The sequence below is a fragment of the Vibrio sp. SCSIO 43135 genome (assembly GCF_023716665.1).
Taxonomy (GTDB): domain Bacteria; phylum Pseudomonadota; class Gammaproteobacteria; order Enterobacterales; family Vibrionaceae; genus Vibrio; species Vibrio paucivorans.
The window spans coordinates 1438442-1553784 of record NZ_CP071860.1 but is presented as its reverse complement, the minus strand read 5'-3'; the positions used below and the strand labels follow the sequence as shown (position 1 = coordinate 1553784).

Genomic DNA, 115343 nt, shown 5'->3' with positions numbered 1-115343 from the left:
TTAAGGTAGACACGTGCAAGAGATAAGGGCGGTGATTTAGCCCCTACCTTGGACTCTTAATTGTTTTAGGAAGCGTTAACCCCGCTTTATATTTTTAGGTTTTTTGGCCAGCAGGATGCTGGCCTTTTTTTTTGTTCGAAGTGTCCGCTCTATTTGTCATCTTCAGAGAAGGGGAGAAAGTTCTCAAATTGGGCACTGCCTAATTGAATTTGCTATGGGGAATAATCAATTTCCGGTTCGGAAATCTTGGTTTTCCTCGTGGCGGCAGGGGAGTTGGCTTAAGGTATACAGGTGCAAGAGATAAGGGCGGTAGTTTAGCCCCTACCTTGGACTCTTAATTGTTTTAGGGAGCGTTAACCCGCTTTACACTTTTAAGTTTTTTGGGCCGGCAGGACGCTGGCCTTTTTTCTTCGTAGTATCCACTCTATGTTTCGTCTTCAGATCGAGGGAGGTGGATATCAAACTGTGCCCCACCTAAGTGACTTTGCTGTACTGAAACCTGACCTCTATGACGTTCAACAATCTGTTTTACTATCGCGAGACCAAGCCCGAAGCCATTGTGTTGCTTGTTACGAGAAGAATCTGCGCTATAAAACGCATCGAAGATAAACGGCCAATGTTGTGACTCAATTCCGTTGCCGTCATCCTCAATACGAATCACCGCTTTATGTGGTTGCTTGATGACAGTGACCTCGATACGGCTTTTCGCATAGCGGTTGGCGTTGTTAATCAGGTTACTAAGTGCTCTGGCCCATAGAGAAGTGTCTATATCGGCATAACAAGGTTCTGATTGATTCACGCTCACAGCGATGCCATTGGGTGTGTTGGCTTTGTTCATTGCCATTTGAATCGTATCGTTGATGTTTGTTCGCTTAACATCTAGCACGGCATCGGGGCGCTCTACTTTGGCAAAGTAAAGCAGCTCCCCCACCATGGATTCCATTTCTTCGGTGTCTTCGACGATACTGGTCACTTTTTTATATTGAGCAGGTGTGAGTTCGTCGTCCAAAAGCATTTCTGCTTGCCACTGCATACGAAAAATAGGCGTGCGAAGGTCGTGAGCGATAGCGTTGGTGAGCGCTCGGTTACTGGTGATCAAATGGCTGATCTTGTCTGCCATGAGGTTAAAACTTTTATTCAAGGTGCCTACGGCATATTTACTCTGAGTGGGAGCTCGTGCAGACAAGTCGCCCTCAGCAAACTGCAGAGTTGCTTGTTCCAGCTGCCGAACTCGGCGGTTAAGAAACCATATCAAGCACACTGAATACAACAAAAAGCCGGCGAAAATGAAGCTCCAAAGAATATTGTCATCGAATGAGATCGCTTGCCTAAGTTCTGTCGATTCATCTGGCAACACACTATAGACAGTCGGGCTATCGGCGAGCTTCAGCCAAAAGTGGTAATCACTGTCGTAAAAAATGGGTTTATCTGGCGAGGGTTGAGAGAAGTAGGCACGAACATCATCAGGCAGGTCGCTGACCGCGTACGCGGTGAGGATTTTATCAGTTTTGTCGACAACGTTTTGTAGGGCTTGAACACCTTGCTCTGCACCTTGGTTTACGTAGATATTGGTGATTAACTCCTGAAACGCTTCTCCCTCAAGTTCTTTGAGGACTTCATCGTAGTCAGTGTATACATTGTAAATAATCACTTCATAGGCGGTCAGGCTTAAACCAAATAGAATAAATAGCCCTAATAAGGATTCTAGGTAGATACGGCGCATAATGACCTCAATGAGCGTTAGGAAGAAACATTACCAAGCATCAGGGACGAACAAGTAGCCTTTGCCTCTTACGGTAATGATACGTTGTGGTGTGGCCGAGTTGTCGCCGAGCTTTTTGCGCAGCGCCACCACTTTGTTATCAATCGTACGGTCGATTCCATCATACTCAATACCTCTTAACGCTTGCATGAGCACGTCTCGCGATAGAGCTTCATCAGGTGACGATGCGAGAATCCATAGCAAATCAAACTCACTGTCGGACATATCGACGGTTTCGCCTTGCAGCTGGCAATGTTTTCGAGACTTATTCAAAGCCAGCTGACCAAACGACAGCGTGTTTACTTGTTCTTCTTTGGCTGCTGATTCGGCAGGCGAACGCCGTAGCAACATTCGCATTCTTGCTAACAAAACACGTGGTTTAATCGGCTTGTTAACAAAGTCATCGGCGCCAATTTCCAATGCCGCGACATGGTCGAAGTCGTCATCGCTGGCAGTGAGCATGAGTACTTTACCTAAGTACTGTGTCCGAATCTGTCGGCAAATTGTCAGGCCATCGTCACCGGGTAGCATTAAATCTAGCAATACGATATCAGGCTGTTGAGTGATGATCGCCTCAACGGCACCTTCACCATCTGCGAACGTAGTAACTGTGAAGTTCTGTTGGCAGAAATATTCACTCAACATGTCGCGTAGTTTCATGTCGTCTTCAATGATAAATAGCGTATGTAAGTTGCTCATAATTCCTCTGCCAATTGAGCGATAGCCAGTAAGGGTAGTCTGCACCACGATGGATTAGGATGCAAAAACAGTAGGAAACGAGTGGATTATCTAGAGGATCGCCACGGTGTGAGCTCATGGCGCCGGATCTGGTTTATTGAGTTAACGTTACACTGGCATACGCTTGTACCGCTTTCGTTGCTTCAACGTTACTGCGTTGTAAGCGGCGGTAATGATTGAGTGTGAGGCTCAGATATTTTTCGGCGATCAATGCTTGTTGGTCGGATTCAGACTGCCAGAGCTTACACCCGACGGCTGAAATAGGCTGACTGCTCCCCTTACTGGCAAGTAGCACTTCATAAATGCGCTTGTTATCCTCGACCAGTGATTCGTTTTTCATCCCATAGCCGAGTTTCGACAAGGTGTTGCGCAGCGTGAATTGTTGATAGACCGGGCACAGCAGGAAATCAATCTCGAGATCTTGGTTGGCTTCTGAAATCGCTTGGCATAGCTGAGCCGTAAGCTCGCCGCCGACACCCGCTATGATGACTAAGTGGCGACCACCAAACTCATTCAAGGGCAGGGTGGCGACATCAATACAGTGTGTATACCAATGGCTGTTAAGATTCGCAGGGAAACGCTGTTTGAGGCGCAGTTCTAGTTTGTCCATCAGTGTCGGCACAATATCGACAAAGTGTATGTTTGGCGCTTTGCCGCTACTCATTAACGCGGCCCCCAATAAACCGTGGTCACAGCAACAGTCCCAAATATGGTCGTAACCGGTTTCAACCATGGACTCAATACGCAGGAGTCGCTTCTTTAACTTCATAGTGTCGATTGCTTTAAATAAAACCGGCGCGATTATAGTCGATCAAAATAGTCTTTTACGAATGAAATAAAGGTTCTTAACCGTTTAGGTTGGTATTTATCTCTTGGGTAGATGGCAGAGAAATCGACGGTCGGGATCTTCCAGTGCTCAAATACTTCTTGCAGCTCGCCTTCTGCTATTTCGTCTTGGCAGTAAATGGTGGGGACTCGAATAATACCGTTGCCATTTAAAGCACCTTTAACTAGCACTCGACCATTTTTGCACTGTAAGTGGCCATGGACTTGCGTGTCGACTTTTTGGGTGTCGTCGCTGCTGATAAAGCTCCACTTTTTCACCGAGCCGGTTAAGCAATGGTGTTGAGCCAACTCTTTTGGGTGACTAGGTGTGCCATAACGCTGTAAGTATTTCGGGCTTGCCAATGTGCCCATTTCAATATCCAGCAGCTTACGTGCGACGAACCCGGCATCATCTAGCTTGCCCATGCGAAAGGCGATATCAAAGTCCTCTTCAATCAGGTCGACTCGATGGCTACTGAAATCGAGGTCGATGCTGACATCTGGGTGCTTAAACATAAAGTCACTCGCAACTTGAGCGATCAGTTCTTCGCCTAAATAGCCACCGACACAGTTGATTTTGATTTCACCTCGAACCGACTCCACGTCGTCGACAGCGGCGAGCAAGGCTTGATCAATACCATGCAACGACTGCTCACATTGTTGGTAGAACGCGTTTCCGGCGTCGGTCAGTTTCAAAGTCCGAGTGGTTCGTATCAGTAAGGTGACACCCATCTGAGCTTCTAGATTACTGATTTGGCGAGAGACATGAGAGCGAGAAACTTCTAGTTCTTCTGCCGCTTTGGTGAAGTTCCCAAGTTTGGCAATCAAGACGAAAGAGCGAATATCGGCAAGGTTGATCTGATTAATCATAATGATGGCCCTACAAGTAATAGTCTTTATTGTTGCTATATAGCAATAGTGTTTCAACTAATGGTGTATATATCAACAATAATGTTTTGCTTAATATACTCCCCATCGCAGCGAGGCAGACCAACTGAAGAGTCGCTGCTCCAAACAATACTTATTAGTGTGGCGGTTAGCCAAGATGAGGAAACATAAGATGAAAAAACTAATTGTAATTACAGGTGCAAGTTCTGGTATTGGTGAAGCGATTGCTCGTCGTCTAAGTGATGAAGGTCATCCACTTCTTTTGTTGGCTCGTCGTGTTGAGCGTTTGGAAGCGCTAAACTTGCCAAACACTCTATGTGAAAAAGTCGATGTTACCGATAAAGCTAGCTTTGAAGCTGCTATCGCGAAAGCAGAAGAAATCTACGGCCCAGCTGATGCACTTGTAAACAACGCTGGCGTGATGCTTCTTGGTCAAATTGATACTCAAGATGCTTCAGAGTGGAAGAGCATGTTTGATGTAAACGTACTTGGCTTACTGAACGGTATGCAATCGGTACTTGCACCAATGAAAGCGCGTAACAGCGGTACGATTATTAACATCAGCTCAATTGCAGGTAAGAAAACGTTCCCTGATCACGCGGCTTACTGTGGTACTAAGTTTGCTGTTCACGCGATTTCTGAGAACGTACGTGAAGAAGTGGCCGCTTCTAATGTTCGTGTGACAACCATTGCACCTGGTGCGGTTGAAACTGAATTGCTGTCTCATACGACTTCTCAAGATATAAAAGATGGTTACGACTCTTGGAAAGAGGACATGGGTGGCGTTCTAGCAGCGGACGATATTGCTCGAGCAGTGGTATACGCTTACCAACAGCCGCAAAACGTTTGTATTCGTGAAATTGCACTAGCACCAACCAAGCAACAGCCGTAATTTGAAGAACTGACTTTCTAGCCCAGCATACTGCTGGGCTTTTTTATGCCTATCACTTGTCATCGGATTCTTACAAACACCGACATTTCTATACAAGCCCACGACATTAATTCTTAATAAAACAGCGTACATTTGTTTCATCCTAGATTATTCAGAGACAAGCCCATGCTGAAATATATCCCTATCGCTTTTACTTCATTGGCACTGACTGCGTGTGCTTACAATCAACAGCCCGTGGTTGATATGACCAATGTGGACCCAGTGCAATATGAGCAAGACTTTAACTACTGCCAAGGTTATGCCGAGAACGTTGATAAAGGTGAAGCCGCAAAAGTGGGAGCCGAAAACAGTGCAATTGGCGGCGCTGCAATGGGGGCAGTGCTAGGCGCGATTGACAGTGGTATCGGCGGCGCAGTGGTTGGTGCAGCCGCAGGTGGTGCGGTCGGCGCTGGAGCAGGAGCGCTTGGCGGCTCAGAAGAAGCGACTAAAACTCAGGCGCTCGTGCTTAGGCAGTGTTTATCGCATAAGGGTTACACCGTTTACGACCTAGAGTCCTAGTTCAAATTATTGACTCATAGAGAGGTGACGCGAATAGGTGTGGCCTCTCTGTGTTATTTTCCTCCTCTCGCTTGTTTGTATACCCATGAATAAATTCAATAAACTGCTTAAGACGGAATTGTCTTACGTGACATTCACCGTGCTTGTCGCCATTTATTTTGCATTAGTCATAAATCTGCCTATCTATAAAGAGTTGGCTTCGATAACCCAGCACCTTGATAACGTTAAGTTAGGCTTTTTAATTTCCGTCCCACTGTTTTTTGCTGCAGCACTCAACTTTCTGTTTAACCTTTTCAGTTGGCCATGGATAACCAAGCCATTTTTCGTGGCGTTGTTGGTGTTTTCAAGTGCAGTGAGCTATGCCGGCTACAACTATGGCACCATGTTCGACTATGGGATGGTTCAGAACATCTTTGAAACCGACAGTGGTGAAGCTCAGGCGTATATCAGCCAATACTCCATTATCTGGGTGGCTGTCATGGGTATTATCCCAGCAATTTTGGTTGCCAAATCTAAATTAGTTTGGCGCTCTGACTTCACTAAGTTGGTGGTGACTAAAGTCCTTTCAATGGCGGCTTCCCTTGCTGTTATTGCGTTTATTGCTGCATTTTACTATCAAGATTATGCCTCGATTGGTCGCAATAATAGTTACCTGAAGAAGATGATTATTCCTACCCAGTTTGTCTATAGCACCACTGGTTACATTAAAGATACTTACTTGTCATCGCCAATGGAGTTCAAAACGTTAGGCGCTAAAGCGCAGCAATCGGATAGGGCGGTTGCTCAAGCCAACAGTAAACCTAATTTGGTTGTGTTTGTGATGGGCGAGACGGCTCGCGCACAAAACTATCAGGTGAACGGCTATCCAAGACCAACCAACCAGTATACCCAACCGCTTAATATGATTACTTTTCATGACGTCCGATCATGTGGGACGGCAACGGCTGTCTCGGTACCATGTTTGTTTACCAACCTAACTCACGATTCTTTCGATTCTGAACAAGCTACGCACCAAGATAATTGGCTGGATATCTTGCAGCACGCGGGTGTCGATGTGCTTTGGAAAGAAAACGATGGTGGCGATAAGTCGATGGCGGCACGGATCAAGAAGATTGAGGTAGACCGTAGCGAAAGCAACGAGTTCTGTGATGGCAGCAGATGTTACGACATGGCGCTGTTAGAAGACTTTGAACGTAATGTGGATTCGATGGATGGTAACCGTTTTGTTGTGATGCACCTGAACGGCAGCCATGGCCCGACCTATTACAAACGCTACCCAGAATCTATGGCACAGTTTCAACCAGCGTGTGACCGAGCGGATATAGAAAACTGTACGCAGCAAGAAATCATTAACAGTTACGACAACACGATTTTGTACACAGACTACGTGGTTAGCCAAACGATCAAACGACTACAAGCGCTGCAGGATAAATACAATGCGGCACTGGTGTACGTATCTGATCATGGAGAATCACTTGGAGAACATGGTGTATATCTGCATGGGTTGCCTTATTCGTTTGCGCCTGATTACCAAAATCATGTGCCATTGATGATGTGGTTTTCAGATGGTTTCCAACAAGCTAAACAGATCAATCTATCGTGCTTGGAAAGCCATACGACAAAACGTGACACTTACTCACACGACAACCTGTTTCACTCAATGCTCGGCCTAATGGACGTTGAAACCGACGAGTACGATGCAAATTACGATTTGTTTAAAACGTGCAGAGATTGAGCTTCCACTTGGCACTGAGTAACAGACGGCATTTACTCAGTGCCTCTTTGATAAACAGAAAGGTGCGCGTTTGTGCAATTTAATGAATAGAAACTTGCTGCGTTTTGAGAGATGTTTTATACCTAAGTAATAGATCCAACACTATTGGTTAGGTAGGACGATGGAAGCGCAAGTATCAGATGAAAATAACGCTCCCCAGGAGCCAATTCAGTTAGCTCAGGAAGAAGAACAGCCGCAAAAAGCTTCGCCACCCAAAGATATGGGTAGTATCGCTTATGGAGAAGATGCTTTCTCAACCGTTAACCCACTCAGTGATGTGGCATTTCATATTGAAACGCCTACAGGTAAGTCTTTGAAGTGCCGTACTAAGTTTATTGGTATTCACTCCCAACACCTTTTGTTACTGGAAAAACCGGATGTGTCTCCACAAGACTTCGCCGTGTTTTTTCAACGTGGGTATCCAATAAAAGCGTGTGCGATTTCGCAGAAAGGGGAAGGTGCTCGCATCTACTTTAAGAGTAAAATTGAGTATGTTGTCCAAGCGGGACCACACAGTATTTTCTTGATTTCTATGCCTACGGCAACCCAAATGGCACATGGCCTGAGAAATGAAGCAAGGCTGGATATTTCTTTAGAAGGTATTTTGTTCCCTGAAGACAAAAAGCACTTATGTCAAATTCGCGATATATCTGGAGGCGGCTGTCAGTTAGTGACTGACAGAACCCTATCGGATTACAAGGTGGGAAATGTGGTTGAGTTCCAGATCCATGACCGTGATGATCCCGATAACAGCCCAACTTTGACGGGTGTCATCAAAAACAAGAAACGCTCTCAGCAGTATTGTAAGTATGGCGTGCAGTTCGATGAGGAAGGGCAGGAGACTGCTAACTCACTACTTGAACGTTTGTCGTTCGATCAAGCGAAACACCAGTTCTTACTGTGATTGTTACTGGTGTTAATCATTAAAAAGAGCCCGCATCATTTAATGCGGGCTCTTTTCTTGTTTAAGGCGACTCAAAAATATGGGTTATTGGAGCATACTGATAAAGTAAGGGATGATCAGCGCGTTTGCCAAATCAATAAAGAACGCACATACCAGAGGAACAATGATGAAGGCTTGGTGAGAGTTACCATATTTTTGGGCAACCGCTGACATATTTGCCATTGCTGTTGGCGTCGAGCCCAGAGAAATACCACCGAAGCCGGAACATACCACTGCGGCATCGTAGTTTTTACCCATGAGCGGGAAAACCACGAAAATCGCCATCGAGATTGCTACGATAAATTGGGCACCGAGAATCGCAAAGATTGGTCCTGCCAAATCGACGAGAGCCCAAAGCTGCATGCTCATTAGTGACATAGCCAAGAATGCGCCAAGCGCGATATCTGCAATGAGCGCAATAGCCGGTTTACGTGCTGGCCAGAAACGGCCAGTGAAGCGGCGATAGTGCTTCGTTCGTAAGTTAGAAATCAAGATACCGGCGAATAGGCAGCTCACAAACAGCGGTAGTTCTAGTCCCCATCCAGCGATGACTTCGTTAAGTACTGCACCCAAGATAATACATAGGTGAATAGCAAGTACCGCATCGAGGAAATCAAAAGCATTGATTGAAGGCTGCGGCTGGTCTTGGCTAGTACCTACGTCCATGCGTTCAAACTTTTCAGGGCTCAAGTTGTGGCGGTTAATCAAGAATTTGGCAATTGGACCACCCATTAAACTCGCCAGAATCAAGCCAAATGTCGCGCTGGCTATGCCGATTTCCATCGCTGTATCTAAATCAAACGCTTCGCCAATTCGCGGTGACCAAGCAATCGCAGTGCCGTGACCACCAATAAGGGAAACCGTGCCACTGAGCAGGCCGACAATTTCAGGTTGGCCTAGAGCTTTGGCTACCCCAATACCGGTCAGGTTTTGAATGAACATGTAGCCAATTGTCGCGGTGAGAAGAATGATGAGTGGTCGGCCACCTTTGAACAGATCAGACAAACTGGCGTTGATACCGATTGTTGTAAAGAAATACACCAATAGCATGTCGCGCGCAGCTAAGTTGAATTGCACTTCTATACTGGTCAAGTAGTGCAGCGCAGCAAACAAGATAGAGACTAGAATGCCTCCCGATACGGGCTCTGGGATACTGAATTCTTTTAACCAATACGTTTTTTGCGTCAAGCGGCGCCCGATAAATAGCACTATGATACCAAGCGTAACGGCAAGAAATGAGTCGATGTTCAGAACGTTGTCGATAAACTCCATGAGCCCTCCATATTCAATAAAAAGAATCATTTACCATACGGAGATTTGTACGATATGGCTAGAGCAATAGGTAAGAATACGGAGTGATTTCAAATAGAAAAGTTGTCAGAAGGTTACTTTTTGTTTCGCCCTTATTAGAGCTACAAAGATGAAAGAAGCCGCTAAAAAGCGGCTTTTTCTAGTTAATCATCGTGATTAATTGGAAAACAGTTTTCCATCGACCAGCACGGCTTGCGATTGATGGTCGTGGCTGAGAATTGTTGCGGCGGCTCGAAAGCCGGTTCTCAGGTAGCCAAGGTTATCCTGCTTGAGCGCTTGGGCGGGATACGTCGAAGCCATGCGGTAGGCTTCTGCTTCATCAATTCCCCATTCTATGGCTTGGGCGACGGATTGGTCCATGCCGATGTGTGCACCCGCAAGGCTACCGTTGGCATTCACTAATTTGTTGTCAACGACACGAATTGTCTCGCCATTTAACTCAAACTGATTGGTCTTGCTGCCCACGGTTGCCATGGCATCAGTTACGATCAGGAGCTTGTCTTGCGGTTTGCTTCGTTTAGCCAGTAATACGTTCTGTCTCGCGACATGGATATCATCAGTAATGATGGAGCACCAGGCGTGATCCGTCATCAGTGCCGTACCCACGACTCCTGGTTCACGGCCCTCTAATGGAGACATCGCATTGAATAGGTGAGTGAATCCGCCTATGTGTTGCAACGTTTCATCTGGGAGCTGTTTGCTGGTGGCATTGCTGTGCCCACAGGACAAAATGATGCCTTTGTTGGCCAACCATTCTATTGAGCCTTGATTAACCTTCTCCGGAGCAAGGGTGATGAGAGTTGCACCGTGGCTAAGCCATGGGAACTGTTCAAGTTCATCGATGCTAGGGTCGTAAAACAGGTCTGCGTTGTGAGCGCCTTTCTTATCTGGGTTAAGCCACGGGCCTTCCAAGTGAACACCTAATACACCAGCAATGCGGTCGTTAAGTGCAGCATCGGTAGCGTTAAGCGCCGCGGTAATTTTCGCTGGCGTATCACTGATCAGAGTCGGTAATAAATAGGCAGTACCGTGTTGTCTGTGCGCCTGACAGATGACATCGATAGCTTCTACATCTGTCTGTGAGTTGAACATGATGTCCCCACCACCATTGACTTGTAAATCAATGAACCCAGGAACAATAGTGCTATCTGGGTAATCAGTGACGGTGACATCGGCGGAAAGTTGATCGGCTTTCTCAATACCGATCAAAGTATCGCCTTGCCATACAAGCGCCGATTGGTAGTGAAAAACTTCGCCATCGAAAATGCGATGAGCGGAGATAGCGTGTAAAGTCATGACGATAAAATCCTTAATCTATAGCCTAAAACTGAAAGGCTGCGCCTAGTAAACATGCATCGTAATCACCTATTGCAGCGAATACTGGCACTTGAAACGGCGCTGGAGCATTAGCCACTTCGTTACGAACTAGGTCGATATAGTTTCCCGCAAGGCCAATGCCGCCGCCTAATACGATGGCATCGAGGTCACAGCTGGCTTTTAAGTTAGTGCACAAAGTCGCAACGGCTTTGGCGCTGCGCTCAATGATAGCATGCGCTTTGGGATCGGTTTTAGCGAGTTCGAATAATTCGATGTTGCTGATGTCTTCACGAATCGACTCTCGAGCAAACTTATTGATGGCGGTGCCTGAGGCAACGGCTTCGACACAGCCTTTCAAACCGCAACCACACTCTGGACCATTTAAGTCGATGACAGTATGGCCGATATGGCCAGCCAAATTGCTTGCGCCAGTATGGAGCTTGCCATCAATGACCAAGCCACCACCCACACCTGTAGACACAGTCACATAGGCCATATTCTTATACTGACCATCTAACTGCAGGTACTCAAACCATGCTGCCGCTTGCGCGTCGTTTAATATAGCAACCGGTTTGTCCGTTAAGCGTTCTAATTCTTGGTGAAGTGGAAAAGGCGCAGGGAATGCAAGGGTGCCAGGGTTGATCGCGCTGATCCCCTGTTCTGTTACAAGCCCGGTGGTCGAAATACCAATTTTGTCGACACCGGCCAGCCACTCTTGGCAATGGGCCAAAATCGCATGCGCAAATTGCTCTGCAGACTGAGCTTTTGGAGTCGGAAGCTGGCAACGTTCGATAATATTGCCATTGCTGACAACGCCAAGTGCGATCTTAGTACCGCCAATGTCAATCGCTAAGGTGTGCATGTTTTCATTCCTGCTGTTTGAGTTGCTGTATTAAACCATTGAGTCACGACTTCCAACCGAGTTATGGCTGAACCAACCGTTACGGCGACTGCACCATTTTCAATGGCTTGCGCGGCTAGCTCTGGGGTGTTGTAACGCCCTTCAGCCATTGTAAAGAAGCCGGCTTGGGAAAACTGTTTGACCAGTTGCAAATCTGGCTCGATCGGCTCAACGTCGCCAACATAACCTGACAAGGTGGAACCGATGATTTCTATGCCTTGTGAGTTTGCCCATTCACCATCTTCAAAGCATGAGCAGTCTGCCATAGCGAAACATCCAGAGTTTAGGATTGCTTGGGCAATGTGCTCGCGTGATTCAGGACGAACACGTTCTGTCGCATCGAAAGCGATGATTGTGGCACCCGCTCCAGCTAGGTCATCAACATCGGCAGCAAATGGTGTAATCCGAACTGGGCTGTCGTCTAAATCCCGCTTAACGATCGCAATGATTGGGATCGACACTGCGGTAGCCACAGCGGCTACGTTCTCTTTGCCTTCGATTCGAAGCGCCTTGGCGCCCGCCTGTTCTGCGGCTATCGCCATGGCCACAATAAAGTCAGTTTTTTCTAACGGGCTGTCGGTCACTGGCTGAATGGAAACCACAGTTTGGCCATGCAGTGATTGTCTTAACTCGTCGATATTTAGTTTGTTAGCTTTCACGATTGGCCTCGTAGCGTTTGATTTACTCGTGGCTGCAAATTGCGCTTATCAACACGTTGCTCGTGTGAATCAGCCGTTAAATTAATCAGGCTGGTGAATTTTTGCCCACGATCACATTTCGTAAAAAGTTGGTTTGAAAATAATCTCCACCACCATAATAATTCACAACGAAGATTTTTTTCAAACAAAATAAAAGTTTTTTTTGAAAACAGTGAAACAAAGTATAAATACGACAAAGGAATGATTATGAAAGTCATCAACAACATTACTCTCGCGATGCTGGCACTGGGATGTGCTTCCTCAGTTCATGCTGCAACAACTCTTAAAATGGGCATGCAAGCTTCGGTCGGTTCAGTGGAATACACCTCTGCTAAGTTACTTGCGGATACTTTAGAAGAGATGAGCGATGGTGAGCTGAAATTGACGTTATACCCAAGCGCACAACTCGGTGATGACCGTGCCATGCTGCAGCAGCTGAGTATGGGTGATTTGGATATTACTTATGCTGAGTTTGGTCGAATGGGGCTGTGGATCCCTCGCGCCGAAGCAGTGACCCTACCTTATGTAGCACGCGATTATGAGCACCTTCGCCGCATGTTTGATTCAGACTTTGGTAAAGGTATTCGTGAGGAAATGCTGACCAAGTTTAACTGGCGTGCTCTGGACACTTGGTACAACGGTACCCGAGAAACCACCTCGAACCGCCCACTGAATTCGATTGAAGACTTCAAAGGTTTGAAGTTGCGCGTACCTAACGCAAAGCCAAATCTTAACTATGCAAAATTGTCGGGCGCTTCACCGACACCAATGGCGTTCTCTGAAGTGTATTTAGCCCTGCAAACCAACGCAGTTGATGGTCAAGAAAACCCATTACCAACCATTAAAACGATGAAGTTTTATGAAGTACAAGGCAACTTGGCGATGACCAATCACATCGTGAATGACCAGATGGTGATCATTTCAGAGACGACTTGGCAGTCACTGTCGGAAGCAGACAAGGCAATCATGAACCAAGCGATTGCAAAAGTGGGTGAGCAACACACGGCAAGCGTGAAAAAACAAGAAGCTGAGTTGATCTCTTTCTTCAAAGAAAACGGTGTGAATGTCACTTACCCCGATTTAGCGCCGTTCCGTGATGCGATGCAACCTCTATACGCTGAGTTTGAAGCGAAAGTAGGCCAACCTGTGGTGAAGAAATTAGCTGCAATGTAGTGGCAACAGATGTTTGTGTCGAAGTAAGAATCTTGGCTGGCCAGTGAAGGCCAGCCTTGGAGCATTAAATGTTACGTAAAATCTTAAGCAATCTTGAAGAGATCATCACGGTGCCATTGATGGCGGCGCTGCTCGCCGTACTAACTTGGCAGATAGTGACCCGGTGGTTACTCGATTCCCCCTCTTTATGGAGTGAAGAGCTCGCTCGTGTGCTGTTCATGTACATGTCATTGATTGGTTGTGCCATGGCGATAAAGCGCAATGAGCACGTCAATATCACTTTTTTTTCCGACAAACTGCCTGAAAAGCTACGCCTGCTATTAGTGCTGACTTTGGAATTGGCTGTGTTGGTATCTATTTTTGCAATTATCTATTTAGGCTATCAGCATGTTCAGCGCACTGCTTTTTTTGAGCTCATCACTCTTGGTATTTCTAGTAAATGGATGAACTACAGTCTGCCACTGGGAGGCGCTTTCATGGTTGTTCGTCAATTGCAAAAAATGGTGGGGATTATGGGGAAATTTCGCCACTGTGCGCGCTCGGGTCACACTCAATCTGGCGAAGTGATGGAAAGGTAGGGAATCGACATGTTTGGAACAATTTTTGGCTGGCTGGGACTATTATTTGCGGGTATGCCCGTTGGCTTCTCTCTTATCTTTGTCGCTTTAGTCTTTTTGGTGATGACCAACAGTACCGGGATAAACTTCGCCGCTCAGCAGATGTTGGGCGGCATCAATAACTTTACCTTGTTGTCTGTCCCGTTTTTTGTGCTGACCGGTCACTTGATGAATAGTGCTGGAATCACGGAGCGTATCTTTAACTTTGCTAAGTCGATGGTGGGGCACGTAACGGGTAGCCTAGGTCATGTAAACATCATGGCAAGCTTACTGTTTTCGGGTATGTCGGGTTCCGCATTGGCTGATGCTGGTGGCTTAGGGCAGCTAGAAATCAAATCGATGCGTGACGCTAAATACGACGACGATTTTGCCGGTGGTTTGACAGCGGCCTCCTGTATTATTGGCCCACTAGTACCACCTTCTGTGCCGTTGGTGATTTATGGCGTTGTGTCGAACACGTCAATTGGTGCGCTATTTCTTGCGGGAGCAATCCCTGGGCTGATGTGCTGTATCGCGTTGATGGTGATGAGTTACTTCATCTGTAAAAAGCGTGGCTACATGACCTTACCTAGAGCAACGCGCAGAGAGCAGGCGACATCATTTAAAGAGGCATTTTTGTCGCTACTGACGCCAGTGATCATCATTGGTGGTATCTTCTCCGGTAAATTTACACCGACTGAAGCGGCGGTTGTGTCTTCGTTGTACGCATTATTTTTGGGTACGGTAGTGTATAAGCAGCTGACGTTGTCTGGTTTTGTTCATGTACTTAAAGAAACCGTGAACACTACTGCTGTTGTTGCGTTGATGGTAATGGGAGTGACGGTATTTGGCTGGATCGTAGCACGTGAGCAGCTGCCACAAATGCTGGCGGATTATTTCTTAACCATCAGTGAAAACCCATTGGTTCTACTGCTTCTAATTAACCTGCTGCTGCTGTTTCTAGGAACGTTTATAGAGTCTCTTGCACTGCTATTGCTGCTTGTTCCGTTCTTGGTGCCTGTTGCAGGAGCGGTAGGAATCGATCCAGTTCACTTTGGGGTAATGGCGATTCTTAATCTGATGATTGGTATTTTAACGCCGCCAATGGGTATGGCGTTGTATGTGGTGTCAAAAGTCGGGAATATTCCGTTTCACACGTTAACACGTGGCGTACTTCCCTTGCTGGTGCCGCTGTTTATCGTGCTTATTTTGGTCGCGGTATTCCCACAGTTCACCTTAGCACTACCTCAAATGATGTTAGGTTATGGGCAATAGCTCAGAAGCCAACATCAAGTTATCGTGGGGAGCATCATACTCCCCTTGTTTACTCTTAGCGACGGTGCAGGTGTTTACAATTAATATCAATGGTATGGTGTCAATATTCGCGGCGCTTTGGTATTTTTGCCTAAGCCAAACAAACCTAATGAGGCCCTTGTGAATTCGCCGAAAAATCTCTTGGTTCGACTACGTTCAAATATTGAGCCGCTCAGTAAAAAACTCAGGTTAGTTGCTGACTATATTCTCGAAAATGCACACGATGTTCAGTTTCAAACCATCACAGATTTAGCTCGTAACACGCAAACCAGTGAAGCGACTGTGGTCCGTTTGTGCCGCGACATGGGTTACAAAGGCTACTCCGATTTTCGTATGGCTTTGGCGGTGGATCTGAGCCAAACGGCCAGTCAAACTCAGAGCAAAATCGAGGGTGATATTTGCGATGTGTCGGCGCAGAGTGCCGTCGATAGCTTGCAAGACACGGCTAAACTAATCGACCGAAAATCGCTGAAGCGCATTTGCGAGTTGGTACATAACGCCACTTTTATTGGCTGTGTTGGAGTGGGAGCATCTAGCATTGTAGGGCGCTATTTAGCGTATCGTTTAGTCCGTATCGGCAAAAAGGCGATTATGTATGAAGATACGCACTTGGCAGCGATGAGTGCGGGCCAAAGCTGCGAGGGCGATATGTGGTTCTCGGTGTCTAGCTCGGGGTCAACTAAAGAAGTGATTCATGCCGCTAACTTGGCTTATAAGCGAGGTACGCCTGTTGTATCGCTGACCAATATTAGCCACAGCCCGTTGTCGGCTGTATCCAATGAATTGTTGGTGGCGGCTCGGCCTGAGGGGCCACTGACGGGCGGTGCATTTGCATCCAAAGTTGGGGCATTACTGCTGGTTGACGCGATGGTGAATACCTTACTGGAAACCTACCCTCAATACGGTGAATCGGTAATGGAAACAGCAGAAGTGGTGTTACCGCTGATGAAATAGCGCAGCTGATATTTCGTTTTAGAATAAGGGGAAGTGAGTAATCACTTCCCCTTATTTATTAGGATTGAAAGGTGTTGAGCACAACTTGATTGCGTCCAAGGCCTTTGGCTTGATAAAGCGCTTTATCTGCTCGACCGATGGTTGAATGTTGGCTTTCGGTAGCGCTGGTTATGCCAATACTAACGGTAAATTGAACCGCTTGGTCTTCATGAGTTAGCTGCGAATGTTCCAGTTGGTGTCTGAGCATGTCACACAAGTCATAGGCATGGTTTTCATCGTTAGCACGAAACAAGATACAGAACTCTTCACCACCGTAGCGAGCGAGGCTGATGGCTGTTGGTTTTTTGAAACACTTCTGCATCAGTTTGGCGGTATGCGTAATGACACTGTCACCAAATTTATGTCCAAACTGATCATTGATCTTCTTAAAATGGTCGATATCCAATAATGCGAAGTAGGTGTGCTCTAGATTGATGTACTCATCGATGGCTTCTCGAATCACCAGTTTGTTGTCTAGGTTGGTCATCACGTCTTTGCTTCGCATTTGTTTGCGAAGCTGCAGGTTACACAGAGCGACTTCCGCCTGACTTCGAATCATACGCATGACGGTTTTTGAGGTCGGTAGTACGCTGCTGAGATACACCACCGCCATTAAGCGATCTTGATCAAACAGCGGTATGGTGTAGTGCCGCGAAGTGATATGAAGCTTTTTGGCCAGTAAGTCACGGCTACTTGGACTTCGGTAATTGAAATCACCTTTTGTGTAGTGCTTAATCAGCTCTCTATCTTCATGCACAATAGAGCTATTGCCGTGGTAATCCAAAGTCGTGAAGTGGCCTTCTACATCATTGTATAAGCAGAATTGAACACCTGAGTGGTAACAGAACCGGTCGAAGATCGAGCGCAGGTGCTGTTTAAAGTCGGCTTCGTTTTTTTGATGGCCCAGTATCGAAAGCGAGCTATTGAGCTGTATGAGTAGGTAATTAACGATGATGGCAAACAGCAGCAAAGAGGCAATGATCACTGCGCTTAAACTGTATTGGTTTGATGAGCTCAAAATATCGGCGCGATCAGTGGTTGAGATGAACACCCAGTTGAGCTGGTTGTCGGCATTGAATGCTGAAACACGGTATTGATTCTTGTAGTAGTACTCATGCTTGCCAAACAAAGTCCCCTGATTAACCAGCTCACTGATACCAGAACGGTAACTTACAGATTTCGCGCCGATGATTGAAGGGTCGGGGTGGAATATTAAGCGGCCACTGCTGTTGTCGACTACGAATACATAACCCTGCCTGAGAGACTTTAAACCGCGTAGCATCTGCGTGGTGTGCAGTAGATCGAACTCAATCCAAATTTCATGCTGCTCTTTAGGCTGATAGCGAACGGCAAATACCCACTGGTTTGACTGCTTTTGATAAATCGAAGAGACGGAAAACAGAGGTGATAGGTTGCGGATTGGCCGCCATGAAATAGGTTCGGCAGACAAGACAGCGGTGTTCAACCCATTTACTGAGTGCACACGGTTGTCTTTGGTATCTACCAGTAAGATATCGGCATAGGCTGGAATGCCTTTAAGGATGTTGGTCGCTAACGTATCGAAGGATGTCGTCTGCCTTGCATCTTGCAGTAGATAGAGTTTGCTGGCCGCTGCTTCAATTTGGGAAGTAATCAATTGTGAAGCAGTATTTAGGTTTGCTTGGGATTGTGTATAGGCGTCTTTCTCAGACTGTTTGAATTGCTGATACGCTAAATACAGCACTCCAAAAATGAGTACGACGATGTACGGCCGAGTAAACCGTAACAAAATTTTGGGTAAAGCCATGTTGACGTAAAACTATATTTTATTGTGTACGGAATACTAAATGGATTGCAGAGGGTGAGCAATCGCTAATATGCTTGTCCATCCAGATATAGTTTTCACATTTTGTATAAATATCAACAATGTATTGACGGTTTGTTTCAGCTTGGTGAACCCTTGTTGTTATTGTGCTGAATTTTAAGTCCAACTCAGTAGGCTTTGATTCCGAATTCTCTGAGCTTACTCGGTAGAACATCATCCAAATGCTCTATTTCTTCAGGCTGAATCTCGATCAGTGCAAAGCCATGTTGTTCATAGACCGAGCGTGTTTGCTCTACATGCGATTGAGAAAGATGCCCATTGTCGGTTCCCCAATACTGTAAATAGACTTTCCCGCTCGGTAAATAAAAGTCACTTAATACATCTTGCTCTATAGGTAAGTGACGATCATAGGCGTGAACAATCCCATTCATATAGAGCCAATTGTCGATAATAAGCTCGCCTTTAGACCGCACATAGTGGCCATCTAATGTGCGGTGCTTAGCTTCAAATTTTTGTCTGAAGCTGGAAATAGAACGGTCACTGGCGTGCGCTTCGGCATCTTGGCCTAAAAACTCAATAACCGATTGGCGTAGGCGCTTATTACGCGCGATGGAGTCATGCCAGACAACAAACTGATTTTCGCTGCTGCTATCTATTTTGGGTTGAGCGCCGACTCGAAGGCCTGATTCGGTCGCTTGCCAACCCTTGGAGTGTTTGCTGATCCAACCTAATTCACTGAGTAATTGGTTTACTTTCTTAGCTGGAAGTTTGAGCCTTTCGCCCAGTTGGGTGGCTGAAAGGGTTTGCCCAGCAGAAGCCGCAGTATCAATCAGCAGGTTTTCTGGCCACACGATGAATCGACCAAATTTGCTGTGCTCGATGTATTCACCACCGAATTTCTCACCGATTTCAGTCAGAATCCATTTGTCTTCAAAGCGGTTGATGTAGCCTGCTAGCTTAAGTTCTTGGAAAAGCTGTTTTGCTTCGATGCCTCGTTTTTTTGCCAGAGCTGATGTTGATAATTTTTCGTCTGCCATCACGATGCCTTTGTGGGTATAAGACTTTGTTCTATTCTAAGGATTACCGCCTAGAATACAAAAAGCCCTACCGAAGTTGGTAGGGCTTTTAATGAATGACTTAGTGATCAAGGTAGAGATAGTTTTGCCAACTCTTCATTCGGATTAATATCTTTCGCATGATAGACACGTGGGTAAAGCTATCTGAATAGACCGCAACTTCAACTGCCGTACCCAGAGGTAGGTGGTAGTCGGTAAGGTCGTCGGTGATCCTGAGCGTGGCGAGTACACGGCCGTTAGTACGCAGAGCATCGGTACCGAGCAGTGCGCCGCGAGCTTGGAATTGGCTTTCGCCAATCGCAGGAAGTACTTCAACCACTTCACCTTTAAATACTCGGCCTGGTAAAGCGCGGAAAAGGAACTCAGCCTCAAAACCAGGTTGTAGACGCTGTAATGAGTTTTGTCTGAATGCTGCGGTATAGAGCTTCTCTTCAGTATGAACAAATGTCATTGCCGGAGCTAATGGAAGAGGTACTGCCATAACGCCCGGACGCAGAGCAAGCTGAGTCGTGTAGCCATCGGTTGGTGCGGTAACGACAGTTTGCTCGAGGTTAAACTCGGCTTTGCGTAGCTCGGCCAATAGGCGTGCCACAGTGGTATTCTCGCCACCGATCTCTGAGTCGAGTGCAATCGCTGCCTGTTCAACGCGTGCTTCTGCAACTTCAACCGCTGCTTCTGCCGCTTTGTATGCTTGGCGTCGGGTATCGAGTTGTTGCTCGGTAAATGCGCCTTTGTCGTAACCGCGTTGGTAACGGGAAAACTCACGCTGGGCTTTGTCACGTTCGGCTATCGCTTTAACTTCGCCGGCTTTCGCTTCGGCTAAGTCAGATTCAAGTCCAAGTGCACCTTGGCTCGCTTCTTTGACTTGTGCGCGAATTTTTGCGACTTCGGCTTCAAACGGAACAGGGTCGATTTTAAATAGGACGTCGCCTTGCTTAAGCGGTTTATTTGGTTCAACAGGCACTTCAATAACACGTCCACGTACTCCAGAAACCACAGGAGTGGTCGAGAATACTTGATTACCAATTTGGGTGAACGGGTGGTTATAGTTCATTAACAGAACCAGAGTACCAACGATAACAACACCACCTAATACCGCTGTAGGGACGGTCCATTTGTTCAACGGAATATTGAACACTTTGAAAATAGTGATACACAGCGCGGTGTAAGTCAGAATCAATAGTAAATCCATTATTGTTCCTCCTCTTTGCGTGCTGCCACCGGCTCTGAAGCGGGTTGTTGTGACTTCAATTGGCTGACTTCTTGTTTAAGAGCTTCAACTTGATCGATGAGTTGATCGACTCGGTGATGAATATCGTGTTGCTCTTGCTCGATTTTTTGAAAGCCCCAACCACGTTCTTTGCGCCACAACGTGGCCCAAATCCAGAGGAATGGCCAAATCGCATGAAGGGTAAATAGGCTTACCCAGCCTGCGTAATGGATGGCATCTTGGTGTGGATGCTCGCGTTCTTTCGCGATCTCGTAAGGGATGTCGTGAATGACGATAATGCCGTAAAAAATAACCAAGGCGACAAAAATGAGAAGTCCCAAGGCCAAATAATCAAGAAACATAGCTACTTCCTTGTTTATGACATGCTAAGTTATGCAATTAGATAGGGTGTTTTGTAAAAGATATGTAAGAACCCATTAAAAGTATAGAGAAAAAACAATTAATTAGGCTTGAGTTAGCAACTTTGAAAATATAATTACTCAAATGCCTAAAAAGCACGCAGTGGAATAAGGTGAAGTTATGTTTTACGGAGAGGTGGCCGGTTTGGGGGCTGCTATTGTTTGGGCGTTGGCAACGTGGATTTATAGTCAGTTTAGCCACCAGTTTTCTGCGTTACAGCTCAATATTGTCAAGGGTGTTGTTGCTTCGTTCATGATGTTGATGATTATGCCTTTACTGCCTATGCCTGAATTGGAGTTGTCAGCCAACCACTTTGCGATATTGGCAATTTCTGGAGTGATTGGCATTGCGATTGGTGATAGCGCTTACTTTGCAGCATTGAAGCGAATAGGGCCAAATAAAACCCTCTTGCTAGAGTCACTCGCGCCGCCACTGTCTGGCGTGTTGGCGATTATGCTACTTGGTAGTGTTCTGGGTGTTCAGGCATGGCTAGGGGTGATAGTGACCACGATTGCGGTAACCTTTGTGGTGTTTCAGCCTTCAGCCGATAGCCGAACGACGTCTCGAGCAGGGATTGGCTACGGTTTATTAGCCAGTGTCTGCCAAGCAAGTGGGGTCGTAATTTCACATTATGCCTTGGTGGCCGGAGATTTACCTCCTTTGCTAGGCGCTTTGATTCGTTTAGCGGTTGGCGTTGGCGCAGTCGCTTTGGTGATTGGTTGGTTAGAGCTGAAACCATTTAAACAAATGTGGCAGAATCTTAGTGAAATGAAATCTAAGTCGAAGTTATGGCTATTACTGGCGATCTTTGTTGGGACTTTCCTTGCGCTGTGGCTACAACAAGTGGCGCTAAAGTACGCCAACCCTGCTGTTGCTCAAACGCTCATTGCGACAAGTCCAATTTTTATTTTGATCATTTATGCCGTGAGGCGTGAGCCAATAGGGCGAAAGAGTGTCATCGGGACACTCTTTGCGGTTGGTGGAATATCGCTGTTTTTTCTTTAAAGCTATTCAGTGCAGACTTGATTACGGCCGTTTGCTTTAGCACGGTACAATGCTTTGTCGGCGCGGTAGAAAGTGCGTTGGGTGTTCTCACCTTCTCGATGGAGGGTGATGCCTAGGCTAACTGTTAAGCCGCGCTCACCTAGGATATCGTGCCAGCCAAATTGGAATATACGTTCGCGATAGTTCTCGGCATGCATCTGCGCTTGCTCTAAGGTACTTTTTTCTAAAATAACCAAAAACTCTTCTCCGCCGAAGCGAACACACGAAGCGCCTCTAAAGCGGAAGTAAGTGGCGAGCTCGTTGGAAACATTCACAATGGCTTTGTCACCCACTAAATGGCTTAGTTCATCGTTGATTGATTTAAAGTGGTCGATATCAATGACCATCAAAGCAAACGGTGTTTCATGTAGCAGCAGATCTTTAAGTTTGACGTCTAACCAGCGCCTATTGTGCAAGTTGGTAAGAGGGTCGGTGAACACGTCCTGCTGCAATTGCGCTACGGTGTTTTTCTGACTTTCGGTCGTTTCTTTAAGCTCACGATTTTCGATTTCAGATAGGATCAGCTTCAGTTGTAACTCGAAGCGAGACAAACGTCTTAACTGGCTGGCTCCTAGTTCGCTGATCGGAATGTTTTTCATTAAATCCGATTCAATTCGATAAGCTTTTTTCTGATTTTTCAGCGCATCTTGAAAGTTGCCACAGTGCTCGTCGATGGCACTGGTTGAATCGTAGAGGTGTTTGGCAAGAATCGGTGCTGAATGGTCTTTGATACGTTTGGCCGCGCTATGCAGAACTAGACTCGCTACATCGGCTCGCCCTACACTGCTTAAACAGTGTGCTAGCTCAAGCCGGACCATATTAGACAACCAGCTAGAATGAACATTACCAGCGGCATATTGGACGTTAGCTACGGTTTGCAGCGCTTCTTGATACTTTTTCTGTAAGCGGAATAATTTGGCTTGATAGAGGTGGATTTGCCCAGTCAGAATTTTATCGCTGACCAATATACTGAGCTCCTCACACTCACGAATGAGATCGTTCGCAGCAGCGATTCGGCCCAGTTCGATGAAACACGACAGCATGTACAGTTTATAGCGTAATCTAAGGGAACGGCTCGAGATAGCATGATCGAGGCTATCTATCTTTTGATAATAACGTAGTGCTCGATTGTGGTCGCCATAGGCATCACACAAGTTACCCATTCCAAGTACCGAAAGTACATAGTCGTCAATGAAGCCGTGTTCGACCGCAATACTGGATGAAGAAATGTATTCGGCCAAAGCAGAGCTGTAGTCGCCCGTATCAACCAAGCGCTCGCTTAAGCTGTTGCGTACCGATAGAATGACTTCAGCGTCTTGCGGCAAGCTAAGCTGTTCGAGTGCCAACCTTAGCTCATCAATGCTGGCTTGGACTTGAAGAAGTTCACTGCGGTACTCAGCACTGATGATAAAGCATTGCGCGCGTTCTAGACCTGTAGTCGCGATATGTAGGCGGACATGATTCCAAAAAATGATAGCCTCTTCACCAGCGACAGAGGAAGGATCAAGCCCTGAGTCAGTGATTTTATTGAGTAGCTGTTCCATTTGAATCGTCCTTTACTTGGCTTTGTTCGAGCTGCTCTAGAGTGAATGGAAAAGTGAGAATATCTTGCAGCATCACTTTAGGCAGTTGGGCATTGAGCCCTTTTCGTTGCCAAGGGTATATTTCAATCATTTTGGCAATGACTTTGAAGACTTCTAACGCTGCATCATCTTTATCGGCAAGCAGAAGACAAATGCGCTCAGAACTTATTCTGGAAAGAAGGTCTTGTTGGCTACACAGTGAATGGACGATCTCGGTACAGACATCTAAGTACGCTGGCTTATCGTGTTGGATCATAATCACGGAGTAGTTGGAGCGCTTGAGTTCCGTTTTAAATAGAACCAACTGCTCCCACCAATAGGTTTCTGACACCATATTGGTCAGGTGCTTTTCAGGATCGAACTCGTGTTGCCCCCGAATTCGGTTAATCAGTTTACGGGCACGTTGTTCGAGTTGACGCTTGGAGGTTCTTGCTTTGTCCAAACCCACGCGTGTGGTTTGTTCACGCAGCATATCGATGGAGTGCTTGCGGTATTTTTTGAATGAGCTTAGTGCTTTCTCGAAATCGCCGCCTTCTTCTGCAACGCGGGATTGTTGAAAACAGATTTGCGATAGCAGCTCGCCGTTATCAAACTTCACTGCTGACGCTTCGGCTTCAACCAGCAATTCGGCAGCGGCTTCAGGGTTCTTTCTTAATAATTCGAGACGCGCGCGGCTGATATACGAATGAGCTTTCATCCAAACCAAGTCATGCTTTACCGCAAGGTCATGGGCTTTTTTCGTCGCGATTTCTGCGTCTTCAGCGCGTTCTAAGCCGAGTAATGCTAGGCCTCGAAAATCCCACACTTCGGCGTGCCAAGTTTTATCGCTGTGGTCACGCAGCACTTCTTCTGCGCCGTCGAGAATGGTGAGCATTTCAACATAATTGTTGAGTAAGTAGAGATCCCAAGCGAGTAGAATACGTGCTTTACCTTCAAGCCAATCAATACGCATATTATTGGCGACTTGTACGGCGAGCTCATGGGTTGAACTGGCCAGCTTATATTCGTTGGTGATACGCCAGACGTTACCTAAACCGATTAAGGATTCAATTTGAATTTCTACTTCATCGACCAATGCTGATTGTTCGAGCGCATTAATCCAAAATTGCTGAGCCGTGTAGTATTTCGCTTGCCCCCAATATTGCAGCGCATGAATATGGAGAATCTCAGGTAGATAAGTATCGGTGTCGAGGGCATTTTGCCGTGTGAAGGCGTCTTTGATGTACTTCAAGCCTTTACGGTAGTCCATCAGGCACCAAGCACAGCGCGACATAATGATGAGACTTTGAATCGCACCTTCTGGGAAGAATATCTGTGTAGCGCGAATTTCACATTGTTCCGCGATCAGTAACACTTTCTCAGGCTCAGCTTCAATGCGAGCTTTGAGTTGTTCAATCTCAACTTCAAGAAGGTGTTGATTTTTGTCCAATCTAATCAGTCCCTTAAAACACAGTAAAACAATGTTACCTTATTGATTATAAGAATAGTTGCTGAATTAGCACTACCTATTTGCGCAAAATTTTGCGCGCAACACTCTTATAAAATCAATTGTGGGGCTAGCTTCACGACTTCATAGCGTTGAGTTATGAAAGCAGATCTCTCAACGTCAGTGGCGAATCGGTCAAACCAAGATTTTGTGCTGCGGTGTTACCGTTCTTATCTTGGTAGCACAGATTGTGCCAAGCACGGAAAATATCCAGCATAGGCAGTAGGCCACCTGGGCGAAGTTTACGTCTTGGTTCGTTGATAAATGGACCAAACAGCAGTTGGAAACGTTGCTGATAAAATTCGGTTTTTCTAATGGATGCCTTTTGTAGCCACGCCTCCGGCTCAGTTTTGTCACCCGCAAGGTAACAAATTCCTTTGGAAGCGCTTGGTTGGTTTGCGATGGCCCAGCGGTCACGCCACCATCCCATATGCACAATATCTACTTTGTCGACACTGAAGTCACGATTCCATTGGCTATCTTCTTCCACGTACATAAGGTCGATATTTTGACGCTGTATTCTTGGCAGGCAGACACTCAAGGCTGCAGAGCGAAGAACTGGATCTTGTGGCATATAGATGGAGACACGCTTTTCTTCGCCACACATATCCAACACGTGTAAGAAATGGGCATATGACGTATAAGGTGGTCGAATCAACGCCCCTTTTGACGGGTAATTGAACACCGTTAGGTTGCCCATTGGGTCTTCTACATTACCGCGCGCCAAAATGGCTTGGTACTGTTGGTCAATTCGCTCACGCAAAACCGGAGAAGGAGTCGGTACAGGCATGTTCGCTTCAGAGGAGTGATCACGAGATACGAAACGAGACGGGTTTTCGTAAGGGTTATGATCAATAGAACCAGAAGGTTCTTCACCAGCGGAGTAGTTCACATGCTGACACAGAATGTATCCAGTTTCGGCTTCACCGGTGGCGATCCAAAGCACACCATTGTTGCTCTTTGGTTGAAGTGATACGTAGTGCGACGCGAGTTGGTAATCGGTAGCGTGGTTTACCCAACGAGCATCGATCATAGCCAACTTTCTGCGACAGCGGCTGGCGATATGCTCAACATGGTCGTAGAAGGTTTTTGGGTTAATCGAAAGCTTGCGGCAGATTTCACGCACTGAGTAGCTCATAAACAGCAAACCAAGTAAATTCTCTTGGAAAGCGAGTTTCTTGTTTGAGCCGGACCATTTATCGACAAAGGTTGATTGGCAATGTTTGCAGCGGTAACGCTGTCTGTCGCCACTATAACCAAAGGCATGGTAGAGGTGTTTATGGGTGTGAACAGACAAACCGAAGTTGTCGCATTCATCATTACGACAGGCAGGGAGCCCATCGCTGTGCAGGTGTCTTAAACGATGTAACTCGTTCAACACTTCCTGATTGTTAAGTAAGGGGGGGAAAGCTCCACACTCACGGCATACCATCGCTGGTCGTTTAGGGTTAGCATGCTGCAGCACATAACGCTCTGCATCACTCAGTCCAAAGTTGTCACACGCCAATGTTTTACAAAAGTTGAGTTGTAACCCTTCAGCTTCCTTTGGTAGTTTGCCGTTAGACACAATCGCCCCCTCGGGAATAATCTGGGCTGCCAGCGTAAACTGGCAGCGAAGTACTACTTATCCAAGGATTAGATGTTAATCGCAGTCTCAAGAGCCACTTTCATCATGTCGTTGAATGATTTTTGGCGCTCTTCAGAGCTCAGTTTCTCGCCACGGATGATGTGGTCAGAAACCGTTAGAATTGTTAGCGCTTTTGCACCAAGATCTGCCGCTACACCGTAGATGCCCGCTGCTTCCATATCTACACCTAGGATGCCTAGTTTTTCCATCTTCTCGAAGATATCAGCTTCTGGTGTGTAGAATAGGTCTGCAGAGAAAACGTTACCTACTTTTACTGGTACTTCTTGAGCACGAGCTTGGTTTACTGCTTCTTCAAGTAGACCGAAATCAGCAATCGCTGCGAAGTCGTGGTTGTTGAAGCGGATACGGTTCACTTTAGAGTCCGTTGACGCGCCCATACCGATAACAACGTCCATTAGTTTAACGTCGTCACGAACAGCGCCACAGCTACCTACACGGATAACATTCTTTACACCGTACTCAGCGATAAGTTCGTGCACATAGATACAGCATGAAGGAATACCCATACCGTGACCCATTACTGACACTTTTTTGCCTTTGTAAGTGCCTGTGTAGCCGAACATGTTGCGAACATCACACACTTGTTTTACATCATCTAGGAATGTTTCCGCGATGTATTTTGCACGTAGCGGGTCGCCTGGCATTAGGACTGTTTCAGCGAAATCACCTGGTTGTGCGTTAATGTGAGGGGTTGCCATTGTCGTTACTCCAAAGTTTTATAGTAGATGCGATATGCAAATTACTATTTCTGTTGAATGCGTATTTATTTGTTGAGGCAATACTAGCTAGATAATGCAAGCTTCCTTGAGAAGTGTGTCACAAATTGGCTTGGTTTGATCACTAATCTTATTATTGATAACCAAATCTGTTGAAACTGGTAAGGCAATCGATTCGGGAAAACGTTTCACAACGATTCGAACTATGCTCATTAGGTTGGGTGTTTACTAAAATTGTTGTCGCGCCACGTTAGTCTAAGAAGAGTGAAGGAAAAGTAAGCTGTTGGTCATAACTGGCTGAATGAGTTGATTCTGTTGCCACAACAGAGATAACCTAGCCAGACGATAGGATGTAAGGATTAACACCATGATACGTAAGTTTCTCTCATTGATGTGCTGTTTGAGTGCGCCTGTGTTTGCTGCGACTTACGAACTTCCCGCAGAAGGAAGTAACTTGGTCGGTAGAACCCAATACCACGCGATTGAAAAGGGTGAAACGCTGGCCAATATTGCAAAACAATACGATGTGGGTTTTTTGTCTTTGATGGCGGCTAACAAAGGGGTAGACCCTTTTCTCCCTCAGGAAGATTATGTGCTCACCATCCCAACTCAGATCATACTGCCTCAAGTGCCTCGTGAAGGCATTGTGATTAATCTCGCTGAACTGCGTCTTTATTACTTTGAACCTGAAATCAACAAAGTACATGTCTTCCCAGTTGGAATTGGACGTATTGGACGCGACACGCCTGAAATGGAAACCAAGATCAGTCAAAAAAGACCAAACCCAACTTGGACTCCACCTAAATCGATTCGTAAAGAGTATTTAGACAAAGGTATTGAACTGCCAGCGGTTGTACCTGCTGGCCCTGATAATCCACTTGGAGAGTACGCTCTACGTTTGGCTTATGGTCATGGAGAGTATCTGATTCATGGCACCAACAAGGACTTTGGTATTGGCATGCGGGTGAGTGCGGGTTGTATTCGGATGAATCCGGCGGATATCGAATGGTTGTTTGCTCAGGTTACACGTGGAGAAAAGGTGACGATTATCGACGAGCCTATCAAAGTTGCGCTCGAACCGGACCGCAGTGTCTTTGTTGAGGCCCATGAACCTTTGACTCGAAGTGATGGCAGCAAGAAAAACTTAAATGTGCCTCTGGAGCTGACGTGGTGGCTGGAAGAATTTGATTTGTCGGACTCTAAGGCGAGAGCGGCGATACTGGCGCAAAATGGGGTGCCGGTTGAAGTGGTTGCCCCTAGCTTAAACTGAAGTCATGTGGGTATACAAATCGTGTTATAGTGGTAATTAAAAAAGGTCTGCTAATGCAGACCTTTTTTACATGACTGAGAATTACTTAGTGTAAGACTGAGCGATGTTGTCGATACGTTCGTTTGCACGAGCTGCTTCTTCTTGTGCCGCTGCTGCTGCGTCTTTAGCTTGCTGTGCTTCAGACGTTAGTGCCGCGTGCTCGCTCTTAAGTGCAGATACTTCTTGGCTCAGTTGGCTAACTTGATCGTTTAGATCGTTCATTTTTGCCGTTGTTTCTTCGTCCGGACCAGAAGCACAACCAGCTAGTAGAAGTACAGAAGAAGCTGCAGCTGCGATTAACATCTTGTTCATATATGAACTCCTTGCATATGAGTAAGTATCAAAAATTCGCCCTATACATTCTTTATCATATAGTGACGAAATAAATTGTAGTCACAATCTAGCCGAAGACATAGTAGGCAAAAGTCAGAAAAACCCAAGGATTTGAACAATTAGTCGATTAATTGAGGGCTGTCTCATATTTGCGATGTATAGATTTGCCAAATAATTCGGCTGTTTAATCGTACTTCGTACGCACTGGCGAGGGGGAAGTTATAGCGGTGAGAACTAGGTGGTGTGTGCCATTCTAAACACCTGTCGAAGTCATTTAGCTCTGTGAAGGTGTATGAATCTTAACGAGTTTTTATCTGTTCTAAGCTAGCTGGCTGTTTCCGACCAAAGCATTGCCATCAGTTGAGCTTTATTGGAAAGCATTTTGTCGTTTGTTGCTTTGGCGCTTACCAGATTATCGACTATTTGTTTGAATAGCGCTTGAATATAGAGGGCAGTTAATTCGTGAAAACTTTTTTAACCGGATAAATTTTATGTGATCTCTATCTATATAGATGGGTTTCACGCTATTATATCGCGTTTTTAAATTTCCCCCTTTTACTACACTGGAATAAGCGTGTTTGTACTGGGTAGTAATCAGTAATTGGAGAGTCCTTTGCACTTTAAAGAATTAGGTTTAGACAATCGTTTATTGAAGAACCTTAACCACTATGATTTTAAACAGGCGACTGATATACAACGCCAAGCGATCCCTGTTGCGATTGCGGGCAAAGATCTATTAGCGTCGTCGAAAACTGGTTCAGGTAAAACGCTAGCATTTGTTCTTCCTATGTTGCATAAGTCTTTAAAGAACAAAGCATTCTCAGCCAAAGACCCGCGTGGGCTTATTTTGGCTCCAACTCGTGAGCTTGCCAAACAGGTATACGGTGAACTGCGCACTATGCTGGGCGGTTTATCTTACGAGGCTGCACTGATTCTTGGTGGGGAGAACTTTAACGACCAAGTGAAAGCGCTACGTCGCCACCCTAAGTTTATTGTTGCGACACCAGGGCGTTTAGCGGATCACCTAGAGCACCGATCTCTGTACTTAGAAGGATTGGAGACTCTGGTTCTCGATGAAGCTGATCGCATGCTTGATTTGGGTTTTGCTCCAGAACTTCGCCGTATCCACAATGCCGCAAAACACCGTCGCCGTCAGACTCTGATGTTTTCTGCTACGTTGGATCATGCTGAGGTGAACGATATTGCGTCGGAAATGCTTGATGCACCGAAGCGTATTTCTATTGGTGTTTCCAACCAAGAGCACAAAGATATCACTCAGAAATTTTACCTGTGTGACCACTTAGATCATAAAGAAGCTATTCTTGAGCGTGTGCTAGAAGAAGCAGAGTATCGTCAGGTGATCATCTTTACTGCGACTCGTGCCGATACCGACCGCTTAACCGAAAAGCTAAACGAGAAGAAGCTTAAAGCAGTCGCATTGAGTGGCAACTTGAACCAGACTCAGCGTAACACCATCATGAGTCAGTTCGAACGAGCGGTATTCAAGATATTGGTAACCACAGATGTTGCTTCTCGCGGTTTGGACATTGCAAATGTTACCCATGTGATCAACTTTGATATGCCTAAACATACAGAAGAGTATGTTCACCGTGTTGGCCGTACCGGCCGTGCGGGTAATAAAGGTGATGCGATCTCGTTGGTTGGCCCGAAAGATTGGGACAGTTTTAAGCGTGTTGAATCATACTTACAACAAGATCTTGAGTTCTCTGTACTTGAGGGATTGAAAGGTAAGTTTAAAGGCTTACGTCCACCTAAGAAGGATTATCGTGGCAAAGGCCCTGTTAAGAAGAAAGCTCGCCCACAAGCGAAGAAAACGCCTAAAAAGCCTGTTAAACGTGATAAGAGCTTCCACCAAAATGTGGCAGTGGGTGATACGGTGTTCATCCCGAAAAAGAAAGTTGCACCAAAAGTGGATGACGAATAAATAGCGTGACTGCTTAAATAAAAAAACCGCCGAAAGGCGGTTTTTTTATTTGCGGGCAATCTAGATAGTAAAGTAGCCCAATTGCTGCCTTTGCTTCTCGGCCAATACCGAAAGCTCTTGGCTTGCTGCAGCAGACTGAGTAATGCCAGTCACATTTTGGCTAACCAGCTCGTACATGTTACTTAAGTTACTGTTGATGTCTGATGTTACGCGGCTTTGCTCTTGCGATGCGTCAGCAACCTGAGTATTAATCGAAGTCAGTTGAGAGATAGTATCGTTAATCTCATTTAAAGCATCACTGACCTGAGAAGCGAGCAGCTGATTGTCTTGCAGCATGCTTAAACTTGAGCTCATGCTTTGATTAGCCTGTCCCGATTGTGCTTGCAGTCCTTCTATAATGGTTTGGATCTCTTTGGTTGAATCTTGTGTTCGGGCTGCGAGCATACGTACTTCGTCTGCCACCACTGCAAATCCGCGTCCACTTTCACCGGCTCGCGCCGCTTCAATAGCCGCGTTTAAAGCCAATAAGTTGGTTTGTTCTGAAATGCTCTCAATCACTTCAATGAACTTGCCAATTTGTTCTGACTGATCTTGCAGTGAATTGACCACTTCCGCCGCCTCACTTAACTGATCGGCCATTTTACTGTTCGCTTGGTTGTTTTGCTCAAACATCTTTAAGCTGTTACGTGCCAATTCGTGAGCTTGATGGGAGGCGGTATCTGCCAGCCTTGCATTATCAGTCACATTATTTGCAGCGGCTTCTAATTGATTCACAGCAGAAGCAACTTGCTCGACTTCGTGTTTCTCTTGGTCAGAGTTCGCGCTTGATTGAGTCATAACGGCGGCTAACTCGGTTGAGGCAGAAGCTACATCAACGCTAATACGAACCAATGCATCGACGGTAGAATGGAGCTGTTTCACTGTCCGGTTCACATCACGAGATAGCGCAGTAACTTCATTGTTACCTTGCTCTTCCACTTTCACTAATAGGTTGCCATTGGCGACTTCCTGCATGGCGGACTGAAGCTGTTTGATTGGTTTGACGATGACACCAGACAGCAACCAGCCAATGATGGCTGATGCGAGTAACACGATGATGAGTCCTAGAACGCCATTAGTCAGTTCGCTGCTGTGTTTGGCCCCATTTTCTTCCACTTCCGTTAATGCAAGAGTATTGAGCTTTTTAGACAGCGCAGTAATAGCTTGGACCATCTGTCTGCCCGCATCTCGGTATTTGTCTGCAGCGCGCTGGTATTGCGCTTCAAACTGACTGTTGTTACCACTGCCAGAATGCTTGGTGTTCAGTAGAGGAATCATGACAGAAATGGAGTAGTCAACGTAGTGTTTCATCGCTGAACGCATATTGCTGACTTCTGCTTGTAAACCTTCAACTTGGTTTAGGGAGTCGAGCAGTCGCATATTGTCCTGTAGCTTTTGATTCAAAACGCTGGGCAGTACTTTTACTTCATCTTCTTTAAACAAGCTGTAGATAGCACTAATGCGCATTCCGTACATATTGTCGATCATGGTAGTGAGTTCGTCTTTGTGGACGATGAGCTTTTCTGTCGACGTTGAAACTTGTTGAAAAGCGTTTTTGAGGTTAGTGGTGCTGTAAGTAATTCCAACAATGAGTATCAGCATAGTCACGACGACGGGTACTAATACTTGAAAACGAATCGACAAACGATTCAATGATTGACGCATGGTGTGTCCTCTCCTAGGCGAAAATGGGATTGCTCATAATTATTATTCTTATCAATGTGACGGGTGATTTTAGGGGAGGATGTAAATAATTCAATCACGTATTGTTCTAAGAAATTCGCTTTTGCGATCCGCTTATATGCAACAAAAAATCCTTTTTATTCATGTGGTTAAGATTTGCCTGGTTATGATGACAGTAGAAATATAAGTATTTGCTCAGTGGCAGTATCAGTGGAAATGGTGGTTTATAGGTGAGAGTGATTAGTTAATAAGCAATTACGTAATGTGTCATACAGGCTTCAATTAACTGAAACACAACTGTCATATTCACATCCTAAAGTGAGCACCGTTCAAGTGAAACACAACGGCAATAAAGCCACTAAAGGAAATTGTGATGAAAAAGACAGTAATCGGTGCAATCGCACTTCTAGGCGCAATGGCAGTGACTTCTGTTTCTGCTAAAGAAACTATCTCTGCAGTGGGCTCTAGCAGCGTTACTCCACTGATGGAAGTTTTCTCTGAAACATACATGAAGTCAAACTCAAACGTATTCATTGAGGTTCAAGGCCCAGGTTCTTCTGCTGGCGTAAAAGCAGCGAAAAACGGCAGTGCAGACCTTGGTATGTCTTCACGTAACCTAAAAGATTCTGAAAAAGAGCCAGCTCTTAAAGAGTTAACCGTTGCTCTAGACGGTATCGCAGTAGTTGTTAACCCTAAGAACGGTCTTGACCAACTGACTGCAGAGCAAGTAACAGCAATCTACAAAGGCGAGATCACTAACTGGAAAGATGTTGGTGGTGCAGACAAGCCTATCGTAGCTATCACTCGTGACACAGCTTCTGGTACTCGTGGCGCTTTCGAAGACATCATGAAGCTTAAGAAGAAAGTATCTGGTATGAAAGTATCAGCGATTTCTCAACGCGCTCAAGTTGCTAACGGTAACGGTGCTCTGAAAACAATGGTTGCTTCAAACCCATACGCAATTGGCTACATCTCACTAGGTACTGTTGACTCTTCAGTTAACGCATTAGCTATCGACGGCACTGAAGCTTCTGTAGACAACGTGAAAAACGGTTCTTACAAAGTAGCTCGTCCTTTCCTTGTTCTTTACAAAGATGGCCAACCATCTGCTGAAGCTCAGAAGTTCCTAGATTGGATGGTTTCTGACGAAGCTCAAGGTCTTGTAGACAACAAAGGCTACATCTCAGTTAACTAATCTCAGTTAACACATTAAATTCCAAGTTTGCTCAGCCCACCATTTTAGGGCTGAGCGTTTTCAATCCAATTCGATGCTGCTGTGCGGCTCGAACTGTGAGATTTTCAAATGACCATCGCAAATAGTGAAAAGCTTATGAATACTGAAGCGACTCAATTGAATAAGTCAGGTCTACGCACCAAGAAGCGTGTAGATTGGAAAGAGCGTATCTTCCATGGCCTATTTTTAACCAGTGCCGTTATCGGTATTGTCTCTTTAGCAGTAATTGCTTACTTCATTGTTAAAGAAAGTATTCCAGCATTCCGAGAAGCCGGAGTTTCTGGAATTGTATTAGGCCAGGATTGGCTACCACCTGCGCTGTACGGCGTTGCAACCATGATTGTTGCGTCTGTGGTATCGACTCTAGGTGCTGTGATTGTAGGTGTTCCAATCGGCGTGCTTACAGCCATCTACATTGCGGAAATCGCACCAAAGCGTGTCGCCGACATCATCCGCCCAGCTGTTGAACTGCTTGCAGGTATCCCTTCGGTTGTATACGGATTCTTTGGATTGGTGATTATCGTTCCACTGATTCAAAACGTATTCAACGTGCCAGCGGGTAACACTATTCTCGCCGGTATTATCGTTTTGGGTGTGATGATTCTTCCAACGGTAATTACCGTCTCTGAAACGTCGATTCGTGCTGTACCAAGAACGTATAAAGAAGGTTCATTAGCACTAGGTGCTTCGAAAATTTTCACCATATTCAAGCTTCTTGTCCCTGCTGCTCGCAGCGGAATCATGACCGGCGTTATCCTTGGTATCGGTCGTGCCTTAGGTGAAACAATGGCGATCATTATGGTAATGGGTAATGCACCAGCAATGCCTGAAGGTATCTTGGATTCAGCTCGTACACTAACGGCGAACATTGCAATTGAAATGTCTTACGCAAGCGGTGTTCACGCGAATGCACTGTACGCTACGGGTGTGGTTCTGTTGGTGTTCATCATGTCGCTTAATGCGGTACTTCTATACCTAAACCGTGAGAAAGCGAGGTAATCATCATGTCACAAGTGAACAATATTTCTCAGGCTCCTCGCATGGACAAAGAAAAGCTGAAAAAAGCTCGTCAAACCAAAGACAATATTCTTAATGGCTTTGTATGGGCGGCGGCTGCAATGACGGTTGGTTTCCTATTCTGGATCATTTGGTACATCTTATCGAATGGACTACAGCATGTAGATTGGAACTTCATTACTGATAACTACACGCGTACCGGTGAAGAGCATGGTATCTTCCCTATGATTGTGTCTACGGTATACATGGTGGTAGCTTCGATTGCTGTTGCTGCGCCGCTCGGTATCATGACGGCAATCTACCTAACTGAATACGCTAAAGTGGGCAGTCGATTGGTTAAGGTTATTCGCTTCTGTACGGAATCATTAGCGGGTATTCCATCGATCATCTTCGGTCTGTTTGGTATGACATTCTTTGTGGCGATTCTTGGTCTTGGCTTCTCGATTCTATCGGGTGCACTGACACTAAGTATCCTTATCCTGCCAGTGATTATCCGTACTACGGAAGAAGCGCTAATGGCAGTGCCGCAAACATACCGCGAGGGTTCTTACGGCCTTGGCGCTTCGAAAATTTACACCATCTGGCGTTTGATTCTACCGAGTGCGATGCCAGGTATCTTAACTTCGGTCATTCTGAGTATTGGTCGTGTAATTGGTGAGTCTGCCCCTGTATTCCTGACAGCAGGTATGGTGGCACGTATTCCAGACTCTTTACTAGATTCTGGTCGTACGCTAACGGTTCACCTATACAAGCTGACTACCGAGCTATTCACTATTGAAGAGTGGAACCAAGCGTACGGTACAGCAACAGTACTTATCGTGGTCGTACTGCTTATCAACACAGTGACGAAATTAATTGCACGACGTTTCAACACAGCGACTTACTAAACCTTTCGAAGGTAAACGCTGAGCATTCAATATTGAAACCGACAGAATTGACGAATTAAGAGAAGACGAAAATGAACAAATTTAACATTGAAAACCTAGACCTGTTTTACGGTGAAAACCAAGCATTAAAATCGATCAACCTTCCAGTGCCAGAGCGTCAAGTGACTGCTCTAATCGGCCCGTCTGGCTGTGGTAAATCGACCCTATTGCGTTGTTTGAATCGAATGAATGACTTGATTGAAGGGGTGAAGATCACTGGCCGCCTAGAGATGGACGGTGATGACATCTATGGCAATATCGACGTCGCAGACCTTCGTATTAAAGTCGGAATGGTTTTCCAAAAGCCAAACCCATTCCCAATGAGCATTTACGAGAACGTGGCTTACGGCTTACGTGCACAAGGCATCAAAGACAAAAAACACATCGATGAAGTGGTTGAACGTTCTTTGCGCGGCGCGGCCTTATGGGATGAGGTAAAAGATCGTTTGAAGTCGCATGCGTTTGGTTTATCTGGTGGTCAGCAGCAGCGTTTGTGTATTGCACGCACAATTGCGATGGAACCCGATGTCATCTTAATGGATGAACCTACATCGGCGCTCGATCCAATTGCGACTCACAAAATTGAAGAGTTGATGGAAGAGTTGAAGAAGAACTACACCATCGTAATCGTGACTCACTCAATGCAGCAAGCGCGCCGTATCTCAGACCGTACTGCATTCTTTTTGATGGGTGAGTTGGTTGAACACAACGATACCCAAGTCATTTTCAGCCAGCCGCAAGATGACCGTACTCGTGGTTATGTGAATGGCGACTTTGGTTAATTAGCTTTAGGCTCAGAATTCATCTGGCACTCAGAATTATAACTATAAGCGATGGTAACTTTGCCCCTCACTAAGAGGGGCTTTTTTATAAGTGTTGATTTTTATTGGGTCGGCAAGCGAGTAGCGACTCTAAAACTCTGGGTCAGCTTGGAAGGTCATGCGCTCTTTGGTATACGGATGATCCAATACTAAAGACTCAGCATGTAGGTGTAGTCGCTGAGATTTTTTACCGTAGAGGGCATCGCCCACAATAGGCATGCCAAGGCCTAGGTGATGGGCACAGTGCATTCTTAGCTGATGGGTTCGGCCTGTTTTGGGGTGCAAGTAGAGTTTAGTTTTACCATCGTACTGGCCGATCACCTGCCAAGTGGTTTCTGCATGTTTACCGTGCTCAAAACAGACTAATTGTCTTGGGCGATCATACAAATCCCCTCGCAAAGGCAACTCAACTTTGCCTTCATTTTGGCTGAGTTCACCTTCGATTAAGGCGACATATCGTTTTTCGACACTTCGGGTGATGAATTGTTTTTGTAGGCTTTTATTTGCTCGCTTGGTCAACGCAAACACCAGTAAACCAGAAGTCGCCATATCCAATCGATGAATAACATATGGGCCTTCCACATCAGGGAAAAGCGCTTGTACTCGGGTATAGGCAGAGTCCTTAATATGCTTACCTGGTACGGACAAAAATCCGGCTGGCTTATTGACGATCACCATTGCTTCATCTTGATAGAGAATATCCAGCTCTTTGCCTTCGGCTGGGTTATCGAGCAATGGGTTATCGTCGACTTTTAACCCCTCTAGCATATGGCTCAAAATTGGATGGCATTTGCTTTGGCATGAAGGGTAGTAATGCTTATGTTGGCGAATCTCCGATTTTGGCGATATTCCCCACCAAAACTCTGCCATGGCAATTGGCTGGTAGCCGTGTAAGAAAGCGAAATGCAGTAACTTAGGCGCAGCACACTCCCCGGAGCCTGCTGGTGGTATTGGGTTATCGGTTGCTTCGAAAATGTCGATGAGGCTTTTTTCTACCCCGTTCCCGTTGAGAAAACGATATTGTTCAAACAGTTTGTGCTGTAGAGCATTCGAAAGTTCTTTACGTTTTTCTTTGAGTGCTTCTAGCTTATTGGTGATTTTCTCGAGCTCAGTTTTGGTTTGTGTTAAGCGTTGCTCCCACTCTAACTTTAAGTACTTAAGTTGGTTTTTTTCCGCGACACTTTGCCTACCTAAGTCGTCTACAAGGTTTTGCAATGCTTCAGCCGTTAAGGTGTGTTGCGCTTCTTTTCGTTGCTGCTTACGCTGTGCTCGGCTATCAATCATAGACAAACGCAATGCTTCAATGGCTTGTTCGGCCTGTTCAGTTTCGGTTTTAACTCGCGCTTCTAATTGAGCAAGTTCAGGTAACGCAGAGAGGTTGCTAACCTCGGTATTGATGTCGGTGATTTCTTGTAGCTCGGCTTTAAAAAAGCTATCACTAGATAACATGTCAAATACTGGTGGAACAAAGCCGGGAAGGTGGTTTTGATCGGCAATTTTGCCGGAAAAAGCTGAAAGAAAGCCAAGTTCACCTGCAGCGTTTTTCACCAACAAAACACCAAACATTTTGCCAGTCGCATCGTGGCTGTTTTTTTCCAACCCAAAGTCATGATTCCACTTTTGCTGAGTGCTTAAGTGACGCTGTAGTTGCTCACTAGCAAGCTCGCATAAAGGGTGCGGCTGATAATAGAAAGGAAAAGTAAAACGCTCGGGCAATGAGTATTGCGAAATATCGGCGTCGAAACGAGTAAACAGCGAGGTGGGGTTTTGCATGGCGCGGTATCAGTAGTCACGGTGTAAGGTCGGAATTGTACCCGATTACACCGCGAATACTAGCGCACATACTGGCTCTGTAAGCTGACGTACCAGTGATGTATGGTGCCATCATCTTTTTCTACCCAAAGATCATTGTGATAAGAGTAGATACGTCCGCTACTGGTGATGGAGAGTTTGTTGTCGCCAAACTCAATGACACGCACAAAAGGATCCGTGGTGACTAAAAACGGTTCAAGATCTTCGACCTTGTCATCCGAGCCTGCCAAAAAATAGTGATACTGAGTATCAGCTTCAGGATCTGTAGAAACAGTTCGATAGCCAATCACAGAGAAAGGTTCGCCTACACTTTTGTCCAATACTTGCTGTGCAAGTGTCACTTTTGCTGGCATGAACAACCAAACCGAGAAAAGGGCAGTTAGAGCAAGTAAAGAGTAAAAGCTAATTTTAAGTAATTTCATACGTATCCCGAACGTTCATTTCGGGTGGATAGTATCACTACTATACGGCGATTAAATTGATCTATAAAAAATTTACTTCGTGATTCTTAAGAGGGTTCGGGCAGATTTGCGTTACTACGCGGACTAACTGCAAAAAATAAATCACTCAGCAACAATTAATTATTTTTTCTTTCAATACTTTAACTCGACAATTATAGTTAAACTCATAAGTGATTTTGTTCAAGCTCAATTTTGAGCTCTTGGCGTGAATTATCAGACACGTTTGACCATAGTGCTAGTGTGGCCTTATTTGGTAGTGGGTAGAGGTGGTTACATTGATACTCTTATCAGGAATATTGCTGTAACTGGGGCTCGCGCTGCGAGGAGTGTTAGTGTGAAAAATACGATTGATTTAAACTTATATCGATTCTTGGATTTACTCTATGAGCAGAAATCGCAAGCTAAAGTCTGCCATACGCTAGGGATTAGCCGAGCGACGTTTAACCGTCACTTGGCAGATTGCCGTGAATTGTTCGCGAATGAACTGTTTCTGGCGACCAAAGGGATTTATCAACCGACATTGTTTACAACTCAATTGATCGCCATTGTGAAAGAGCCCCTCGAACAGTTAGAACAGGCGCAGCAGATTTCTCAATCTTTTGAGGGTGACAACGCCAATATTGACTACATATTCCATGTGGCTAACCCGCTTAGTTCATTGTTAACCGTTCCTCTGGTTCAAGGCTTAACGTCAGAGAATGTTCAGCCGAACATATCTATTGTGGATTGGTCTTTGGAGGGGGTTGAGTTTCCCCGATCTGGCAGTTTAGCGGTTGGGATTTCTGGGTACCCAAATGAACTCAACGAGCGAGTTGTTGAACGCAAACTAGGTTCACTTCAGATGTACGTCTATCTCTCTGAGGAGGTGGCAGAAGCGCACTTTGAGAGTGTAAGTCTAGAAGACTTAGAGCGTTTTGATATGGTGCGCGTATCCATGGGATCATTGGATGACAGTGCATATTATGAGCGACTTCGCCGTCGAATCGGTTTAGAACTGAAGCAAAAGTTAACCGTTGCGTCAGTACATTCTGCACTTGATTGTGTAAGGGAGAATCAATACGCGTTTGTATGTCCCCACATCGCAGAATCGTCTATTCCTAAAGGCGTGGTCAAAAAGCCAATTACGTTGGGTAAGGAACCGATGCAGTATGAAATCGGTATTCAATTCCATCGCGCCTGCTATCAGCACCCGGTAATAAATAAAATTGAAAACATCATCACTCAAAGGTTGCGTGAAATCGCAGAGAAGTAGCGGCTTCATCGGAAGCCGCTGATTCCAATTAGAAGTTCACACTTGCTGTCACTCGTACAACGTCTTCTTCGATGTCTTGGTCGTTGTACGTCTCGGACAGCTTGCCGTAGTCAACGGTTAATCCAATCATACGCCAATTGACCGTACCGCCGACCGACGGGTAAACGTTATCAAGATTAAAGTCAGCCATGCTTGAATCTTCAAACTCAACATCCGCATTCAGATAATTAATGCCTACTTTCGGAATGATATCGAACTCAGCGATCTGAAATTTGTAGCCGATGTTGGCATACAGCCCCCAAGCATCTTGGTCGTTAGGTTCTTCAAACTCAACCGCTTCTGTACCGAATGAAAAACCGCCGCCAGCCACTATGTTGTTACCAATTTCATGACTGTAGCCTAAAGTCGCGAGTGTTTGATCTCCGACTAGCGTAGCGCCTGCTTCAAATGATCGGTTACGCTCAGCTGAAAAAGCAGAGCCAGAGGCACATGCAGTCACTAGCGCGAGTGTAAGAGGTACGATGCGAAATGATTTCTTCATTGGTTTATCACTGTTTGGGTTGAAAACAAACTGATACTAAAGTGTTTCCAGTTTGCTTTTTGCGCACGCTTGGTCTCAAAAATGAGCCTGAGTACTGCAAACTCATATTGGGCTGCTATATTGAAAAGGCGAAGTGTCTTCAATGACTTAAGTGAGGGGTTATGCGTAGGTGGATGCTGTTGGTCATCAGTCTGTTTGTGGCTGGGTGTGGCACTAAGTTTGTGTATAGCAACTTGGATTGGTTCATTGTTGACTACGTTGAAGACTATATCGATTTGGAGTCGGAGCAAAAGGAAGTGTTGACCGAGCGCTTGGAGTTGCTAATGCAATGGCATCAAAGCAACGAGCTACCTTTATATACCCAACATTTAAATGAGCTCATCGCGATGGATCCTAAGCAGGTCACGCAGCAAACCTTACTCCGGCAAGAAGCTAAGTTTCGCGCTCATACCGACAGGTTAGTTAGACGTGTCGCACCGGACATTTATGCCTTATCGCAACAACTTACCGACCAGCAAGTAGAAGACTTTATTGATAGCCTAGAGGAGCGGCATAAAAAATTTCGAGACAAATATCAGGGACTCGATGATTCAGAGATTCGTCAGCGCTACCAAGAGAGGATCACCGAAAGTTTGGATAAGTGGTTAGGAAAGCTTACAGAGCAGCAGCGAGAGTATGTTTCTCTGTGGGTAGAAGAGGTTCAGATAACCACATTTGATTGGATGGATCAGCAAACTCGAATTCGCCAACAGGTTCAGGCCCTATTAGTTCAACGTGATAACCTTGCTTACTTTCAGCCGCAGTTTCATCAGTTGTTATTCGATCCAGAAGGCACCTATTCAGAAACTTTGCGTACCAAACGAGATTTCAACAAGCTCGTTGCCGATAAGTACTTAGTTGCCATTATTAATCATATGACTGAAAAGCAAACTCGTCACTTTAGGGAGGAGTTAGAAGATTGGCGAGATATCACTCTTAAACTGGCGAACAACTAAGCCAAAGAGCGATACCTTGAGTGGTAGCTAATAACTACTTTGTCGCAAGCCCCTTACCGTTCAAATAACCCAACATGTGGGGGCGAGATTCTCCCGATAACTTAGTGGTGATTTGCTCTGACCAAGTTGACTGTTTTTGGTTTGATGAACGAGAAGCGTAGTAGTCCATCATGGTTTGGTCGTATTCCTCCACCTTGTTGATATCCAGCGGTTGGTAGCTGTTTTCGTGCATGATTACCTGAGGAGACAAACGTGGTTTACGTTGAGGATCTTGCGCTGGGTGACCAAGACACATACCAAACAGTACCGCTGTGTATTTTGGTAACTCTAATAGTTCATCAACTTGCTGTGCACTATTCCTTAGCCCGCCGATATAGACGCCACCTAGCCCCATTGACTCCGCTGCGAGCAAGCAGTTCTGAGCCATGATTCCTGCATCGACAGCACCAATGAGAGTGAGCTCAGTGAATTCAGGTTTCACTTTGTCATTCATCTGTATGTGGCGTTGGAAATCGATACAGAAAACTAAAAATTCGGCAGCGCTTTCTACATAAGGCTGATTGCCCGCTAATGTTGCTAATGCTTTGCGTTTATTTGGGTCGGTGATGCGTATAACGGAGTTAACTTGTAATAGGCTCGACGAAGAAGCAGCGATACCCGCGGCGATAATGGTATCCAGTTGCTCCGCATTGATAGGTTGTTCGGTGAACTTACGAATCGAGCGATGTTCAAAGATAGTATCTAATACAGCATTCATTCTTGGCTCTCCTGTAAGGGGATGGCATCGATGGAATAAACAACCTTACCTCTTGAGGTATGCGTTTTCGTGACACGTACACCGTTGAGTTCCATTTCGTAGGGTTGTCTCTTTTTGAGTGTTTCTGAGCTTTCTACCACTAACTGACGAATGTCATCGAAGTTACTGTCTGGCGACAGTGCATTAAGCCATAGGCACTCGGCGTAGTAGAGGCTTTCTATAATGTCTGATTCTTGTTGATAGTGTTCGAGGTATTGTTGTGGGTCTATTTCCAATACCATCCGAAACACTTCTTCTTGCGCTTTAGGATTTTCAATCGCAACAATCATCAGGTTCATAAAGTGATCTGGGTAGTCATACAGATAGACATTGAATTTGGCACCTATTTGATCGTAGGCGTAGGCATAATCCGAAGGAGTATGGATATCCATAATGGCCTCTAGGCTACCCGGTCGAGGAGGCGCACTGGCTAACCACCGCTGCAAGTCGTCTGCTTGCTCGGCTGACAGTTGAGAGTGGTACTCTTGTACCGATTTTTCTATGACCTGCCTGTGATCGACTTTTATTCGTGGTGCGAGCAGTTCGGCGTTGGTGTTATAAGTGGTAAAAACGTCTTTTGCTGATAGCCCTGTTGTCGCCACTTGCCAATCGAATGCTTCATTTTCAATGACCACGACGTTGGCAGCAACGGGCTCAGTAATTGTCTCATCCGAAGTCGGATCGGGTGTCGTACACCCGACCACGAGCGATAGAACACCGCCAGCAAAGAGTAAACGCCTGAGCAAAATTGTTGAGGGAAACTTCATGTATCTTCCTGATATTGGCGAATCTCTATCCATTTGATTTCTAAACTAACACATTCGTTATTAAGGTAAAGTCTCGGTTCACCTTATCTCAATATCCGTGTATGTTGGTGATTGTGTACAATCATGAAACAGGACGATTATGATTTTGGAGTGGGTGCTGTTGTTTGCGGCCGGTGTATTAGGCGGGATCATGAACTCGATCGCAGGTGGAGGAAGTTTCATTACTTTCCCTATGCTGATGGGTGTCGGCGTTCCGCCGATCGCAGCGAATGCGACCAATACGTTCGCTGTTTGCGCGGGTTACTTGAGCGGTACTTACGGTTTTCGTCACGATATTAAGCACTCAAAGAATCAGCTAATACTGATTACTGTTCTGAGTCTAATTGGCGGTGCGATAGGCGCTTATTTACTGCTTAACACACCAGAAGAATTGTTCTTAGAGGCGATTCCTTGGTTACTGCTTTTTGCCACTGTCTTATTTATCTTTGGTGCGCAGCTTAACGGTTTAGCGAAAAAATTGGTTTCATCTCACCAGCATGCCAGTAAGGCTGGTGGTTTAGCGTTAGGGTGCTTTCTCATTCTGGTTTCGGCTTACGGCGGCTTTTTTAATGCAGGCCTTGGAGTCATTGTGCTGAGCTATCTTGCGCTGGCGGGTTATCAAAATATCAATCTAATGAACGGACTGAAATTACTGGTATCGTCTTGTGTTTCTTTAGTCGCGATTGCTATTTTTGTTTATGACGGTGTCATTGATTGGCCTAGAGGAATCGCGGTGTTATTCGGTACATTAGTGGGGGGATATGTTGCAGCAAGAGTGTCTCGACGGGTTCCTCAGCACTATGTCCGATGGCTAATTATTGGCTCTAGCCTTGCGATCACAGGCTATTTTTTCTACCAAACTTACCTATAAACGGATGGGTCGATTGAATGATCAAAGGCAGTGAATACCCTTCTCATAAAGCGCTGAGAACGTTTATTTCAGTGGCTAACTCACTTAGCTTTTCTCAAGCTGCGCAGGAGTTATGTGTCACTCAGAGTGCTGTGAGTAAGCAGATCGCTTCGTTGGAGCTGCAACTAGGACAAGCACTGTTCGAGAGGCATGCTAATGGCATTACGCTGACTGTAGCTGGGAAGCATTACTTACCTAAAGTAACGGAAGCGTTAGAAGCAATACAGTACGCCACGGCAAGTGTGTTACAAAGTGGTCAGGCACAGGGGTTACTTAGAGTAAACGTCACCCCTTCATTTGCTAACCTTTGGCTCATCCCAAACATTCGTCGCTTTCATCAGACGCATTCTAAGCTTCAAGTCTCGGTGACAACAGGAGATGGACAGGTCAAAGAGTCTCTTTCGAATGCGGATATTATGGTGCGATGCTTGCCTTTATCCAAACATTACGACAATGCTCATTTGCTTTGCGAAGAAGAGTTGGTCTTAACAGCGGAGGCAAACACCAAAAATATCGAAAGTATCGATGAGTTAGCAAAGCTGTCGTTTATTCCTCAAATTACTCGCCCTCAGTTATGGGAGCAGCTTCGATATGAGTTGGGACTAGAGCAAGACCCTACTTACTATCCTGTAGGTTTTGAGCATTTCTACTTGACGCTAGAAACGCTCAAAAAAGAGGGAGGACTAGCGCTTTTACCACGCTTTATGGTCAATAGCGCACTGGAGGAAGAGACGTTGAGTAACCCGATGCGAGTCAGTTTTATGAGTGGCTACGGCTATTATTTAATTGTGCCGAACTATCGAATGGCTTCGCGCCCGGTGTATGATTTTGTTGAATGGCTTAAAAGCGAGTTTGAGCTGAAATGAGCTTTCCTTAGCAGTTCCATGCCGTGACTTCTCTTGACTGAAGAGCAGGTAAACAAAAAAGCCTTAAGCATTGCTTAAGGCTTTTGTCGTTTGTAAGAGAGTTATTTAATTAACCCAACTTCTCGATAGTATTTTTCAGCGCCTGGATGTAACGGTGCTGAAAGGCCATCTTTTACCATTTGTTCTTTCTTTAATACGGCGAAGGCAGGGTGAAGCTTCTTAAAGTCATCGAAGTTTTCAAACACCGCTTTTACTATCTCGTACACCACTTTTTCTGGTACAGCAGTAGAAGATACGAAAGTTGCACCAACACCGAAGGTCATGGTGTCCATATCATTGCCTTTGTACATACCACCAGGTACGGTCGCGATACGATAGAAGCTATTGTCTGCCACTAAGCTATCGACTTTTGGCCCGGCAACAGTTACAACTTTACTCTCACACGATGTGGTCGCTTCTTTGATTGCGCCACTAGGGTGCCCAACGGTATAAACCATCGCATCGATTTTGTTATCACACAGCGCTTTGGATTGCTCCGATGCTTTCAACTCGGAAACCAGCTTAAAGTCTTTTTCGGTCCAACCATATTGCTTCATCAGCACTTCCATAGTGCCTCGCTGACCAGAGCCTGGGTTACCAATGTTTACACGTTTACCTTTCAAGTCCTCAAAGGTTGAAATACCCGCGTCCGCTCGAGCGACGACGGTAAAAGGTTCTGGGTGGACTGAAAAGACGGCACGAAGATCTTTGAAGGCGCCGTTATCAGCAAACTTGCTGGTGCCATTGTATGCGTGATATTGCCAATCTGATTGAGCGATGCCGAGATCGAGTTCACCAGCACGAATGGTATTGATGTTGTAAATCGAACCACCGGTACTTTCAACGGAGCAGCGAATGCGGTGCTCTTTTCTAGACTTATTGACCAAACGACAAATTGCCCCTCCCGTTGGATAATACACCCCCGTAACGCCACCCGTTCCTATCGTGACGAAAGTATCCTGTGCCGATGCTGAAAACGAAGCGCCGAGGGCTACCGATGCTGCGGCTGCGGTTATCAGAGACTTGAGTTGTTTCATGATCCATCCTTATCATATGTTGTAGCTCTTAAACTGTACGGGCCTAAACGGAACACAGTGACTGTTTAAATTCCTTAGCCTGGTAGGTTTGTATGTCGAGCTGAGCAAGTGTTGCTTTTAGGTATTCAACCTGATGGGCATTGTTTGGAGCTAGTTTCCCATCAATGGTATGAAGATTGTTTTCAAATCCTACTCTTATATCTTGTCCCAATAGGGCTGATGTCACCAAGCACTGGGCTTCTGAACGCCCGAATGCACAGACGGCTCGTCGAATAGAGCTCTCATGCTCTAATGGTGCGAGCATGGGTAGGAGATCCTTCGGCGAAGATTGCAAACCTTGTTGATATCTACCTAAGACTAGCAAAAGGTGATGATTTTGCTTGGGAATGACGCCAGTTGTGACATAAGACAAGTATCGTTTTACATCTTCAGGAGAATACAGAATGTACTGGCTGATGATGTTTTCATTTGTAACCCAATGGAAAAATTCACTCGCGACCTGAACGTGCTGCTCATGGGGAACGAGTTCCTTTAAAGCAAAAGAGGCTGCCGGAGGTCGTGTATGTCTAATCAAATCCATCTGTTGCTCTGGGGAGAACTTACCGATGGCTTCTGTGGTCAATTGGATGAGAATAGAATCGCCAACCTCTGCTTGAACTGCATCAAGCAAGCGTTGATTGTCAGCTACGGCTAAACTATGAGCGCCTTGCTGATCTCTTGCATGCAAATGGACCATGGCCGCCCCCGCGTCTCGGCAGGCGACAACTTCGTTAACGATTTCACTGATCGTCATTGGTAAACATTGATGATCTGCCTTGGTTTTGTGTGCGCCATTAGGAGCGACGATAATTCCAATTTTGTTAGTCATGGGTAAGTTCCGGCAAGTCAGAGAACACTTGTTCAAGCGTTAAACTTAGTTTATCAACGAGTATCTCGATTTCAGCTTCAGTGATGATATATGGCGGTGCGAGCAAAATATGATCACCTTGTTTGCCATCAATTGTGCCACCCATTGGGTAAACCATAAGACCATTGGCCATCGCTTGAGACTTGATGCGTTTATTGAGCTGAAGTTGCGGGTTATACGGACGTTTGGATGGCCTATCCTCAACCAGCTCAATACCAATGAATAACCCTCTACCGCGTATATCGCCAAGATAAGGGAGCTCGCCTAAACGTTCATGTAAGGTGTTTTTCAGTAACACACCCTTGGTTCTCACCTGTTCAAGCAAGTGGTCTTCCAATATTGTTTTTACTGTTGCGACACCAGCTGCACTCGCCATTGGATGAGCCATAAAGGTGTGACCGTGTTGAAAGTAGCCACTGCCATCATGGAAAGCTTGGTATATCTGGTCGCTAACCAGCACAGCACCAATTGCTTGATAACCCGCAGCTAAGCCTTTAGCTATGGTCACAATGTCTGGAACGATGTTCTCCTGCTCAAATGCGTAGAATGAGCCTGTTCTTCCAACACCGCACATCACTTCGTCCAGTATTAGTAATACATTGTATTTGGTGCAAATTTCACGAATTCTAGCAAAGTAGCCTTCAGTGGGGACTAATGCCCCCGAGGTTGCCCCGACTACGGGCTCTGCGATAAAAGCCATGACGCTATCTGGCCCGAGTTCCAGAATGCGCTTCTCTAACTCATTAGCGGTCCTTTCTGAATACTCAGCGACTGACTCATTGGTGTACTGTTCTCTATAAGGGTAACAAGGTGAAATGTGGTGGCTGGTGGTCAATAGCGGCTCATAGGGCTCCCGGCGCCACATATTCCCCCCAACGGATAAAGCTCCCAGTGTATTGCCATGGTAACTTTGCTTTCTTGAAATGATGTGGCGTTTACTGTTTTGGCCTAGTTCTACAAAGTACTGGCGTGCCATTTTTATCGCTGATTCCACTGCTTCAGAACCACCACTGACAAAGTAAGCGTGGTTTAAATTGTCCGGCGCTAAGCCACATAACAGTTGCGCAAGCTCCTCACTGCTTTGATTCGAAAAAAAGCCAGTATGCGCATAAGGGATAGAATCGAGCTGCTCAGTGATGGCTTGCTTTACTCGCGGAGCGTTATGCCCTAAGCAGGAAACGGCTGCGCCACCGCATGCATCTAGGTACTGTTTACCCGTTGTGTCGTATAGGTAACTACCTTGGCCATGAGAAATTTGTGGCAGCTTAGATTTGCAGTGACGATGAAGAATATGGCTCATGAATTGGATTTCCGTATTGACCTAATAATGCACAGCGCTAGCCTGTGTCCGCTCGCAATATATTCGGGGTTAGTTTATGAATTGACAAATGAGCATATTTCAATGGGTATTCCGCTAGGGAATAGCTAATTAAGTATGACTCCCAATCGTTAAGTCATTTCATTGTTTGATTCGGAGAGTAGGTCGAAAGTACTACCGAATGTGACTCACCTTTTATACTGAGTGTGACTTTTTTCTTACAGATTCAGTATGGAACAAGCTATTTTATTGTTTTATGCATTAAAAACAGTGGCTTACTTGGTTTGGTGTGATGGTTGGTCATACGTCAAAGCTTTGTACCTGTGCCGTTCGCTCGTAGCGGTAGAACGTCAATAAATATGACTATTCTTGAAAGTGAGAACGTTATTTAAGGTATTGATAAATAATAAGTAATAGGTCGCGATTGAAATGCATATTGACTTGTGTGAGAGGGCTCCATTGACATATTGGCTCTAAACGATAGTTTTAGAAATATAGTTTGAAAATAAAATGAGGAGAATAAGCATGGACGAGCCAATGCGTACCAATATTACTCTGTTGTCAGAGTTGAGTATGCAATCCAATTTATTAAAGGAATCACTAGAATCTAATTTGGATGTGACCGTTAATATTACACCTTTCTCCTCTGTAGTTGATAAAAATGTTATTACTAGGCCGATCAGCAATATAGTGTTAATTGATTTTTCCCATATAAATGATGAGGACTTTTTAACATACACACAGCTTCGCAGTCAGTCCTCAGGTGTGATTAAGGAAGTGCTAATTAATTGTCCTAGTGATATACAGTCATCAAGACTATTTAAATGGCGCGATTTAGTCGGTGTATTTTATATCGAGGATGATATTCGTTGTTTTGCTAAAGGAATGACAAAAATCCTATCAGATGAGATGTGGTTGTCTCGTAAGGTTGCTCAAGACTACATACAACATTTTAGAGGGACTAATACGGTATCTACATCTCAAGCCTATAAGCAGCTAACTAAAAGAGAAAAGCAGATAATTCAACTGCTTGGGCATGGTGCTTCCAACATCCAAATCGCTCAAGAGTTGTTTGTAAGTGAAAATACAGTGAAAACACACCTGCACAATATTTTTAAGAAAATTAATGCTAAAAATAGACTACAAGCTCTACTTTGGGCTAACAACAATATAGGTATTGAAGAGCGAGCCTAAGCATTTTAACGAGTGCCACCAATCAGATTCAAACATTTAAAGGTGCTAATTGATGATTAGCACCTTTTTATTTCTTGTCAGACCTCTTACTTGTCGTAAATAACTAAATTGTCAGTATCAATAATGAGAATTTAAATTATTGTCACTGATAATGTTATATGTTGTGTGAATGTTAGTATATATTTGAGCTTGCTTTGGCTTATGGTATGAGAAACAACTTAGCTGAAGCTTATTTAAAGTATTGAAAGTATTAGGTATTGGTTAGGGAAGATATGAAAGAACTAAGCATGGATATCGTTGCTACTCGCGTGAACATTCTGATGATGACGCAATATAGCCTTCAGAGCGAAAATTTTCGTCAGATGTTACAGGAGGCTACAGGACTCTCTATCTCTTCCGTTGATCCTACTCGGAAAATGGACGTCGCATCGATTCCGGAAAATAGTATCGTGATAATCGATATCTCAGTGTCTAATCTGCTAGAAGAAATCGTCAAGATAGTTAAAGAGTCAGATAAAGTTGTTGGTACGGTATTGTTTAATGCTGAAGAGGACATGAGTGTAGAAGACGTTCTCAGTTGGAAGTCATTACGCGGTACTTTTAGTGCTAGAGACTCGCTCCCACAGGTATGCCAAGGGCTAAAAGCGATCGCTAACGGCGACAACTGGTTGCCGCGTAAGATCATTAATAAGCTCATCAGTTACTACGAGCTAAATATCAATAGCTCACAAGACTTGGGCTATTTAGGAACGGATTTGACTCGTCGTGAACTAGAGATCTTAGAATCTTTAAAGACTGGTGGTTCGAATATAGAAATCGCTGATTCGCTGTTCGTGAGCGAGCATACTATTAAGTCACACTTGTATAATATTTTTAAGAAGCTAGAAGTGAAGAACCGCACTCAGGCAATGGCTTGGGCAAGGAAGCACTTATAGTAAGCTCATAGAAAATAAAGGAAAAAGGGTCGCTCTATGCAACCCTTTTTTTAGCTTGCCAGTTTAAGTGCCTTGTTTAGCACCTTAGAGGATAACCCTTTAAAGTTCTGATAGTTTCCTCTGAATTTGTTTTTTAATGTGTATAGCGTCGAACCATAATCCTCGGAGAAGTGAAAGCCGTTTCGATCGATAATATATTGGTTAGGTATCTCTCCCCACTCTGGAATAGTGAAAGATGCCAAGCCCTTTTCTGAGATTAGGTGGTAGTATGCGAACTCTCGCCCATCTTGCTGAGATATGCGTTTCTGGCTGACATGAACTCGCTCCCCGTCAAATATCTTTTCTTTGATAACACGTTCACTAAAATAGGCATTAATCTCACCTTGTTCGTGTGCGGCTTTCACAAGGTAGGTGAGCGAGTGCTTTTGATCCAAATCGAAGATATTGGCTCCTGACCTTAGTTGTTTATAAAGGCCATGACATTCATCAAATGCGAAGTGTTTGGAAGATTCAAGGATTTCACGCCACGCAACACTCTTCTTATACAGCTCGTTGACTTTGGCGATGTTTTTGAAAATGGATAGGGAGCCAGACATCCAGTGAGGCAACATACTAATAGTATCGAACTGCGCCCAGTCGTTGGGTAACTGATGAAATACGTCACCATAGATGACATCGATGTCACCGGTAGCCCAATGGGAATATCCCTGAAGTTCGTCTGAAAAAATGTCACCAAATGCAGGTCTAAAATCACAGAGTTTTCCTGGCTTGGTGATGTTAGTTTGAATACTCAGCGTTTGCTCGATCTTATTAATCAGAGCTTGCTGCGACATAGCCAGTACTTGAAAGTTACTCGGCAGTGATGAAGGCATTTCTATATCAGTGATAAATATGACCTGCAGCTGTTCGTTGCCTGCTAAACTATTGAGATAGAAAGGGAAGTAGTTTGGTAGCTTCCCATAGTAGGGGATCAGTAGCGCAACTTGGTGCATCGTGTCATCCTTGGCTAATAGTCGGAGTCTCTGAATGCTCGATTCAGAGAAATCAGTAATGGGTTAAGTAAATAATCGGCGACAGTACGTTCGTCGAGTAGAATGAGTACCTCAGCGGGCATACCAGGGTAGAGCTTGATGTGGCTATTTTGCTGGACGGTTTCCATATCGAGTTCGACATTAATGGTATAACTCGCCGTATCCGTTGAGTCGTCGGTAATACTGTCTGCTGATATGTAGACAACCTTGCCCGATATAGGTAATAAACGTCGGTAGTTATAAGAAGTGAGTCGGACCTCAGCGGTTTGCCCTAACTTAAGGGTATCGATATCAGAAGGGGTCACATTGGCTTCAACGATCAATTGGCTGTCTACTGGTACGATCTCCATTAGCACTTCGCCGCTTGAAACTATGCCACCCAGAGTGTTGACGTTGAGCTCAACCACTTTGCCATTAATTGGGCTGACTACCGTAGAACGAGCGAGCTCTTCCTGTGCTTGCAGTAGATGCTCTTTGAGCTCAATGATATCTCGCTCTGCAATCTCTAGCTCTTCAGACGCTTCTTTTATAAATTCGAGTCTAAGGTTAGCAATACTTTGCTGAGCTTCAGCAATGACAAGTTCTTCGCGAGCCATGACGGCATCGTAGTCATCGATTCGTCTCTGGATGTCCAATCGTTCACGCTGAGACAACAGCATTTGATCTTTGGATGCATAGCCTTTCTTTAGTAGTTTAGAAAGCATGGTGACCTGCTCGTCCAAAATGACCAGAGCCTTTTTGTCAACTTTAGCTCTTGCTACGTAGGAGTTGAGATTTTGTTTGGCTTGTTCAACTTGCTTTTGTGCGATCTGAATTGCACCCTCTAACGCTTCATGGCGAATCTGCTTTAGTTTGGTTTGGGTGGCGATAGCTTGAGTAATAAGAGGGTCATCTTGCTCTAAGCTTGCTTTAAAAGCGATATCGTTTGTTTCACTTATCTCGGATTGAAGCCGATTGTATTTTGCTAGTGCATTATAATAACGGGATTTTATCTGAAGATAGCGTGTTTTAGCTTTAGTCGGATTCAGAGACAGTAAAGGTTCTCCCACTGCAACCAATTGGCCTTCTTTGATATAAATGTCTTCGATTATGCCACCGTCGAGGTGCTGCACTTTTTTTCGGTTACCTTCTACAATGACTTGCCCAGGAGCGATGGCCGCGCTGCTAAGGGGCGCAAAGTAGATCCAGCTAAATACCACTCCACCGCCTATGCACAAGGTGAATAAGCCCAATTTAATCCAGTGTTGAACTGTTAGTGTCGTACTAGCCATGATTAGAGGCCTTTTTCATGTGAATACTCTGCGCTTGGGCCAGTTTTTTGGTGGGCGTATTGGATTTGATGGTGCCATCTTCTAGCAGTACGATGTGGTCTGAAAGCCCAAGAAGACTAGAGTGACTTGTGGCAAACAGTGTTGTGAGACCATCTCGTTTACGCTGAAGAATCAAGGCTTGGAGTAGCTTTTCACCGTTCGGGCCAAGAAAAGCGTCTGGCTGATCCAATATCAATAGTTTAGGTGACTCATAGATGGCTCTTGCTAACAGCAATTTGTGGTATTCGGACGTTGAAGGAACCAAATCTTTATTGAGATCTGTTTCATAACCTTTAGGCCACTTTAGGATTCTTTCGTGTATCCCTAGTTTTTGACAAGCGATATATGCCTTATTGGGGTCGTGGTTAATCTTAAATCCAGAGAGATTTTCCATTACCGTTCCTGACAAAAACTTGGACTGGCTAGAGTAATAGCCTAGTACATCAGATTGGTTTTCCGAGTACCATTGCTGATATGAGGCTCCGTCTAATCTTACCTGCCCTAGGTTCGGATGTATTAGTCCAGCCAGTGCTTTGAGTAAGGTACTTTTCCCGCATCCAGATTCACCAACAATAGCGATACATTGACCAGCGGCAATATTGAGATTGATCCGAGACAGGAAAGGCGAGCTACTATTTGGATAGAGAAGCATGACATTTTCAGCGGTGAGTTGGCCGTTTGCGTCTGGTAACGTAGCGTCAGCAGGTAAGCTTTTGCTGATGTCGGTAATTTTGCTCAATTGACGCCAGTATTTTAAAGCGCTTAACCATGCATTAAGGCTTGTCACCATAGACTCATATGGTGCAAACACTCGGCTGGCCAGCATGGTTGCAGCAATCATGGCACCTGCAGTAAGTTCACGTTCAACCACCAGAGAAGCACCAATTGCGACAATCGCTATTTGCGCTAGTGCTCGGAAAAACTTGGTATAACTAAGGATATTGGTGGTTTTTGATAACGCTGAGGTGACTTTTTGGTATCCATGTTCATCCTGCAGGCGGCTTTTTTCAGCAATGGTATTTATTAACCCATGAGCTCTAATGGAATCAGTATCATGGATAGAATCGAATGCTACATTGGTGTGTGAGGTTGCCTGTTTAAATCGATAATTTACTAGCGATAGTAAAACTAACAGCGAGATAACTGAAAGACATATCACACCATAAATAGGGTGCAAACCTGTAAGAAACAATAGTAGAAGTGGTGTCCATGGTAGATCAAACAAAGGACCTAATGACGAGGACAGAGCGCTGCGCACTCCCTGCATCAACTTAATGACTTCAGGCCGATTTGTGTTTTTATCTTGATGGCTGTGCTGGATTGAGGCGCTGAAAACGCTGGTGCCAATTTGATGGCTCCAACTTGCACTCATGGAAAGTAACATCCTATTTCTTATCCAGTCGATCAACGTATGTAGAACAACGAAAGCAATGGCGATTGCAGTAAGTAGCCATAGTGTATCGAGGCTTTGGGACGTCAGAACTCGATCGAAGACTTGTAATGAGTAAAAGGGCAGTGCTAATACAAACAAATTAATGAAAAAAGAAAACACCAATACCCAGATAACCTGCTGACGCAATATTCTGGTGGCTTTAGCAAAATTTTCTTGAAAATTCAGCTTTGTGTTTGTCTTAGCTTCTGAACTGGGGGTAGATCGCAAAGTCTGTCCCTCGACTTCCGGTAGTGTTAAACGCAGAAAAGGTGAAGGGTAACCCTTCACCTTGTATTTCAAATATTCGGCTTACAACCGCTTATACTGGCGCCATATCTACTAGTGATTCACCGCCAACGGTGATTTCACTTTCAGATAGGTCTGTAATAATCGTAACGGTGTTTTCACCTTCACCAAATGTGAACGCGTGCAGATCAATTTTGCCATCAGGTACAAATGACAGGCCTAACATTTCAATGTAGGCATCTTCCAGATCGCCAGTGATATCTTCTGAGCTAAACTGCAGCTCTCCAGAATCAGAAAACTTGCGAATCCCTTCTAACGATAAGCCTTCAAGCCCAACAGCAAGCAAGGTATTGTCGGTATCTGGTGTTTCTTCGTTGCCATCGTCTTGAGATTGTCCCATGATGCTTGATAGGCTTACATTGGCGTACACAGGCTCGTCACCGTAACCGACGATGCCTTCAATGCCACGCGCCTGGCTTACGAAATCAAAGGTGTCTGTATCTTCAGTATCGTTCTTGACGTAAACCACATCAAACCCTTTACCACCTGCAACCATTTTGTCGTCTAGCGTGGCAACAATGCGGTCGTTACCTTTTGCGCCGAATAAGCTATCTTGACCAACACCACCTTGGATGAGGTCATCACCGGCACCGCCTGTAATGTAGTCATGTCCAGTGTTACCAATCAATACGTTATTGTCGCTGTTACCTTCGATTGTGTCATCGCCACTTAGGCCCAATACAACATCACCAGCTTCGGCACTAGTGATTACGTCATCACCTTGTGTACCGCTAACAGCTTCTACATCTCCAACAGCAGCTTTAAGATCTTCGTATACGTTGTTGAACATAATTCGTCCTCTCTGAATTTCCTTGTAATTTATAGATAAACAACCGTTTTCTGTCCGAATATGTCGGCATGCTTTGGAGTTTATGTTTAGAAGTACTAACCAATGACATTCATATTCAAACGACAAGAGTATTCTAGCCAGCTCGAAAAATTACTGGGGACGAAATAGGTATTAAATTAAAGTATAGTTAAAACAAGGTGTTAGGCTTATTAACTGCGATAAATAAAACGTTGGTTAAATAATTATTAAAATCATCAGTGAAGAGATGAGAAAAGTATGAGGTAAAGGCTAGGTAGCGAGCTAAATAGCCTAACGCATAAGGGTGATATTGGGGAATTTGCCGAGATAATTTAGGTCGTCTTGGTAGCGCTTATCTGCGACTTCAAGCTGTTTGTCATCGTAAGGAGCAAATCGGTTTCCATGAGTATAAGCGTTATCTTCGAGTACACGTAGTACCTTAGAAGAGTTCTCACCAAGTTGTGATAAAACTTGGATTGTTTCACTGGTTAGGGTCTTTCGACTGCGAGCTACTCTTTCAGACAGTACGCTCTGCTCACCAAAAGTGAGAGCGCTTACCCAATCGAGCTTGTTTTCCTTAAAATTATCAAAATCAGATATCACAAACTGAATGTCGTTATGGGTAGTAAATGCCGATTTGAATCTGTCCGACCAGAGAAAAGTGCTACCATCGATATGCTGAGAGAAAGTATTGAAGCACATGTACGGAAAATGCCGAAGGTATTCAGAGTACATCGAGACTAAATATGGTAGTGGGCTTCTTAGTGACAGGTAAACCGTAAGCTCATGGTTAGGCAACGCTTGTTTGAATCTTTCAATGACTGCCGAAGTATCTTTGTATATTTCTCCTGTTTCTGGAATTTGTTCGGATACTCCGATCATGTTTTCATCAGAGATCAGTAAGTTTTTATCAAAATTGAACACCTTACTAAGCTTATATCTCAATGGGAACAGTGGCTTCTTGAGTTTGTATGTTATGTGTCGGCGCAGCACGTTTAATGGTGCATATTCAAAGTGGGTGTGGTTTTCGGCGCTGTACAGAGCAACCTGATCTTGGATAAAAGTGGTACCAGTCTTATGTACACCTAGGTGTAGGTTTAGCTTAGGCATTGCTCAGGCCCCTTATTTTTTCGAACCACATTGTTTTTGATACACGCGAACGAAATCGATTTTGAAACTAGCAGGAAACGAGTTTAAATCAGGTATGCCACCCCATCCTCCGACCGCGAGATTAAGCAGAAGAAACTGGGGCTTATGGAACGGGTTCTTGTCACGCTGAGTTACGTTGGTATTGAAAGTGTGAGATATCTTACCGTTAACTAGAAAATCAATTTTATCTTTATCCCAGTCAATAGCGAAGGTGTTGAACTCATTTGGGTTGTCGATTTCTGTTCTGCCTCCATTAGCCTTGTGTTTTTTCTTGTTTTCATAGTCATAATAAACCGTATTAAAATGGATGCGGCCAGGATGTTTTGAGACATGTTCCATGATGTCGATTTCGCCGCTGCGTGGCCAATTTACTTTGCGAATATTATCCCCAAGCATCCAGATTGCAGGCCACATCCCTTTTTCAGTAGGGATGCTTGCACTGACTTCAATCTTTCCGTATCGCCATGACGCTTTACCTTGAGTAGTGACACTTGCTGATGTATAGGCTGGGTTTTCACTTGGATCAAACAAAGCATTGATTGAGAGGTAACCATCTTTAACTTCAGTATTGGCCAAAGATTCTCTCTCGTAATACTGCATTTCTTTGTTGCGAACGTAACCTTCCTCGTAGGTCCATTTGGAAGGGTCCGGTAACCCTGTGTAATTGAATTCATCTTGCCAAACTAGTTGATAGTCGCTGCACTCATTAGTTTCTGCCAGCAAGGGAAAAGAGAGCAGTGATAGCAGGCTTATTGACGCAATTTTCGAGGTATACATCGTTTCTAGGCCCTACGTAGAATACTGAAAACTTTTTGAACCGCTTTTGGTCGCGTTGACGCCATGACTTTCCATGAATACAAAGACTTGGCTAGTGGCCTTGGGGTGATACTGATAGACAGCCACCACAAAGTTAAAATAGCTTTATTCAGAACACTGAGGTTTTGTGCGTTGACGTTTTTTATCGCCTGTTGCGCCAGATTGGCTCTCGAGGTTGCAGGAGTATGTTCTGGTTCAAATAGGGATAGGCACATCATCTGAATAAGATGATAGCTATCGTTGTACCAAAATTTATCTTCTAACTTAACACCCAGTGAATAGCTCGCTTGTTTGAGCGCGTCGTAACGCATTTGGTTGTGTTCCAATCGCCATTTCGCTCGCTTTGTCATCTGACTTGCGAAACCTGAATGATTTTCACCGTGTTGGCGGTAGGCAGACATGCAATAGTCACTGCTGGAAATGTCTGTATAAAGTGGTGCCAAAGTCACCAAGTATCCGTCGCCACCTTGGCGGAACTTTTCTTGTGGCATTGGCATCACCTGTTCCAACAATGAGCGGCGAAATAGTAGACCTGAGGTAACGGTTGATTGATATTGACCACTGTGGATTAGTTTACGTTTTGCTCGAGCCCCATGATCAAAAGCGAGCTCGGGTTTCGGAAAGATATCGTATTGTTCGCCATGATCATCGACTAAGTGCATTCTAAACTGGCACATACCACTCGAAACTGGAAATGCTTCAACGGCTTGTTGTAATGCGTTTGGTAACAGGTAGTCATCGGCATCTAGGAACATGATGATGTCTCCATTGGCCGCCGCATACCCATTATTAAACGCTCCGCCATGTCCCTGATTTTTATCGTGAAAAACAGGTATCAGTTGCGGGTGGTATTCCATGATGATATCCCTTGAACTATCACTTGAGCAGTCGTCTACGACAATAAGTTCAAGGTTTGGATAATCTTGATTAAGTACGCTTTCTATACTGCTGCGAATAAAACGTTCGTAATTGAAGCATGTAATGATGACACTCACCATAGGAGCACTATGCTGAGAAGTTGACTGTAGATTAGTGTCCATATAGCTCCACATCCTTTTGAGCGATCAGTCGGGATATTACGCCGATGTGTAAACAACCGCGGATTGTCCATCGGCGCCATTTAATTTGATCGAATAAGTTCAAACCAGCCATAGAGAAGCAAGCGATGGCTTTGGCAGTAGCTGCGAGTGTATGTTTCGCTCTAGCCTGAAGGCTTCCATTAGTGTCGATAAGTAAGCGAGCGTGGGTTTGACCAAAGCGAAAGCGCCTAGTCATTAGCCACTTAAAGCTAGAACGAGCACTAGGGACGGGCTCATATACCCAAGCGTTTGGAGAGAAGTAAAGCTCGATTCCTGCGTCTTTGATGTGTTCAAAAAAGAGAGTATCTTCGCCCCCTGTTCTTCCGAAGCGTTCGTCGAACAGCAAAGGAGCAATTTGGTCGTTAGAACGGTGGATAAGTACATTGCAGGTGTAGCCTGAGCAAATGGTTTCACCACTAAATGTTGGCCGTGTGGCATGAAAGTCACCTTTAGACATCCAAGAGTTTTGCAGGTGATTGGGATAAATCGCTTGAACTGGGCCGAGCACAACTTCAGCGTTGGTCGCATGCGCAGTTTTGAATAGCTCAACCAACCATTGGGGACTTACAGTTTCATCGTCATCGATAAATGCCGTCCACTCGGCAGTGCTATGCGCTAAACAGGCATTTCTGGCAATAGCGATATTCTGCTTAGGTGCGTGAACGTAATTGATTTCAAGTTTGGAGTGACGAGCGAAGTCGTCGACCAAAGGCTGTGCACTGGGGACGGCATCATTATCTGCAATGATAACGTTGAGCTGCCAATCCGGTTTTAGAACTAGCTGTTCTAGCGACACAAGAGTTTGTGTCAGAGAAGCCCTTCGATAAGTACAAATGCAAATATCAATGTTCATGGCCTATCTCTCTTTCGTGTCGTCGATGAGCCGACAAGTGCCGTATAACTTGAATACAAAACCCTGCCGACCAAGCGAGATGCATTGTCATTGCTGGCAGTGCAATCGCGTATTTAAGGGCTCCAAGTGATGTGTTAGTTTTTGAGGCAACCAGTAATCCTGCTGCGAGACTCGCGCTAAACCAAGTAAGGAAAGGGATAACAAAAATCCAGTGCACTGGGCTTAGCAAGGCCAAAATGGCACTTGGAAATACAAAGACGGGTACTAATTGCCTTAACCTAGGCTTGGTTCGGTGTTTGATGATGTTTTTGCAACGCCCGGAACCGTAACCGAAGTACTGTTTTGCCAGTGCTGAAAAGTTACTTCTTGGGTAATAAATCAGATTGGTTTGGTTGGTTAACCAAATGCGAAAGCCTTGATGTGTTAAACGAGCATCTAGCTCCGCATCTTCATTATGAGAAAAACTTTCATCGTATCCCCCTACGTTTAAGAAGGCTTGGACTTTCATTAATGCGTGGTGGCCATGCTCTACCCACTGACCGGAAGCTTGAGCGTTCCGGTGCCCTGATCCCCCATTTCCAAGCGCAGAGTTCTGAGCCAGTGCAATCAGTGATTGGATAGGTCGTTTTCCTCGAGTGTCCATAGACACAACCACTGAATCGGCACTTTGGGTTTCTGCCTGTTCAACCAGTGTTTGAATATAGCGCTGAGGGTAATCGGCATGAACATCGATGCGGACAAAATATTCAAATGACGCACCATATTCTTTGACAGCCAAGTTGACACCTGCACTTTGAATCTTCTTGACGTTGTTTAGGATGGTGACGTTTGAATACTTTGCCGTAAGATCTCCAAGAATTGATAAAGTTCGGTCTTTACTGCCGCCATCTGCTACCACAATGGTAGATGGTGTGTCGGCTAATTCATCAACGCAATATTCGACGATACCTTGTATGTAAGCTTCTTCATTCAGGCAAGGAATAACAACTAATACTCCCCAAGATGTGCTGTCGGCGGTGTTTTGAGTTGCTAATTCTTGCTGAGTAGAATCATTATGTTGTGTTGATTGGGATTGATTGTGAGACATATAGACTTCAAAGCTCCCATTGGTTGGTGACTTCAGGCCAGATGTCAATCAGGACCGAACGGATTTCATTCTGTTGTCGGACAGATAGTTTCTCTTTCCAAGAATGCAGCCTTGCTGAAGTGTCGATATTTTTTCTGTCTGCTTCAGTCACGGCGGTCGCTTTTCCTGCTTCTATTGGACCAGAAACGGGCTGATTGACTGCATTCGCCATTGCGGTAAAACCTGTGTGAGGATCCTGAAGTAACTCCTCGTATTTAAAACCTCTTACGCAGTCTTGCTGATAGGCAAACTGCTCACTCAGAGCCCATAGTGCGGCAACCTTTCTCTCTGGTGTTTCATGGCTAAATTCCATCAACGTATTAAGTATGTCTTGTTGCTCAACAGTGAGTTCGGTTTTCGCCTCACGGAAATAGGTTTCTGAATAGTCAACCTCATTGATGTTCCATGCCCAATTCGTTCTCAGCATGCTAAAAGCAACAGCCATCGGATGGCGACTGACATGGAGTACCATGGGTAAATCGTATCTTTCGCTAAGGAAAGGAAGGAGAAATTGACCTCGTACTAGTTTTACAACGACACGGCGGTTTAAGGTTTCCTGTAGAGTTTTACGGCACAAGTAGTTGAAATTAGATCTTCTTGGAGCAACACCGGAAAAAGAGAGGTCGAGTAGGCGGAGATCCTCCGCAGTTAATACTTTGCTTGTAAGGGGGAGATAAGCTGATGACTTTACGGGCAACCCGTGATGCAAAGGTAAGAAAGTGTTTGGGGCCAGCGGTTCGAACATGGTTTTGGCTGTAATAGTTTGGGCCATGACTTCTTGTACCCAAGTTGTGCCACTGCGCCAAAAGCCACTGATCAAAATTGGTGTGGTTTGCTGTGTGCGAGCAACGACATGGTCCAGAAGGTAGCTCGTTTTACAAAAAAAATTGCGCGAAGTAAGTTTCATTTAACGTCCCAGTTTTTGAGCCAATTGATATTGAACTGTTCGAGAAAGTTTTAGAGTGTCATGCCGAGAAATAAGTAGGCAAAACAGGATGAATAGAGAGCCAAATATTGCGAGCCCTACGGTGATTAACAGCAATGGGTGGGCTGTGTAATGCAAAGAAAATAGTTGTAGTAGACCGAAACAACCCAGCGAGGTAAGAGATAAGTTCATTAGCGGTGCAAAGGTATTATTAATCAAATCTTTAGCGTTGAACTTAAGATAGAAAATCATCACTAGGAAATAGATTAGTGTCACTAGAGTATTGGCCAGTGCATATCCAACGGCAATCGAGAGTACTTGATTATCAAGTCGCCAAAAAACGAAAACCAAAGTCATTATCAAAGCAGCTCTGACTATGCTTAGTATGGTCATTGCACCTACTTGGCCAGTGCCTTTAAGAAAACCGATAAAGCCGCCTGTAGCACTGGCAAACACCATACCTACACATAACCATTGAAACATCTGCCAGTAAGGTGCGAACTTAGCCCCCAATACCAAACTGACGATTGGTTCTGCTAAAACAGCAGCTGCAGCGTAAATGGTTCCTAGAATCCACAGGTTGAGTTTGGTGGCCCAAAACAAGCTTTGTTGTTGAGATTCTTTAGACTGCGTTTCCGCTTGGCTATTTGCCAAGTTAGAAAAAAAGGACATTAGGAAGCCTTGCCCGAATACTTCTCGTGGAAGCGAAGAGGTTCTTAGCATCATATTGTAAACCCCCGCACCGGTTGCTCCGGCAAATTTGGATGCAAACAGGAGTGGGGCTTGGGAGCCGAGCCAGATGATCGAATTGTATGCGGCGGTTTTATAGTAAAAAGGTAGAAATGCCTTTAACGTCGCCGCACTTATTTTCATTGAAGGCTTTTCACAGCTAGCCCTAAAAAAGGCCAGTGCAAGAACGGAATGCATGAGAATGTGTTGGATAACAAGACTCCATGCTCCAGCACCTAGATAAGCGAGTACAACTGCGATAGCAGTCGATATTGTTGAAGCTGATGCGTTTATTTTTGCGATATAAGCAAAGCGGAGCTTAGCAATTAGCTGCCCTCGGAAAACGGACTGCAACATTAATATCGGGAACAGGGCACATAGAGCTTGAATGTAAGGAAGTGCGTTAGGCGCATTGAGCCAAATGATCACTGTAGGTGATAACAAGTAAACAGATGCAGCCAGCGTTATTCCTAAGGCTTGATTAAACCAAAACAGAGTCGACAACATATCTGCTCTTTTTTTGGCGAAGTACACCATTGAGTCAACGGCGCCGCCATTGCCAAATACCATGGTAATAAACATCAAAATTGCCATGGCAATAGCGACATTACCGAAGTCTTCGGGGTTGAGTATCCTCACCAAGATAGGAATAGTGAGAAAGCGTACACCTGTAGAAAATAGAGCAGCCAGCGAGTGCCACATAGCATTGACAGTGACACTTTTCTTATTTAGAGACACGGGAATACGTCTCCAGCTGAACACCTTTAGGTTGAAATGCTACATCGGCTAGCATATTCACTAGCTCTCGACTTTGGTGTTGGTCATATACCCAGCGACTACGTGGGATAGATTGCATTTGTTCACGAAGCTGCGTGTAATCATGCTGCGTCAGACGGGACAAGAATGATTCTAAACAGTCAGCATAATGCCCATTTAGTGCTGTTCCGATACCTAAACCAGACAGCGTATGTGCGGTAAAGGTAGATGCTCTGCATAGCGCTGGAACATTGAATAATCCTCCTTCGTATATGCGGTTAGGCAAAAGCCATTCGGAGTTACCTCCTTGCTCAAAGAAGTCGAGTGCCCAGTTAAAGTCAGCGCCTTGATAGATCTTTGCTAGGTCTTCAGGGAAACGATAAGCGCCATGGAAATCAATATGCGGCTCTTTGGCGACAAGAGCGTCAAAATCATCAAATTCGGTGTAAGCAGGTTTTCCCCAGATAGTTACTTTTACTCGACCATCCAAGCGTCTTGTGACATCTGACAAGATTTCTAAAGACTGTCGGCACCGGATAGCGCCATTCCAAGTAATAACAATACGGTTCTTGTCGAACTCTTTGTGACAAGGAGTAGGGAGTTCCTGCGAGCTGAATACTTTGTTTTCCAATATTAGATTGGGTAGATCTGTTTTTGACAATGGGTTGAAGTAATTGTCTATAAACCCTTGCGAGCTAGTGATTAGAAGTGCTACTGGCTGGCAAAGCCATGCTTCCAACTTGCGAAACAGCTTACCGATAACGTTTGGAGAAATGAGAAATCGATGGATATCCAAGCACTCGTATACCAGTGGAAGGTTCAAAAGTCGTCGGGCTTTTCGACCTATCGCAAGCATGTCTAGGTTTCTGGCGATAATTAAGTCAAATTTTCCATAGGTGTTACTTAAATGTCGTTTCAACTGAGTCGTCGTCACTACGACCTTCAGTACGCGGTGCATGAAAGAAGCGTCGAAAGTTTCACCTAACAAGTGCATTGGACAAGGTAGCGTATCATCGGACGGTTTCTTACCACGGTAGAAACCCAATACAGTGACCTCTGCGCCACCTTGAGAGAGCATTGATACTCTGCGCTTTACCGCTGCGTCATTAACATCGTGGACGATATACAGAATTCTCAAGCCTTTCCCTCCAATTTAACTTTCAATTTCTTCCCACAATCAAAATAGGTTTTGTTGTGTAGGTATATCCAAATCAGGCAAATATTGAAGTGGCTGATATTGAATTGAGCGAAGCCTCCAACTTCAAAAAAGCTTTTCGCAACAAAGAACAACAGGAGAGAAAACAGAAAGATATCGATAGTCTCCATGCCATTGGTTGATTTGCGGTAAACCTGAAACAAGCAGGAACCCAGTACGGATAAGATCGCTAAAAAACCTAGTAACCCCAGCTCAACGTAATAGTGAATATATAAGTTGTGGAAGCCAAAAGGCGCGCCGACTTCCTTGTGCAATAGCTGCCATATCTCAAGCGCGCCGGCGTTGTCTTCATGCCAGAAAGCACGCAGGCCTACACCGAGTATTGGGTGTTCTGCAATATTTCTAAAACCGACTTCCCAAATAAGTGTGCGTCCGGTTATTGATGGATCCTTACCTAGGGAGTACATAAGGTTTTCGTAATAGCCATAGTCAAATAGCACGATGATGGTTGCGATAAAAACCAGTAAGTAGATTAGCGCGAGAGCATTAACCACTTGTCGGTTAATGACGGACAGGTTTTTGTTGGAATAGAAATAGAGGCCAGCCGCGATCGTGACGATTAAAAAGAACGACAGGTTAGTCCCCAGTGATTTTGCATAATAGAACGTCACCATCGAAAGCAGCATACACGCCAATCCGACTAATTTGATGATTGGGTTCATTCTTGGTAGTAGCCATGTACTCATCCCTACCATGGCTCCAAACGCTGCAAAGCTAGACATCGCATTCTTACTGCCAAAATGACCGATTCGAATCACCTCTCCCGTATAAGCTATTGTTACCGTATTGCTGGAGCTTAATGCGTAAAGCGTAATGATCGTTAAGCTGATCGTGAGTACAGACAATATGATCTCTTTGCGTACGGTGTAGAGCAGTGATACACAGATAAGCGTTGTGAGAAATATCTGGATACCACGCTTTAATGAGGTAGCAGGATCATCCGACCAAAGTGTAGATAGAATGCCAACGAGGGAAAATGCGAAAAGTGGCCAGCATTGTTTGAAGGCTGCAAACACATAATCGAACCGCTTTATGACATGAAACAACCCGGATAGCAGAAATATCAGTGCAGCAACCTGACTGACGAGGGAAGCGATAATCAGAGAAAAAATCACTACAAAAGCTATGAATTGCTCATAGGTGAAATGAGTCGACGGTAAAGGCGAACTCTGTGGTGATGGTTGGACTCGGAATTGCTGAAGCAGCATGGTATTACAAGTACTTCCCTGAAGTATGAGTTGACCAATCTGCCAACGATGATTTCAAATCATACTGATAGTCATAGCCATTCTGTGTTAGATAGTCGGCATCGATATTGGTCGAACGGATAAGCTTAGTGATTCGCTCTGGATTGATGCCTAGGCCAAACCCCTTGAAGTAAGAAATGCACTTTGCGCTACTAAGCAAAAACTGTTTCGGAATACAGACTTTGCGTACGTTTGGATAAGAGACGTCCATAAACGTATCGACGATTTGCTCAATATTATATTTAGTAGGAAAAGCGCCATTAAAGGTCGCTATTTTTTGATTGTTGGTGTGGACAAAATCAATGGCCAGCAGAAGCTCTTTGACGTAAATGCAGGCCTTGATAGTGTCTTTACGCCCTGGAAATGGGAAAACGCCTTTGTTCAGTACTTTCGCTAAGCGAGTGAAATTCCCGCCTTCGCCTTCGCCAAATACGACCGCTGGACGCACAATGGTCAACTTACGGCTATCTTTGTCACTCGCCCAGCTTTTATGAATCATTTCTGCTTGTGCTTTAGAAAATCCGTAGGCGGAGTTTGGAGTGAGTGGAGAGGTCTCACTTCGGCTTTCTTCATTAGGGCCATAAACTGAAATTGAACTGGTAAAGACTATTTCATTTACCTCTAAGCGTTTGGCGAGCTCAGTGACTTCTATTGCGCCAGAAATATTGGTGTCAAAGTACTCGATATCCTCATGGCCCGGCGTTGTGTGTACAGCGGCAAAGTTGTAGATTCGATCGATAGGCTTATCAACTTGTAAAGTCGACAGGTCTCTTACATCCGCAGCGATGTATTCCACATTAGAGTGTTGTTCGCGAGGGGCAAGTATATCCAGTGCAATGATGTGGTGTCCTTGTTGACTCAAAGTGCGAATTAGATGAGTGCCAATGAAGCCACTTGCGCCAGTCACTAATATGTTCATGCGTTCCATGCGAGAGCGTCCTTAAGATTGTTTTGTTTGAGCCTTGTATGCGTAGCTCGCATAGTAAGCATTGGATTTACGAGAAGTGGCTTCTTTGCTTTTATTAAGAATGACACCATCAATTTTGATGTTGTGTTCCAAGATATCGGACAACGTTTTACGCACATGCTTGGTTTTGGTGGAGTTGGCTTTGATTACCATCATTAGTGCATCGGTTAAGTGACCAATAATTAGGGCATCACTGACAACCATTGCTGGTGGGCAGTCGATGATAATTTTGTCGAATCGCTCTTCTAGTTTGTCGAGTAGGTTGGCAAACTTCTTAGAGCCTAAAAGCTCTTGAGGATTTGGTGGGATAAAGCCACTTGGCAATACGGTCAAACCAGACTCTTTATCGTGATAGAGGCAGTGCTCGAGAACTTCATCCAACATCATGTAGTTCGATAGACCTGCATGGCTCATTGAAAGACCAAACAGCTTACCGACAGAAGGGCGCCTTAAGTCAGCATCGATTAGCACAACACGCTCCATTTTGACCAACGAAAGTGCCAGGTTGGCTGCGATAGTACTTTTACCTTCGGCTGGTAATGGGGAAGTGACGGCAAAGCGTTTTCGATCGCTGTTAGCCGTATTAAGCAACAAGCGCGTGCGCAAGGAGCGAATAGCCTCGGAAAATGGGCTATTTTCTCCGCTTAGAAAGAGTTCGACATCCGACTTACGCGTGCCAAACCAAGAGCGCTTTAATTTTGGAATCGAACCGATTGGTGTTAGACCGATCTTCTCTTCGACATCGCTTGGCAATTCCAGGTCATTTCTGACAGACTCACGCAAAATGACCAGCGTTGCGAGCATGACAAACGTGAGCCCCGAGACCAGAATGACGATCTTCAGCTTACTTGGTTTGCTTGGTTTAAGAGGAATAAGAGCGCGGTCGGTAATACGCGCAACTGCGGCTTGATAGTCACTGGTGACAGAGGTTTCTTTTTTGCGATTTAGGAATAGGTCATAGAGTTTGCGGTCATTAATTACCGAGCGCTCCAACTTTTCAAATTCAGCACGCTTTAAAGACAAGTCTTGGAACGCATGCTTTTTATTTTCCATTTCGCGCAGCAATGCTTGTTCTTGGTGCTTCGCCGCTGTGTATTCCTTTTCAATCCCTTTGGCGAGTTGTTTTAGAACTCTGAGCGATAGACTACGGATCGACTCAAGCTCTGCTTTAGCTTGAATCATTTTGTCATGCTTTGGTCCGTAACGCTCTGCCAGTTGGGAAACGTATTTTTGTTGCTCTGCTTCCTTGAGCCTTAAATCACGAATTTGCGGGTGATTAGATATCTGCGAAATAGCGTATAGGCTTGAAATATCGGCATTTTTGTTTTGACGCAATACAGAATAGAGCGACTCAGCTGCTAGGCGTCTGTCTCTTGCGTTGGCAATTTGAGTGGTTAAGTAAGTCAGCTCATTCGTTTGCAGTGAGTCGATACCTTTTGCATCAACCAACCCTTGTTCTTTTTGGAACTCAGTTAAACGTGCTTCAGACGCTTTGAGGTTGCCAGATAGCTCTTCTAGTTTTGTTGCAATCCAGTTTGACGCTTCTTGGTTGACTAACAGGCGCGCTTCAATGTTGCTTTCGATGTATGCAGTTCCAATAGCATTCGCTAGGGTAGCTGCCGTGATCGGGTTATACGATTCGAAGGTGATCATAACCAACTGAGTCTTACGAATCGGTGTAATGGTCAGTTTGCTTTTGAATGTTTCTAAGACACGCCTTTTGGTTTTCAGCGAAGCAACAAACTCTTCTTTTGCGTTTTCTGGCTGCTCCGGTGCAAAGATGGTATTTCTAAGCAGATATACGTATCTGAATACAAAGCTTTGAATGCTGAAGTGCGTTTCTTGGCCGTTAAACTCTGGGTTTTTTTCTAATTGAAACTGTTTGATGACTTTCTCAGCAATGTGGTTTGAACGCATGATTTCATACTGCGTTTGATAATATTCTTGCTTACTGGAGTCGATACCGACAATTTCTTCGATTGAGACAGCTTTACTGGCTTTTGCTTCGATGAGAAGAGTAGCTGTCGCGCGGTATACCGGAGACATCTGTTTAGTGACGAGGTAAGTTGCGCAAGCCATCATGAAGACAATGGTCAAGATGATGAGTGCGCGCTTTTTCAGTGCGCCAATATAGCGACCAATATCGATGACGCTTTCTTCAATCGTAAACTTTTTAGTGTTTGAATCCATTTTAATTACCGCTTAGAAAAAGCTTTCCTCGATTGTAATGATGTCGCCTGGAAGAACTTGCTTGCTGAGAGAGGCTTTCGTTGATTTAAGGCCAGAGGCATTATTGGTTATAGTGATGTTGCTCTTTGAAGCGCGATCGGTAAAACCGCCGGCTAATGTGATCGCTTTATCTATGGTAAGCCCTGGCTGATATTCATAGCCGCCAGGGTGCTGTACTTCACCGTTAATAAAAATCTTACGGTAGGCCAAAATACTGACCATCACTTTAGGCTCAATTAGGTAGTCACCTTTAAGGCCTAGCGTGATCTCTTGCTTGAGCTGTTGAGTGGTCTTATGCAAAGCGGACAGTTGCCCAAGGTACGGGTAATCGATCATGCCATTGCTATTGAGCAACAACTCGGAGAACGAGAGTTCTGGCTCTCCATAAACATGAATTTGGATTTTGTCTCCAGCCCCCAGTTTATAGTTGTCACTGGCAGCTAAGCAGAACCCAGAAAACAGACTGATTAGCGCCAAAAGGTAGCGGAATAAACGTGTTGGTTTTGTCATGGTTACAGCTCGATATATGCGTTGAGGCCAATTAGTTGCTGACTAAAGTCATAGCCTTGCCAAGTGGAATCTTTATCTTCGATAGACCAATTGAAGCCGAAGCGAAGTAGGTGGTTAAACTGATAATCCACATTGAACTCATAGCGGAAGATGTCGTCTTCTCTGTCACCAAGCGATTGATTAGACGCGGTGTAATCATCGTTTTCCCAATTGAACAGCAAACTGGTTGATAGTCGCTCTAGCCATTGTTGGCGCCACTTAAGATTCAATAAGGTTTCGTTGACATAATCACCAAACTGGTTTGGGTCTTCCGCTGATTGAGAAGTGGCTAAGGTAAATTGGCTGTGACTTAGCGGAGTCCAAGTTGCTTTAGCTTTCCAACTAAACCCTGTGAAGTCTTCGCGTTGCCCATCACCAAAGGTTTTATCTTGTAGGCCGAGTGAGACTTCGCCTTGAGTTTTTCCACTGATATCCCAAATGGCTCCAGCGGAGTAAAAATCGCTGATGCTATCACGGCTAGCTACGCCAACTCGTTGATGCTGGTATTCCTTATCCTCTCGTTTTGCTGAAAGGGTTAGATGGGTGGTTGCCTTCAAACGGTAAAGGAATTGAGCGCTGTAAGCGAAGCGCTGATAGTCACTATATTGGCTACCAGTTTCTGTGCCGGAAAGCACTAGGCTCCGAAAATTGTCGTAGTGGCGATCGTCGTACTTAACTCCAAACCTAAGCTGGCCGATTGCGCCTTTTGCACCATAGGTATATCGCACATTGAGTGTGTTATCTGTGTATTTAACTGGCTCGTCTATGTTTGCGTTTGCCAGTAAGCCTTCAGTTAGGCCTGTGCCACGATCTTCGTGTGAGTTGTAGTAGATATAGTCCAACTCAAGGTTGTTACGGACATTGAAACTGATGTCGTTGTTTGATTCAAAATAATGATCCGTGTAGTTATCGTCAGAGCTGTCGAAATAGCGACCCGAGTCCAATACATAGAGGAGGTTCAAGCGATGGGCAGACGGTCTGAAGGTATAAGCTGCACCAGGTTTGATAGTTACGTAACCAGAACTGATGGCATCGTGCTCTTGATTTTCTCTCGTTACGTTGTCGTTGTGGCCCGTCTCTATTGACAGGAATGGGGTGAAACTACTATCTCTAGGTTGAGAAAGCTTAAACCCTACCGGGTTAGCTAACACGTTCGCACTAGCAAATACCGCTATAAGGGCAAGCAGTTGATAGCGAGTACTTCTAACCATTGATGCCTTGTGCTTCATCCTTGAAACCTCGAAAAATCAGTAGGCATTCTTGCCAGTAAAGCCTTTAAAGATGGTCAAGAAAACGATCTTGATATCCATCCATACAGACCAGTGGTGGATGTAGGCGAGATCGAACTCAACACGCTTCTCCATTTTGTCCAAGGTATCTGTTTCACCGCGATAACCATTGACTTGCGCCCAGCCTGTGATGCCAGGTTTAACTTTGTGTCTTAGCATGTAGCGATCAACGATTTGACGGTACTCTTCATTGTGGGTAATGGCATGAGGCCTCGGCCCGACAATAGACATTGAACCGCCTAATACATTGAAAAATTGTGGTAATTCATCAAGTGATGTACGACGTAAAAAACCACCAAACGGTGTAATGCGAGGGTCATTTTTAGTTGCTTGCTTGACGTCTTTTCCTTGCTCCATTGTGCTCATAGAACGGAACTTCCAGACTTCAATCTTTCTGCCATCCAATCCGTAACGAAACTGTTTGAAAATGACAGGTCCTGGAGACGTGACTTTTACACCGATTGCGATACAAACAAGTAGCGGGCTAATGAGAGTGAGGATAATCAATGAGAGTACGATATCTTCTAGGCGTTTGACCCAAGAGGCGATACCAATGAAAGGAGTGTCGAATACACTGAGAGTTTGAACATGTCCAACTTCATCCCAGCGAGAATGAAGTAGGTTGTATGTGAAGAAATCTGGCACTAGATATGTACTGGCTGTAGTGTCTGAAAACTGATTGAGGAATTTTGCAATACGCTCATTTGCATGCATTGGCATCGCAATGTAGACGTAATCAATTGCCCCTTGTTTCGCTTTCTTTAGCGCATCTTCGACATTGCCTAATATAGGGTATTCGTCGTTTTCTGAAGTGCGGTAGGTATTCCGTTCGTCGTAGAAACCTTCAAATTTCACTCCGTGGTAAGGTCGGTTAACCAACTCTTTCGCTAGGCTTAGGCCTTGAGATGTATGTCCAATGATGATTGCTCTACGAGCGTTATAGCCATAGTGCCTCAAGATGTTAAGGCCAATTCTTAATGCACTGCGCCAGGTTGATAGGGCGATAGGAGCGATGATAAACCAAGTTCCAAGTACCACACGAGAAAACTGTTCGCTGGTTTTGGTGAAGTAGATAACTGTTACGATCGTGACGCAGCAGATAAGCCAACATGAGTATGTGGTAATGAGGTGATCACTCAGTGAAGTTGTACGCCATGAGCGGTATAAATTGATGCTTTCGCCAAATAGCAAAAATGAAAGTGCTCCCAAACCTCCAATAAGAATGTAATCTTTGGAGAAGGTATCGAGATAAAAATGCCCAACGATAAATAGCAGTGAAAATACGATGCAGACATCGATAATGCGATAAAGAAACGCGAATCCTGTTTCGTGTGAACGTATCAGTCCTTGCTGTCTCATAATTACTAAGTCCGTTTAGATTGAAACACGCTACCGCCCTTAGGTTGTGGTTTCCCAATTACCGTGTTTATTCGAGTTGTTCCACTGATGAGTGAAGATAAAGCACCAGTGATATTGTTCGCTCAGTCTATTAATTTGATGGCTTTCCAGTAGCGGAATAAAGAATGAAATTTCGACTTTTGGCTAATAGTTCGAGCTAGTTATAAAGTCGTACTTTTGGCCGGATTTATGGGAAAAGTATGAAAAAAGCTGAGAGTCATTAACAACTAAAGGGTTATATCTAAAACAATTACTTAGTAAAAATGTTTGGTAGATAGCGCAGTTGCATAACTAGTCTTTAACCCCTTGCTTTAATAAGGATTAGTGGGGTGGGGCAGAATTTACCCCACGATTCAGCGGTTGCTTACTTGGATTGGCGATGTTGCTGTTTGAACTGAGCCCAATCATTGGAGAGTTGCTTAGTCAGAGATTGTTTGACTGAATCTTCTAAACGAGAAGACACTGAGATTTTTCGTCTGAGGAACCTCTTACCAAGCTGAATAATTGGTTTAGGTGTAAGCATATTAAGTTTGTCATAGTGACGGCTTTTTCTTAGTGTGGCGAGAAGCACACCATCCATACCTTGATTCTCACGCTTATGGGAATGCTCTTCAAACTCCATACTATCTAACGCCGTATCAGCATTGGAGATCCCCAAAAACTCAGCGACTTCTGCGTGTATCACTCTTTTGTTCTGAGCGTACTGATCTAGAAAAATGACGTGGACTTGCTTTGGTGAAAAATATTTAAGTACGACTTGCATTAATTGGTGGTAGCGGCTGCTGTCGATGATTTCAGGCCATTTTTGGAAAGCGGTTGGCTGGTCAACAATTTCCCTGTGATTGGATAACATTTGAACATAGTGTGATTCAATCCGTTCTACAGGTTCTCGCACCATAAAAATCAGCTTGGTATCTGGGTTATGCTGGTGGATTCTTGGGATGGTCTGCTCGATACAGTTCGACATGGCGTAGTCAGGTGTACCTTCCATGATCAACTGGTGAGAGGGAGCATCTTTGAACAGCGATAAGTACCATTCCATTCCACGTGAGTGGTAGTACGTATTGTAGAAGTGTGTTTCCTTCTTTGGGTACATGTAGACATCAGGGTGACGAGCTAGGGAATCGCACAATGTTGTCGTCCCGGCTTTAGGCGCTCCAATCACGATAGCGCCAGGCAATTTAGCGGTGTTCATATTTACTTCCATTTCTATGAGCGCTTAACGCTACGCTTTTAACATTCTGAATTTGAGATACTTTGATATTCATGGAGATAGTTACGCCCTGCGATATCGAGCGCTAGCGTGTCGAGTACGAACTGTCTTGGTTTAAATTGTTCGTGTTGCTCAACGAAGGCATCACACGTGTATTCAAAATGCTCTATTTTAAATTTCATGCCGCAGCGCTGGTCGAAGTAAGGTACCGAAGAAACGTTTAAATTAGGTGCATTGTAGTGTTCCAATTCAGGATCAATGATGCGTTCTTCTTCCCAGGTTAATACCGGAATATTGGAAGCCAATGCTTCTTGGCAGGCTAAGCCTTGGGTTTCGTGTTCGCATACAAACAGCATGGACTTCGATTTCTTCAATCCGTCAATGAACTCACTGATATGGTGCTGCCCATAACGTACTTCTGTGTATGTTAATCCTCTAGCACGCAAGTGCTGCTTAATGCGATTCAATACCGCAGGCACTTGCTCTTCACGGTGCCAACGAATCTTGTCATAGATTAAAAAATCGTACTGCTTTTGTTCTTGAGAAAGGTCCTGAAGACCGTCACAGTCGATTCCGGCAAACCAAGGTACCATCTTGTCACCGCAGTACGGCTTGTATACCTGTGTAAACCATTCACACGGCTGAATGAGCTTCTTGTAACTGTCATCATTCGCGACACGCTGAGAATCATCAGGTAAACCAAAATCACCAGGACCAAAGATCTTAGGGTTTGGCAGAGAAATATGGTCAAGAACAGAAGGGTAACCCGCAACACCGATCGGGTAGTCTGGATAAAGTTTGGCGGTCTTAAAGTCGTTGACTCGAACATCACAGCCGATGGCTTCAAGACTTTTTACTAGGCCAAGAAAAGCAGTGTAAAAACCAGTAAAAGGTTGTTGTTTATACAGAGCTCTTTTGTGATTTCTGAGTTGATGATGAAGCTGAGACTTGACCTTACCTAATGCCCCGTCCCTTGCCTTAAGATCGAAACCATCAAAAAACAGCAGTACGAGAGGCCCTTTGTCTGTATGAATTAGGCCTTCTTGGCTGTGCAGTAAACTCCCCATAACTCGATTCCTTGATATTTCTTGATCCTAGACAGCATCAACGGCTTAGCTGAGTGCAGGCGATAGCATACGACTTCAGTATTGGGGATTGAATCGGGCAAATTTAGACAGAGAGGGGAATTCAGTATGATTTTAGTATTAAAAGTCATACCTTCGAGTGAAATGATAAGTTTACTTTTGAATGAAGGAAGGTGCGTGCACCTTCCTTCTAAAAGAATTTAATCGTAGATAGTCGGGATAGGCTGACGTTTGTGCTGAGTTGCTTTGTAGATAGCTACAAGGCGGTCGCTCGCTTCTTGAGATACCGATTTACCTTCTAAGAAGTCATCGATTTCGTCGTAAGATAGGTTAAGTGCATCTTCGTCTGCTTTTTGTGGGTCAAGCTCTTCTAAATCTGCTGTTGGCGTCTTCTTCACTAGCAGTTCTGGTGCCCCTAGAGTTGCGGCAACTTCACGAACTTGGCGCTTACTTAGACCAAATAAAGGTGCTAAATCACATGCACCATCGCCAAATTTAGTGTAGAAACCCGTAATGTTTTCTGCCGAGTGATCAGTACCAAGTACGAGTCCACCCACATAACCTGCGATTTCATATTGTGCGACCATACGCGCTCGAGCTTTGACGTTGCCTTTAACGAAATCGACTTTAGCAGCATCTTGCGGTAGTAACCCCGTCCCTTCTAGTGCGATATCAGCTGCTGCATGCAGCCCATCTACACCAGATTTGATGTTAACGGATACAGAGTGTGTTGGTTGGATAAACGATAGAGCCAGTTGAGCTTCGTCTTCATCTTTCTGTTCACCGTATGGCAAGCGGACCGCGATAAACTGGTAGTCCTGAGTGTCACTCTGCTCGTTCAACTCGTTAACGGCTAGCTGCGCTAAACGGCCACAGGTTGTTGAATCAACGCCACCGCTGATACCTAGTACCAAGGATTTACAACCCGACTCTTGAAGTTTCTTCTTGATGAAGTCGACACGGCGAGTAATTTCGAAATGCGGATCAATCGATGGTAATACGCGCATCTCATCACGAATCATCTGTTCCATTAGTTTCCCTTTTCCTGCAAGCATATAATTCAAGTTAGTATTTGGTATCATACCTAAATCGCTAAATTAGAAAACCGTGAATAGAGTTTTCGTTTTTGATAGGAACAAAAATGAGCAAAATTGCTGTATTTGGGAGCGCATTTAACCCACCAAGCTTGGGGCATAAAAGCGTGATTGAGTCCTTGAGCCATTTCGACAAAGTTTTGCTGGTTCCGAGTATTGCTCATGCTTGGGGAAAACACATGTTGGACTACTCTTTAAGATGCCAATTAGTTGACGTATTTATTGAGGATATTGCCCAACCCAACGTTGAACGATCTATCGTAGAAGAACAGCTCGTTGAACCCGGTCAATCAGTGACGACCTATGCGGTCTTGTCACACCTAGCCTCTCAACACCCAGAGGCTGAGTTAACCTTTGTGATGGGGCCTGACAATCTATTTAATTTTGCTAAATTTTATAAAGCGGAAGAGATCTTGCAACGTTGGAATGTATTGGCGTGTCCGGAAAAAGTGCAGATCCGCAGTACGGACATCCGAAAAAAACTTGCTGACGGTTCCAATATTGGGCAGATGACGACACCGAAAGTCGCGGCACTATTGAAGGAATTGTCATTATATTAGAAAATGGCATACTGAATGGGTAAGCTGAGAGCGTTGTGAGAGCCGGTTAATGTTAAGAAGTCAGATCACTTGGTGCATGGTTTTGTGTATGCCACTTGCGGCAAACGCGTGTGATCTTTTTTCTAGCCCAAGCTCGAATCGCGCAGCGGATGCGCCTGTTCTTGCCAACTCAGGTGTTTGCTTTTCCGTAGAAGAAACGTTGGACTTTGCCTCTAAGCAGTGGGTAAACCTCTCTAGCTTGCTAGACGAAGATGACACGCCTCCTACTTCCTCGTATTGGGACGATTGGGTGCTCAAATCCAAAAGTGATCCCATACTTACTCAATCTGTTTCGTCTAATTACTTTGGTATTGGTGTCTGGAGACCAACCGAACTGAAGAAATACGAGCGCGATATGTCTACTGAAGAATGGTTGTTGAGCCATGGTTTGCAGTTGAGTGTTGGCTTTGGCGAGAAGAAAGTTGGTGAGCCGAGAATGCGTTTAGACTACCGTTGGCATGAGGACTACGATTTAGATGTCATGATGCAGGTAGAAGTACCGTTCTAATCTCCGCACAATTCGAATAAAGAAAAAGGAAGCCATTGGGCTTCCTTTTTTGTATCTCGTAATAGAGTTTAACGCTTAAACGTCACTGCTTCTGTACCATCTAAGTTGATGGTTGTGGTTGCCGGCTGAGTTTGCGCGATGACGTTACCGTGACGTACTGAGTAACGCACAGGCACTTGTCTGCGAACAGCATCAAATCCATTTTCTGCTGGCAAGATCAGTAGGCTGCCTGGTTTACCTACCTCAATACCATGCTTATCTTGGATGTTGAGCGTTCGTGCTGAGTTAGTGCTGATCAGATCCAAAGAGTTATTGATTTGATCGTAACCCATAACTTGGCAAACATGCAGACCCATATGCAGGACTTGAAGCATATTCGCCGTACCAAGTGGATACCAAGGATCGAATACGTCATCGTGACCGAAACAAACGTTAATGTTGGCATTGAGCATTTCTTTTACTCGAGTCACACCACGACGTTTTGGGTAGTCATCGAAACGGCCTTGTAGGTGAATATTCACCAGTGGGTTGGCAACGAAATTAATGCCTGACATACGTAGCAAACGGAACAAACGTGAAGCGTAAGCGCCATTGTACGAACCCATCGCAGTAGTGTGGCTAGCTGTTACCTTATGGCCCATCTCGTATTTGTGCGCAAGTGCCGCTAAGGTTTCTACGAAACGCGATTGCTCGTCGTCGATTTCGTCACAGTGAACGTCGATCAAACGGTCGTATTTGCGTGCCAACTCAAAAGCGTAGTGCAGTGACTCAATGCCATACTCACGCGTGAATTCGAAGTGCGGAATTGCGCCAATGACATCTGCGCCTAGCTTGACAGCTTCTTCTAGGAGTTCTTTGCCATTAGGGTAGGAAAGAATGCCTTCTTGTGGGAATGCGACGATTTGAATATCGACCCACTCTTTCATTTCTTCGCGGACTTCGACCATCGCTTTAAGTGCAATCAGTGTTGGGTCAGAAACGTCGACGTGGGTACGTACGTGTTGAATACCGTTAGCAATCTGCCATTTTAGGGTTTGCTTAGCGCGAGCCTTAACATCTTCAATAGACAGCATTTCTTTACGCTCAGCCCAGCGTTCGATACCTTCAAACAAAGTACCAGAAATGTTCCAGCTAGGTTCACCGGCGGTTTGAGTCGTATCTAAGTGAATATGTGGCTCACAGAAAGGCGCAACTGCAAGGCCGCCTTCTGCATCAAGTGTGTCGCCATCAAATGCAATATCTGATTCGTTATCGATAATTTGTTTAAATTGACCGTTTTCGATCAGAATCTGTTTTAACTCGTCTTGATCCGCAAGCTTTACGTTTTTGATCAATAGCGTTGTCATGGTGCTTCCTTACGCTGCTTGTGTGTTAAGCGCGTTTTTATTTAGTAAACGGTTAAGAATAACGTAGCATAGTGCTCCACCTAGCACAGCGTTCAAAGGAACGATGCCTGGAACAAATTTACCAGCGGCTACGCCGACAGCGACAGCGATAATGCCAGCCCAGTTAACAGTTTGGAACTCCGCGTTAGCAAAATCTTTGTAACGTTTACGGTTTAGTAGGAAGTCAGCGATGATTACCCCACCAATTGGCGGAATTGCCGTCGATAGGAAGGTTAGCCAACCTACGAAGTTGTTGTATAACCATAGCGCGAAGATAGTACCAATAATGCCGTTCATAATAGACATTGCTGTGCTTGAGCGGCCAGTAATGTTCGAGAAGCCTAAGCCCGAAGCGTAAAGTGCGTTCTCGTTGGTGGTCCAAATATTCAATCCTAATACGATGATCGCTGGCAGTAGTAAACCTTGTGCAATCATCACATCGGAAATATCGGCTTGACCAGTCGCAGCTGCACCTGCTGCACCAAAGATAAACATCAATGAGTTACCGATAAAAAAGGCAATCATAGTAACAAGGACTGCACCCGCTGGTTTTTTACCGAAACGCACAAAATCAGCAGTTAAGGTCCCTGCGCTGACAAAAGAACCGACTACCATTGCTAATGCAACTGAGAAGTCCATAGGGGTTTCTGGTTGAATCAGTTTCAACTGTTCTAGGCCACCAACGCTATCTACGGCCATCGAAACAGAATAGGTTCCTAGGATTGCAATGGCTGGAACAGCAATCGCTGAAAGTACCATCAGTGCTTTAATCCCGAAGTACACTGTCGCTGTCATTAATAAGCCCGACACAATGATAAGCGTGTTCGTATCTATCCCTGTTGCTTTTTGAACTGGGATTGCAAACATTGCTACGCCGACACCAAACCAACCTACCTGTGTACCGCCAAGTAATGCAGAAGGAAGCCAAGAGCCTTTAGTGCCAAAAGAGAAACGAGCGAGAAGGTGAGTAGAGAGGCCAGTAGAAGCGCCGATGTATCCAAGAAAAGAAGTGTAGATACCAAGAATCAGGTTACCGATGAGAACGGCGAGGAAGAAATCGTTGAATGAGAGCCCTGTACCGAGTGAACCACCTGTCCACATACTAGCGGAGAAGAAAGTGAGTCCCAGCATTACCATGGTGAGAGAAGCGACTCCTTTCCTAGCCGATGTGGGAACCGGCCCGAGACTGTAGTTATTATCTGCAGCCATTTTTACCTCCGCGTCTTAAATCAAGTTTTAACATTTAGTGCCATATTTTAGGCAAACGGCGCGTATTATGGTGATAAAAATCACAGAGTCAATGTGTTTTTATTGAGGTAAACGTTTGTATGAAAGAGTGGGTCGGAATAGTTCTTATATATTAAATAGTTAATGTTCTAGCTTTTTGGTATTTATTTTTTGAGAAGAAATTTAGAAATTATAAAATCATTAGTTTCGGTGATGATTTTATTAAGGATGTATTTTCTCTGCAGGAGCGATCGGTTTGTTATGATAAAGCAGGCTTTTCAAAAGTGGACTGAAGCATTTCTCTTTGGTCGAAACTTATCGTGGAAAAGCCTGCTAGAGTATTAGTCGGCCAACGCGGTGCAGAAACTCACATCTGCCTCTCCTGTCGCTTGGTCGTAGCTATGGTAAAGCTCAAAACAAGGTCTGTCGTCGCTGTCTAGGCCTTGCTCTACCACCTGAGACATCAGTGAGTCCCATGCAGAAGCGTATTGAGACTTATCGGTAATCGTTTGACGAATAACGCCATATTTTCCGCCTGGGAAAGGCTTTGCTTCTATTCCATTATTTGGAACGGTATCGCCATCAATAAACAAACAGATATCGGTACGGCATTTGTCGGCTGGTGTAATTTCCGGATTGTCGTGGTAGATAAAAATATTGGTGTTACCCGCTAAGCCTTGTGGTCCCGCCCAGCCATACAATTTGTTGACGGCTGGCTCGTAGTTTTCTCCGTATGGGCCTGTCACGCGAACATAAGCCAGTTGGCAAGGGTCGAAAGTTTGAATTTCCATGGTTTCACTCCATTGTTTAGGTTCAAGTGGAGTATAGAAATTGCTGGCGTCGGATTCGTGTCCATTCTTGCGCAGCACGTGTCCGATCTTGCTGTTTTTCAGTAGCTGAGCAAAAACGTCTAGGCTCTCACACTGTCGAATTTGGCTTGGTGTTAAATCAAAGTGTTGTTTGAACGCTTTTGCTAGGCTCTGGGAGCTTGAAAAACCGTACTCAAGAGCCACCTCAGTAATCGGTGGTTTTTTATAGAACAGATCATTTGCAGCCGCTTCTAGGCGCAGCCTTCTCAAATACTCATTCAGCGTTTCACCGACCACTGCCTTAAAAATGCGGTGGAAGTGGTATGGTGATAAACAAGCGAGCGATGCAACGGCTTCAAGGTTTAAAGGTTGGTTAAACTGTTCTTCTAAGTGACGAATGACGGGAAGTAAGCGTTGATGGTAATCGGTTTTCATAGCAAGCCATATAAATGGAATTGAACGTCTTAATAGTAACGTCATGACTCATATTAGAAAGATATACGGGAGCTAAACTTAGCGAGTTTCACAAAAACGTTTATCGGAGTAGAGCCAATAGAGGAAAGTAATATTGGTATCGAGCAGATAAAAAAGAGCCAACCGCAATGGCCGCGATTGGCTTATGTATAGTGTGAACAAAACTATTCACTAACAACGTCAGTTGGCTAGGTGACCCTCGGCTTAAGAAGGGTCAATATAGTTATTGCAGTATGTGTGCCAAGTTTTATATCACCTGAGTGACTAATAAAACCGTTGTTTTTTGGTGAAATGATATGAAATCGTTGCAATATGCAACTGCATATTGCAACGAACGTTGATATTGCTAATGATAAGCCACTCAGTGTGAGGGTTTAGGCGACTATAGTAAAACGAGGCTTGCGGTACCTAGGAAAGCAAAGAAGCCCACCACGTCCGTCACAGTGGTTAAGATCACCGACCCCGCCAATGCAGGGTCAAGTTTCAGTTTATCGAGAACAATCGGGATCAAAACACCAAATAGTGCCGCGGTGATAATGTTAACTACAATCGCTAGTGCAATGGTAGCTCCGAGTAGCGTCGACTGGAACCAAAGCCCGGCTAACCCGCCGATAATCAATGCCCAAAGCAAACCGTTGATAGAACCAATTCCCAGTTCATTTTTCAGCAGTGCAAAACGGTTACCTGGTGCGATTTGGTTTAGTGCCATGGCGCGAACCATTAAGGTTAATGTTTGGCTACCGGCGATCCCGCCCATGGATGCCACTATTGGCATTAGCACTGCGAGAGCGACTACCTGAGCGATAACGTCTTCAAATAGCCCGATGGTGACTGAGGCTAGAATCGCAGTCAGCAAGTTAATACCCAGCCACACGCCACGCTTTTGCGAACTTTTCATAATTGGAGCGAAAAGGTCATCACCTTCATCCATACCGGTACCGGCCATCAAACGCGCTTCGTAAATTTCACGCTGAGTGCTGAGGGCAAATTGCCAGTCGACTTCACCGATCAAGGTTTGGTCGTCATCGACAACAGGCAGTGCTGATAAGGAACTATGCTCTAAGGCTTCGACACTTTCAGGCAACGTAAGCTTGCCATTTAACGTCGTCACGTTATCTAACGCGAGTGTTTTCAGGCGAACGTGGTCTTCACTGCGTAAGATTTCATAGTAATTCACCGCACCGCGAAATTTCTTACGACGGTCGATAAGGTACACTTGCTGCGGCGTGTCGTAGCTATAGCGCTCCATCAGGACGGTCGCTTTCTCTACCGTAATGTTAAATGGCAGGGTAATGACTTTACGCTCAGCCCAGCGGCCTAATTCATCCTCTTCAAACTCATTGGCTTGGTCGTATAGCTCAAGCTCGTCCTTTTCGATGAGTTGAATCGCTTCACTGATGATCTCTTCTGGCAGCGAGTCGGCCCATTCGATCAAGGACAAGTTATCCAGCTTAGCCAGTGTGAGTTTAAGCTCGGTATCCGATAAAGAATCGATAATTGAGTAGCGTACTTCTGCACGCATCTCGGTAAGGACTTCGATGTGCAGCTCTAATGGTAGCGCACGCCACAAGCGCACACGGTCTTCGATAGGAAAAGCTTCAAGGATCAGAGCCACAGAGCTGGACTCTAAACCTTCTTCAATCATGCTGTTGAGCAAGCGGCTTTGCTCTTGATCCTCTTCAAGGGAGATCAGTTCAATTTGGTGTGATAAATCTTGAAATTCGCTCACTGAAATACTCCGTTGGAAAAACGGTTAGACATACGTTATTGAATAGCGAGCATGAATGGTAACAGAAGCCGTGGGAGGAGACGACAAGTAAAAAGCCCCCAGTAAGGTACTGAGGGCTAACAAGATTAGAGTGAGTAGAAGTAGTAGATTTGCGATTTCATGCGGATGATGATGCCACGAATCACATCTAGGAATGCGAGGAATCCAATCGGCTTTTCCGCACTGATCCAAGCCAAGCCAACTGAACCGACTGGGATATCGTAACCTTCAGGTTCAAGTATCTTTAAGCGCACAAAGTGGTGCTTGTTTTGCAAGTTTTTACCTGTCGTGGCGCGAACGGATTGGTCGACACCGACTAGGTTGCTTTGTGCTTCACCAGTCGCTTCGACAATGCCTTCCACTTCCGCCGCGAAAATCTTAGCGGGGAACACTGCGGATGCAAATTCTGCCACCTGACCTGGTTTTACGTTGCGAATCGCTTGGTGGTTAACTCGCATTAGTACATATTTCTCGTCGGTGTACATTTGCAGCCTAGGCACACGAGAAATAAGCTGACCTTCACGCAGAATAAAGTTCGTCACGAAACCATCGGCTGGTGCATAAACTTTGGTGCTTTGCAGATCCCACTCTGCTTTCGCGATGGTTTGCTCTGCATCGTCGAGGTCCGCTTGACGGCTTTCTACAGCGAGTTTCGCTTTAACGATCTGAAGCTTGGCTTTATCGGCATCGACTTTTTTCATCGCAAGCTCAGATTTGACTGTGCTGACATTCTGCTTTGCGATTTCAACTAGGCTGACTTGCTTGTCGATATCGCTGTCGGTGATGGTGTTGCTCACCACGCGGTTCTGCTCTTGGAATCGAGCTAACATTTTTTTCTGTAGCTCGTAGTCCGCTTTGACAGACGCTAATTCGCTTTTCGACGTTTCAAGATCATGCAGCATGGATTGGTAGGTCGCGTGAGAAATCTCTACATCCTCTTGTGCGGCGACCAACGCTACTTGCGCTGCTTCTTCCGCGACTTCCGCTTGCTCTAAGGCAATTTGATACGGTTCATCTTCGATTTCATAAATCAGCTGGCCTTCTTTCACCTTCTGATTTGGTTTGATGTGAATATGCTCCACTTTACCGTTGATATTAACCGAATCTGGGCGAAGCTGAATATGTGGTGATTGCACCACTGAGCCACCAGATAGATCCATTGGCGTGTAGTTGATAAGACCGACCCAAACGAACATGAGCCAACCAGTACCACCAAGATAAGCAAAACCTTTAGTGAATTTATTCCAAGGCATACCAATGAGGCGTAGGAGATAAATGAATAGTGCCCAGACTGCTAAACCTTCTAACATTAGGCTTCCTCTTGTTTCGTTTGGTTATTTTGTGGGGTACTTTTCCAAATATCACGAAGACTAATGATCGCTTTTTCCATATCGACGAACGCAACAATGACCGCTAGCACCCACACCCAGTGCCAGATAAAACCTATCCAGGTGAGCGCGGTTATCAGTCCTATCTGATGATGATCTTTACTATGGGCTTTTTCGATTGGTAATTCGTGAAACTTCCAAAATCCATACGCCGCAGCGCCAACGGTGGCGACAAGGATAACAGTCGCAAAGACATGGATAACGGTATCAACTCCCGTGCCTACGAACGGGACACTCACAAGACTCATTGAACACTCCTAAAGAAATTAGTTGAGTCTATTGTGCGTACGGTTTGAAAAGATTTGTAACACTTGATAGATTACTTCGAACTTTGGCTGATTTTGACTTGATGTGTCGTTGGGGTGATGGGTGAGAAATAAACATTTTATTCGAGCTATTGGTTTCGTGAACATGTATCAACAAGTTTGCAAAAAATACCGAATCAACCCTGACCAACTGAGCCTCGCTCCTTCGGTATTCCGTAGCCCAATGACCTTGATTCCTGTATCTGAATTGAACTTGTTGTTTCGCGAATTGGAAACGCTAAGTGGTGATCCTGATTACATCATTAATATGATCACAGAGCTCAAAATGTTTGAGTTAGGGGCGATTGGTCGCTGGATGTTTTCTGGCCACGATTTAGCGTCAACGATTCGGCGTATTAACTATGGATCAAGCTGTCTACAGTCAGGTGCTTATATGGCAGGCTCACAGGTGGGCTCGATCGTAAAGTGGACTTACAGTAACCCTTTTGTCGAGAGCGATGTGAAGATTCACGACAGCGCTCGTGTGGCTGCTTTCATGCTAAATGTAATGAGAATCCATTTAGGTGAAGCATTCACTCCTATGCGGGTGATGTTGTCTGGCACTCGCAAAAATAAGCAAGCTTACAATGAGTATTTTGGATGTGAGATTGGCTGGAACCATAATCGTACCGAATTGTGGTTTCATTCCGACTTACGCTTGGCAACCAAACAGCACGAACTGGTGCCGAAACAAAAACTGGCGATGAGCTTTCAAGACCTAGATGAATTTCTGAATTTGCCTCAATCGGAAGACGAAATGAAAGTCATCTATGAAGTCATTAACTACAGCTGCCACTATGGTCTGCCGACACTTAACCGAGTTGCGAGTTTATTAGGGTTGTCAGAGCAACAATTTCAGCGCCGTTTGCACAAGCAAGGGCTTAACTTCACCACGATTTGTGGCTATGTGATGAGTAATGCGGCAGTAAATTTGTTGGCTGAATCAGTACCTATCAATGAAGTGGCCCAGCGGTTAGGTTATAGCAACGTAGAAAGCTTTAATCGAATGTTTAAAAAGCATCGGGGGGTGACTCCTTCTCAGTACATTCAGCGTTTTCAAGGTTACTTCTAATCACATGAAACAAGAGCCCCTGTTGGTTGGCTAGAGTTGGGCTTCATGGTCACGATAAGCTGAATCAATCATTGGGACATCTTAGCAACGATGGTTTGAGCACTATCAAAACACGCAAAGTAAGTTTGGCCGATTTGCATCTCCAGCTCGGCTAGATTCTCTCCCGCCATAACAGAATAAATCTTATCTTGTGAGCTCAACTGAAGTTCCAGTTCTATATCGCTGCCTTGCTTGGTCATGGCAACTAATTCTGCGTTGAGACAGTTGTGCGAACAGGTTTCAAGTTTGACTGGGCTAATTGAAACCGCTGGGGCTTTGAATAGCAGTAATACACTTGAACCAGCCTCTAGTGCTAGTTTCTTCACACTAGTATGAGTGACGGCTACTTTAACGATTTGGTTGTCGGCCAGTCGGACCGATACATGATCATTTATTCCGCCCAACGTAATAGACTCGATTTGCCCAGTGAGCTGGTTTCTGGCACTAGTATGGAGCGAAAAATGCGCCATGAGATCTAGTAGGCTGTTCATCTCTATTGAATCATCAAGAAGTGCGGTTAATGCCATTTCCTGAACTTGTGATGTGATGAAGTAAACCTTGAGCAAGCGCTGACCAAACTGAGTGACTTGAGCACCGCCTCCACCTTTACCGCCTTTTTCTCGCAACACGACCGGCTGGTTAAAAGCTGTGTTCATGTCGTTGACTGCATCCCAAGCTGCTTTGTAGCTCATACCAGACAGCTTCGCTCCCTGACTGATCGAGCCGGTTTGAACGATTTGTTCCAGTAGCGCGATTCGCCTTGGGTTGGCAAACAACCTGTTATCGAGATTGAGAGTCAGTAATGCTTGAAGGTCCATTCACTTATCCTATTTGTTCGGGTTAGCTATGGTTTACCGTTAACCCGAGTGCTAAGTGCTATAAATTCTAGTGGTTAGGGGCTAACGCAAGCCAGCATTATCACTAGGTAAGCGCTAGAAATTGTGATTAATCAACTCTGCTTCACTGTATCTGCATTTGACCTTGCTTCTTCGTTATATACTTTGGTATATAACGTAAGTTAACTTATCGAAATTTTTGTGAAAGAGAGACGGCGTATTTTGCTAAATCGAATGATGACAATGGCACTCTTGATTGCGGGGCTGTGCAGTTTTACAGCATCTGCAGCAGAAAGGGTGATGGTGTATGCCGCTTCTTCCATGACTAATGCACTGCAAGATGTCGTGAAACGCTATCAACTGCAACATGATGTGAAGGTCGTGCTGTCTTTCGCGTCATCATCCACGCTAGCGAGACAGATCTCACAGGGAGCTCCTGCCGATATTTATTTGTCTGCCAACCAAAAGTGGATGGACTATTTAGTTGATAATCGCGTGGTTGAATTGAGTAATACCACTGCTCTACTGGGTAACCAATTGGTGCTTATTGCGCCGAAAGACTCATCAATCGATGAGGTTTTGCTCGATGCGAACTGGGGTGTATCTGATGCGCTTGCAGGTAGTCGGCTCGCGATCGGAGACCCAGCTCATGTACCGGTCGGTATTTATACAAAACAATCGCTCGAGTCTTTACAGCTTTGGTCAAAAGCAAAATCTCATTTAGCCCAAACCAATAATGTCCGCGGAGCGTTAGCCTTGGTGGAGAGAGGAGAAGCGCCACTAGGTGTGGTTTATGCGACAGATGCACAAATCGCTACGGGGGTAAAAGTGGTTGCTACGTTCCCGACAGAGAGCCACTCGCCGATCGCGTATCCACTTGCGTTAGTAAACCCACGTTCGGATGCAGCGCAGAGCTTCTACGATTATTTACAAAGTGAGCAAGCGGCGGCGATTTTCAGAAGCTACGGATTTGAGGTGAACTAGTGCTCAGTGAATACGAAATTTCAGCGCTAGTGCTAAGCCTAAAAGTATCAACAGTGGCAGTGATATTTAGTCTGCCGCTGGGAATATTGTGTGCGTGGTTACTGGCACGAGTGGAGTTTGTCGGTAAATCGCTATTCGACAGTTTGATACACCTCCCTCTGGTGCTTCCGCCGGTCGTCATCGGTTACTTACTGCTGGTGTCGATGGGAAGGCAGGGCTTTATCGGGCAGTGGCTATACGAATGGTTCGGAATTAGCTTTGGTTTTAGTTGGCGTGGTGCTGCACTCGCTTCCGCGGTGGTGTCATTCCCGTTGTTAGTCCGTGCAATTCGCCAATCGATAGAAGCTGTCGACACTCGATTGGAGCAGGCGGCACGTACTTTGGGTAGCTCTCGCTGGCGAGTGTTTTACACGATAACGCTTCCCCTTACGGTTCCTGGGATTATTTCAGGCATCATTATCGCCTTTGCGCGTAGCTTAGGTGAGTTTGGCGCTACGATTACCTTTGTTTCCAATATTCCCGATGAAACCCGTACTATTCCGTTAGCAATGTACTCCTTTATTGAAACGCCGGGAGCGGAGTTTGAAGCCATGCGTTTATGTATCATCTCGGTGGTGATTGCGTTGCTGTCTTTGGTTGCCTCCCAGTGGTTAACCAAGAAGGCACAAGCTAGGGTGGCCAGTTCATGTTAACAATCAATATCTCGAAACAGCTTGGGGATCTTAAACTAGAAGTGAATACCCAGTTGCCTCTGAGCGGCGTTACTGCCGTATTTGGCCGCTCTGGAGCAGGAAAAACGTCGTTGGTGAATATTTTGGGGGGCTTGTCTGCTCCCGACAATGGTGAGATCCGATTGGGGAACACAGTGTTGTACCAAAGCGGTGCTGTGAACTTACCGCCTGAAAATCGCCGAATAGGTTACGTGTTCCAAGAATCTCGGTTGTTCCCACATTACAAAGTGCGTGGCAATCTGAATTATGGTGTTAAGCACAAAGATGCCGAGCATTTTGAGCGCATAGTTGCGCTGCTTGGTTTGGAACATTTACTAGAGCGTTATCCCGCGACTTTGTCTGGTGGGGAAAAGCAGCGTGTGGCAATTGGTCGGGCACTACTTACCAAACCGGATATGCTGCTAATGGATGAGCCACTGGCCTCGCTCGACTTGCCTCGAAAAAAGGAACTGATTCCTTACTTGCAAACATTATCAAAGGCGCTCAACTTGCCAGTGGTTTATGTCAGCCATAGCTTGGATGAGATTCTGCAACTTGCCGATCATATGCTGGTGCTGAACCAAGGTAAGTTGATTGCGCAAGGCCCGCTTACTCAAGTATGGAACAGTGAGGAAATGCGCCCTTGGCTTGCCACACAAGAACTGAGCTCGCTGATTTACGCTTCGGTGGTGGGCAAACACCCAAAATACGCCATGACGAAGTTGGAACTGGATGATGGCAACCATTTGTGGGTGAGTGGCGACATCGAAGCCATTGATGCCAACGATAAACTGAAGGTCAGAATCGAAGCGAACCACGTTTCCATTTGTACTCAAATTCCCCAAGGTTCGAGTATTCGAAATTTACTTAAAGGTGAAATTCGAGAGTTACACACTAGCGAGAGCGGAGAACAAGTGCAGCTTAAGCTAGCGTTAGGAACGGACGAGCTATGGGCGAACGTGACGCCGTGGGCATGTGATGAGCTTGAACTGCATCCCGGGAAAATGGTGTATGCCCAAATAAAAGGGGTTTCAATGGGGCAGACCGATATCGCTCATTCGCATTAAGCAATAAGGGGTTAAAGATAGGCGTTTACTGTCGAAAGGCAGTGTTCCACGGTCTTTTCTTTTTCTCCAACCGGGGCGACATAATAGATGGCTTCCTCGGCATGGTGTTTCCCAGCTAATTTACAGATCACCCAGGTCGCCAAATATTGCGATGCCAAACATCCACCTGCGGTAGCAATAGAGTTTTCAGCATAGAAGGCTTGATCGAGGACAGAAATCCCTTCTTCCTTAACCCATGGTTTAGTGGTGAGGTCAGTACATGCTGGTATATTTTCAAGTAATCCTAGCGCTGATAAGAGTAGGGTGCCAGAGCACTGAGCGCCAATGAGTTGAGTTTCTTTGTGGAGTAATAAGCGCGATAATATCGACTTATCTTTAGAGATGGCTGTTGTCTTTATCCCACTACCAAATAATACCGCATCGGCTTGGTTGGCAAACTCCAGAGGTTGTTGAGCGGATATTTCTACACCATTCATCGATGTTACTCGCTCGGAAGGGGACGTGATTTGTACATTCCATCCATGGTCTTTCATGCGGTTGAGAATACTTGATGCAATGAAGGAATCCAATTCATTGAAGCCGTCAAACGTCAGTACAGCAATATCCATATATAGCTCCTAGTTAAACGTGGGGCCGCGAGACTTACACTTTCTGCGGCAAAGCGTACTCAATATGTGTGAATTCGAGCTGATTTACAATGAAATCAAGGGCATAAAAAGAGATGTGAATCCCACTGATAGAAGTTATGGGGCTACTTGCCCCACTTTCCATCGTGGATCAAATCGCTAAGGTTTTCGCGTGGTAGCCAACCGGCTTGCTCAAGTTCTGGTTTGTCTTTGAATTGAGAGACATAGCCTAAACAAAGGTATGCAACGACTTCAACGTCTTCGGGAATGTGTAACGCTTTTCTCAGTACGTCGTCGTGAATAATGCTTACCCAACCGAGGCCGATGTTCTCTGCTCTGGCGGCTAGCCACATGTTCTGAATCGCGCAAACGGTGCTGTATAAATCCATTTCAGGCTTGATGGTACGCCCGATCACGATTGGACCATTGCGCTTTCTATCACAGGTGACACAGATACCAACGGGGGACTCAAGAATGCCTTCTAGTTTGAAGCTCTCGTACTGTGCTCGTTTGCTCTCATCGAATTGAGCCGCAGATTCTAATCGTGCTTGGTCGTAACCTTGTTTGATCAGTTGTTTAGTTTCGTTCTCTGTGACTAGCACGAAATCCCAAGGCTGCATAAACCCTACACTGGGTGCATGATGAGCTGCACCTAGGATACGAGCTAATACGTCATCTGGGATTGGGGTTGAGAGAAAGTCTTTACGAACGTCCCTGCGAGAGTGGATGACTTTGTAAAGCGCATCTCTTTCTTGTTCACTAATATGCATTGTCGGCCTCCCAAATAAAGGGGGCTAGTATGCGGACAAATTAACGCGAGAGCCAGTTTAAATACCCGAATGCTTTGGAAGCATTCGCTCAAACTCTAAAGGTCTGTTTTATAGCGTCCTCGAACAGCAAAGTCAGTGTCGCGAATAAACTGCTCATCCGCACCGGTATTTCCAGCAATTTCTTGACCAAACGAGATTTTCATCGGCTCTAAGTAGGTCGATTGATCCCAAACCTTGCTGCGTAGAAATGGTTTGCCACAGTGAAAATACGCATTTTTAACCGAGATCTCCCACACTAGCAAGGCGTTGTGTGTTGTGCCTGATACTTGATGGCAAATGTCACCTTCGACCAAGGTGCAATTACCATGAACACGCAAGGTTTCCATTGTACCTGGCCTTAGAAATATCAGTCCCACTTTGTTATTTGAGCTCACGATGTTTTGCAGCGAAAAGGCGAGTTTGTTGCCACGCAACTCTGGTAGTAAGAGAGTTTGATCGTCGCGTACTTTGACAAAGCCAGCTTGGTCTCCTTTAGGGGAAATGGTAGGAAAACCAAGCTCATCGAGGGTGGACAGCATGACAAGTGGGGATGTCTTAATAAACTCCTGCATTCTGTTATTTAAAGAAGCATATATTTTCTTTGCGGCGAGTGGGTTTGGCTCGCCAATGATTTCTCTTATCTCTTCAACCGAAGATAACTCTTTCATTCTTACGTCCTGATTGACACAACAAGCGTCTTAGTTTGATTGCAGGGTTAGTAGGTTGCGAATGAAAAAGGTGGGCTTTGCGGCGGGGTGCAAGGTTTAGGATTGGTGTGGAAGGGAAGTGAAAAGGGAGCACAGCGTGCTCCCTGGAAGTAACAATTAAAGTTGGTCCTCAATGGGTAAAATTCCGCTGAACCATGCGCCCATTCGACGCCAAATGCTGGCATCGGGTTCGCTAGTTAGTGTCTCTCCTGTCTCGTGGTCAATCCAAACGATGTCGTCATCTTCAACCTTAATCTGGTAGGCCTTCAATTTAAGTTGCTTAGGGAGTTGTTCCAGTGAGCGTTTTACATACTCAGGTTGGTCAATCACTACCGCCATCTCTGTATTGAGGTCGGCTGAACGCGGATCTAAGTTCATAGAACCTACAAACAGTTTGCGCTCATCAAGCATCATCGCTTTAGCATGCAAGCTTGAACGGCTGCTTCCTGTCATGCTCCACTTGTTGTCGACGTCTGCTGTTGCTTTCACTTCCCACAAGTCAACACCGCCCTCGACTAAATCTTGTCGATACTTGGCATACCACCCGTGTACCGCAAACACATCGTTGGATGCGAGGCTGTTAGTGATTATCGTGACGTCTTTGCCAGATTTAGCGGCTTCAACCAATGCCTGAGTACCTGACTCGGTAGGGACAAAGTAAGGCGATATGAGTACTAATGAATGTTGAGTTTGTTCTAAAAGCTCGGATAGATCATCGATAAGTTGGCTGCCTTTGCCTGCAATCTTTTCTGGACGATCGTAAAAGAGTTCAGCTTGCCCCCAATACAGTTCGAGGTCGGAGTTTCTCAGTTGTTCGTAGAGTGGGAGCTCTTTGAAGTTGTAACGACCTTGGGAAAACTTTTCATCAATCTTGGTATCGGCCAGCCACTGTTCGACATCTTGGGAGCTTACCGCTTCGCTTTCGGCTACTATCCATTCCATTGGGATAGCAAACTCGCTGTTCCAGTATTGGTCGAACTGGTCACTGACTTGGTCTACCGTATTTCCGTATAGCAGCACATCAAAGTCGCCAAACTCGACGCTCGATTCGAATGAAAAATATTCGTTACCAATGTTCCGTCCTCCTACGATGGAAGCGATATTATCTGCGGTCAGCGACTTATTGTGCATGCGGCGATTAAGCCGGTCGAAGTCGGTCAAAAACGCTAGGCCGCGTGTGGTGCGATACTGGTGAGGATTGAACAAGCGTATTTCGATGTTCGGGTGAGCATTGATGTACGCCATACCTTTATCGCTACGCTTTTGCATGTCGTCGAGTAACAAACGAACCCTGACTCCACGTTCTGCTGCCTCATACAAACGCCAACTGATCAGCTGGCTGGTCTCGTCACTGCGGTAGATGTAGTACTGCACATCGAGTGAGGTTTGCGCAGATTCTATCAGCGCTAAACGAGTCAGCAGAGCATCGTGGCCCTTTTCCAGCGGATAGAATCCAGTGTAGTCATCAGGGTAAGTGCTAGGCTGTGCGAAGAAGTCATCTAACTGAGAACCTTGTTGATACTCAACATGGTAGCTTTCCGTTTTATCTGGGAAATCGCTGAAGTCGGTAGATGCACAACCAGCCCCTAGTAGGAGAAACAAACCGGTAAAGAAAGGCTTAATGGTATTCAATGGATAGCTCGAGTTATTTCAGATATTCACAGTGTATGTGACGCTGAACGATTACAAAGGGAATTAAAAGAATCAGGGTGTGATAAATATGAGAAATATCACACCCTGTTGAAGTTTATCGCCAGAAAAAGGGGGTTATGGTTTAGTTAATTATGCGACCGGTTGTTGTCGCCTTTTGAGCCATTTCTCCCAAGGTAGACTCAACAAGCCGAAAATACTCACTGCGTAGAGCATCGACCAACCTAGGCAAACAAATACTAGGGTACATAGAACCAGAGATAATGCCGCTAATGCTTTATTGAGCCCTGAAAGTAGCTTGTAGGCTGCCAACATAGCCAGCAAATAAACCAGTACAAAAATGCCATTGGCAAGCTTTAGGAAGAACTCTAAATCGAGGCCCGAAAGTTCACCCACTACGCAAGAAAATACCAACACTGCACCAACTGCTAGCGTCGCATTTGCTGGCACGCCACGCTGTGATACCTGAGCGATAGCACCGTTTGGTCGGTATTCTCTTGCTTGCGCCCACACCATACGAGACAGGCTTTGGGTGTAGAGGTTAACGCTGGCAAAACAAGCGGAAAACCCGAGTACACTAATCACTGTCGCAAACTGTGGCCCAAACAGTAAGTCACTGAGCCAAGGGATCGAAGCACTGTCAAACGCTGGGCTACCATAGGCGGTGAATTTCAAAATGACCACGGAACATGCCCAGTAGGTTGCACCAGCAACGAAACAACCAATGATTATCGCAATCGGGAAGTCTCGCTTAGGATTCTTAAACTCTTCTCCCATATGAGCAAACGCTTCTATTCCAACAAAGCACCAGAACATAACCCCAAGAGCGGCCGAAATTGGCCAAATAGACTCGGTGTTCAATACAGGCATCTGAATATCTTGAGCCGATACTCCACCTTTCCAGAGTAGGGCTGCAACTAACGTGAAGATACTGAGCGCGATGGCAGTTTGCAGTCTTCCGGAGGACTTAGTGCCCATTAGGTTAACCGCGATTAATAGAGCAACCGTGATCAATTGTGCTGCTAACGATGAGTTAATAGGACTTGGGAGAATTTGTTGTAAGAAGCCAGCAGAGAGTGCGACAGCTGCTGGCACACCAACAGGAATCACGCTAACGAACAACCAAGCGACACTTCGCTCCAATTTACTATTGAATGCTTTACGAACAAAATAGGCTGTGCCACCAGCATTAGGAAAGTGTTTCCCGAGCTGGGCGAATGTAAGAGCAATTGGACAAATAGCAATAAATAGAATCAGCCAGGCCCAAAGTGATAGCTGGCCAGCAATTCCCGCCGCGATGGCTGGGATCATGAATAAACCAGTCCCCAGTAGGGTGGTGGAGAGTTGTCCAATGCCAGATAACAACGTGATGTCTTTTTTGAGTTGCGCCATATATTCACTCCCTGAATTTCTATTTCTAGACTACCGATAAATTCAACGTTATACATCTGGCAATTTGTCTAAGTTCGCCGTCAAAGTGGCGGTTCATTTGCCGAAATCAGCTAAATTGCGGGTTTGTGGCCCCTGTGTCGGCAAACCGAACCTTACCCCACACCTTTTAGTTGCGATTTGACTCGGATGAATACCAGCGCTCACCGTAAGCTTGCGAATAATCCGGCTCCTTAATACTGGTGTGCAAATCGTCGGTTGCTTGCAAAGGCCCAACGACTGTGCGATACGGGAGAATCCCAGCCCAAGCTGGAACATCGAGGTCGGCATCGTCGTCATTGACGCCAAATGCACTGACTTTTACCGACGCCTCTGTGAGTGGCAATGCGAGTAGTTCGGTTGCAGCAAGTTCTTTTGCGTTACTCAAGCGAACATCTTCGCAGCGCCCTGGAGCGATTTGTTCGATAAATAGGTTGAGTAAACGATCTTTCTCTTGGTCATCCTCAACCGACGTAAACTGACCAAATACAACGGCAGAGCGGTAATGTGCACTGTGGTGAAACGCTGAACGAGCCAATACCCAGCCATCAAACAAAGTAAAGGTTAAGCAAGTTTGGGCGCCACTTTTTAAGTTCCTGAGCAGTCGGCTGTTTTTGGCACCATGGATATAGACCATATTATCGACTCGCCATGCCAGCATCGGAATGACCACTGGGCCAGATTCTTGCTCGATAGCGATGTGGGCAATCAAGCTCTCATCAATGATGTCATACAACTTCTGATGTTCTAAGACGGCTTTTCTAGCGCCTTTTTTTATTTGGGTTCTCTGGCTATTCGATAACATATCGCTTCCTCTAAGTTGTGCCTTTGAGTTGCAATATAAAAACTAACTGGTAGGTTGATTAGAGCCACTTTTGTTTAATTAATGGATCCACTTATGCAGCCGATTGATATTGGTGATTTGTCTTTAGCCGCAGAGAATACATCGCTTCAGCAGCAACTTTTCAATGCTATTCGCAGCAAGATCGTTGCGAGCTTATGGCCTAAAGGTGGCAAACTTCCTTCAACGAGAAAGCTTGCGGCAGAGCTAAACATCAGTAGAAATACAGCGATCAGTGTTTACGAACAGCTTGCGGCAGAAGGCTATCTTCAAGCGAAAGCGGGTTCTGGCTACTATGTTGCCGTTGAGCTGCCGGAGCAATACTTAAGCCAAGATGTAGAGCCAAGCGGTACTATGGTAACTCGGCCGGCATTGGATGTTAATACGAGCTTCGCACCGGGCGTACCCGATCTTCAAGCCTTTCCTGCTAAAAAATGGGGAAGGTTACTTCAGCGGCATGTCTCTAGGACGACCCTACTCGGCAATCAAGATCTTCAGGGTGACAGCGCACTCAGGCAAGCGCTTGCAGATTACCTATCGAGCAGTCGCTCGGTAAAGTGCGATTCTGAGCAAGTGATCATCACATCAGGTGCCCAACAAGCGTTAACCATCAGCTTAATGGCGACTTTGTCGGCTAACGACTCGGTGTTGATGGAGAGCCCTGGTTATATTCAGATGCGTAAGGTGATCCAGTTGCTGGGGCACCGTAGTCAATCGGTCAATATCGCGCCTCATACAGGTATCGACTTAAAGGCGGTGTTTTCAAGTGAAGCTAGTGCACTCTATATAACGCCAAGCAACCAGTATCCGATGGGGACAACCATCAACGTGGAGCAGCGCATATCACTGCTAGAGTGGGCAAAGAAAAATCAGCGCTGGATCATCGAAGATGACTACGACAGTGAATTTCAATTTGCGCATCGCCCTTACCCTAGTTTACAAGGTTTGTCGGCCGACGTCGGCGCTGAGCAGCAAGTGCTCTATATCGGTTCGTTGAGTAAAGTGATGTTCAATGGTTTGCGGCTCGGGTATCTCGTTGCACCCAAAGGATTAGTGGAGCGATGCTTGGCGGTTAAAGATGCGTTATCGGGTGATTCGCCTACCCATGTTCAGGCGGCGTTGGCTGATTTTATTGTTGAAGGTGATTTTCTTCGCCACATCAGAAAGATGCGCAGGCTCTACAAGCAAAAACATGAGCGCATGCTTGAGGCGATTTCGACACATTTTGGTGACCGAGTTGAAGTGATCAGTCAGCCTGCAGGTTTACATGTCACATTACGCTGGAAAGGCGATATCAGCGAGGAGCAATGGTGCGAGGCCGCGAAAGAAAGAGGCATTATTTTGCGTCCTCTTTCAATGTATGAAACGCAAGACTCTTCAGCACGAAGCTGGCAAGGCGCAGTGCTGGGTTTTGGTAATGTGGCGTTAGATAGAATTGATGAAAAAATCGCTGAGCTTGCGGATATTCTTTAAAAGTGGTGTAGTGAAAATCCGCATGTAAGGAGTAGGGAGTGGGGCAATGTGTCGATGGTTAGCGTATCAGGGAGAACCGATTTATTTGGATGAGCTGGTTTATGAACCGGAACATTCTTTGGTTCACCAAAGCTTGGAAGCGAGAAAAGCGGTGACTCGAGTCAATGCCGATGGCTTTGGGTTAGGCTGGTATACCGATCGAGCAACGCCCGGACAGTTTCATGAAGTGCTCCCTGCGTGGGGAGATACCAATCTACGCTCGTTGACTCATCACATTCGCTCTCATCGGTTTATGGCTCACGTGCGTTCATCAACGGGGACTCAAGTGTCTCGCTCCAACTGCCACCCATTTATCATGGATAACTGGATGTTTCTCCACAATGGCCAAATAGGTGGTTTTGAGCAAGTTAAGTTTGAATTGGAACGATTGCTTCCAGAAGAGCTGTACCTGAAAAGGTTGGGCACGACGGACAGCGAATTGATTTTTTTGTTGGCGCTGCATTTTGGCTTACATAGTGACCCTGTATCTGCTCTTAAGCTTACAATTGAAGCGATCGAAAAAGCGATGCAATCCAAACGAGTCGAAGAGCCATTTAAGGCATCAATATGTGTATCAGATGGATATCAGTTTTGGGTCGTTCGTTACAGTAGCGACAATCAGCCACCTACCGTCTTTATCAAATCAACTCAGGCTAATCAGGGACTGCCGAATGTGTATCTAGCGTCGGAGCCGTTAGAAAGCAACAAACAGTGGAAACCTATCGCTCCGCAAAGTATTTTGCACATTAAGGCTGATTCCTCAGAAAGTTTCTCGTTATAAGCAAGCAGGGGTATTCTCGGGGAAAACGCGAGGGTATCTTGCTACTGAGACCTCACTGGCTTACACAATAATAAGATCGTTATAGGGAAGTAATGGATAAGTTTGATCAACATATATTGGATATCTTGCGACATAATGCGCGTAGCTCAGTAAGCGACATTGCGCGGCAGGTGAATTTGTCACGTTCCGCCGTTACTGCTCGAATTCAAAAGCTTGAACAAGATAAAACCATTCTAGGCTACCACGCGCAACTTGCCGAACCAGAACAACAGCAAACCATCCAAGCTTATTTGGCATTGAAGTTTGATATGTCCAGTACAACTCACCACTGTGAGAGTTACGCTGAACAGATATACAAAATCAATGGGGTGAAATGGTGTCATGCCATCAGCGGTGAGACAGACATGATGCTGTATGTAGAGGTGCCGACAATGGCGCGTTTAAATGCGATTCGTGATGAACTGCAGTCTTATCCCGAATTACGAAACATCATGACCCATACGGTGCTTACCGAATTTTTTAATACAACTAAATGAAGACAATACCAATGATTAAACTCGCTGTTATCGGAACCAACTGGATCACAGACCAATTTATCGAAGGGGCATTGAAAACTGGGCTGTATGAGCTTACTACCGTCTATTCTCGTCGATTAGAAAGCGCGAAATCATTCGCTGAAAAGTACGGTAACGTTCAATTGTTCGATGACCTTGCAATATTAGGTGGCTCTGTTGATGTTGACGCTGTGTACATTGCTAGTCCAAATTCGTTTCATGCGCCTCAAGCGATCGAGCTAATGAAGGCAGGTAAACATGTCATTTGTGAAAAGCCTGTGGCGTCAAATTACACTCAGGCACAGGCAATGTATCGTGCGGCGAAAGAGAATAACGTTGTGTTGTTTGAAGCTTTCATCACCCCCCACCTGCCGAATTTCTCTGTCTTGAAAAACGCGTTAAAAGAGATTGGTGCGCTAAGAAAAGCGACGATCAGCTACTGCCAATATTCGTCTCGTTATCAAAAATACCTAAATGGTGAGAATCCGAATACCTTTAACCCAGAGTTCTCCAACGGTTCCGTTATGGACATTGGCTTCTACTGCGTGGGCGCGGCTATTGAACTGTTCGGCGAGCCAGAATCGATTCAAGCTCAAGCGCATATGTTGAATTCCGGTGTGGATGGCTGTGGTAGCGTGATATTTGGCTACCCAGGCTTCGATGTGGTGATTGGCCATTCAAAAATTAGTGATTCGTATGTACCGAGCGAATTTCAGGGTGAGGATGCGGCGCTAATGGTGGACATGATATCTATTTGTAATTCGGTGACTAAGAAAGTTCGTGGTGGTGAGAGCACCGACATCAGCGTACCCCAAGACGATAATCGAATGACATATGAAGCAGCAGAAGCTGCCCGTCAAATCTCTGAGAATAAGATGGTCAGCCAGCAAAGTGAACGCTCACTTATCGTGGCTAAAGTGCTGACCGAAATCCGCCGTCAAACTGGCGTGGTTTTTCCCGCAGATGACGCTGTAAGTGCAGCGGGATAACTGTTATCGTGTGCCACACAGATGTTCCTATTACAATGAGAAAAAGTCATGCAAGCTGAAGTTAAATGGGTTGAAGAATTTAAGTTTTTAGGTCAATCACAGTCTGGTCATTCTATTGTGATGGATGGTAACGGTGGTGCTACAGCACCAAGCCCAATGGAGATGGTTCTGATGGCTGCAGGTGGCTGTAGCTCAGTTGATGTTGTAGACGGCCTAAAAGAAGCCGGCCAGAACGTTACAGGCTGTGTTGCCAAGCTCACGACAGAGCGCCGTGAGACTGCGCCACGCATTTTCACTGGTATTAACATTCATTTTGAAGTTTCTGGTGAGGCGCTAGACTCAGACGTTGTTGCTAAAGTAGCAGCAGATTCGCTAGAAAAGTACTGCTCTGTATGCTTAATGCTAGGCAAAGGCATGGAAATGACGCACAGCTGGGAAATCGTTTAGCCCAATTACTGCATTGTTTAAAAGGCTCTACCGAAAGGTAGGGCCTTTTTTTATCAAATGAGTCTTTCAGGCAAGCCCAGCAATTTACTTCGAGCCTCGCATGTTGAGCTTATTTAGGTATATATTTGTCATATCCAAAGGGAAAGTAGAGAAGAAGCATGTCAAAGCGCAATAAAAACATACCGTTAGTAAGGAGAGAAAACGTTGAGTTTTTTGCCTCATTGTTTGAGGAGCTAGACAAGAAAACCTACGCATTGCTACGCGAATCTACTATTCCGCTCGATATTCATGACAACCCTGATTATGCCTATTTGCCGGAGTCCTGTTTAAAGAACTTTATGGAAGTGCTGGGGGAAAGCTTATCAAACGATAAGTTAGGGGTTTTATTCTGGCGTAGTTGCCGAGAAACTTATGTCCCTAAATTTGTCTCATTGCTCACTAGTGGAACAACAGTACGTGAAGCGTTACAAGAGTTCTCGGATTTGCTTAAACGTGAGTCGAGCGGTGCGAATGTTTACCTTCAGAAATCTGGGGGAAGCTGGTGGTTAGTGAGAGAAAAAGCCGGGGCTGATGAAGTTTGGTTTAAATACGCAGAACTGTTTTCAGTGATGTGTATGGCAGAGGTGCTACGTGCGTTGACTGACAATGCTTGGCGCCCAACTCGTATCGGTGTGCGCAGTTCAGATATCGAGGATTTTTCTAGCTTACCGACCCTAGAACAGGCGCAGTTTTTTGCTGAGCGCCCTGTGACGGCTTTGGAAATACCGGAAGCGTTACTTGATGAAAAGGCGGTGATTACGCACACGGCTAGCCAAGTTTTTGCAGCCAATCATTACGCAGAGCAATCCGACGACAGCTTCGCCGCTACCTTTAAACAAGCGATTACGCCGTATGTGTCTGTCGGGAAACTGCCGATTAAACTGGCGGCAGAAATCTTGCGAATGAACGTTCGTACCCTCCAGCGTAAACTTGAAAGCGAGGGCATTATCTACAAAACACTGATTGAAGAGATGGTGTTTGATCAAATAAAACATAGACTTACTTCTAGCAGTGATTCCATTACATCCATCGCCAATAAGTTTGGTTACTCAGATGCCGCGCACTTTAGCCGTTCATTCAAGCGAGTCACGGGCTTGACTCCTTCCCATTTTCGTAAACATCACCGTAAATAGTTCCCCTTGTTAACCAAGTAACGAAATCATTGTCATCAAATGGCAATGATTCGTGTCGTTTTACCTCTAAAGTACACCTCAGTTACTGAATGAATGTGAGTGCCACTCATTGGTTGTTTTAATGAGTTTATGCGTCTTACTGTGTCTATTCAGTAGAAACTTAGTAGGGATACTTCCTTTTATCGACGGGATAAAAGAACAGAAGAAAGGACTTACCACTTATCTTTTGAAGGGTAAATTCGATGAAAAAAGTGATGAAACTTTCGGCACTCGCAATTTCATGTTCGGTCGCATTTTCTGCCACTGCTGGCTCAACCTTGTTTACAAATGTCGATATTTTTAACGGTACAGAAGACAAGCTGTATGAAGACCACAATGTATTGGTTGTGGATGGCAAGATTGCCAAGATTTCATCCAGTGAAATCTTGGCTGGTGATGCGAGTGTGATTGATGGTCAAGGCAAAACATTAATGCCTGGCCTGATTGATGGCCACGCGCATATCATGATCAACTACAACTTCGATGATATTGAGAAGAACAAAGATCTCACAGACATTTCAATCAATGCTGTGACAGTCGCACAGCGTTACATCGATGATGGTTTTACCTCTGTTCGTGATGCGGGTGGCCCAGCATTTGGTTTAGCGCGTGAAATCAACGCTGGCAACATTACTGGTCCACGTATCTACCCATCGGGTGGTTTTATTTCACAAACTTCAGGTCACGGTGACTTTAGGGACCGTGCTGACGCTGGCTTCAGTGCGCAAGTTGAAGGCGATGTGTCTAACTTCGAACGCATGGGTATTGGTAATGTTGCTGATGGTGTTCCAGAAGTTTTGCGTGCTACCCGTTTGAACCTTCGCCAAGGCGCAACACAAATTAAAATCATGGCTGGTGGCGGTGGTTCATCGCGCTTTGACCCAATCGATACCACTCAATACTCGAAAGAAGAAACCTGTGCGATTGTAGAGGCAGCAGCGGATTGGGGCACGTACGTCATGGCGCATACGTTCAACGACCGCTCGGTTAACCGCTTACTTGATTGTGGCGTAAAGACGTTTGAGCACGGCTTCTTCATTAACGACGACACGATGAAACGTATTGCGAAAGAGGGCGGGTACATCGTTCCTCAAATGTGGGGACTATCACCAGACCTAGCAAAGAACCCATTAATGCCAGCAGAAAAGCTGCCAATGGTTGCGAAGCTGCAAGAGCAATATGGAGACTTTGGTCAAAGGCTGCTTAAACACGGTGTAAAAGTAGTATTTGCGTCGGATTACGTGGGTGTTAACTCAGATGCAGAGCGTGCTCGCCGCTACGAAATCTACTGGCGTACTCAAGCATACGGAAGCAACTTTGAAGTGTTGAAACAAATGACTTCTACAGCAGGTGAAATGTTAGCGCTGTCTGGCCCTCGTAACCCTGCGAAAGGCAAGCTAGGTGTGATTGAGAAAGGCGCAATTGCTGACATCCTACTGGTTGAAGGCAACCCACTAGAAGACATGTCGGTAATTGGTGCGACTCCAAAATGGTTCGATGCAGACCCAGAGTACAAGAAGATCGACACGATCAAACTGGTGATGAAAGACGGCGAGATTTACCGCAACGAGATGTAATTCGTCTTTATTCCACTTGTTTCACTATCGATTAAAAGGCAGCTCGCCCTGCCTTTTTTCTTAATCTCAATGTTCTGTTTCGAGGTATCCAAATGCGTAGCTACACCAAGTTCATTTTAAGTTTCATTGTAAGCGCGGCAATGGTAACGCCAGCGATGGCTGACGACGCTACGGTAACATATTGGCATGAACTCACGCCAAGTATGGTAACGGTAGAAGACCCTTTTGCAGCGCTAGATCAAAACCAAATGTTTGATGTAGCGACGCTGGCGAGGTATCAGGAAGCGAAGCAGCAAGAAGGTTTTGTAGAGAGTAAACAAGCCACTAAGGATATTGCGCTAATTAAAGCGAGGCTTGCAGATGATGGCATCGACGTTGAGCACCTATTTAAAAAGCGCGAAGAAACCATGCAGCAACGTGAAAAATTGGCCACTTTGCCTAACCAAGATGTATTAGATACAAACCGAAAAATTCCGGGCTTTATTACCCCGATTGAAATGGATGGAACAAAAGTCACAAAGTTTTTCCTAGTGCCAACTGCTGGCGCATGCATCCATACACCACCACCTCCGCCAAACCAATTGGTTATGATCGATTACCCACAAGGAATCGAGCTAGTAACCCTTGCGACACCTGTGTGGGTTGAGGGAACGTTGGTCGCAGAAGGTTCGGTAGAGAACGTTAATTACTCAGATGGTGCTGCTGATGTGGAATCTGTTTATTCCATGAATGCTGAAGATGTAGAGTTTTATCAGCCATAAGCGATTTCTCACCTATGATTTTGTCATCAAATGGCAATTCTAAGTTCTTGAAAAATTAGTCTTTTACGTCTAAGTTACTGAATGTATCCAGTTGTTGTATAAGTCACTGATATATCCAGTAACTTTTTTGTATCAGTCGAACAAGTCATTAGGGGGAGTTGCCCCTAAAACACATAACAACACAACTATTCCCCCGGATGGAGAGTAGTTCCCAAGAGTCCTTCTCTTTTTACAAGGAAAAAATAATGAATAAAGCAATAAAACTGTCTGCTGTTGCGCTCTCTTGCTCAATTGCCTTTTCTGCTTCAGCGGCTTCAACCATTATTAGCAACGTTAATATCTTCAACGGCGTCGACAACAAATTGTACGAGAATCACCACGTACTGATTGTCGATAACAAGATCGAAAAAATCTCCACTCAACCTATTCAAGCTGATGACGCAACTGTTGTGGATGCAGGTGGAAAAACCATGATCCCAGGCCTGATCGACATGCACTCTCACCTGTGTATTCAAGAAGGGATGTTGGTAGGTCGAGATGACTACGACCAAATGGCAATGGGCGCACGTACTTACGTTTCAATGCAGCAATATCTAGAGCAAGGCTTCACTACTGCCCGCGATGCAGGCTGTAACATCCTTGGTGTTGCAAAAGCCGTGAACAATGGCTTGATCGACGGTCCGCGTATTTATCCGTCCGGTGGCTTCCTAAGCCAAACAGGTGGCCATGCCGATACGGGCAGCTTCAACGATCAACCTGGCCGTGTAGATGACCTTGAGCGCCATGGCTTTGGCTACATTGTCGATGGCAAAACTGAAGTGCGTCGAGCAGCACGTCAGAACCTTCGTGCTGGTGCAACTCAAATTAAAGTCATGGCTGGCGGCGGTGTGGCCAGTGAGTTTGACCCAATCCATATGACGCAAATGTCGGTGGAAGAGCTGGAAGCGGCTGTGGAAGTGGCAAAAGATTACGGCACGTACGTTACTGTGCATGCTTACCATGACCGTTCGGTAAACCGTGCGATTGATGCTGGTGTACGTACCATTGAGCACAACTTCCTGGTTTCTGAAGATACAATGAAGCGTATGAAGAAAGAAGGCGTAGCACTTTCTGCTCAAGCTGTAATGTCATTGAAAGCATTCGCTGATCCAGAGTCGATTACTTTCTTTAGCCCAGACCAAAAAGCAAAAGCATCGAAGGTGTATGAAGGTGCACTGCAGATGTTTAAGTGGGCTAAGAAGCATGATGTCCTAGTGGTAACCGGTGGCGATATGTTTGGCCCTGCGTATAACATGGCTCAAGCCGAGAACATGATTTACATGCAGAAAGCAGGCTATACCCCATACGATATTTTGAAAATGGGTACTTCAAATGCAGCAGAAGTATTGAGCTGGAGTGGTGGTATGAACCCATACAAATACGGTTCATTGGGTAAAATCGAGGCTGGCGCGTATGCAGATTTAATTCTAATCGATGGTAACCCACTGGAGGACATCGAAATATTGAGCCAATACCAAGAGAAGTTCCAGTACATCATGAAAGATGGCAAGGTGTATAAGAACACGCTGTAACTCGTTAATGTGTTAGGTATGAGCGCAGGGCCAATCGTGCTTCTGCGCTCTTTATTTCTCTATCAAGTTAATGTGAGGATGTATGGCTCAATACAACAAAGTTCTCGTTTTCATTACTGCATTTTTCCTTTCATTGGGTGTGTTTGCTCAAGAGTCCAAAACGTTATTTTGGGAAGATCTATTACCTCAAATAGACACGATTGAGGATCCATTTGAAGCGCTGACCTTAGATCAAATGTATGACCTCAGCACGATTGCTGAATTCAAACATGCGCAAACACAGCCAGATTTTGAGCCAAGCGAGGCTCAGTTAACTGAAGTTAAGCAAGCTCGAGAACAGCTAAAACTAGGCAATGTGGATGTGGATTATCTCTTCTCGATGCGTGAAAAGATCGCTCAGCAGCGTAAGGCCTTGGCGACTCAGCCTAATACGCAAGCTCTGAATGGCAAACGCCGTATTCCTGGCTATATTACGCCGCTTGAAACCGATGGTAGCAAAGTCACTCAATTCTTCTTGGTACCAACTGCTGGTGCCTGCATTCATACACCGCCTCCTCCACCAAACCAACTAGTGCTTGTTACCTTTCCAGAAGGTGTTGAGTTGCCTTCGTTGGAGACACCATTTTGGGTTGAGGGTGAATTAATCAGTGAGCTGACTGAACAAACCGTTAATTACTACGACGGAGCCAGCGATGTTAAGTCTGTCTACCAGATGGATGCGTCGACGGTTGAATTGTACTTATAAACGTATCGCCGGTAGGTGAGCTAATGAATACGCTGTCACCAAATGGCAATTATTCTTTCACTCAATATATAAAATAAAAACAGTATTCAATATTAAGCAGTGGGTATAACGATGAAATTAACAAAATTAAGTCTAACGATAGGGCTGGCGCTTTGTTCTGCAGGAGCGATGGCTGATGGTGCCAATTTTGGTAGTCCAGATACCGTAGAAAATACCATTGCTTCGCAAACGGCTGCGAAGAAAACGTGGCGAGAAAACTTAGCAGACAACGGAATCACAATGGGAGCAGACTACTTTGCTCTAGGCCTGCATTCATCTGATGGAGTTAATGGTGGTGACGTCTCTAATGCTTCTGGGATCGCGCGATTTTATGGTTCTTGGAATTTGGTAGGCCAAGAGTCTGGAAATACAGGCGGTATCGTATGGAAAGTAGAACATCGCCATGCATATACCGACTACGCTCCGAAAGACTTTTCAGGAACTACGTTTAAAAGCCCTGATAACATCGGTTATGTGGGCATGATTTCTCCAGCCTACAGCGACCAAGGCTTTCGTGTAACCAACCTCCATTGGAAGCAAAAGTTCAATGGCGGCAAGACATCACTGATTGTTGGTTGGCAGGATGTCACGGATTATGTTGATACGTATGCACTGGCTAGTCCGTGGACCGGATTCTCTAATCTAGCGTTTAGTACCGGTGCTGGAGCAATGGGCCTACCCGATGACGGCATTTTAGCCATATCTGCTGGCCACATGCTAAACGATAATTTTTATGTCGTTGGTGGAATTGCTGATGCAAAAGGTAAATCGGACGACATTTTTGAAGGTTTTAACACCGCGTTTGGTGACAGTACCTACTTCACGACGTTAGAGCTTGGTTGGACGGCATCGCAAGAGCAAATCTATACCGATAATTTCCACGTAACGTTATGGCATTTTGATGAAGGCTCAAGACACAGCTTATCGTCTACCGTGCTTCCCGATGGAACAGTTGTTGGTGGTGAAAGTGGTAAAGGTATTAATTTCTCATGGAGCCAGTTCTTGTCTCCTCAGTTAATGCCGTTTGTACGTGGTGGCTTTTCTGAAGGCGATGTTGCACTTTATGATAAATCTCTGAGCGTCGGCTTTGGTTACTTTGGATTAGGTGCACCTAAAAACAATTTAGGCTTTGCCGTCAACTGGTCTGAAACAAATAGTGATACCTTGCAAACATTTGTTGGAGCAAGTGACGATCAGTTTACCGCTGAGCTTTACTACAACATCGCAATTGGAGAGCATTTCCAAATCACCCCTGATATTCAGTTTATCAAGGACCCAGCACTTTCCGACGAAAGTAGCGCAATTGTATTTGGCTTGCGTGGTCGAGTATTTTTCTAAACGTAACGCAATAAAAAGCCGCCAGAAGAGGCGGCTTTTTTGTACGTAAAGCATTCTAACACGATCAAGCAAGGTGCTTCGCGTGGAACGCTAAGTGCTCGTCGATGAAGCTAGAGATGAAATAGTAGCTGTGGTCGTAACCCGGCTGCATTCTTACTTCTACCGGAGACGCGTGGACCTTAGCGGCTTCGATAAGTGCTTCTGGCTTTAATTGCTCGGTTAGGAAACCATCGGCATCGCCTTGGTCGACCAAAATTGGTAATTCACTTTTGGCTTGCTTCAAGAGTTCGCTGGAATCGTATTGCTTCCAACTTTCAACATCTGAGCCCAGATAAGCGCTAAACGCCTTCTGACCCCAAGGGCAACCCATTGGATTACTGATTGGTGAAAAAGCAGAAATAGAGCGGTAATTACTGCTATTTTTCAGGCCAATGGTGATAGCACCGTGCCCACCCATGCTGTGGCCAGAGATAGATTTTACGCTGGTTACAGGGAAATGTTCCTCAATGATCTTTGGCAGTTCAGCAGTAATGTAATCGTACATCTGGTAATGCTGAGCCCAAGGCTTTTGTGTGGCATTTAAATAAAAACCAGCACCTTGGCCTAGGTCGTAGTTATCGTCATCCGCGACGCCTTCACCGCGAGGGCTTGTGTCTGGCGCGACAACAGCGATCCCAAGCTCTGCAGCTTTACGAAAAGCTCCCGCTTTTTGCATGAAGTTTTCGTCGGTACACGTTAAGCCAGATAGCCAGTAAAGCACAGGAACAGGGGTTGCTTTGCTTGCATTTGGCGGTAGAAAAATCGCGAAGCGTGCAACGCCGTTTAAGCTTTGAGATTGATGCGTATATTGTTTATGCCATCCACCACATACCTTGGCTTGGCTAATATTATCTATGGTCATTGAATACCCCGAGTATGAACATTTTGGATAAAGAGAAATCATAAAGAAGCCTCCCTTTAGGTTACGGTATGTAACGTGGAGGAGGCTTCAGCTGGGATTACTTATCCATATGTAAAACAGTACGGATAGATTCACCTTTGTGCATCAGTTCGAATGCTTCGTTAACGTCAGCTAGGCCCATAGTATGAGTGATGAACTCTTGTAGACCGAATTCGCCAGCCATGTAACGGTTTACGATTTCTGGAAGCTCAGAGCGGCCTTTAACACCACCGAAAGCAGAACCACGCCATACGCGACCTGTTACGAGTTGGAATGGGCGAGTTGAGATCTCTTGACCTGCACCCGCAACACCAATGATGACCGATTCACCCCAGCCTTTGTGACAACACTCAAGAGCTTGACGCATCACGTTGACGTTACCGATACATTCGAATGAGTAGTCAACACCACCGTCTGTCATTTCAACAATCACTTCTTGGATTGGCTTGTCGAATTTCTGAGGGTTGATTACGTCTGTCGCGCCAAGTTGTTTTGCTAGGTCGAACTTGCTCTCGTTGATATCTACACCGATGATGCGGCTAGCTCCAGCCATGCGAGCACCAATGATTGCAGACAAGCCAATTCCGCCTAGACCGAAGATAGCAACCGTGTCGCCTTTTTCTACTTTAGCTGTGTTGAGTACTGCACCCATACCAGTGGTTACACCACAACCTAGAAGACACACTTCTTCAAGTGGCGCTTCTTTGTTGACTTTCGCTAGTGAGATTTCTGGAAGAACTGTGTACTCAGAGAAAGTAGAACAACCCATGTAGTGGAAAATAGTCTCACCGTTGATAGAGAAACGGCTTGTGCCATCTGGCATTAGACCTTTACCTTGAGTTTCACGAACTGCCTGACACAGGTTGGTTTTGCCAGATTTACAGAACTTACACTCACCACATTCAGCTGTGTAAAGTGGGATAACGTGGTCACCAACTTCAACACTTGTTACGCCTTCGCCAACCATTTCAACGATACCGCCACCTTCGTGACCAAGGATTGAAGGGAAGATTCCTTCTGGATCGTCACCTGATAGTGTGAATGCGTCAGTGTGACAAACACCAGTAGCGACGATGCGTACTAGCACTTCGCCAGCTTTTGGAAGTTGTACATCAACTTCTTCCATTTTAAGTGGTTCGCCAGCAGCCCATGCCACCATTGCTTTTGATTTGATAGAGGTTTGACCTGGTTTGATTTCAAGTGCCATTGGATGTTCCTTATTAATTTATAGGTTGGGCAATCGAGTAAAGCGTAGTTGAGCTTTGCTTATTTCGCCCTGTCGTTTTGTTGGGTGCTAGTATAGGTTTTTTTCTATTTGTGATAATCCCATTAAAATGAAAATGATTTTTACGTATATGTAATAGTTGGGTTGCTGGACTGATTAACAGACTGAATTTCAAAACAATAGGCAACAAATATGAAATTTGTATTGACCTCAATTTAGCTTGAGGTTTTATAGTGAGGCCGGTTGATGTAACGGCGCATAGGAGCACAGATGAACGAACAACAATTCTCAGCTTATTTAGAGAAGGTAGGATTAACACATAAGCCGAGTGTGACAATGACAGGGTTACTCGATCTGCATCGTGCTCAGCTACTGACTATCCCATTCGAAAACTTCGATATTGCTCTAGGGAGAGGAGTCTCGTTACGAAAGGAGGATCTATATCGAAAGTTACTTGGTCAAAAGCGAGGCGGCTATTGTTTTGAGTTGAATGAATTGATGTTTGAAGTGCTGAGGTTTATAGGATTCGAAGCTCAGCGAGTGCTGGCACGCGTGCATTTATCTGGTGAGCCCACAGGGCGCAGTCACCAAGTGACCATGGTGGAACTAGATGGTGAGCAATTGTTGGTTGATAACGGCTTTGGCTCGGCGACTCCTCGTACACCGTTAAAGCTTTCTATTGATGAGGTGATTCATACAGATTTGCAAACCCTCCGTTTTACCCTAGATGATGACTTTGGCTATATGTTGCAGCAACAGAATACCGACGATTCAGGTTCATTGATTTGGAAGAATTTATACAGTTTCGATTTAGAACATGTTTGTGAAGCTGACATTCGTTATGGAAACTATTATGTGTCGACGTACCCCGAATCCCATTTCGTTACCTCGCGTATAGCTGCATTACCGACCCCAGATGGTTTAATTACCTTGCTTAATCATCGAATTAAAGTCGTTAGTGGTGGAGAAACTCAGGAAATAGAATTGGCCTCGGGGCAAAGCTATCTTGATGCGCTGCAACGTTATTTCTCCATTGAGCTCGATTCACCCTATTCAGACTTAACACCTATCAGCTAGCTGTTAGTCATAGGTGCTGATTTGGCGTGACTCATTGACTTGCTGCTGTATCAGCTGTCGAACGAGGGTCGATAGCCAAACAACTTTAGGGTGTTTGCTATCGCGTTTCAGAGTCACCATTTCAATATCGAAATCTGGAATATCAATGGGAGGGGGGCATAGAGTCAATTGATCGTGGATTAACTCTGAGCGCCCAACCATTTCAGCCATAACGGCCAGGTGTTTTCTGCCTGACAGCATGCGTCGAATGGTTAAGAAACGGGTGGTCCCCAATACCACATTTCGAACTACCCCGAGGGAAGCTAATGTATTGTCTACTTGGCTGGTCAGTTGATCATTGGCGGTGATGATCATTTGTGGGGTAGCGAGATAGGTCGTTAAAGGTATGGGAAGCTCTGTTTTCAGCACACTATTATCAAACGTGCACAGGTGCTTTTCTCTGTATAAGAAGGTTGATTCAACGTTGCTAGGCATTGCATTGAATACACCGATACAAATATCAGTGTTGTGATTCTCGAGGAGGTCGACACAGTTTTCATTATCGGCGGGTTTGAACAACACTTTTGCATTTGGTGCGTGGGCCTGTAGCGCATCGAAAATATTGGGGCCAAAGATTTGTTCTGCGTAATCGCTGACGCCAATCGAAAATTTCCCTTCATATTCACTAGGGTTAAATTGCTCCGAAGGCAAAATGTCTTGCGTGAATATAGCCAAAATTTCTTGAACCTTTGGTGCAATCTCAACCGCTCGGCTTGTAGGCTGCATTCGGTTGCCATGGCGTTCAAATAGAGGATCGTCAAGAAGCTCTCTTAAGCGTTTTAAATTATAGCTGGTGGCCGGTTGTCCTAGGTGTAGATACTTGGACGCCGCCGACACACTGCCAAATTGAAATAACGCATCAAAAGTAAGTAGCAGGTTAAGATCAATTCCCTTCCAGTTTAGTTCTTTCATTTCTACTTCTTATTCCATCTCAGGTTATCAATGTTACTAATATATTAGATTGATTTGTTCGATTTCATCGATGTTCTATTGGGAAATATACTCAAGTTCATAAGAGTTTCCTAGAAAGAAAGGATGTGAAGCGGGTGTCGAACAAAAAACTTGAGCAGTGTCTGGATCTGTTATTAGAGCTACCGATCCAGACCTTTAGCACCAATAGTGAGTGGGTGGCGAAAAATCATGTATTTGTGTGTCGTGAAGGGGCGGTACATGACAGTCATGGTTATGTGACGCACGCGATCGAAAATGGAGCGATTGCTATCATTGCGACAAAGCCAGTACAAGCGACCGTCCCAGTTATTGTTACGGATAGCTACTATCAAAGCGTATCTCTTATAAAGGCGTATTACCGTTTCCCGCACCATCAACTCAAGCATATCGGTATTACGGGTACTAACGGTAAAACCACAATCGCCTACGGACTTCAGCAAATTCTGACGCGTCAATGTAAGTCGAGTTATATCGGTACATTGGGGGTGAAATATGCCGACAAGCATGAGCCCTTGGACAATACCACGCCCGATGCGGTGACGTTACTTAATCTATTTGACGACATGGTTAACGCTGGGGTACTGCTCAATGTTATGGAACTGAGTAGTCACGCACTGGCGCAAGACAGAGCTGGTTTCGTTCCTCTGGAGGTGGGTGTCATTAGCAACATTGGTCGTGACCATTTGGACTATCACCGAACTATCGATGGGTACGTTCAAGCGAAATTGCAACTGATTGACCGCATTAAACCTGGTGGCACCTTAGTCGTTAACCTAGACGATCCTCACGCGGGAGTCGCGATTGATCGAGCGAAATTGAGAAACAACGTAATGACGTTTTCAATTGGGAACCATGAAGCTGATGTCGTTGCCGATGAGGTACAGGCTACTCAGTTTGGCAATCAGTTTACTATGTATTACCAAGGTGAACATGCGGTTGTCGATTCTCAAATGCCGTTTCGTTTTAATGTTGAAAACCAGCTTGCGATGGCAAGCGTGTTACTCAGTCAAGGTTGGCGACTCAACGCTGTTGCAGCAGCTTTAAGCGGGCTCACCCCAATCAATGGACGAAGCCAGTTCATCTCTCTCGACAATCGAGCGACTGCACTTGTTGACTACGCCCACAACTACGATGGGCTGCTGGCTTTGTTTCAAGGGATCGATGTCCGCCAATGGGGAAAGGTTATTACTGTTATTGGTGTAACGGGAGACAGAATCCGTGAGGCCGCGCGAATTGGACAGTTATGTGCGGAGCATTCTGATGTCGTTATTTTTACGTCGGATAATCCGCTGGGGGAAATGCAGGAAGACATCTTTCGTGCTTTGACATCTCGAGTTGGGGATACACCCTACTACGAAGTGAGTGACAGGCTTGAAGCTATCCAGCTAGCCAAGCAATTAAGCCGTTCTCAAGATTTATTGTTGTTGTGTGGCAAGGGGCATGAGCTTCATCAGCATGTCACCGCCAACAAAATCGGTCGTCAAAGCTATATTGGAGATAGGGCGGCAGTAAGTATGGAGGGCAAACAATGAAACGAGGGTTATCGGCGTCAATATGTTTGCTACTGATTATGATTAGCTTGCCTAGTACGGCTGTTATCACACCTAATCCACCAGAATTGAGCGCTAAAGGATACGTTCTAATGGATTTCAATTCTGGGGCTGTGATTGCACAGCAAAATGCCAGAACAGAATTGGCCCCAGCTAGCTTGACTAAATTAATGACGGCGTTTGTTGTCGGGCAAGAGATTCGTTCAGGTCGCTTAGCTTGGGACGACGTTGTGAGCGTCAGCAAAAATGCTTGGTCGGCTAATTTTCAAGGGTCATCACTGATGTTCATCAAGCCTAAAGATGAAATTACAGTGCGTAACCTGATGACAGGGTTAATTGTCCAATCTGGTAATGACGCTGCAGTTGCATTAGCTGAGCACATTGCAGGTAGTGAAAGTGCTTTTGTTAGCCTGATGAATGGTTGGGCCCAGTCGCTGTCACTGGAAGACACTAGATTTATCAATGCACATGGGCTGGATGGTGATGGGATAAAAACCTCTCCGTTGGATATGGCAAGGTTGTTAACGGCCTTGATAAAAGAACTCCCAGAAGTCTATCAACTCTATGGTTTAAAGACATTTCAATGGAATGACATAACCCAATATAACCGCAATAAATTATTGTGGGATCGCTCAATTGACGTCGATGGCGGTAAGACAGGATATACCGAAGCGGCAGGGTACAGCTTGGTCAGTTCTGCAACAGAAGGCAGTATGAGGTTGATATCGGTAGTGATGGGAGCGAGTAGTGAACAATCAAGAGCAAGTGCCTCTAAAGCGTTGCTCAACTATGGTTTTCGATTCTTTGATACCCAGCAAGTGATGGACGAAGGCCAAATTGAGGCTCGAGTACGAGTTTGGAAAGGGCAACCCGAAAACGTTGGTGCGCTTGTTGACCAAGACGCCTATCTAACTTTACCTCGTACTGTGAGTTCCGGCTTAAGTAAAAAGGTGATCGTGGACAAATGGATTACCGCTCCGCTTGCTAAAGGTGATCTGCTGGGGAGGGTTGAATGGCGAAATGGTGGAAACATCGTAGCAACTTATCCCATAGTCAGTGCTGAAGATGTGACCTTATCCGGTTGGGTAGGACAAGTATGGGACGGAATCAAATTAAGGTTCAGCAAGATGCTTGCCTGGCTATCTTCTCAAATGGGAGGAGGAAATGACTGAGATCGCTCATCCCCAATCAATGTGGAAAAACTCAAACTACTTGCGACTGCTGTCGGCTCAGGTCATCTCATTGGTTGGGACGGGCATGAGCTCTGTTTGCCTTGCTTTGCTTGCCTATGAACTCGCGGGAGACGAGGCAGGGTATGTGCTCAGTATCGCTTTTGCACTCAAGATGCTGGCGTATATTGTTTTAGCGCCGCTGTTTGGAACAGTAGCGCATAAGTTACCGAAACGAAAAACACTGTTTGCTCTCGACTTGATTCGGGCATTGATGTTTGTTTGTTTGCCGTTCGTCACTGAAGTGTGGGAAGTGTATGTACTGATGTTCGTCATCAATGCATGTTCCGCGGGGTTTACCCCTCTATTTCAGTCGACACTACCTTTAGTTCTGCCCGATAAAACTCAATATGCTAAAGCTCTTTCATTGAGCCGAATGGCTTATGATCTAGAGCAGATCTTTAGCCCTATGTTGACAGCAATGTTATTGAGCTTAATTGGTTTTCGCCAGTTGTTTATGCTCGATGCGGGGACCTTTGTTTTGTCCGGTATTCTGATCTTATTTTGTGCTTTGCCTAATTGGAAAGCGGCGGATGTCCAAGCGCAGCGAATGAACGCACCTCGTTTAGGGGAAAACATTAAGCTGTATTTGTCGAAGCCCAAACTCAAAGCACTATGGTTTGCCTATCTAGCGGTTGCTAGCGCTTCTGCGATGGTATTGGTTAATACCGTGATATATGTCCATGAGGTATTGCATGGAGACGAAACTCAAACCGCACTGGCCATGATGATGGTAGGTTTTGGCTCCATGGTCATGGCGTTTCGATTACCTAGGTGGCTGGAATATTATCCACCACAGCACTTTCACTGGATGGGGTTGGTCACCATTTGTGGGGCGTTTGCTCTTGGTAGTCTAACACCTGGTTGGATTGGCTTTGGGGTAATGTGTGTTGCGATGGGAGTAGGCATGTCTTGTATTCAAACTTCTGCTGGGCTTTTGATTACCAAAGAATGTGGCGAAGGTGATAGCACGCCATACTTTGCTGCGCATTTTTCGTTGACTCACTTCTGGTGGCTGTTTACATACTTAGCTGCTGGGATAAGCGTGAAAGTGTTAGGGCTAGGCGTTGGTTACATGCTCATGGGTTTACTGTGTCTAACTAGCTGTGTGCTCTATTATCGAGTTGGCAATATGTCCATCAAGAACGACGAAAAATGATATGCTTGATGGAGTTTGTATATCGTTGATAGGTAGATCCAATGGCAAGTTGGGAAGGGGTCAGTGAGTTCGTTGCTGTAGTGGAAACGAACAGTTTTACTGATGCAGCTAAGAAACTGAATACCTCTGTGGCGCAAGTGAGCCGAAGAGTTTCGGCACTTGAAGAACGGCTAGCGGTGAAGTTGCTTCTTCGTACTACCCGGAAAGTCTCGGTAACGGAAGCTGGGCTAGTCTACTTCCAGCAATGTAAGCACCTGGTGGATGGTTTAGAAATGGCAGAGCTAGCTGTTACCCAGATGCAAGCGTCACCGAAAGGACTGTTGAAAGTTACTGCTGCAGTCACTTATGGCGAAATGCATTTGGCGCCGCTACTTCACCAATTTCTTGAACAATACCCGCAGGTTGATTTAGAGCTCATCCTTACTAATCAACGACTAGACCTAATTGAACAAGGGATTGATGTTGCGATTCGTTTAGGGCGATTAGAAGACTCTAGCTTGATCGCTAAGCGCTTGTCTCAGCGCCAACTCTATGTGTGCGCGACGCCAGAATACTTAAGCCGGTTTGGTGAACCTCATACTCTGTCTGAACTGACACATCACCAATGTTTAGTCGGTTCATTAGAACATTGGCGATTCAAGGAGAATGGCAGAGAAAAATCGGTGCGAGTATCGGGTCGCATCAAATGCAATAGTGGTTTCGCGCTTTTGGATGCAGCTAAGCGACATTTGGGCCTAGTTCAGCTTCCTGACTACTATGTACAAACCGCATTAGACAATGGAGAATTGGTTGAAGTACTGAGCGATTATCGTGATGACAGAGAAGGGATTTGGGCGATGTATCCACAAAACCGGAACTTGTCGCCCAAAGTTCGCCTGTTGATTGATTTCTTAGCACAACAGTTTAGTGAACAGGCTGCTACAACATAGGAATTGTAGAGGCGAGCAGTAATGCTGCCATTGA

General features: G+C 45.2%; 107 protein-coding genes (1 of these 107 cut by a window edge). 43 read left to right on the top strand and 64 right to left on the bottom strand.

What is annotated here, in order from left to right; genetic code table 11:
* Nucleotides 1-424: 424 nt before the first annotated feature.
* The 4 genes from J4N42_RS21535 to J4N42_RS21520 form a co-directional block, all read right to left on the bottom strand.
* Nucleotides 425-1723, bottom strand: a complete 1299-nt coding sequence (locus J4N42_RS21535; RefSeq protein WP_252032266.1) for a sensor histidine kinase — start codon at nt 1721-1723, stop codon at nt 425-427.
* A 30-nt stretch (nt 1724-1753) separates the two neighbouring features.
* Complete coding sequence (locus J4N42_RS21530) at nt 1754-2461, bottom strand: response regulator (protein ID WP_252032264.1); 708 nt, start codon at nt 2459-2461, stop codon at nt 1754-1756.
* 133 nt (nt 2462-2594) lie between these two features.
* Entirely contained in the window at nt 2595-3269 is a 675-nt protein-coding gene (locus tag J4N42_RS21525) for a tRNA (adenine(22)-N(1))-methyltransferase (RefSeq protein WP_252032262.1), read from the bottom strand.
* Nucleotides 3270-3301: 32 nt separating this feature from the next.
* Entirely contained in the window at nt 3302-4195 is an 894-nt protein-coding gene (locus J4N42_RS21520; protein ID WP_252032260.1) for a LysR family transcriptional regulator, read from the bottom strand.
* A 190-nt stretch (nt 4196-4385) separates the two neighbouring features.
* Here J4N42_RS21520 and J4N42_RS21515 point away from each other — a divergent pair, with 190 nt between their 5' ends.
* From J4N42_RS21515 to J4N42_RS21500, 4 genes are all read left to right on the top strand, one after another.
* Nucleotides 4386-5105 (top strand): SDR family oxidoreductase, encoded by a 720-nt coding sequence (locus J4N42_RS21515; protein WP_252032258.1) that lies wholly within the window; start codon nt 4386-4388, stop codon nt 5103-5105.
* A gap of 165 nt (nt 5106-5270) precedes the next feature.
* Entirely contained in the window at nt 5271-5663 is a 393-nt protein-coding gene (locus J4N42_RS21510; protein WP_252032256.1) for a glycine zipper family protein, read from the top strand.
* 85 nt (nt 5664-5748) lie between these two features.
* The gene (locus J4N42_RS21505; RefSeq protein ID WP_252032253.1) at nt 5749-7398 is read left to right on the top strand and encodes a phosphoethanolamine transferase; all 1650 of its coding nucleotides are present in this window, start codon (nt 5749-5751) and stop codon (nt 7396-7398) included.
* 160 nt (nt 7399-7558) lie between these two features.
* Nucleotides 7559-8341, top strand: a complete 783-nt coding sequence (locus tag J4N42_RS21500; protein WP_252032250.1) for a PilZ domain-containing protein — start codon at nt 7559-7561, stop codon at nt 8339-8341.
* 84 nt (nt 8342-8425) lie between these two features.
* Here the strand turns inward: J4N42_RS21500 and gltS are convergent, their stop codons facing one another.
* The 4 genes from gltS to J4N42_RS21480 form a co-directional block, all read right to left on the bottom strand.
* Nucleotides 8426-9652 carry a sodium/glutamate symporter gene (gene gltS / locus J4N42_RS21495; protein ID WP_252032247.1) on the bottom strand — a complete coding sequence of 409 codons (1227 nt, stop codon included), beginning with the start codon at nt 9650-9652 and terminating at the stop codon, nt 8426-8428.
* Nucleotides 9653-9847: 195 nt separating this feature from the next.
* The gene (nagA, locus tag J4N42_RS21490) at nt 9848-10987 is read right to left on the bottom strand and encodes an N-acetylglucosamine-6-phosphate deacetylase (RefSeq protein ID WP_252032244.1); all 1140 of its coding nucleotides are present in this window, start codon (nt 10985-10987) and stop codon (nt 9848-9850) included.
* A gap of 25 nt (nt 10988-11012) precedes the next feature.
* Nucleotides 11013-11870 (bottom strand): N-acetylmannosamine kinase, encoded by an 858-nt coding sequence (locus J4N42_RS21485; protein WP_252032241.1) that lies wholly within the window; start codon nt 11868-11870, stop codon nt 11013-11015.
* Nucleotides 11858-12568 carry a putative N-acetylmannosamine-6-phosphate 2-epimerase gene (locus J4N42_RS21480; protein WP_252032238.1) on the bottom strand — a complete coding sequence of 237 codons (711 nt, stop codon included), beginning with the start codon at nt 12566-12568 and terminating at the stop codon, nt 11858-11860. The genes J4N42_RS21485 and J4N42_RS21480 overlap by 13 nt, the downstream gene beginning before the upstream one ends.
* A gap of 246 nt (nt 12569-12814) precedes the next feature.
* Between J4N42_RS21480 and J4N42_RS21475 the strand changes: the two genes are divergently transcribed.
* The 4 genes from J4N42_RS21475 to J4N42_RS21460 all read left to right on the top strand — a co-directional run bounded on the left by J4N42_RS21475 (nt 12815) and on the right by J4N42_RS21460 (nt 16644).
* The gene (locus tag J4N42_RS21475) at nt 12815-13780 is read left to right on the top strand and encodes a sialic acid TRAP transporter substrate-binding protein SiaP (protein ID WP_252032236.1); all 966 of its coding nucleotides are present in this window, start codon (nt 12815-12817) and stop codon (nt 13778-13780) included.
* A gap of 68 nt (nt 13781-13848) precedes the next feature.
* Complete coding sequence (locus J4N42_RS21470) at nt 13849-14358, top strand: TRAP transporter small permease (RefSeq protein ID WP_252032233.1); 510 nt, start codon at nt 13849-13851, stop codon at nt 14356-14358.
* A gap of 9 nt (nt 14359-14367) precedes the next feature.
* Complete coding sequence (locus J4N42_RS21465) at nt 14368-15651, top strand: TRAP transporter large permease (RefSeq protein WP_252032230.1); 1284 nt, start codon at nt 14368-14370, stop codon at nt 15649-15651.
* A gap of 159 nt (nt 15652-15810) precedes the next feature.
* Nucleotides 15811-16644: a MurR/RpiR family transcriptional regulator gene (locus J4N42_RS21460; RefSeq protein ID WP_252032227.1), complete on the top strand. Its 834-nt coding sequence runs from the start codon at nt 15811-15813 to the stop codon at nt 16642-16644.
* 58 nt (nt 16645-16702) lie between these two features.
* Here the strand turns inward: J4N42_RS21460 and J4N42_RS21455 are convergent, their stop codons facing one another.
* The 4 genes from J4N42_RS21455 to J4N42_RS21440 form a co-directional block, all read right to left on the bottom strand.
* Nucleotides 16703-18469, bottom strand: a complete 1767-nt coding sequence (locus tag J4N42_RS21455) for a sensor domain-containing diguanylate cyclase (RefSeq protein WP_252032224.1) — start codon at nt 18467-18469, stop codon at nt 16703-16705.
* A gap of 185 nt (nt 18470-18654) precedes the next feature.
* The gene (locus J4N42_RS21450; RefSeq protein ID WP_252032221.1) at nt 18655-19524 is read right to left on the bottom strand and encodes a glycerol kinase; all 870 of its coding nucleotides are present in this window, start codon (nt 19522-19524) and stop codon (nt 18655-18657) included.
* 100 nt (nt 19525-19624) lie between these two features.
* A complete protein-coding gene (locus tag J4N42_RS21445) occupies nt 19625-20755 on the bottom strand; it encodes an HlyD family secretion protein (protein WP_252032218.1) in 1131 nt (376 codons plus the stop codon).
* Entirely contained in the window at nt 20755-21135 is a 381-nt protein-coding gene (locus J4N42_RS21440; protein WP_252032215.1) for a DUF3302 domain-containing protein, read from the bottom strand. Before J4N42_RS21440 ends, J4N42_RS21445 begins: the two co-directional genes overlap by 1 nt.
* 178 nt (nt 21136-21313) lie before the next feature.
* Here J4N42_RS21440 and J4N42_RS21435 point away from each other — a divergent pair, with 178 nt between their 5' ends.
* Entirely contained in the window at nt 21314-22198 is an 885-nt protein-coding gene (locus J4N42_RS21435; RefSeq protein WP_252032212.1) for a DMT family transporter, read from the top strand.
* Between the two features lie 2 nt (nt 22199-22200).
* Here the strand turns inward: J4N42_RS21435 and J4N42_RS21430 are convergent, their stop codons facing one another.
* From J4N42_RS21430 to deoD, 4 genes are all read right to left on the bottom strand, one after another.
* Nucleotides 22201-23781: a GGDEF domain-containing protein gene (locus J4N42_RS21430; protein WP_252032209.1), complete on the bottom strand. Its 1581-nt coding sequence runs from the start codon at nt 23779-23781 to the stop codon at nt 22201-22203.
* The gene (locus J4N42_RS21425) at nt 23762-25249 is read right to left on the bottom strand and encodes a tetratricopeptide repeat protein (protein ID WP_252032206.1); all 1488 of its coding nucleotides are present in this window, start codon (nt 25247-25249) and stop codon (nt 23762-23764) included. The genes J4N42_RS21430 and J4N42_RS21425 overlap by 20 nt, the downstream gene beginning before the upstream one ends.
* A gap of 154 nt (nt 25250-25403) precedes the next feature.
* The gene (locus J4N42_RS21420) at nt 25404-26873 is read right to left on the bottom strand and encodes a lactate dehydrogenase (RefSeq protein ID WP_252032203.1); all 1470 of its coding nucleotides are present in this window, start codon (nt 26871-26873) and stop codon (nt 25404-25406) included.
* A gap of 68 nt (nt 26874-26941) precedes the next feature.
* A complete protein-coding gene (deoD, locus tag J4N42_RS21415; RefSeq protein WP_171758000.1) occupies nt 26942-27652 on the bottom strand; it encodes a purine-nucleoside phosphorylase in 711 nt (236 codons plus the stop codon).
* 385 nt (nt 27653-28037) lie between these two features.
* Here deoD and J4N42_RS21410 point away from each other — a divergent pair, with 385 nt between their 5' ends.
* Nucleotides 28038-28940 carry a L,D-transpeptidase family protein gene (locus tag J4N42_RS21410; protein ID WP_252032200.1) on the top strand — a complete coding sequence of 301 codons (903 nt, stop codon included), beginning with the start codon at nt 28038-28040 and terminating at the stop codon, nt 28938-28940.
* An 81-nt stretch (nt 28941-29021) separates the two neighbouring features.
* Here J4N42_RS21410 and J4N42_RS21405 read toward each other — a convergent pair whose 3' ends face one another.
* Nucleotides 29022-29291: an Lpp/OprI family alanine-zipper lipoprotein gene (locus tag J4N42_RS21405; protein WP_252032198.1), complete on the bottom strand. Its 270-nt coding sequence runs from the start codon at nt 29289-29291 to the stop codon at nt 29022-29024.
* Between the two features lie 634 nt (nt 29292-29925).
* Here J4N42_RS21405 and J4N42_RS21400 point away from each other — a divergent pair.
* The gene (locus tag J4N42_RS21400; protein ID WP_252032195.1) at nt 29926-31257 is read left to right on the top strand and encodes a DEAD/DEAH box helicase; all 1332 of its coding nucleotides are present in this window, start codon (nt 29926-29928) and stop codon (nt 31255-31257) included.
* 60 nt (nt 31258-31317) lie between these two features.
* Here J4N42_RS21400 and J4N42_RS21395 read toward each other — a convergent pair whose 3' ends face one another.
* Nucleotides 31318-32961, bottom strand: coding sequence for a methyl-accepting chemotaxis protein (locus J4N42_RS21395; RefSeq protein ID WP_252032192.1), 1644 nt, complete (start codon nt 32959-32961; stop codon nt 31318-31320).
* Nucleotides 32962-33352: 391 nt separating this feature from the next.
* Here J4N42_RS21395 and J4N42_RS21390 point away from each other — a divergent pair, with 391 nt between their 5' ends.
* The 4 genes from J4N42_RS21390 (at nt 33353) to pstB (ending at nt 36938) form a co-directional block, all read left to right on the top strand.
* Nucleotides 33353-34174: a phosphate ABC transporter substrate-binding protein gene (locus J4N42_RS21390; RefSeq protein ID WP_252032189.1), complete on the top strand. Its 822-nt coding sequence runs from the start codon at nt 33353-33355 to the stop codon at nt 34172-34174.
* Nucleotides 34175-34282: 108 nt separating this feature from the next.
* The gene (gene pstC, locus J4N42_RS21385) at nt 34283-35212 is read left to right on the top strand and encodes a phosphate ABC transporter permease subunit PstC (protein ID WP_252032186.1); all 930 of its coding nucleotides are present in this window, start codon (nt 34283-34285) and stop codon (nt 35210-35212) included.
* Nucleotides 35213-35253: 41 nt separating this feature from the next.
* Nucleotides 35254-36117 (top strand): phosphate ABC transporter permease PstA, encoded by an 864-nt coding sequence (gene pstA, locus J4N42_RS21380; protein WP_252034128.1) that lies wholly within the window; start codon nt 35254-35256, stop codon nt 36115-36117.
* Nucleotides 36118-36188: 71 nt separating this feature from the next.
* Nucleotides 36189-36938 carry a phosphate ABC transporter ATP-binding protein PstB gene (gene pstB / locus J4N42_RS21375; protein ID WP_252032183.1) on the top strand — a complete coding sequence of 250 codons (750 nt, stop codon included), beginning with the start codon at nt 36189-36191 and terminating at the stop codon, nt 36936-36938.
* A 129-nt stretch (nt 36939-37067) separates the two neighbouring features.
* Here pstB and J4N42_RS21370 read toward each other — a convergent pair whose 3' ends face one another.
* On the bottom strand, nt 37068-38750 hold the full coding sequence (locus J4N42_RS21370; RefSeq protein ID WP_252032180.1) for an RluA family pseudouridine synthase: 1683 nt from the start codon (nt 38748-38750) through the stop codon (nt 37068-37070).
* A 59-nt stretch (nt 38751-38809) separates the two neighbouring features.
* On the bottom strand, nt 38810-39211 hold the full coding sequence (locus tag J4N42_RS21365; RefSeq protein WP_252032178.1) for a hypothetical protein: 402 nt from the start codon (nt 39209-39211) through the stop codon (nt 38810-38812).
* Between the two features lie 373 nt (nt 39212-39584).
* Here J4N42_RS21365 and J4N42_RS21360 point away from each other — a divergent pair, with 373 nt between their 5' ends.
* Nucleotides 39585-40502 (top strand): LysR substrate-binding domain-containing protein, encoded by a 918-nt coding sequence (locus J4N42_RS21360; RefSeq protein ID WP_252032175.1) that lies wholly within the window; start codon nt 39585-39587, stop codon nt 40500-40502.
* Between the two features lie 28 nt (nt 40503-40530).
* Here J4N42_RS21360 and J4N42_RS21355 read toward each other — a convergent pair whose 3' ends face one another.
* Nucleotides 40531-41043 carry a putative outer membrane beta-barrel protein gene (locus J4N42_RS21355; RefSeq protein ID WP_252032173.1) on the bottom strand — a complete coding sequence of 171 codons (513 nt, stop codon included), beginning with the start codon at nt 41041-41043 and terminating at the stop codon, nt 40531-40533.
* Between the two features lie 161 nt (nt 41044-41204).
* Between J4N42_RS21355 and J4N42_RS21350 the strand changes: the two genes are divergently transcribed.
* Nucleotides 41205-42038 carry a DUF6279 family lipoprotein gene (locus J4N42_RS21350; protein WP_252032170.1) on the top strand — a complete coding sequence of 278 codons (834 nt, stop codon included), beginning with the start codon at nt 41205-41207 and terminating at the stop codon, nt 42036-42038.
* Between the two features lie 34 nt (nt 42039-42072).
* On the opposite strand, the gene nfsA is transcribed toward J4N42_RS21350, so the two are convergent.
* Nucleotides 42073-42795 carry an oxygen-insensitive NADPH nitroreductase gene (gene nfsA / locus J4N42_RS21345; RefSeq protein WP_252032168.1) on the bottom strand — a complete coding sequence of 241 codons (723 nt, stop codon included), beginning with the start codon at nt 42793-42795 and terminating at the stop codon, nt 42073-42075.
* The gene (locus tag J4N42_RS21340) at nt 42792-43601 is read right to left on the bottom strand and encodes a hypothetical protein (protein ID WP_252032165.1); all 810 of its coding nucleotides are present in this window, start codon (nt 43599-43601) and stop codon (nt 42792-42794) included. The genes nfsA and J4N42_RS21340 overlap by 4 nt, the downstream gene beginning before the upstream one ends.
* Nucleotides 43602-43740: 139 nt before the next feature.
* On the opposite strand from J4N42_RS21340, the gene J4N42_RS21335 reads away from it, so the two are divergent.
* A complete protein-coding gene (locus tag J4N42_RS21335) occupies nt 43741-44511 on the top strand; it encodes a sulfite exporter TauE/SafE family protein (RefSeq protein ID WP_252032162.1) in 771 nt (256 codons plus the stop codon).
* A 17-nt stretch (nt 44512-44528) separates the two neighbouring features.
* A complete protein-coding gene (locus tag J4N42_RS21330) occupies nt 44529-45416 on the top strand; it encodes a LysR family transcriptional regulator (RefSeq protein ID WP_252032159.1) in 888 nt (295 codons plus the stop codon).
* 101 nt (nt 45417-45517) lie between these two features.
* Here the strand turns inward: J4N42_RS21330 and J4N42_RS21325 are convergent, their stop codons facing one another.
* The 3 genes from J4N42_RS21325 to J4N42_RS21315 are packed head-to-tail and all read right to left on the bottom strand — an operon-like array spanning nt 45518 to nt 48699.
* Entirely contained in the window at nt 45518-46492 is a 975-nt protein-coding gene (locus J4N42_RS21325; protein WP_252032156.1) for a TAXI family TRAP transporter solute-binding subunit, read from the bottom strand.
* A gap of 43 nt (nt 46493-46535) precedes the next feature.
* Nucleotides 46536-47360 carry a beta-keto acid cleavage family enzyme gene (locus tag J4N42_RS21320; RefSeq protein WP_252032153.1) on the bottom strand — a complete coding sequence of 275 codons (825 nt, stop codon included), beginning with the start codon at nt 47358-47360 and terminating at the stop codon, nt 46536-46538.
* Nucleotides 47353-48699: an aspartate aminotransferase family protein gene (locus tag J4N42_RS21315; RefSeq protein WP_252032150.1), complete on the bottom strand. Its 1347-nt coding sequence runs from the start codon at nt 48697-48699 to the stop codon at nt 47353-47355. The genes J4N42_RS21320 and J4N42_RS21315 overlap by 8 nt, the downstream gene beginning before the upstream one ends.
* 543 nt (nt 48700-49242) lie before the next feature.
* On the opposite strand from J4N42_RS21315, the gene J4N42_RS21310 reads away from it, so the two are divergent.
* Both J4N42_RS21310 and J4N42_RS21305 read left to right on the top strand, forming a co-directional pair.
* The gene (locus tag J4N42_RS21310; RefSeq protein WP_252032147.1) at nt 49243-49911 is read left to right on the top strand and encodes a LuxR C-terminal-related transcriptional regulator; all 669 of its coding nucleotides are present in this window, start codon (nt 49243-49245) and stop codon (nt 49909-49911) included.
* A gap of 272 nt (nt 49912-50183) precedes the next feature.
* Complete coding sequence (locus J4N42_RS21305; RefSeq protein ID WP_252032144.1) at nt 50184-50846, top strand: LuxR C-terminal-related transcriptional regulator; 663 nt, start codon at nt 50184-50186, stop codon at nt 50844-50846.
* A gap of 50 nt (nt 50847-50896) precedes the next feature.
* Here the strand turns inward: J4N42_RS21305 and J4N42_RS21300 are convergent, their stop codons facing one another.
* The 21 genes from J4N42_RS21300 to nadE form a co-directional block, all read right to left on the bottom strand.
* Nucleotides 50897-51838, bottom strand: coding sequence for a DUF6625 family protein (locus J4N42_RS21300; RefSeq protein ID WP_252032141.1), 942 nt, complete (start codon nt 51836-51838; stop codon nt 50897-50899).
* 14 nt (nt 51839-51852) lie between these two features.
* On the bottom strand, nt 51853-53148 hold the full coding sequence (locus tag J4N42_RS21295; RefSeq protein WP_252032139.1) for an HlyD family type I secretion periplasmic adaptor subunit: 1296 nt from the start codon (nt 53146-53148) through the stop codon (nt 51853-51855).
* Nucleotides 53141-54559 carry an ATP-binding cassette domain-containing protein gene (locus J4N42_RS21290; protein ID WP_252032137.1) on the bottom strand — a complete coding sequence of 473 codons (1419 nt, stop codon included), beginning with the start codon at nt 54557-54559 and terminating at the stop codon, nt 53141-53143. The genes J4N42_RS21295 and J4N42_RS21290 overlap by 8 nt, the downstream gene beginning before the upstream one ends.
* A gap of 379 nt (nt 54560-54938) precedes the next feature.
* Nucleotides 54939-55715 carry a calcium-binding protein gene (locus J4N42_RS21285; RefSeq protein WP_252032135.1) on the bottom strand — a complete coding sequence of 259 codons (777 nt, stop codon included), beginning with the start codon at nt 55713-55715 and terminating at the stop codon, nt 54939-54941.
* 309 nt (nt 55716-56024) lie between these two features.
* The gene (locus tag J4N42_RS21280) at nt 56025-56843 is read right to left on the bottom strand and encodes a hypothetical protein (RefSeq protein ID WP_252032133.1); all 819 of its coding nucleotides are present in this window, start codon (nt 56841-56843) and stop codon (nt 56025-56027) included.
* A 12-nt stretch (nt 56844-56855) separates the two neighbouring features.
* Complete coding sequence (locus J4N42_RS21275) at nt 56856-57659, bottom strand: glycoside hydrolase family 16 protein (RefSeq protein WP_252032131.1); 804 nt, start codon at nt 57657-57659, stop codon at nt 56856-56858.
* 5 nt (nt 57660-57664) lie between these two features.
* Nucleotides 57665-58738, bottom strand: coding sequence for a glycosyltransferase family 2 protein (locus J4N42_RS21270; RefSeq protein ID WP_252032129.1), 1074 nt, complete (start codon nt 58736-58738; stop codon nt 57665-57667).
* A complete protein-coding gene (locus J4N42_RS21265) occupies nt 58728-59630 on the bottom strand; it encodes a glycosyltransferase family 2 protein (RefSeq protein WP_252032127.1) in 903 nt (300 codons plus the stop codon). Before J4N42_RS21265 ends, J4N42_RS21270 begins: the two co-directional genes overlap by 11 nt.
* The gene (locus tag J4N42_RS21260; protein WP_252032125.1) at nt 59620-60717 is read right to left on the bottom strand and encodes a glycosyltransferase family 2 protein; all 1098 of its coding nucleotides are present in this window, start codon (nt 60715-60717) and stop codon (nt 59620-59622) included. Before J4N42_RS21260 ends, J4N42_RS21265 begins: the two co-directional genes overlap by 11 nt.
* A gap of 7 nt (nt 60718-60724) precedes the next feature.
* Complete coding sequence (locus tag J4N42_RS21255; RefSeq protein ID WP_252032124.1) at nt 60725-61663, bottom strand: sulfotransferase; 939 nt, start codon at nt 61661-61663, stop codon at nt 60725-60727.
* On the bottom strand, nt 61664-63148 hold the full coding sequence (locus tag J4N42_RS21250; RefSeq protein ID WP_252032122.1) for an oligosaccharide flippase family protein: 1485 nt from the start codon (nt 63146-63148) through the stop codon (nt 61664-61666).
* The gene (locus J4N42_RS21245; protein ID WP_252032120.1) at nt 63135-64304 is read right to left on the bottom strand and encodes a glycosyltransferase family protein; all 1170 of its coding nucleotides are present in this window, start codon (nt 64302-64304) and stop codon (nt 63135-63137) included. Before J4N42_RS21245 ends, J4N42_RS21250 begins: the two co-directional genes overlap by 14 nt.
* Complete coding sequence (locus tag J4N42_RS21240; protein WP_252032118.1) at nt 64301-65497, bottom strand: O-antigen ligase family protein; 1197 nt, start codon at nt 65495-65497, stop codon at nt 64301-64303. Before J4N42_RS21240 ends, J4N42_RS21245 begins: the two co-directional genes overlap by 4 nt.
* A 97-nt stretch (nt 65498-65594) precedes the next feature.
* Nucleotides 65595-66557, bottom strand: a complete 963-nt coding sequence (locus J4N42_RS21235; RefSeq protein ID WP_252032115.1) for an NAD-dependent epimerase/dehydratase family protein — start codon at nt 66555-66557, stop codon at nt 65595-65597.
* A 12-nt stretch (nt 66558-66569) separates the two neighbouring features.
* Nucleotides 66570-68786 (bottom strand): GumC family protein, encoded by a 2217-nt coding sequence (locus J4N42_RS21230; RefSeq protein WP_252032113.1) that lies wholly within the window; start codon nt 68784-68786, stop codon nt 66570-66572.
* A gap of 12 nt (nt 68787-68798) precedes the next feature.
* Entirely contained in the window at nt 68799-69335 is a 537-nt protein-coding gene (locus J4N42_RS21225; RefSeq protein ID WP_252032110.1) for a polysaccharide biosynthesis/export family protein, read from the bottom strand.
* 2 nt (nt 69336-69337) lie between these two features.
* On the bottom strand, nt 69338-70603 hold the full coding sequence (locus J4N42_RS21220; RefSeq protein ID WP_252032107.1) for an outer membrane beta-barrel protein: 1266 nt from the start codon (nt 70601-70603) through the stop codon (nt 69338-69340).
* 18 nt (nt 70604-70621) lie between these two features.
* Nucleotides 70622-72022, bottom strand: a complete 1401-nt coding sequence (locus J4N42_RS21215; protein ID WP_252032105.1) for an undecaprenyl-phosphate glucose phosphotransferase — start codon at nt 72020-72022, stop codon at nt 70622-70624.
* Nucleotides 72023-72425: 403 nt separating this feature from the next.
* Nucleotides 72426-73256 carry a sulfotransferase domain-containing protein gene (locus J4N42_RS21210; RefSeq protein ID WP_252032102.1) on the bottom strand — a complete coding sequence of 277 codons (831 nt, stop codon included), beginning with the start codon at nt 73254-73256 and terminating at the stop codon, nt 72426-72428.
* A gap of 38 nt (nt 73257-73294) precedes the next feature.
* On the bottom strand, nt 73295-74341 hold the full coding sequence (locus J4N42_RS21205; RefSeq protein ID WP_252032099.1) for a glycosyltransferase family 1 protein: 1047 nt from the start codon (nt 74339-74341) through the stop codon (nt 73295-73297).
* A 218-nt stretch (nt 74342-74559) separates the two neighbouring features.
* Nucleotides 74560-75390 (bottom strand): NAD(+) synthase, encoded by an 831-nt coding sequence (gene nadE, locus J4N42_RS21200; protein ID WP_252032096.1) that lies wholly within the window; start codon nt 75388-75390, stop codon nt 74560-74562.
* A 110-nt stretch (nt 75391-75500) separates the two neighbouring features.
* Here nadE and J4N42_RS21195 point away from each other — a divergent pair, with 110 nt between their 5' ends.
* Together J4N42_RS21195 and J4N42_RS21190 are read left to right on the top strand one after the other, a co-directional pair.
* A complete protein-coding gene (locus tag J4N42_RS21195) occupies nt 75501-76013 on the top strand; it encodes a nicotinate-nicotinamide nucleotide adenylyltransferase (protein ID WP_252032092.1) in 513 nt (170 codons plus the stop codon).
* Nucleotides 76014-76062: 49 nt separating this feature from the next.
* Nucleotides 76063-76560 (top strand): hypothetical protein, encoded by a 498-nt coding sequence (locus J4N42_RS21190; RefSeq protein ID WP_252032089.1) that lies wholly within the window; start codon nt 76063-76065, stop codon nt 76558-76560.
* Between the two features lie 68 nt (nt 76561-76628).
* Here the strand turns inward: J4N42_RS21190 and J4N42_RS21185 are convergent, their stop codons facing one another.
* From J4N42_RS21185 to J4N42_RS21160, 6 genes are all read right to left on the bottom strand, one after another.
* The gene (locus J4N42_RS21185; RefSeq protein WP_252032086.1) at nt 76629-77906 is read right to left on the bottom strand and encodes a cytosine deaminase; all 1278 of its coding nucleotides are present in this window, start codon (nt 77904-77906) and stop codon (nt 76629-76631) included.
* A gap of 9 nt (nt 77907-77915) precedes the next feature.
* Complete coding sequence (gene codB / locus J4N42_RS21180; RefSeq protein ID WP_252032083.1) at nt 77916-79154, bottom strand: cytosine permease; 1239 nt, start codon at nt 79152-79154, stop codon at nt 77916-77918.
* A gap of 359 nt (nt 79155-79513) precedes the next feature.
* Complete coding sequence (locus tag J4N42_RS21175; RefSeq protein WP_252032080.1) at nt 79514-80416, bottom strand: AraC family transcriptional regulator; 903 nt, start codon at nt 80414-80416, stop codon at nt 79514-79516.
* Nucleotides 80417-80837: 421 nt separating this feature from the next.
* A complete protein-coding gene (locus tag J4N42_RS21170; protein WP_252032077.1) occupies nt 80838-82184 on the bottom strand; it encodes a magnesium transporter in 1347 nt (448 codons plus the stop codon).
* 125 nt (nt 82185-82309) lie between these two features.
* Complete coding sequence (locus J4N42_RS21165) at nt 82310-83533, bottom strand: HlyD family secretion protein (protein ID WP_252032075.1); 1224 nt, start codon at nt 83531-83533, stop codon at nt 82310-82312.
* A complete protein-coding gene (locus J4N42_RS21160) occupies nt 83533-83859 on the bottom strand; it encodes an MFS transporter (RefSeq protein WP_252032072.1) in 327 nt (108 codons plus the stop codon). Before J4N42_RS21160 ends, J4N42_RS21165 begins: the two co-directional genes overlap by 1 nt.
* A gap of 121 nt (nt 83860-83980) precedes the next feature.
* On the opposite strand from J4N42_RS21160, the gene J4N42_RS21155 reads away from it, so the two are divergent.
* A complete protein-coding gene (locus tag J4N42_RS21155) occupies nt 83981-84988 on the top strand; it encodes an AraC family transcriptional regulator (RefSeq protein ID WP_252032069.1) in 1008 nt (335 codons plus the stop codon).
* Nucleotides 84989-85056: 68 nt separating this feature from the next.
* Here J4N42_RS21155 and J4N42_RS21150 read toward each other — a convergent pair whose 3' ends face one another.
* On the bottom strand, nt 85057-85845 hold the full coding sequence (locus tag J4N42_RS21150; protein WP_252032066.1) for a TOBE domain-containing protein: 789 nt from the start codon (nt 85843-85845) through the stop codon (nt 85057-85059).
* Between the two features lie 261 nt (nt 85846-86106).
* Here J4N42_RS21150 and modA point away from each other — a divergent pair, with 261 nt between their 5' ends.
* Genes modA through modC form a run of 3 tightly spaced genes read left to right on the top strand, consistent with a single transcriptional unit; the run spans nt 86107 to nt 88624 of the window.
* Nucleotides 86107-86847 carry a molybdate ABC transporter substrate-binding protein gene (gene modA, locus J4N42_RS21145; RefSeq protein WP_252032063.1) on the top strand — a complete coding sequence of 247 codons (741 nt, stop codon included), beginning with the start codon at nt 86107-86109 and terminating at the stop codon, nt 86845-86847.
* Nucleotides 86847-87539, top strand: coding sequence for a molybdate ABC transporter permease subunit (gene modB, locus J4N42_RS21140; RefSeq protein ID WP_252032060.1), 693 nt, complete (start codon nt 86847-86849; stop codon nt 87537-87539). The genes modA and modB overlap by 1 nt, the downstream gene beginning before the upstream one ends.
* Nucleotides 87533-88624 carry a molybdenum ABC transporter ATP-binding protein ModC gene (gene modC, locus J4N42_RS21135; RefSeq protein ID WP_252032055.1) on the top strand — a complete coding sequence of 364 codons (1092 nt, stop codon included), beginning with the start codon at nt 87533-87535 and terminating at the stop codon, nt 88622-88624. Before modB ends, modC begins: the two co-directional genes overlap by 7 nt.
* Nucleotides 88625-88635: 11 nt before the next feature.
* On the opposite strand, the gene J4N42_RS21130 is transcribed toward modC, so the two are convergent.
* The 6 genes from J4N42_RS21130 to J4N42_RS21105 form a co-directional block, all read right to left on the bottom strand.
* Entirely contained in the window at nt 88636-89232 is a 597-nt protein-coding gene (locus J4N42_RS21130; protein WP_252032052.1) for a DJ-1/PfpI family protein, read from the bottom strand.
* 143 nt (nt 89233-89375) lie between these two features.
* Nucleotides 89376-90020, bottom strand: coding sequence for a 5,6-dimethylbenzimidazole synthase (gene bluB / locus J4N42_RS21125; RefSeq protein WP_252032049.1), 645 nt, complete (start codon nt 90018-90020; stop codon nt 89376-89378).
* A 95-nt stretch (nt 90021-90115) separates the two neighbouring features.
* Nucleotides 90116-90727: a pyridoxamine 5'-phosphate oxidase family protein gene (locus tag J4N42_RS21120; protein ID WP_252032046.1), complete on the bottom strand. Its 612-nt coding sequence runs from the start codon at nt 90725-90727 to the stop codon at nt 90116-90118.
* 156 nt (nt 90728-90883) lie between these two features.
* Entirely contained in the window at nt 90884-92398 is a 1515-nt protein-coding gene (locus J4N42_RS21115; protein ID WP_503035020.1) for a phospholipase D family protein, read from the bottom strand.
* 150 nt (nt 92399-92548) lie between these two features.
* Complete coding sequence (gene yjeH, locus J4N42_RS21110; RefSeq protein WP_252032044.1) at nt 92549-93808, bottom strand: L-methionine/branched-chain amino acid transporter; 1260 nt, start codon at nt 93806-93808, stop codon at nt 92549-92551.
* A 166-nt stretch (nt 93809-93974) separates the two neighbouring features.
* Nucleotides 93975-94649, bottom strand: a complete 675-nt coding sequence (locus J4N42_RS21105) for a pyridoxamine 5'-phosphate oxidase family protein (protein ID WP_252032043.1) — start codon at nt 94647-94649, stop codon at nt 93975-93977.
* Nucleotides 94650-94742: 93 nt separating this feature from the next.
* On the opposite strand from J4N42_RS21105, the gene pdxR reads away from it, so the two are divergent.
* The 11 genes from pdxR (at nt 94743) to J4N42_RS21050 (ending at nt 106210) form a co-directional block, all read left to right on the top strand.
* Nucleotides 94743-96158 carry a MocR-like pyridoxine biosynthesis transcription factor PdxR gene (pdxR, locus tag J4N42_RS21100; RefSeq protein ID WP_252032042.1) on the top strand — a complete coding sequence of 472 codons (1416 nt, stop codon included), beginning with the start codon at nt 94743-94745 and terminating at the stop codon, nt 96156-96158.
* Nucleotides 96159-96204: 46 nt separating this feature from the next.
* Complete coding sequence (locus tag J4N42_RS21095; RefSeq protein WP_252032041.1) at nt 96205-96978, top strand: class II glutamine amidotransferase; 774 nt, start codon at nt 96205-96207, stop codon at nt 96976-96978.
* 92 nt (nt 96979-97070) lie between these two features.
* Entirely contained in the window at nt 97071-97514 is a 444-nt protein-coding gene (locus J4N42_RS21090) for an Lrp/AsnC family transcriptional regulator (RefSeq protein WP_252032040.1), read from the top strand.
* A gap of 11 nt (nt 97515-97525) precedes the next feature.
* Complete coding sequence (locus tag J4N42_RS21085) at nt 97526-98521, top strand: Gfo/Idh/MocA family protein (RefSeq protein ID WP_252032039.1); 996 nt, start codon at nt 97526-97528, stop codon at nt 98519-98521.
* A 48-nt stretch (nt 98522-98569) separates the two neighbouring features.
* Nucleotides 98570-98968, top strand: a complete 399-nt coding sequence (locus J4N42_RS21080) for an OsmC family protein (protein ID WP_252032037.1) — start codon at nt 98570-98572, stop codon at nt 98966-98968.
* Between the two features lie 158 nt (nt 98969-99126).
* Complete coding sequence (locus tag J4N42_RS21075) at nt 99127-100140, top strand: helix-turn-helix domain-containing protein (RefSeq protein ID WP_252032035.1); 1014 nt, start codon at nt 99127-99129, stop codon at nt 100138-100140.
* A 242-nt stretch (nt 100141-100382) separates the two neighbouring features.
* Nucleotides 100383-101756: a metal-dependent hydrolase family protein gene (locus J4N42_RS21070; RefSeq protein ID WP_252032033.1), complete on the top strand. Its 1374-nt coding sequence runs from the start codon at nt 100383-100385 to the stop codon at nt 101754-101756.
* 92 nt (nt 101757-101848) lie between these two features.
* A complete protein-coding gene (locus J4N42_RS21065; protein WP_252032031.1) occupies nt 101849-102517 on the top strand; it encodes a DUF3299 domain-containing protein in 669 nt (222 codons plus the stop codon).
* Nucleotides 102518-102762: 245 nt separating this feature from the next.
* The gene (locus J4N42_RS21060) at nt 102763-104088 is read left to right on the top strand and encodes a metal-dependent hydrolase family protein (RefSeq protein ID WP_252032029.1); all 1326 of its coding nucleotides are present in this window, start codon (nt 102763-102765) and stop codon (nt 104086-104088) included.
* Between the two features lie 82 nt (nt 104089-104170).
* Nucleotides 104171-104833 (top strand): DUF3299 domain-containing protein, encoded by a 663-nt coding sequence (locus tag J4N42_RS21055; protein WP_252032027.1) that lies wholly within the window; start codon nt 104171-104173, stop codon nt 104831-104833.
* A 111-nt stretch (nt 104834-104944) separates the two neighbouring features.
* Nucleotides 104945-106210 (top strand): carbohydrate porin, encoded by a 1266-nt coding sequence (locus tag J4N42_RS21050; protein ID WP_252032025.1) that lies wholly within the window; start codon nt 104945-104947, stop codon nt 106208-106210.
* A gap of 64 nt (nt 106211-106274) precedes the next feature.
* Here the strand turns inward: J4N42_RS21050 and fghA are convergent, their stop codons facing one another.
* Both fghA and J4N42_RS21040 read right to left on the bottom strand, forming a co-directional pair.
* Complete coding sequence (fghA, locus tag J4N42_RS21045) at nt 106275-107111, bottom strand: S-formylglutathione hydrolase (protein WP_252032022.1); 837 nt, start codon at nt 107109-107111, stop codon at nt 106275-106277.
* Between the two features lie 97 nt (nt 107112-107208).
* A complete protein-coding gene (locus J4N42_RS21040; RefSeq protein WP_252032020.1) occupies nt 107209-108357 on the bottom strand; it encodes an S-(hydroxymethyl)glutathione dehydrogenase/class III alcohol dehydrogenase in 1149 nt (382 codons plus the stop codon).
* Between the two features lie 288 nt (nt 108358-108645).
* Between J4N42_RS21040 and J4N42_RS21035 the strand changes: the two genes are divergently transcribed.
* Entirely contained in the window at nt 108646-109452 is an 807-nt protein-coding gene (locus tag J4N42_RS21035; RefSeq protein ID WP_252032018.1) for an arylamine N-acetyltransferase family protein, read from the top strand.
* 3 nt (nt 109453-109455) lie between these two features.
* Here J4N42_RS21035 and J4N42_RS21030 read toward each other — a convergent pair whose 3' ends face one another.
* Nucleotides 109456-110403 carry a LysR substrate-binding domain-containing protein gene (locus J4N42_RS21030; protein ID WP_252032016.1) on the bottom strand — a complete coding sequence of 316 codons (948 nt, stop codon included), beginning with the start codon at nt 110401-110403 and terminating at the stop codon, nt 109456-109458.
* A gap of 134 nt (nt 110404-110537) precedes the next feature.
* Here J4N42_RS21030 and J4N42_RS21025 point away from each other — a divergent pair, with 134 nt between their 5' ends.
* From J4N42_RS21025 to J4N42_RS21010, 4 genes are read left to right on the top strand one after another with little or no spacing between them, the layout of a single operon-like run.
* Nucleotides 110538-111974, top strand: a complete 1437-nt coding sequence (locus tag J4N42_RS21025; protein ID WP_252032015.1) for a Mur ligase family protein — start codon at nt 110538-110540, stop codon at nt 111972-111974.
* A complete protein-coding gene (locus J4N42_RS21020; protein WP_252032013.1) occupies nt 111971-113164 on the top strand; it encodes a D-alanyl-D-alanine carboxypeptidase family protein in 1194 nt (397 codons plus the stop codon). Before J4N42_RS21025 ends, J4N42_RS21020 begins: the two co-directional genes overlap by 4 nt.
* Entirely contained in the window at nt 113157-114380 is a 1224-nt protein-coding gene (locus tag J4N42_RS21015) for an MFS transporter (protein WP_252032011.1), read from the top strand. Before J4N42_RS21020 ends, J4N42_RS21015 begins: the two co-directional genes overlap by 8 nt.
* Before the next feature lie 41 nt (nt 114381-114421).
* Nucleotides 114422-115309 carry a LysR family transcriptional regulator gene (locus tag J4N42_RS21010; protein ID WP_252032009.1) on the top strand — a complete coding sequence of 296 codons (888 nt, stop codon included), beginning with the start codon at nt 114422-114424 and terminating at the stop codon, nt 115307-115309.
* Here the strand turns inward: J4N42_RS21010 and J4N42_RS21005 are convergent.
* Nucleotides 115299-115343 carry the 3' portion of a LysE family translocator gene (locus J4N42_RS21005; protein WP_252032007.1) on the bottom strand. It continues 540 nt past the right edge of the window, so 45 of the gene's 585 nt are visible here — the last part of the coding sequence; its start codon lies beyond the right edge, outside the window — the gene reads right to left on this strand; the stop codon is at nt 115299-115301. The genes J4N42_RS21010 and J4N42_RS21005 overlap by 11 nt on opposite strands.

Coding starts and splice junctions, on each gene's coding strand:
- J4N42_RS21520 (WP_252032260.1), bottom strand. CDS start 4,195: ATGATTAATCAGATCAACCTTGCCGATATTCGCTCTTTCGTCTTGATT.
- J4N42_RS21215 (WP_252032105.1), bottom strand. CDS start 72,022: ATGAGACAGCAAGGACTGATACGTTCACACGAAACAGGATTCGCGTTT.
- J4N42_RS21430 (WP_252032209.1), bottom strand. CDS start 23,781: ATGGAACAGCTACTCAATAAAATCACTGACTCAGGGCTTGATCCTTCC.
- J4N42_RS21075 (WP_252032035.1), top strand. CDS start 99,127: ATGTCAAAGCGCAATAAAAACATACCGTTAGTAAGGAGAGAAAACGTT.
- J4N42_RS21270 (WP_252032129.1), bottom strand. CDS start 58,738: ATGGACACTAATCTACAGTCAACTTCTCAGCATAGTGCTCCTATGGTG.
- J4N42_RS21085 (WP_252032039.1), top strand. CDS start 97,526: ATGATTAAACTCGCTGTTATCGGAACCAACTGGATCACAGACCAATTT.
- J4N42_RS21305 (WP_252032144.1), top strand. CDS start 50,184: ATGAAAGAACTAAGCATGGATATCGTTGCTACTCGCGTGAACATTCTG.
- J4N42_RS21335 (WP_252032162.1), top strand. CDS start 43,741: ATGATTTTGGAGTGGGTGCTGTTGTTTGCGGCCGGTGTATTAGGCGGG.
- J4N42_RS21105 (WP_252032043.1), bottom strand. CDS start 94,649: ATGTTATCGAATAGCCAGAGAACCCAAATAAAAAAAGGCGCTAGAAAA.
- J4N42_RS21510 (WP_252032256.1), top strand. CDS start 5,271: ATGCTGAAATATATCCCTATCGCTTTTACTTCATTGGCACTGACTGCG.
- J4N42_RS21080 (WP_252032037.1), top strand. CDS start 98,570: ATGCAAGCTGAAGTTAAATGGGTTGAAGAATTTAAGTTTTTAGGTCAA.
- J4N42_RS21505 (WP_252032253.1), top strand. CDS start 5,749: ATGAATAAATTCAATAAACTGCTTAAGACGGAATTGTCTTACGTGACA.
- J4N42_RS21035 (WP_252032018.1), top strand. CDS start 108,646: ATGAACGAACAACAATTCTCAGCTTATTTAGAGAAGGTAGGATTAACA.
- J4N42_RS21295 (WP_252032139.1), bottom strand. CDS start 53,148: ATGGCTAGTACGACACTAACAGTTCAACACTGGATTAAATTGGGCTTA.
- codB (WP_252032083.1), bottom strand. CDS start 79,154: ATGGCTGCAGATAATAACTACAGTCTCGGGCCGGTTCCCACATCGGCT.
- yjeH (WP_252032044.1), bottom strand. CDS start 93,808: ATGGCGCAACTCAAAAAAGACATCACGTTGTTATCTGGCATTGGACAA.
- J4N42_RS21210 (WP_252032102.1), bottom strand. CDS start 73,256: ATGAACACCGCTAAATTGCCTGGCGCTATCGTGATTGGAGCGCCTAAA.
- J4N42_RS21010 (WP_252032009.1), top strand. CDS start 114,422: ATGGCAAGTTGGGAAGGGGTCAGTGAGTTCGTTGCTGTAGTGGAAACG.
- J4N42_RS21475 (WP_252032236.1), top strand. CDS start 12,815: ATGAAAGTCATCAACAACATTACTCTCGCGATGCTGGCACTGGGATGT.
- J4N42_RS21030 (WP_252032016.1), bottom strand. CDS start 110,403: ATGAAAGAACTAAACTGGAAGGGAATTGATCTTAACCTGCTACTTACT.
- J4N42_RS21060 (WP_252032029.1), top strand. CDS start 102,763: ATGAATAAAGCAATAAAACTGTCTGCTGTTGCGCTCTCTTGCTCAATT.
- pstA (WP_252034128.1), top strand. CDS start 35,254: ATGGACAAAGAAAAGCTGAAAAAAGCTCGTCAAACCAAAGACAATATT.
- J4N42_RS21340 (WP_252032165.1), bottom strand. CDS start 43,601: ATGAAGTTTCCCTCAACAATTTTGCTCAGGCGTTTACTCTTTGCTGGC.
- J4N42_RS21465 (WP_252032230.1), top strand. CDS start 14,368: ATGTTTGGAACAATTTTTGGCTGGCTGGGACTATTATTTGCGGGTATG.
- J4N42_RS21290 (WP_252032137.1), bottom strand. CDS start 54,559: ATGAGTGCAAGTTGGAGCCATCAAATTGGCACCAGCGTTTTCAGCGCC.
- J4N42_RS21095 (WP_252032041.1), top strand. CDS start 96,205: ATGTGTCGATGGTTAGCGTATCAGGGAGAACCGATTTATTTGGATGAG.
- pdxR (WP_252032042.1), top strand. CDS start 94,743: ATGCAGCCGATTGATATTGGTGATTTGTCTTTAGCCGCAGAGAATACA.
- J4N42_RS21175 (WP_252032080.1), bottom strand. CDS start 80,416: ATGAAAACCGATTACCATCAACGCTTACTTCCCGTCATTCGTCACTTA.
- J4N42_RS21500 (WP_252032250.1), top strand. CDS start 7,559: ATGGAAGCGCAAGTATCAGATGAAAATAACGCTCCCCAGGAGCCAATT.
- J4N42_RS21265 (WP_252032127.1), bottom strand. CDS start 59,630: ATGAACATTGATATTTGCATTTGTACTTATCGAAGGGCTTCTCTGACA.
- pstC (WP_252032186.1), top strand. CDS start 34,283: ATGACCATCGCAAATAGTGAAAAGCTTATGAATACTGAAGCGACTCAA.
- J4N42_RS21330 (WP_252032159.1), top strand. CDS start 44,529: ATGATCAAAGGCAGTGAATACCCTTCTCATAAAGCGCTGAGAACGTTT.
- J4N42_RS21255 (WP_252032124.1), bottom strand. CDS start 61,663: ATGAAACTTACTTCGCGCAATTTTTTTTGTAAAACGAGCTACCTTCTG.
- J4N42_RS21535 (WP_252032266.1), bottom strand. CDS start 1,723: ATGCGCCGTATCTACCTAGAATCCTTATTAGGGCTATTTATTCTATTT.
- J4N42_RS21065 (WP_252032031.1), top strand. CDS start 101,849: ATGCGTAGCTACACCAAGTTCATTTTAAGTTTCATTGTAAGCGCGGCA.
- nadE (WP_252032096.1), bottom strand. CDS start 75,390: ATGGAACAGATGATTCGTGATGAGATGCGCGTATTACCATCGATTGAT.
- J4N42_RS21410 (WP_252032200.1), top strand. CDS start 28,038: ATGATACGTAAGTTTCTCTCATTGATGTGCTGTTTGAGTGCGCCTGTG.
- J4N42_RS21070 (WP_252032033.1), top strand. CDS start 100,383: ATGAAAAAAGTGATGAAACTTTCGGCACTCGCAATTTCATGTTCGGTC.
- J4N42_RS21190 (WP_252032089.1), top strand. CDS start 76,063: ATGTTAAGAAGTCAGATCACTTGGTGCATGGTTTTGTGTATGCCACTT.
- modC (WP_252032055.1), top strand. CDS start 87,533: ATGTTAACAATCAATATCTCGAAACAGCTTGGGGATCTTAAACTAGAA.
- J4N42_RS21450 (WP_252032221.1), bottom strand. CDS start 19,524: ATGGCAGACGAAAAATTATCAACATCAGCTCTGGCAAAAAAACGAGGC.
- J4N42_RS21525 (WP_252032262.1), bottom strand. CDS start 3,269: ATGAAGTTAAAGAAGCGACTCCTGCGTATTGAGTCCATGGTTGAAACC.
- J4N42_RS21260 (WP_252032125.1), bottom strand. CDS start 60,717: ATGTCTCACAATCAATCCCAATCAACACAACATAATGATTCTACTCAG.
- J4N42_RS21020 (WP_252032013.1), top strand. CDS start 111,971: ATGAAACGAGGGTTATCGGCGTCAATATGTTTGCTACTGATTATGATT.
- J4N42_RS21440 (WP_252032215.1), bottom strand. CDS start 21,135: ATGTTTCTTGATTATTTGGCCTTGGGACTTCTCATTTTTGTCGCCTTG.
- J4N42_RS21455 (WP_252032224.1), bottom strand. CDS start 18,469: ATGGCTTTACCCAAAATTTTGTTACGGTTTACTCGGCCGTACATCGTC.
- J4N42_RS21470 (WP_252032233.1), top strand. CDS start 13,849: ATGTTACGTAAAATCTTAAGCAATCTTGAAGAGATCATCACGGTGCCA.
- J4N42_RS21150 (WP_252032066.1), bottom strand. CDS start 85,845: ATGGACCTTCAAGCATTACTGACTCTCAATCTCGATAACAGGTTGTTT.
- J4N42_RS21130 (WP_252032052.1), bottom strand. CDS start 89,232: ATGGATATTGCTGTACTGACGTTTGACGGCTTCAATGAATTGGATTCC.
- J4N42_RS21300 (WP_252032141.1), bottom strand. CDS start 51,838: ATGCACCAAGTTGCGCTACTGATCCCCTACTATGGGAAGCTACCAAAC.
- J4N42_RS21405 (WP_252032198.1), bottom strand. CDS start 29,291: ATGAACAAGATGTTAATCGCAGCTGCAGCTTCTTCTGTACTTCTACTA.
- J4N42_RS21395 (WP_252032192.1), bottom strand. CDS start 32,961: ATGCGTCAATCATTGAATCGTTTGTCGATTCGTTTTCAAGTATTAGTA.
- J4N42_RS21040 (WP_252032020.1), bottom strand. CDS start 108,357: ATGGCACTTGAAATCAAACCAGGTCAAACCTCTATCAAATCAAAAGCA.
- nfsA (WP_252032168.1), bottom strand. CDS start 42,795: ATGAATGCTGTATTAGATACTATCTTTGAACATCGCTCGATTCGTAAG.
- fghA (WP_252032022.1), bottom strand. CDS start 107,111: ATGACCATAGATAATATTAGCCAAGCCAAGGTATGTGGTGGATGGCAT.
- J4N42_RS21390 (WP_252032189.1), top strand. CDS start 33,353: ATGAAAAAGACAGTAATCGGTGCAATCGCACTTCTAGGCGCAATGGCA.
- J4N42_RS21325 (WP_252032156.1), bottom strand. CDS start 46,492: ATGAAACAACTCAAGTCTCTGATAACCGCAGCCGCAGCATCGGTAGCC.
- J4N42_RS21220 (WP_252032107.1), bottom strand. CDS start 70,603: ATGAAGCACAAGGCATCAATGGTTAGAAGTACTCGCTATCAACTGCTT.
- bluB (WP_252032049.1), bottom strand. CDS start 90,020: ATGCATATTAGTGAACAAGAAAGAGATGCGCTTTACAAAGTCATCCAC.
- J4N42_RS21165 (WP_252032075.1), bottom strand. CDS start 83,533: ATGTTAGAAGGTTTAGCAGTCTGGGCACTATTCATTTATCTCCTACGC.
- J4N42_RS21120 (WP_252032046.1), bottom strand. CDS start 90,727: ATGAAAGAGTTATCTTCGGTTGAAGAGATAAGAGAAATCATTGGCGAG.
- J4N42_RS21320 (WP_252032153.1), bottom strand. CDS start 47,360: ATGACTAACAAAATTGGAATTATCGTCGCTCCTAATGGCGCACACAAA.
- J4N42_RS21275 (WP_252032131.1), bottom strand. CDS start 57,659: ATGTATACCTCGAAAATTGCGTCAATAAGCCTGCTATCACTGCTCTCT.
- J4N42_RS21350 (WP_252032170.1), top strand. CDS start 41,205: ATGCGTAGGTGGATGCTGTTGGTCATCAGTCTGTTTGTGGCTGGGTGT.
- J4N42_RS21370 (WP_252032180.1), bottom strand. CDS start 38,750: ATGCAAAACCCCACCTCGCTGTTTACTCGTTTCGACGCCGATATTTCG.
- J4N42_RS21235 (WP_252032115.1), bottom strand. CDS start 66,557: ATGGAACGCATGAACATATTAGTGACTGGCGCAAGTGGCTTCATTGGC.
- J4N42_RS21205 (WP_252032099.1), bottom strand. CDS start 74,341: ATGGGGAGTTTACTGCACAGCCAAGAAGGCCTAATTCATACAGACAAA.
- J4N42_RS21530 (WP_252032264.1), bottom strand. CDS start 2,461: ATGAGCAACTTACATACGCTATTTATCATTGAAGACGACATGAAACTA.
- pstB (WP_252032183.1), top strand. CDS start 36,189: ATGAACAAATTTAACATTGAAAACCTAGACCTGTTTTACGGTGAAAAC.
- J4N42_RS21435 (WP_252032212.1), top strand. CDS start 21,314: ATGTTTTACGGAGAGGTGGCCGGTTTGGGGGCTGCTATTGTTTGGGCG.
- J4N42_RS21160 (WP_252032072.1), bottom strand. CDS start 83,859: ATGAGTCTTGTGAGTGTCCCGTTCGTAGGCACGGGAGTTGATACCGTT.
- J4N42_RS21225 (WP_252032110.1), bottom strand. CDS start 69,335: ATGACAAAACCAACACGTTTATTCCGCTACCTTTTGGCGCTAATCAGT.
- J4N42_RS21485 (WP_252032241.1), bottom strand. CDS start 11,870: ATGCACACCTTAGCGATTGACATTGGCGGTACTAAGATCGCACTTGGC.
- modA (WP_252032063.1), top strand. CDS start 86,107: ATGGCACTCTTGATTGCGGGGCTGTGCAGTTTTACAGCATCTGCAGCA.
- deoD (WP_171758000.1), bottom strand. CDS start 27,652: ATGGCAACCCCTCACATTAACGCACAACCAGGTGATTTCGCTGAAACA.
- J4N42_RS21315 (WP_252032150.1), bottom strand. CDS start 48,699: ATGAGCCATATTCTTCATCGTCACTGCAAATCTAAGCTGCCACAAATT.
- J4N42_RS21055 (WP_252032027.1), top strand. CDS start 104,171: ATGGCTCAATACAACAAAGTTCTCGTTTTCATTACTGCATTTTTCCTT.
- J4N42_RS21445 (WP_252032218.1), bottom strand. CDS start 20,755: ATGGATTTACTATTGATTCTGACTTACACCGCGCTGTGTATCACTATT.
- J4N42_RS21050 (WP_252032025.1), top strand. CDS start 104,945: ATGAAATTAACAAAATTAAGTCTAACGATAGGGCTGGCGCTTTGTTCT.
- J4N42_RS21230 (WP_252032113.1), bottom strand. CDS start 68,786: ATGGATTCAAACACTAAAAAGTTTACGATTGAAGAAAGCGTCATCGAT.
- J4N42_RS21310 (WP_252032147.1), top strand. CDS start 49,243: ATGGACGAGCCAATGCGTACCAATATTACTCTGTTGTCAGAGTTGAGT.
- J4N42_RS21355 (WP_252032173.1), bottom strand. CDS start 41,043: ATGAAGAAATCATTTCGCATCGTACCTCTTACACTCGCGCTAGTGACT.
- J4N42_RS21515 (WP_252032258.1), top strand. CDS start 4,386: ATGAAAAAACTAATTGTAATTACAGGTGCAAGTTCTGGTATTGGTGAA.
- J4N42_RS21280 (WP_252032133.1), bottom strand. CDS start 56,843: ATGCCTAAGCTAAACCTACACCTAGGTGTACATAAGACTGGTACCACT.
- J4N42_RS21090 (WP_252032040.1), top strand. CDS start 97,071: ATGGATAAGTTTGATCAACATATATTGGATATCTTGCGACATAATGCG.
- J4N42_RS21185 (WP_252032086.1), bottom strand. CDS start 77,906: ATGACAACGCTATTGATCAAAAACGTAAAGCTTGCGGATCAAGACGAG.
- gltS (WP_252032247.1), bottom strand. CDS start 9,652: ATGGAGTTTATCGACAACGTTCTGAACATCGACTCATTTCTTGCCGTT.
- J4N42_RS21015 (WP_252032011.1), top strand. CDS start 113,157: ATGACTGAGATCGCTCATCCCCAATCAATGTGGAAAAACTCAAACTAC.
- nagA (WP_252032244.1), bottom strand. CDS start 10,987: ATGACTTTACACGCTATCTCCGCTCATCGCATTTTCGATGGCGAAGTT.
- J4N42_RS21365 (WP_252032178.1), bottom strand. CDS start 39,211: ATGAAATTACTTAAAATTAGCTTTTACTCTTTACTTGCTCTAACTGCC.
- J4N42_RS21195 (WP_252032092.1), top strand. CDS start 75,501: ATGAGCAAAATTGCTGTATTTGGGAGCGCATTTAACCCACCAAGCTTG.
- J4N42_RS21285 (WP_252032135.1), bottom strand. CDS start 55,715: ATGTTCAACAACGTATACGAAGATCTTAAAGCTGCTGTTGGAGATGTA.